This is a genomic window from Pseudomonas sp. Marseille-Q0931, assembly GCF_940789645.1.
Taxonomy (GTDB): domain Bacteria; phylum Pseudomonadota; class Gammaproteobacteria; order Pseudomonadales; family Pseudomonadaceae; genus Aquipseudomonas.
Window position 1 is genome coordinate 277,544 of record NZ_CALNWT010000001.1, and the last position, 112,432, is coordinate 389,975.

The window sequence follows — 112,432 nt, forward strand, 5'->3', positions numbered from 1 at the left end:
ACAACGCCGGTATCACCCGCGACAACCTGATGCTGCGCATGAAAGACGACGAGTGGTTCGACGTCATCGACACCAACCTGAACAGCCTCTATCGCCTGTCCAAGGGCGTGCTGCGCGGCATGACCAAGGCGCGCTTCGGCCGGATCATCAACATTGGTTCCGTGGTGGGCGCCATGGGCAACGCCGGACAGGCCAACTACGCTGCCGCCAAGGCCGGTCTGGAAGGTTTCAGCCGCGCCCTGGCGCGTGAAGTCGGTTCGCGCGGCATTACCGTCAACTCGGTCGCTCCCGGTTTCATCGATACCGACATGACCCGCGAGCTGCCGGAAGCGCAGCGCGACGCGCTGCTGACGCAGATTCCACTGGGCCGTCTGGGTCAGGCCGAAGAGATCGCCAAGGTCGTCGGTTTCCTGGCTTCCGATGGCGCAGGTTACGTCACTGGGGCTACTATTCCGGTGAACGGCGGGATGTACATGAGCTAAAAAGGGCGCCTCCGAATGTCCGGAGGCTCTCGAATGTGACGCGAGCCATCAGAAAACTGTCATAGTGGCTGTCTAAAATCCGTTATAAAGCTGCAACAGGTTTATAGACAGATCGTTGAAGTGTTCCTGGGGGCTCCCCGGCATTCAGCTTGAAATGCTAAAAACCCTTTCTATACACTTGGCCGCTACCAGCTGCCTGGATTTGTCCAATAGGAGTGAAAACAAGGTATGAGCACCATCGAAGAACGCGTCAAGAAAATCGTTGCTGAGCAACTTGGCGTCAAGGAAGAGGAAGTAACCAACAGCGCTTCCTTCGTTGAAGACCTGGGTGCCGACTCTCTTGACACCGTTGAGCTGGTGATGGCTCTCGAGGAAGAATTCGAGACCGAGATCCCGGACGAGCAAGCTGAGAAGATCACCACCGTTCAGGAAGCCATCGACTACGTGACTGCCCACGCGCAATAAGTCACAGTCAGCTTTCTGACCGAGAAAAGCCGCACTGCCCTAATCAGGCGTGCGGCTTTTCTTTAGGCTATGTCGAAGCTACCTTTATGCCCTGATCCGGCTTCTGTTGGAGCGAATTTATTCGCGATTTCGCGGTTAAATCCTCTCCTGCAAAAGCGGCATGACGTGGACATGGCCTTTATTTACGTGCAAGGCGCATGTGGCGCCTGAGTAGAACAAGAGGAGATTGCTGTGTCGCGTAGACGCGTCGTGGTTACCGGTATGGGCATGCTGTCGCCGCTGGGTAACGATGTGCCGAGCAGCTGGCAGGGCATATTGGCCGGGCGCAGTGGCATCGGTCTGATCGAGCATATGGACCTGTCGGCCTACTCCACCCGTTTTGGCGGGTCGCTCAAGGGCTTCAACGTCGAGGAGTACCTGTCCGCCAAGGAGGCGCGCAAGCTCGACCTGTTCATCCAGTACGGTCTCGCTGCCTGCTTCCAGGCCGTGCGTGATTCCGGGCTGGAAATCACCGACGCCAATCGTGAGCGTATCGGTGTGGCCATGGGCTCCGGTATTGGCGGCCTGACCAATATCGAGAACAACTGCAAATCGCTGCACGAGCAGGGGCCGCGGCGCATTTCGCCGTTCTTCGTCCCGGGCTCGATCATCAACATGATTTCCGGCTTCCTGTCGATCCACCTGGGGCTGCAGGGGCCGAACTACGCCATCGCCACGGCGTGCACCACCGGCACCCATTGTATCGGCATGGCCGCGCGCAATATCGCCTATGGCGAAGCTGACGTCATGGTAGCCGGCGGCGCCGAGATGGCAGCCTGCGGCCTGGGCATGGGCGGCTTCGGCGCGGCGCGCGCGCTGTCGACGCGCAACGACGAGCCGACCAAGGCCAGCCGTCCGTGGGACAAGGGCCGTGACGGTTTCGTCCTGTCCGACGGCTCCGGCGCCCTGGTGCTGGAAGAGCTGGAACACGCCAAGGCGCGTGGCGCCACCATCTATGCCGAGCTGATCGGCTTCGGCATGAGCGGCGACGCCTTCCACATGACTTCGCCGCCCGAGGATGGCGCCGGTGCGGCGCGCTGCATGGCGGCAGCTCTGCGTGATGCCGGCATCAACGCCGACCAGGTGCAGTACATCAACGCGCACGGCACTTCGACCCCGGCTGGCGACATCGCCGAAGCCGCGGCGGTGAAGAACGTGTTCGGCGATCACGCCTACAAGCTGGCGGTCAGTTCGACCAAGTCCATGACCGGTCACCTGCTCGGCGCTGCGGGCGCGGTCGAGGCGATCTTCAGCGTGTTGGCGATTCGCGACCAGGTCGCGCCGCCGACCATCAACCTGGACGAGCCGGACGAAGGCTGCGACCTGGACTTCGTCGCGCACCAGGCCAAGGCCATGCCAATCGAGATCGCCCTGTCGAACTCCTTCGGCTTCGGCGGCACCAACGGCTCGCTGCTGTTCCGCCGGTACCACGGCTGATGCAGGGCTGGGTCAACGGCGCGCCCGGCGAGCAGTTGTCGGTTCGCGACCGTGGCCTGGCTTACGGCGATGGTCTGTTCGAGACCATCGCCGTGCGTGGCGGGCGTATCCCGTTGCTGGCGCGGCATATGGCGCGCCTGGCCGATGGCTGTCGGCGTCTGTCCATTCCTCTCGATCTGCCGCAGATGGAAAGCGAGTTGCAGGCCTTTGCCGGGCAACTGGGCGATGGTGTTGCTAAGCTCGTCGTCACCCGTGGCGAGGGGCAGCGCGGTTATGCGCCGCCACAACCCTGTCAGCCGCTGCGCATCCTGCAGGCGGCGCCGCTGCCGCAGTATCCCGCTGTGCATGCCGAGCAGGGCGTGCGTCTGTTTCCCTGCGAGACGCGTCTGGCCGAGCAACCCTTGCTGGCCGGTCTCAAACATCTCAATCGCCTGGAGCAGGTGCTGGCGCGTGCCGAATGGCAGGACGCCGAGTGCGCCGAGGGTCTGATGCGCGACAGCCATGGCCGGGTCATCGAAGGCGTTTACAGCAACCTGTTTCTGGTCATCGAAGGCGGGCTGGTGACGGCCGATCTGTCGCGCTGCGGCGTGGCCGGGGTGATGCGCGCAGAGCTCCTGCAGCAGGCGCAAATGCTCGGACTGGCCATCGAGTTACGCGATATTTCCTTCGAAGAACTGCTGAGTGCCGATGAAGTCTTTCTCTGCAACAGCCTTTACGGCATCTGGCCTGTACGGGCGCTGCAAGAGCGACACTGGTCGGTCGGGCCGCTCACCCGTAAACTGCAGGCCATCGTCTGCGACCTACTGAGTAAATAACTGGTGCTACGCAAGATCTTGGTGCTGCTGGAGTGCGGCGTGTTGCTGGCTGCGCTGCTGGTTGTCGGTGCCGCCTGGCAGCAGCACAGAGCGCTGGAACAGCCTCTGCATCTGACTGAAGAAATGCTCCTGGAGGTGCCATCCGGCGCCACCCCGAGCGGCCTGCTCAACCGTCTGGAAGCCGAGGGTGTGATCGACAACGCGCTCTGGCTGCGCCTTTACTGGCGTTTCAATCTGCGTGCTCCGGCCATGCACAGCGGCGAATACCGCCTGCTGCCCGAGCACAGCGCGCGGGACATGCTCGGCCTGTGGCAGCGCGGCGAAGTGGTGCAGTACAGCCTGACCCTGGTTGAAGGCTGGAACTTCCGCCAGGTGCGTGCCGCCCTGGGGCGTCAGGAGCGCCTGGAGCAGCGCCTGGCCGATCTTAGCGATGCCCAGTTGATGGAGCGTCTGGGCCTGGCCGGGCAGAACCCCGAAGGGCGCTTCTTTCCCGATACCTATCGCTACGTGCGCGGCATGAGCGACGAAGACCTGCTCAAGCAGGCCAATGCACGCCTTGAAGCCGTGCTGGCCGAAGAGTGGCAGAAGCGTGCCGAGGGTTTGCCCTACCGCGAGCCCTATGACGCGCTGATCATGGCCTCGATGATCGAGAAGGAAACCGGTGTGCCCGAAGAGCGCGGCGAGATCGCCGGCGTGTTCGTCCGTCGGTTGCGCATGGGCATGCGTCTGCAGACCGACCCTACGGTGATCTACGGCATGGGCGAGCGCTATAACGGTCGTATCACCCGTGCAGACCTGCGCACTCCTACCCCCTATAACACCTACACCATCGACGGCATGCCGCCGACGCCGATCGCCATGGTCGGCCGCGAGGCGATCAATGCCGCGCTCAACCCGCTCGATGGCACCACCTTGTATTTCGTCGCGCGAGGCGACGGCAGCCACGTGTTCTCCAACACCCTGGCCGAGCACAATCGCGCCGTGCGCGAATACCAGCTCAAGCGTCGCGCCGACTATCGCTCCAGCCCCGCGCCCCGCGCGGCGGCCGAAACTGAATAAGGGCAATCCGTGACCGGTCTGTTTATTACCCTGGAAGGCCCGGAAGGCGCTGGCAAAAGCACCAATCGCGAGTATCTGGCCGAGCGCCTGCGCGAGCGGGGCATCGACGTACTGTTGACCCGCGAACCCGGCGGCACGCCGCTTGCCGAGCGGATTCGCGAGCTGCTGCTGGAACCCAGCGACGAACCGATGGCGGCCGATACCGAGCTGCTGCTGGTATTCGCTGCCCGTGCCCAGCACCTGCAACAGGTCATTCGCCCGGCCTTGGCCAGGGGCAGCGTGGTGCTGTGCGACCGCTTCACCGACGCCACCTATGCCTATCAGGGTGGCGGGCGCGGACTGTCGATCGAGCGCATTGCGCAGCTGGAGCAGTTCGTCCAGGCCGAGCTGCGCCCCGACCTGACGCTGATTTTCGATCTGCCGGTTGAGATCGGTCTGGCGCGCGCCGCGGCTCGCGGGCGTCTGGATCGCTTCGAGCAGGAAGGCCGTGGTTTCTTCGAGGCCGTACGCCAGGCCTACCTGCAGCGCGCCGCGCAGGCGCCGCAGCGCTATCGCGTGCTGGACGCCGGACAGGCCCTGGCGCAGGTGCAGGCCGATATCGACGCCTTGCTGCCGAGCCTGTTGGAGGCCTGCCGTGGCTGAGGTCTATCCCTGGCAACAAACGCTCTGGCAGCAACTGGCCGGCCGCAGCCAGCATGCCCATGCTTACCTGCTGCATGGCCCGGCCGGGATCGGTAAGCGCGCGCTGGCCGAGCGCCTGATGGCGTATCTTCTCTGCCAGAGCCCGAGCGGCCTGGACGCCTGCGGCAGCTGCAAATCCTGTCACTTGCTGGCCGCCGGTACCCATCCGGACAATTTCGTCCTCGAACCCGAGGAGGTAGAAAAGCCGATCAAGGTCGATCAGGTGCGTGAGCTGGTCGATTTCGTGGTGCAGACCGCTCAGCTCGGTGGACGCAAGGTGGTGCTGCTGGAGCCGGCCGAGGCGATGAATCTCAATGCCGCCAACGCGCTGCTGAAAAGTCTGGAGGAGCCGTCTGGCAATACCGTGCTGCTGCTTATCAGCCACCAGCCCAGCCGCCTGTTGCCGACCATCAAGAGCCGCTGCGTGCAGCAGGCCTGCCCATTGCCGAACGAGGCGATGAGCCTGGCCTGGCTGGCCCAGGCGCTGCCTGAGCTGGGAGACGATGAGCGCCGCGATCTGCTGACACTCGCGGCGGGTTCGCCACTGGCGGCCGTGCGCCTGCAGGCGCAAGGTGTGCGCGAGCAGCGTGCGCAGGCCGTGGAGGGGGTGAAGAAGCTGCTCAAGCAGCAGGTTTCGCCGAGCCAGTTGGCGGAAAGCTGGAACGCACTGCCGCTGAATCTGCTGTTCGACTGGTTCTGCGATTGGGCGCAGCTGATTCTGCGTTATCAGCTGACCAGGGACGAGGAGGGCCTGGGCCAGGCCGATATGCGCAAGGTAGTGCAGTATCTGGCAGACAAAACGCCGCAGGCCAAGGTGCTGGCAATTCAGGAATGGCTGCTTGGCCAAAGGCAGAAGGTGATCGGCAAGGCCAACCTCAACCGTGTGCTGCTGCTGGAAACCTTGCTGGGGCAATGGGTTGCTCTGCCTGCGCAGCAGCGCAGCTGAACCTCGGCTGACCGGATTCGGCAGGGCGTCACATTCTGCTGGCTGCGCGCCACCCGGTGGTTTGCGCCGGAGTATGAACAGGCCCTAGAATCAAGCATTAAGCAATAAACGCCAGGAATGTGCTGATGAGCCTGCCACCCAATCTGGGGCCCCGTAACGGAATTCTGTCCCTGACCATCAAGGACAAGTCCGTGCTGTACGCGGCCTACATGCCTTTCATCAAGAACGGCGGGCTGTTCATTCCCACCAACAAGAGCTACAAGCTCGGCGACGAAGTGTTCATGCTGCTCAACCTGATGGACGAGCCGGAGAAGATTCCGGTAGCCGGCAAGGTAGTGTGGATCACCCCAAAGGGTGCCCAGGGCAACCGCGCCGCCGGTGTTGGCGTGCAGTTCAACGACGGTGACAACACCGCGCGCAACAAGATCGAGACCTATCTGGCCGGCGCGCTGAAATCCGACCGCCCGACCCATACGATGTAACTTTTTGGCCGCGAACTCCAATCGTCGCGGCTAAAGCCCCTCCCACGACCAGGCACCTGCCGCTTTCGATTACAATTCGGGCTTTCCTTTTGCCCGAGTTCTCCCGCTGTGCTGATCGACTCCCATTGCCACCTTGATCGTCTCGACCTCGCTGCCCATGGCGGTTCGCTGGATGCTGCCTTGGAGGCAGCGCGTACCGCTAGCGTTGGCCACTTCCTGTGCATCGGCGTAAGCGCTGACAACGCTGCTACGGTCAAGGGCCTGGCTGAGCGCTACGCCGATGTCGACTGCTCGGTGGGCGTGCATCCGCTGGATCTCGAGCCTGGCGCGGAGCCGGCGCTGGACTGGTTACTGGGGGAGCTGGCGCATCCTAAGGTGGTCGCCATTGGTGAAACCGGCCTGGATTACCACTACGAGCCGGAGTCTGCTGCGCTGCAGCAGGCGTCCTTCCGCCTGCATCTGGAAGCGGCACGCATCACCGGCAAGCCGGTGATCGTGCATACCCGCGAGGCTCGCGCCGATACCCTGGCGCTGCTGCGCGAGGCGGCGCTACCGCAAGCCGGTGTGCTGCATTGCTTCACGGAAGATTGGGAGATGGCCAAGGCGGCGCTGGATATCGGTTTTTATATCTCACTGTCGGGCATCGTCACCTTCCGCAACGCCGAGGCGCTGCGCGAGGTTGCCCGCCAAGTGCCGGCCGACCGCCTGCTGGTGGAAACCGACTCGCCTTACCTGGCGCCCGTGCCGCATCGCGGCAAGCCCAACCTGCCGCAATACGTCCGCGAAGTGGCCGAGTACCTGGCGGTACTGCGCGGCGTCAGTTACGAGGCGCTGGCCGAGCAGACCTCGAGCAACTTCAAGCGCCTGTTCCCGTTGGCCAGCGTCGCCTGAATCCGGGTTACGGTTCGCGCTTCTGGTCGTAGGCCAGGCAAAAAAAACCCGGATTCTGGGGGATGAATCCGGGTCAAGACCATTAGGAGTAAATCAAGGTACGCGGTCCACGGTACCTTGGCTGGCGGGGCACTTGGGGGGAGATGCCGCACACCAGTAGTTCCAGTATTGGCCATCGGTGGCCAGCGTCCAGGCCGGATTGAACGTTTTTTAAACAGATTTGGAATACCGCGGCTGCTGCTGAGTCCTCACCCTCTTGCCAACTGGGTTAGGAGGCTCAAGGTTTCTTCGATCACCTGCTCGCTGGTGTAGAAATGCGGCGACAGGCGCACCCCCGGGCCACGCTGCACGCAGATCACCTGTTCATCGCGCAGGCGCTGGTACAACGCCGCGTTGTCCCAGCCCGCCAGGCTGAAGTTGAAGATGCCGGCGCGGCGCGCAGGCGCGAGTGGGCTATGGATGACCGCACCGGGCAATCCACGAATGCCGTCGTTCAGGCGCTGCACCCGTTCTGCCAGCAATGCGCCGACGGTTTCCATGCCGACTTCCTCCAGCAACGACAGGCTCGCCTCCAGGGCGAAGGCGCCAAGCATGTTCGGGCTGCCGCATTCGAAGCGCCGGGCACTGCGTGCCGGTTGCCAGTCCTGGCGCGTGTAGTCGCCGGCATGCTCCAGCATGTGCCAGCCGTACTCGTGCAGCTGCAGCTGATCACGCACCGCCGTGCGGCAATAGAAGACCCCTAGCCCCTCCGGGCCGAGCATCCATTTGTGACCGTCGGCCATCGCGAAGTCGCAGTTGTAGGCCTGCACGTCGAAGGGCAGGGCGCCCAACTGCTGGATGGCGTCGATGCAGTACAACACGCCATGCTGGCGGCAGCTGCGACCGAGGCGCGGCAGATCCAGGCGCAGGCCGCTGGCAAATTGCACGGCGCTGACCGACAGTAGGCGAGTGCGCGGGGTGAAGGCTGCGAGCAGGGCTGCTTCCGGGTCATCACCCTTGAGACTGACTTCGATCACCTCCACGCCCTGGGCTGCCAGCGCCAGCCAGACGATGCGGTTGGAGGGAAATTCCTCGTCGCTGATGATCACCTGGTCACCTGCCCGCCAGTCCAGGCCGAAGGCCACGAAGGAGAGCGCTTCGGAGGTGTTCTTGACCAGTGCGATATCGCCGGTGCTCGGTGCGTTCATCAGGCGCACCAGGCGTTCACGTAGGCTACGCTCCAGTTTCAGCCAGTCGGGATAGTCACGTGCGCCGCTGGTCATGTTCGCTTCCGAGAACCTCCGCACCGCTTCAGCACTGCGTTTCGGCCAGGGAGCGACCGCTGCGTGGTTCAGATAACGCAGTCCATTTTCCAGGGGAAACTCATCATGAAACACGTACATGGTCGGATGATCCGTGCAATTTGGCCGCATTTGGGCATAATAGTCGGCTTCGATTTTTGACCCCGCAGTCCCTTTATGCAGAAAGAACCCCGTAAGGTCCGCGAATTCCGTCGCCGCGAGCAAGAGATTCTCGACACCGCGCTGAAACTCTTCCTCGAACAAGGAGAAGACAGCGTCACCGTCGAAATGATCGCTGATGCGGTCGGTATCGGCAAAGGCACCATCTACAAGCACTTCAAGTCCAAGGCGGAAATCTATTTGCGCCTGATGCTCGACTACGAGCGCGATCTCAACGAGCTGCTGCATTCGGCCGATGTGGACCGGGACAAGGAAGCGCTGTCGCGTGCCTACTTCGAATTCCGCATGCGCGATCCGCAGCGCTATCGCCTGTTCGACCGCCTGGAAGAGAAGGTGGTCAAGGGCAACCAGGTGCCGGAAATGGTCGAGCAGCTGCACAAGATCCGTGCGTCCAATTTCGAGCGCCTGACCCAGCTGATCAAGGACCGTATCGCCGAAGGCAAGCTGGAAGACGTGCCGCCATACTTCCATTACTCCGCCGCCTGGGCGCTGGTGCATGGTGCCGTGGCGCTTTACCACTCGCCGTTCTGGAGCAATGTGCTCGAGGATCAGGAAGGGTTCTTCCAGTTCCTCATGGACATTGGCGTGCGCATGGGCAACAAGCGCAAGCGCGACTGACCCCCGGCGGGTTCGTTGCCGGGGCGACACCCACCCGCGGCAAATGCGACCCCGCTCATTCAGCTGGCCGATGGTCCATGCGTCCTGGCCGGTTACGGCGATATACTCCGGTCATCCATCACGGAGTACGCCATGATCGTTGATCGCCAGGGCAGACGCTTTCGCAACCTTCGCGTCAGCCTGACCGCCGCCTGCAACTACGCCTGCACCTACTGCGTGCCGAACGGCAAGCGCCTGGTCGCCGCTCAGGACGAGCTCTCCGCCGACGCCATGGCACGCGGTGTTGCCTACCTGATCGAAGCGGCCGGCATCGAACGCCTGCGCATCACCGGTGGCGAGCCGCTGCTCAGTACGCGTCTGGAGCCTTTCCTGCATCAGGTCAGCCAGCTCGGCCTCGATGACATCAGCCTTACCACCAACGGCCAGTTGCTCGAACGTAAGCTGGCGCTGCTGGTTGAATGCGGTATCCGCCGTTTGAACGTTTCCCTCGATACCCTCGATGCCGAGGCTTTTCGCGGCATCGCCCGTGGTGGCGACCTGGCCACCGTGCTGGCCGGGATGGAAGCGGCGCGTGAAGCCGGGATGAAAATCAAGGTCAACATGGTGCCGCTGCGCGGGCAGAATCTCGATCAGGTGCTGCCACTACTGGACTATTGTCTGGAGCGTGGCTTCGAGCTGCGCTTCATCGAGCTGATGCGCATGGGCCATCTGGCGCGTGAACCCAATGCCTTCAACCAGCAGTTCGTCGGTCTGCCGGAGCTGCTCGAATTGATCGGCACTCGGCACCAGTACGCACAGGCCAGCGCCCCTGTAGATGCCACTGCGATGCGCTACGCCATCCCGGGTGTCGGGCATTTCGGCGTGATTGCCAATGAAAGCGTGCCGTTCTGTCGTACCTGCTCGCGCCTGCGCCTGTCCTCCACCGGTTGGCTGCATGGTTGCCTGTCGTCGAGCAATCGCCACTTCATCGGCGACCTGCTGGACAAGCCGCGCCACCAGGCCTTGCCGGCGCTGCAGCGTCTGCTGATCAAGGCACTGGGCGACAAGCAGGACCTGGCATTCTCCGGTGGTGTGACGGTGATGAAGATCATCGGCGGCTGAGTCATCGCCGTGTGGCTCGGCAGTCACACCACGGCCGGATAGACTGTGCGGGCTTTCTCTTTGCGAGTGCTGCGAATGTCTGCCCGTTTTCCCATCGACTACATCGAACCGGTGTTTCGCCCGCCGAGCGAAGCCCAATCGCTGATTCTGCCGGTCACCAATGGTTGCTCCTGGAACCAGTGCACCTTCTGCGAGATGTACACCGCCCCACAGAAGAAATTCCGTGCCCGTGAAGAAGCGCAGGTGCTGGAGGAGATTCGTCGTGCTGGCGAGCAACTGATCGTCAATCGGGTGTTTCTCGCCGATGGCGATGCCCTGGTGCTGCCGACTCGACGTTTGCTGGCCATCCTGCAAGCCATCCGCGAGCACATGCCCGAGGTCCGCCGAGTTTCCAGTTACTGCCTGCCACGCAATCTGCGCAAGAAATCAGTGGAGGAGCTCAGGGAGCTGGCCGATGCCGGCTTGAAAATGGCCTATGTCGGCTGCGAGTCGGGCGATGACGAGGTGCTGGCGCGGTCAGCAAGGGGGAAACCTATGCCTCCAGCCTCAGTGCCCTGGAAAAGCTCGGCCAGGCCGGTATCACCCGTTCGGTGATGATTCTCAACGGGCTTGGGGGCCAGGCACTTAGCGCTCAGCATGCGGACAATTCGGCGCGACTGATGAATGAGGCCAGCCGGAATATCTATCTACACTGGTGGTCAGTTTCCCCATGGGCGAGGCGCGTTTTCGCCAACAGTTCGCCGATTATCAGCCGCTGACGCAGTTGCAGCTGTTCACTGAAGTCGAGCGCCTGCTGCAGGGGCTCGATCTGCAACAGACGGTGTTTCGCAGCGACCATGCCTCCAACTATCTGGTGCTCAAGGGCAACCTGGGGCGCGATAAGGAACGTCTTTTGGCCCAGGTGCGCAGCGCCATCGAGCGACCGCAGCAGGCGAACCTGCGTCAGGAGTGGCAGCGCGGGCTTTAACAAGGCTGGCGCAAAATCTGCATCTACGCCTCATTCGCCGGTTTTCCGTCGCCGGCACGAGGAGGATTGATTCATGCGTAACCTGCTTCTACTGGTGGCGCTGCTGGGGCTGGCTGGCTGCATGAAGGTCAGCGATCTGGCCAGTGGCGCCGAGTACCACCTGCGTGATGCCGGTTTTCTCGACCACGGCCGCACCGAGCGCATGGCGTCGCGGCGCCTGCAGCAGGACTCGTTCATCTACATCGCCCAGGGTCATTTCGTGCCGCCTGGCCACGGTTATCCGCGGCCCAACGTGGTGGCCGAGGAAGCTTTCAAGGGCTTCGTCGAATACTTCCCGTTGGTGCGCCGGGCACGTCAACCTGCAGGCCTGGATGAAGCCATGGCTGAAGCGCGTAGTGCCGGCGCGCACTACCTGCTGTACGCGCGTTTCGCCTACAGCGATGACCGCATCGGCACGATGGAGGAGTGGGAGGATCAGGAAGCAGTGGATCGCCTCGGCACCGACCGCGCCTCGATCCAGTTGATGCTGATCGAGACCAATACCCGCTATCTGGTAGACACGGCGCGCATTCGCAGCCGTGGCGGATTCCTGACGTTTTACGATGCCAAACCCCAGGACCTGATCGGCCCGCCGCTGCATGACTATGCGCGCAGCCTGATGGGCGTTGGGCGCTAAGAATAGGGGCAATCGGCGCGCCGAACTTGTGGGAGGGGCTTTAGCCGCGACAGGTGGCACGGTGTATCCTCGTCAGTTCGCGACACTACGGACGAGGAAAGACGATGAGCGATCCAGGCAAGGCAGGTGACCTGCTGGCGCAGATTCCCAAGGGTGAAGGCAAGAGCCTGCCACCCGTACACCTGTGGAATCCCGATTTTTGTGGCGATATCGACATGCGTATCGCCCGCGACGGCACCTGGTATTACCTGGGTACGCCCATCGGCCGCAAACCCATGGTGCGGCTGTTTTCCACCATCATCCGCCGCGACGGCGACGACTACTTCCTGATCACACCGGTAGAGAAGGTCGGCATTCAGGTCGAAGATGCCCCTTTCGTGGCCGTGACCCTACAGGTGGAAGGCGAGGGCGAGGCGCAGGTCCTGCGCTTCACCACCAACGTCGAGGACGAAGTCGTGGCCGGCGCCGAGCACCCGATCCGTGTGCACATCGATCCTGCGACACTCGAACCCTCGCCCTACATTCTGGTGCGGCGTAACCTCGAGGCGCTGATTCACCGCAACGTGTTCTACCAACTGGTAGAGCTGGCGGTAGAGCGCGAGATCGACGGAGAAACCTGGCTGGGCGTTTGGGGCAGCGGGCAGTTCTATCCCATCGGGCCGTCTCCGGCCTGAGTCGATTGGTCCAGGCGCGGTGTGCGCGACGCAAACTGAGGTAGCGAGGGAGACGCAAATGGACCAGCAATACATTGAAACCGAACGGCTGCGGCTGCGCCCGCCGCAGCTGCAGGATGCCGATCAGGTGCAGCGCCTGGCCGGCGACTTCCGTATCGCCGATGTCACCAGCAGCATTCCCCACCCTTATCCGCCAGAACTGGCGCAGCGGTGGATCGAACGCTGCATGCAGGAGTGGGCCGGTGGCGCTGCGGCCAACTTCATCATCACCGAGTCCGGCAGCGGCCAATTGGTCGGCAGCATTGCGCTGAAGGATATCGGCCGCGGCGAGGCCGAGGTGGGCTACTGGATCGGCGTGCCGTACTGGAACCGTGGCTACGCCAGCGAGGCCTGCAATGCGCTGGTGGAGTTTTCCTTCCGCCAGTTGCACTTGCGTCGTCTGCACGCCAGCCACCTGGCGCGCAATCCGCAGTCCGGGCGTGTGTTGTTCAAGGCCGGATTTCGCCATCTGGGGCTGGGGCACAGCGCGTGTGGCAGCCAGGGCAAGGTCGAGCCGGTCGAGTTGTACGAGCGCGTTTGCAGCGAGTGAGCGGCACGCTCGTCAGCGCACCCGGTCGCGACTCTGTACCGCCAGGTCCAGCGCCTTTTGCATATCCAGCCGTGCGGAGCGGCCGACGTCCTTGTCGCTCAGCTGATAGTTGCGCTCGGACGGCAGGATGGGCGCGGTCAGGTCCTCGGCGTCCACCGGTTCGAAGTCGTACTCGCCGCCGATGGTCATGGCGCTGCGCCTCAGCAGCATGCGTACCTGTTCCGGTTGCAGATCCGGGTTGATCGACAGCATGGCCGCGACCACGCCGGTCACCAGCGGCGTTGCGTAGGACGTGCCGCAATGCACGTCGCCGGTGGCGTCGACTTCGTGGGTCGAAGCCTGGGTACAGGCAGCCGCGGTGATGTCGACGCGCATGTCGACGTTCGACGAGTTGCGTTTGACCACGTAGCTCGGGTCGTCGATTTCAACCTCGTCCTTCTTGCTGCGCTGGTGCCCGCCGACCACCAGCAGTTGTTCGGTGATGAAGGAGGAGGGCAGACGGTACTCGTCCCGGCCGGAATAGGAAGAGCCGTTGCCGGCAGAGTTGATCACCAGCACGTCCGGGTGTTCTTCGCGCAGCCACAGGAAGAATTCCTCGAGCAACTCTTCGTAGCCGCTCATGGCGATGCCCGAACGCACCAGCGAGTCGATCTGGTCGCCTTCGACGTTGCGTGTACCGACGCGGTGAATACCCCAGCTCCAGTTGAGCACGCGCACGCCGTCTTCCACCAGATTGACCGACGCGGCGATATTGGCCGTGATGCCGGCATCCGAATTGCGCTCGACTATGACATCGAAGCCGTTGCTGGCCTTGTCCATCCCGCGCAGGAAGCCGGTGTTGCCACCCTTGTCCCAATGCGCGGCGAGAATGCCGGCGACGGTACTGCCATGGTTGTCCGGCTCGTCGGCGTCGCGCGCGTAGACGCATGTGCGTGACTTGCCGTCAGGGCAGGCGCCCAGGTAGTCGGCAAAATCAGGCGCGTCGAAGTCGACGTTACGCTCGATCACACCCACGCGGATGCGCTCGGCGTCGATGGGCGAGTCGCCCGCGGGAATGCGCCGCTGGTAGTAGTTCACCGCATCCATGAAACGGTTGGCGGCCCATTCCTCGGAATTCTTCTTCGGTTTATGCGCCGGCTTGCGCGCGGCTTCGCTCTCTTCGCCGCGCTCGGGAGCGCTTTCCTCCACGACCACCGCATCAACGCTGGTTTCGCTGCCGATACGCAGTACCAGCGCATCGCGCTCGGTAAGATCTTTCACTGGCAGGCGCAGCTGGTAGACGTTCAGCGGTGGGATGGCACCGACCACCTTGGCATCGTATTTCTTCGCCAGACGCTTGGCCTCATCGAGGCCGTCGTGGCTCTCCTCGATCAACAGGCTGACCAGATCGACGTAGGTGGTCAGGCCGTCCATGTTCTTCGCCACTTCATCCGGGCCGGCGGCCAGCACATGGCTGCGATGCAATGACAGCCATACCGGGTTGCTCTCGCGCGAGCCGTCTTCCAGCCACAACGGCGCGCTGCGATGTTCGTTGCTGTCGAGCTGCAGGCGCAGACTGTCGCCACTGCGCTGCACCGCCGAGGCGGGCAGGGTGTCGTCGCCGAGGTGCAGCTCGGGTATCGCTTCGCCAAGGCCGCGTACCTGCATGCACCATTCCTGCTTCTCGCCGCCAAGCAGGTCGCCACAGCGTTGCAGACTCTGGATGCGCAAGGCCTCCTGCGCATCGGCAAGCGGGCTTATCACGACCATGACCAAGGCTGACAGCAGAGCGCGGGTGGGCAACATGGGATGGGCCTCCGTGGCGGATGTGGTGCTTTTCCGACTTTGTTTGGCAGGCTTCGTTCAGCTTGGGTGTGAGCTGCGGTCATTGTGAGCACGCATGACAGTGGCGTCACCGCCGCCTCGATTGGTTATAGTATTACGTTTCCTTCACGCCTTACTCGAAGCCTTCCATGCCCTCCAATCGTCTGCTTTCGATCGATGCCCTGCGCGGCTTGGTCATCCTCTTCATGCTGCTCGATCACGTTCGCGAAACCTTCTACCTGCATCAGCAGGTCGGTGATCCGATGGACGTGACCACCACCGAGCCGGCACTGTTCTTCAGCCGCACCCTGGCCCATCTGTGCGCGCCGGTATTCATCCTGCTAACCGGGCTTTCGGCCTTTCTCTTCGGGGAAAAACAGATGAGCCGGGCGGCGACCAGTGCGTTTCTGTTCAAGCGCGGGCTGTTTCTCGTGGTGCTGGAGTTCACCCTGGTCAACTTCGCCTGGACCTTCCAATTTCCGCCTGCGGTGATCTACCTGCAGGTGATCTGGGCCATCGGCCTGAGCATGCTGGCGCTGTCCCTGCTGCTATGGCTGCCGCGCGCATTGCTGGCCGTGCTGGGCCTGCTGCTGGTGACCGGGCACAACCTGCTCGACGGGCTGCACTTCGGCGTGGAGTCAGCCATGCATATCCCCTGGGCGGTGCTGCATGACCGCGGCTGGATCGAGCTCTCCGATAACCTGCGTCTGCGCACCTCCTATCCGCTGCTGCCGTGGATCGGTGTGATCGCCCTGGGCTATGTGATCGGCCCCTGGTTCCGCGGAGCGAGCGAGCCAACGCAGCGCATGCGGGCGCTGCAATGGGGCGGTTGCGGCGCGCTGGCGCTGTTCGTGGCGCTGCGCCTGGTCAACGGCTATGGCGAGAAACCCTGGGCGGTCGGGGAGAGCGGGCTGCAGACGTTGATGAGCCTGCTCAACATCACCAAATACCCGCCGTCGCTGCTGTTCCTGGCGCTGACGCTGGGTATTGGCCTGCTACTGCTGGCTGCCTTCGAGCGCCGCAACGAGGGGCGCGTGGTACGCGTGCTGGCGGTATTCGGCAGTGCGCCGATGTTCTTTTATCTATTGCACCTGTATGTACTGAAGCTCCTCTACATCGCCGCGTTCGCCGTCTGGGGTGCAAACCAGGGGCATTACTTCGGCTTCGCCTCGATGGCCTGGGTCTGGGCCGCGACAGTGGTGCTGGCCATGTTGCTGTTCCCGCCAACCCAATGGTTCGCGAGGCTCAAGGCGCGGCGGCGGGACATTCGCTGGTTGAAGTACTTCTGATCAGCAGATGAAAAAAGGCCAGGGTCAAACCCTGGCCGTTTCCTTTGCGCGTAGAGCCCGTTGGGTTTACGCGGCCGAGTAATCCGGTATTACAGCTTTATGTTCATCGACAGGTAGGCCGAGCGGCCGGGTGCCGGGGAGTACATGGGCTGTTCCTGGCCTGGGCCCCACCAGACGTTGTCGTACCAGACGTATTCGTATTCGCGGTCAGTCAGGTTCTTGACCTGCAGATCGACGCTGGTAGAGGCGCTCAACTGGTAGCTGACACTGGCATCCAATACCGCGAAGCCGCCGTATTTGCCGGCTTCGTTCTTCTCTTCGATGTAGTAGTCGCCCTGGGCGCGGGCCTGCAGGCCGAAGCGCCAGTCATCGTTGTAGCGATAATCCAGCCCCAGGTTGCTGATGTAGCGCGGGGTGGAGAACACCTCCTTGCCTTTGAGCGAGTTGTTGTCGCCATCGAGGCCTTTGACGACCTTGGCTTCCTGGATGGCGTGGGAGCCCCATACCGTCCATTGCTGGTTCAGTTGAGAGGTGAACTGCATGTCGATGCCGCGACGACGGGTTTCTCCCAGGCCCACGGTGGCGTCGATGGCCGGCATGTTCGCGACTTCATCGGTGGCATCCTGCTGCCACACGGCAATACGGGTTTCGGTGCCAGCGAAGGGCCGGAATTTCATCCCCACTTCCTTGCCGGTGTTGATCGACGGGTCGTAGCTGCCTGCTCCATTGACGAGGTAGCCCGGGTTGGCGTTACCGGTCAGTATCTGGAAAGTGCGGCCCCAGTTGGCGTAGACATCGATATCGTCATTGACGCTGTAGACCACGCTGAGCTTGGGCTGCTCGATCCAGCCATAGTCCTGCAGCGGACCTTTGCCGGTCGTCGTGACGCCGTTGTTGGTACTGGATATGTTGGTGTTGCCGGTGAATTTGTCCACGCGTATGGCGGGGATGATCTTCAGTGACTCGGTGGGTTGGATGACGGCTTGAACATACCCGCCCAGGTTGCGCAGGGTGTAGTGATCGTTGTTCTGAATGCGCGCCGGGGCGACATCGAAATCAGTGGGAACGCTGAATGTAAAGCGCCGACGCTCGTAGGCGTTGTGCTGTTCTTCATAGTTGATGCCGCCATCGAGGGTCAGGAGATCGTTGGCTCGCCAGGTCAGATTGCTCAGCATGCCGCGCTGCTGTTCGTCCCAGAAGCGGCGCTGACGCGGCCCGTTGCCGGGTTCGTAGCTGGTGAAGGTGATTGAGCGGTCATCGTTGTAGCTGTTGTAGTACAGCTTGTTGCTCAGGTTCAGGTCGTCGTTGAGCTGCCAGTCCATGTGCAGGCTCAGGTGCTTCATGTCGCGGTCACTGCGGTCGTTGCCATTCTTGGCCGGCGAATCGGTACGGCTGGCGCGCAACTCTTCACGGGTCAAGAAGCCGCCTTCGTCCGCCTGGTGATGGTACAGGCGGGCGATTGCGCCGACGCGCAAGGTCTGTTCGTCATTGCTGAGGAACCACTTGCCGCCCAGTGAGTATTTGTTGGAGTTGCTATGGTCACGGAAACCGTCGGAGTCCTGTTTGGCCAGCAAGTAGTTCTGCGCGAAATTGCCTTCTTCATGGCCGATCGCCAACTGCATCTCACGGGTATTGAAGCTGCCGTAGGTCAGGCGGCTATCGGCATAGTTGCCGCCTTGGCGGGTTGCGTAGTTGATGTTGCCGCCGATGTTATGCAGGCCGTAGCGCGGATCGTTGGTGCCGCGGACCACCTCGATGTAGTCGATGTCCAGCGGAAAGATCATGTCGACGAAGCGCTGGTTGCCGCTGTTGACGTTGCTCGGAATACCGTCGATCAGCACCTTGATGCCGTTGATATAACCCTCGCCGTTGAAGGCACGGAAGGTGGCCTTGCCGGACTCGGCACCCATGCCGGTTTCGGTGAGCTGGATGCCGGGCATCTGTCCCAGCAATTGCCAGCTGTTCATCACGTTCTTGTCCTCGATCATGTCGCTGCCCATGATGTCGACCGAGGTCAGAATGCTGTCAGTGCGCAGCGTGCTGCTGGCCTCGGGCGTGACATAGACCTCGCCGAGCGAAACGGTGGAGTTGCCGGATGAGGCTGCGTGAAGCTGAGACGTGACCAATGCGGTCATGACGGCGAGTGAGGCCGAAGTGGCTTTCATGGGTATTCCTAGCGTTGCGTTTTCTATGTATTGGGAGGTCGTTGCGTAGGCCTGCAACAGCTCGGATTGGTGGCGGTCCATAGCGAGCTGTGCGGTTGTGACCGGCGTGCTGAAAATCCAGGTATTCGATAAAGACGTTATATCATAACAATTTTGTGCTGTTCGGTCAGCCCGAAGACAGCGGATTGGTGCCCATGAGCGCCCTGTCTAGAGCGGTTGGTGGCCTTGCAGCCTGTGCAAAGGCCCGTCAACACTGGCTGCGGTGCCAGGAACGATTAGACGCCAGCCTGCTAATGGCGTATCAACATCAAGCGTCTTTCGCATCTTTCCCCAGGCAAGATCACCATACAGTCCCTGGATTCGATCAGCGTGCCTGGCAGTGCCAGCGATGAGCGTCTGGACCGTTTGGTGCGCCTGCTTGGCCGGCTCTTCGGCGTGGTCGCCGTGCTCACCTGCGTCGTTGAAGGTGCGCGGCGCATTGCGCTGGCCATCGCCGGCAGTGGCGCCGGTATCTGGGACCGCAACGTCGCCATTGGGGAGATTCACTACTCCAGCAGCTGGAAGGCATTGCTCGGTTATGCCGAGCATGAAGTCGGCAATCGCATCGAAGAGAGTTACACCCGCGTGCACCCGGCCGACCTCGACTAGGTTCGTGCCACTATTCAGGCGCATCGGGATCAGCGCAGCACGACCTATGAAGTCGAGTACCGCCTGCGTTGCCGCGATGGCCAGTACAAATGGGTGTGCAGCCGCGGCAAGGTGGTCGAGCGCGACGAGCATGGCAAGCCGCTACGGATGATCGGCACCACCATCGACATCACCGCCATGCGCCGGCTGTCCGAGCAGGTGCAGCAAACGGCGGCGGTGATGACCGATTTGACCAACGAAATTCCCGGCATGGTCTTCCAGTTGCGCAGGCAAGCGGACGGCGAGTCGACCTTCACCTACGTCAGCGTCGGCATCTCAACGCTCAATGCCGGCGATGCCAGCGTCAGGGCCGCCTTGTCGCGCAGCGATATCGCCCTTTACTGCGCCAAGCGCGGCGGGCGAAATCGCATCCAGCAACATTGATTGCAGGTTCGCTCAGGCGGCCCGCAGTGCGTGGCTGATCGCATCGTTGAACGCGGGAATGTCGTCCGGGTTGCGAGAGGTGATCAGCGTCCAGTTCTGCCCCGGACATACCTGCACTTCGGCGTCCACCCAGCTGGCGCCGGCGTTGGCCAGGTCCAGGCGCACGCTGGAATACGACGTCATCACCTTGCCCGGCACCACGCCGGCATCGATCAGCAGCCAGGGGCCGTGGCAGATCGCCGCGACCGTCTTGCCGGCATCGCGAAACTCCTGCACCAGGCGCTGCGCGTCTTCGTCCTGGCGCAGGGTGTCGGCATTCACCGTACCGCCAGGAATTACCAGCAGGTCGTACTCCGTGGCGCTCAGCCCCTTGAGCTGAGTGTCGGACTGCACGCTGACGTCCTTCTCGCTGTCCTTCAGCCAGGTCTCGGCCTCGCCACCCTTGACGCTGGCATGGGTGACGCTCGCGCCCTGATCCTTCAGTGCCTGCATTGGTTTGAGCAACTCGTCGCGCTCGATGCCCGTGTTGGCGGTGATGAACAGTACCTTCTTGCCTTGCAGATTCGAACTCATGATCGATACCTCCGCTGATGCGCCGCATACGGCGCAGTGAGTGGTCGCGTTGGTCAACGCGGCATGTATCAGGATTGAAAGGCGTTAGCAGCAGAAGTTCGAACTGATTGCTCGATGGCGAGCCTGCGCGGACAGGCATGCACGAATGACCCGGTGGCGCCTTGTGCCATGACCCGCGCCGCGTGAGAACGCGGCACGAGATTGCCAGTCGCCCCGCTAAGGAAATATCCGGATCGGTCAGCGCGAGCCGTTACGCAGACGTAGCAAGCCCCAGCCGAGCAGCACGATAGCTGCCGTACCCACCAGCACGACGGGCCGCCTTACGCCCTCAGCTGGGGTGCGCCAGCCGCCGTCGATCCGCCGTTCTCCTGATGGCGGTTGGAACAGGTTGCCAGTGGAGCGTTGCGTGGGTTGCCCGCGCTTGAGCGCACGGCCGACCACGAGGCCGGAAATCTGGGCGAAGCCAGGTAGCAGAAAATGACCGAGGCGCAGCAGGGTGGCCGCGCTACCGACTGTCCGGGTTGCACGTGGCGCCAGTGCCATCTCGACCATGGCTTCGGCGACACGACGTGGATCGTAGCGGGGTGGCGGCGGGCTGAGTTGATGGCCGGTAAAGTTGCCTCCGTCACGGAAACCGGGCGTGTCCATTACCGCCGGATAGATGTCACAGACATGAATGTCCGGCCATTGCACCAACTCGCCACGCAGCGCCTCGGTGAGACCACGCAGACCATACTTGGCAGCGGAGTAGGCTGCTGCGTAGGGCTGGGCGACCCAGCTGCCGAGCGACAGCGTGTTGATCAGCACGCCCGAGGACTGGGCCTTGAAATAAGGCATCACCACGTAGGCGCCACGCAGGTAACCGAGCAGGTCGGTCTGCACCACTTGCTCATGCGCGGCCAGCGGGGTGTCCTCGAAGCAGCCCACCGCACCAACGCCTGCGTTGTTCACCCAGATGTCGATGCGTCCATTGCCGAAAGCCGCGGCTTGTTCGGCCAGGTTCTCCATCGCCTCGTTGCGGGTGACGTCGGTGGGCACGGCCAAGGCGCGTGCCCCGAGTCGCTGGCATTCATCGACAACGCAAGCCAGCGCCTCGTCGTCGCGTGCGGCAAGCACCAGGCGCGCCCCATGTCGGGCGAACTCATGGGCGGCGCAGCGGCCAATGCCGCTCGACGCGCCTGTGATCACCACCAGCGCGTTATTCAATCGAGCTTTAGTCATCGTTCTCTCCTGCCGTGAATCGGACGATTTATGGCGACTGTTGCCTAAGCGTTTCATCTGTCCTGTGGCAATGTCGTCGCCCCTAAGAAGGGGACTGGCGCGTATCAGAGGGAGTTCATGCTGTTTTACCGCTCAGCGTGTGTCTCATGAGCGGCCGAACTGCCCGCGAGCCTTTTTCAGCAGCTCGACCACTTCCTGATCGCTGGTTTGACGGCTGACCGCTGATGCCACCGGTACGGCCAACAGCAGACGCTCACTTCCCGCCCCCCCGATCAGTGCGGTTGATGCGAGTTGGCTTGCCCCGAGTAGTCGGGTTCATGCCGGTTTCCTCGAAGATCCTGCCGGTTCCGATGAAGGCAGCGGCGCTGGCCCGTCTTGTGGCCGTTCTCGGATGCCTCGACAGGGCCTTCACCCAGCACGCTCGCAGTGGCTCAGCCCGCTTGGCAATAGCGGCGTAGCAGCTTCTTGCTCGGACGCTTGACCGGCATTTCGCCCAGCTCTTCCAGGGCGAACCAGCCGCAATCCGCTATCTCGTTCTGCGGTCGTGGCGTCTGCGTGTCGGTGACCGATTGATGAAAGACGTGATGGATGCCCGCGCCAAACTCATGGCTTGCCAGGTAGTTGAGGCTGGCGAAGGACAGCCCGGTTTCCTCGTCGAGTTCGCGCAGCGCGGCGGCGTCGGCGCTCTCGTTTGCTTCGATCCTGCCACCGGGCAGGTTCCACTTCGCCTCGGCCTTGCGCACCAACAGAAACTTGTCGCCACGTCGGCAAATGACAGTAGCGCGTACCTTGTTAGCTTTACCCATCGGTGATTCTCGAAAATTGTCTGCGTGACTGCACACGTCACGTCGTCCCGCGAGCAGCGAAGGGCGAGTCGGGTGAATCGTGTTGAGGCAGCCTTCCCGGGCTGCCTGGTTAAACAATGGAGAAAATACCGCCGCTTATGTTCAGTCTATTTTCACCCTGCATTGGCGGCAGCGAAGAGCCGCTCAAAGATTCGCCGAGGGCAACTGCAGCCAGAGGGAGAAGGCACCCAGCACACTCCAGAAAACGATGAACAGCCAGGGCGAGCGCAGAAAGAACAGCAATGACTTGTAGGTGCTCTCCCGGCTTGCCTCCTGTTCGCTGAACAGTGGTGAGTCGTCATAGGCATGGCCGAACTCGGGCTCGCTGCGCAGCAACTGCTCCTGCTTGTAGTGCCAGTGCTCGATGATCGTCGCGGAGGCCCTGATTCCCGGCCAGGCGTGCAGTGAGCTGATGATGCCCAGCAAGGTGAACAGTGCCGGAACCACCAGGGTGAACACCGCACCCCAGTTCTCGTTCAGGTTGGCCATGGACGAGGCGTAGGCGATCACCAGAAACGACTGCGCCGTCAGATAGGAATTGGTGCGCCCGGCGAGCAGGCTGGTTTCGTACTGAATCTCCCGCCGATAGAAATCGAGCCGCTCCTTTGGCGTGCCGAAAATCAGCAATTCCGCCTGTTTCTCACGCTGCGTGTCATGGGTGTCGGAGGTAATGATTCTTGAGGTTTTCATCGACATGGCTCGATTGTCGGTTGGGCTTCGCCGCGTGGCGAGATATAGCTGGGCAACTGGACGTTAGACTGCGGGGGCTGCAGTCATTCAGTGTTTTTGTCGAGCGGGAGGTCGACTGGGGGGAGGTCAAATGTGCAAAAAAACGCCAACCCAGGCGATGCCGGGTTGGCGGTGTCGATACTGCGTCGCTCCCCATCAGCGGGCGAGGCCGCTGATGGGGACGTTGCCGGCCCGTCAGTTCAGGTGAGCTTTCAATTCGCCGGCAGCCTGGCGCATCGCCGCCTTGACCTCGGGTATGTCGTGCAAGGGGTTGAGCAGCCCGTAGTCATGAATCATGCCGTTGTAGCGTACGGCGGTTACATCGACGCCTGCCGCATCCAGCTTTTGCGCATAGGCTTCGCCTTCGTCGCGCAGCACGTCGAGGCCGGCGGTCTGAATCAGGGCGGGTGGCAGACCTTTCAACTGTTCGGCGGTCGCACGCAGCGGTGAGGCATGGATGTCGGCGCGTTGCTTGGGATCGGTGGTGTAGTTATCCCAGAACCACTTCATCATGCCCGTGGTGAGGAAGTGTCCCTCACTGTACTGGCGATACGAGGCCGTCTCGAAGTTGGCGTCCGTCACCGGCCACAGCAGCAGTTGGAAGCGCAGCGCGGGAGCTTTGCGCTCCTTGGCCATCAGGCTGACCACCGCGGCCATGTTGCCGCCCACGCTGTTGCCTGCAACTGCCAGGCGGCTGCCATCGACACCGATGCTCTTGCCGTTTTCCGCGACCCAGCGAGTCGCTGCGTAGGCCTGGTTGATGGCCGTCGGGTACTGCGCTTCTGGCGACGGCGTGTAGTCGACGTAAACCGCCACTGCGCCCGAGCCAACTACCAGGTCACGAATCAGGCGCGCATGGGTCGGGTAGTCACCCAGTACCCAGCCACCGCCGTGGAAGTACATGAAGACAGGCAGATCGCCGGCCTGTTTTTCCGGGCGCACGATGGTCAGTTTGATCGTCTGGCCGTCGGCAGTGATGGTGCGCTCGCTGACCTCGGTCCCGGACAGGTCTACCTTGACCGACGCCTGTGCGCCGGTCAGAACGGCGCGCGCCTCGCTGGGGCTCATCTGCTCGATTGGCTTGCCGCCGCCACTGTTCAGCGCATTCAGGAAATTCTGAGTGCGGTGCTCTGCGACCGGTTCGGCAGCGTACGCGCCGCCAACGGAAACGGCGAGTGCCAGGGCGGTGAGGGTGTTTTTCAAGGCGTTCATAGCAAGATCCTTATGTTTTTAGTTGGAAGTGCAAAGTTGCCGCCTGGCTTTCGGTCCGTATCGGCGGTATGGACGCTACTTTAGATATGGCCTTGAGCGGGGACAATTACCTAGAATAGGGATTCATTGATTCCAAATTGGGGACAGTATTGGATCGTATAGAGTGCATGCGCACCTTTGTTGCCACGGTCAATGCCAATGGCTTTGCCGCCGCCGCGCGAGTGCTGGCGGTGCCGCGTTCGAAAGTCAGCAAGCAGATCCAGGCGCTTGAGGAAAGCCTCGGTGTGCAATTATTGCTACGTACCACCCGCAGCCTGCACCTGACCGAAGCCGGCAGTGATTACTACGAGGCATGCCGCGAGTTGCTCGCCTCGCTGGACGAAGCCGAGCAGCGGGCGCGTAGCGGAATGGCTGAAATCCAGGGCGTATTGAGGATCAACGCGCCCATGTCGTTCGGTTTATGCCGGCTGGGACCATTGATTCCCAAGTTCCACCAGCTGCATCCGAAAGTGGAACTGCAATTGGTGTTCAGTGATGAACAGGTCGATCCGGTGAAGGGCGGCTTCGACGTGACTATCCGCATCGCCAGTCTGGCGGACTCGTCGCTCGTGGCCCGGCACCTGGCTCCCGCACCGCGCGTGCTGGTCGCCTCAGCGGATTATCTCGAAGCTCATGGCACGCCCCAGGTGCCGCGCGACCTGGCCGCTCACCAGTGCTTGAACTACGGCTATCTGCAGGGCGGCGTCAGCCTGCAGCTGAGCAATGGTCGAGAGACGCAGAGCGTTCTGGTAACGGGGCCCTTGCATGCCAATAACGGTGACCTGCTGGCCCAGGCTGCCGAAGCGGGGATGGGCATTGCCCTACTGCCGACATTCATCGTGGAAAAAGCGCTTCGGGAAGATCGCTTGGTCGCGGTGATGTGCGACTGGCAGGCGCCCCCCATCTCCATCAACGCGGTGTACCCATCCGCACGGCGTGTGCCGCTCAAAACCCGGGCGTTCCTGGATTTTCTCGCGCAGCAGCTGGGCGACCTTGCGGCCCAGCCATAAGCAGTGCTCACGGTGGTCCGCGGCGGAGCACCCATGGTGCAAGCCCATGCGTAGTAGTGGGGCACGGGCCGAGCCCTGGCAGGATTTATTCAGCGCGCCGCCGCGATGAAACCGCCTCGCCCCATCACTTGGGTGAAGTCATTGCAGCTGGGTTCTTGTTGATCGTTCACAAAATGGAACGCTAGAGGCAATTTTCGCAGTCTAGTCGGAAAAGGGTCTCGAATTTAATCTTTCTTCCATGCAGTGACGCACTGCTGAACGAAAACCCACTCACCGGCGCAGCCGGCACATTGAAAACAATTCGAGGACTTCATCATGACCAACGCCACCTATAATCGCCTGGACAAAGACAACGCCGTCGTACTGCTGGTCGATCACCAGGCCGGTCTGCTCTCGCTGGTTCGTGACATCGAGCCGGACAAATTCAAGAACAACGTGCTGGCGCTGGCTGATCTGGCCAAGTTCTTCAACCTGCCGACCATCCTCACCACCAGCTTTGAAACCGGCCCCAACGGCCCGCTGGTTCCCGAGCTGAAGGAAATGTTCCCGGACGCGCCGTACATCGCCCGCCCTGGCCAGATCAACGCCTGGGACAACGAAGATTTCGTCAAGGCGATCAAGGCCACCGGCAAGAAGCAGCTGATCATCGCCGGTGTGGTGACCGAAGTCTGCGTGGCGTTCCCGGCGCTGTCAGCCATCGAGGAAGGCTTCGACGTGTTCGTGGTCACCGATGCTTCCGGCACCTTCAACCAGATCACCCGTGACTCGGCGTGGCAGCGTATGACCCAGGCCGGCGCGCAACTGATGAACTGGTTCGCCGTTGCCTGCGAGCTGCACCGCGACTGGCGCAACGACGTGGAAGGCCTGGCCAAGATCTGCACCGATCACATCCCGGACTACCGCAACCTGATGACCAGCTACAACGCGCTGACCGCTGGCAAGTGATCCAAGCCTGAAACCGAACCGGAGCTCGCAAAGGCTCCGGTTTTGCTGCGTCCGGATTTTTCCTCGGTGATCCGCTGCTTGCTCCGCCGCCTGCGCAACGCTGGCGCCAGGGCTCGCCGACTCGGTTTGGCTACCGTTGATCGTGCGAGGCGAACCTGCGCATGGGCCTCGTGACCCAAACAGGAGTCATGCACGAACTTGAGAGCGCACCCATGAAATCCATGTCCGGCATCATTGCTACCGCAACTTTACTATTCGCCACCACCGCTCTGGCCCAGGCGCCGGCAGGAAGCCCCGACGCCGGCCGAGGCTCGGCGCCAAGCCCGAGCGGCACGCCGGCGCCTCAACATGAGCTGGACGTTCATCGCGAGAATGGCCAGTTACGGACAGAAGAGGGGCATAAGGTGAACACGCGCGACGGCAATATGCAGAATGATGGCGATCGCGATGATTCCGGCGAGCATTCCTCACCCGGCGGCCCTACCGACCCGTCCTCCGACCCAGGCACGCTCGAGTAGCGAGGGGCCGCGCGTGCGGTAGCCTGAAATGGCCGAAAAAAGCCCGATCAGCAACTGTAGAGGCGCAGGGGGCGGGGTTTTTCTCGTAGAGCTCGGGGCTCAATATCGGTCGCTGGCGAGCTGCGTACAGATCCGAGGGGCCGCAGCGTATAGGCATGAATAGTGAGAAAGCTGATCCAGTAGCTCGATGCGAGCGTCCTGTGGGAAGCGTTCGGCCAGATGTTCCGACATGGCGAAAGGCGACCAGTTATCCTCTGTGCCGTGCCACAGGCAGACATGTGCCTCGCAGGCGAAGGCGCTATGGCCAGAAAACCTCGTGCAGTTGCTGACGGGTGCAGGCGTATTCAAATCGCCTATCTGACCATCCTTTGCGAGAAGCCGAAGGTATTGGAACGATTACTCCTCCAATCCTATCCCGGATTGCGGTAGGCGCTCGGCGTTACGCCCACTTCCCGGCGAAAGACTTGCGAGAAATGGCTGGCGCTCGAGTAACCCACTTCCAGCCCAATATCGATCACGCTGCGCTCGGTTTCCAGCAGCAGTTGCCGGGCGCGAGCCATGCGCAGGCCAATGAAATAGTGCGACGGCGATAAGCCGGTAGCGCGTTTGAACAGGCGGCTGAAGTGGTACTCGCTCAGTTGCGCGGCCTGCGCCAGGGTGGCCAGGGAGAGGTCTTGCGCCAGGCGCTGGTTCATCAGGTCGAGGACGCGTCTTAATTTGTAGGCTTGCAAGGCATTGCTGCGCCTGCCGGTGGGCAGCGGGGCGCGATAGGTACGCACGAGGTGAATCGCCAGGGCTTGTGCCAGGCTGTGCACCAGCAGGCGGCTGGGCATACGGCTGTCGACAAGCTCCGAGCGCAGCTGTTCGAGCAGCAGGCGAACCCAGTCGTCACGACCGCCGGATACGTCGACGAAATTTACCGGGCCGGCCGCTCGGAGCCCAAGGTCGCGCGCAGCCTGCTCGATCAGCGCGGGGGCGAGATAAAGATGCATCACTTCGAAACTGTCGCCGCCCATGGTCTGCCAGCGCATTTCGTAGGGCTGCGTGGTGTTGGTCAGAAAGAAGTCGCCGATGCGTACCTCGCTCTTTTCCCATTCGCTGCCCGCTGCACGTTCTTCGACGATCGCCGATCCCGCCAGCACCATCACCAGCAGCGGTTCGGCCACCGCAGGTACCATGATCGGTTCGGCGATGCTGCGGTGGGTGAACAGGTGCAACACCACGTCCTGCAGGGCATGTGGCTGTGGCGGCGCGGGGGCGTCGCTCGGCAGGTATTCCCACATGGTCTCGGCCGTGATCCGCAGGGCGTCGGAACAGGAGGCGGCAGGTTCGGATTGGCTCACCAGTAACGCGTCCATCGATGGGGCCCGATGTCAGGGCGGCGCTGGACAGGTTAGCGCACGGGCGCCGGGCTGCCAGCCGTGTATGCCTCAGCGGCTACTCATACGGATTGCGCGCAAGATCGCGACAGCCCGCGCAAAGCGGCAAAAGCCTGCCATGGCCAATCGGGAGAGGATGAAACCGTCTTCTAACGCACCCTGTGTGCTCGCTGGCGAAACTCTCGTTTCGCCGAATGAGGAGGAATCACCATGGCTGACATCAAGAACATCACCACCCAGGAAGTCGAGGGTAAAGTCGCCCTGATCACAGGCGCTGCCAGCGGTATCGGCAGGGTTACCGCGCTTTTGCTGCATGCTCGCGGAGCCAGGGTCATCGCGGAGGATATCGATCCTGCCGTGGAAGAACTGGCCCAGCCGGGGCTGGTGCCGCTGGTGGCGGACATCACCGAGGACGGCGCCGCCGAGCGTGCGGTGACGCTGGCGGTCGAGCGCTTCGGTCGGCTCGATATCCTGGTGAACAATGCGGGCATCATCATCAACAAGGCGCTGGTGGAAATGACCCGACAGGATTGGGAGCGCATTCAGGCCGTCAACGCCACCGCCGCCTTTCTGCATTGCCGCGAGGCGATGAAAGTGATGATGCCGAACAAGGCAGGCGCCATCGTCAATATCGCCTCCTATGCCTCTTACTTCGCCTTTCCCACCATCGCTGCCTATGCCGCTTCGAAGGGGGCGCTGGCCCAGCTGACTCGCACGCTGGCGCTCGAGGCCATTGAGCATGGCATTCGGGTGAATGCCGTCGGCTCGGGGGACGTTGTGACCAACATCCTCAACGATGTGGTGGAAGACGGTCCGGCGTTTCTGGCCCAGCACGGCGAGAACGCGCCGATCGGTCGTGCGGCTCAGCCGCAGGAAATTGCCGAAGTGGTTGCCTTCCTGGCGTCAGAACGGGCGAGTTTCATGGTTGGCGCCGTGGTCATGGTCGATGGCGGCATGACCGTGACGGCTGGCTGACCAGCCAGCGGGCATGCGCTGCGCCTGCTCTCCTGCTGGCGCAGCGCACGCCCCTCGGAAGATCGTGCGCAGGGCTGTTCCTCGGTGGTTTCAGTTTGCCTCAGTCCGGCAACCTGACCTTTTTCTTCGCGCTGAACAGATTCCAGCTCGACACGAACAAAGCCGCCACCAGCGGACCGATCACGAAGCCGTTGAGGCCCAGCAGGGCCAGGCCACCGAGGGTGGAAATAAGGATCAGGTAGTCGGGCATACGGGTGTCCTTGCCGACCAGGATGGGGCGAAGGATGTTGTCCACCAGGCCGATTACCAGCACGCCGAATAGGGTAAGGACAACGCCTTGCAACAGGCTGCCGCTGAACATCAGGTAAATGGCCACCGGCGCCCAGATGATGCCGGCCCCGGCTGCCGGCAGCAGCGACAGGAAGGCCATCAGCACGCCCCACAGCAGCGGGCTGTAGATGCCCAGCACCCAGAAGATCAAGCCACCGAGTGCGCCCTGTATCGCGGCGACCACCACGTTGCCCTTGACCGTGGCACGCACCACGCGGGTGAATTTGATCTGCAGGCGGCGTTTGGTCGTATCAGCTAAAGGAATAGCGGTGCGAATTTTGCGGACCAACTGCTTGCCGTCGCGCAGCAGGAAGAACAGCAGGTACAGCATGACGAAGAAGTCGATGAAGAACTCGAACGTGCCCTGGCCGATCGCGAAAACCTTGGTCGCCAGATACTGGCTGCCGACCAAGGCGCCATCGGAGATCTTTTCGCGCAGGCCGTCCAGGTCGCTCACCCCGACGCGGTCGAGCTGTTCCTGTATCGACGGCGGCAACATCTGGATGGCGCTGGTGACGTAGCTGCCGATGTCCAGTTCGCCGGACTCCAGCTTTTGATAGAGAGACGCGCCTTCGGCGACCACGGCTGAGGTGATGAAGATCACCGGCAGAATCGCCACCAGCAGGCAGATGATCGATGTCAGCAGGGCAGCCAGGTTGCTGCGCCCACCCGTGCGGCGGATCAGGCGCTCCTGCAGCGGGGCGAACACCACGGCCAGGACCATGCCCCAGAACACCGCGCCATAGAAGGGCAGCAGGATCCAGAAGAAGGCGACGGTCACCAGCACGAGCAGCAGGATGAAAGCTTTCTGTTCGAAGGTCGGGTTCTGCATATCGGGTCCGCTGGGAGTGGGCATGCCCGTTAGTCCCCCGAAGCTCTGGCAAAGTGCCCACGAATTCGTCATTGGCAGATCGCTCATTCCCGCGTTGTGGCTGATTCCATTTCAGGCCGTTGGGGAGGGCTTGACAGCTCTGGGATACTGGAGAGCGTAAGGACGATCATTCGACGGAGGGTTTGCCATGCGTGATGAGGAAATCAAGGCACTGTTCGACCTGCAGGCGGCAGGTTACGACCAGCAATGGGCAGGAATGGTGCCGATTCGCGAAGCGCTGTACTTGCTGCTCGATGCGTTGTTCGTTGCTCTGCCGGCCGACGCACGGATTCTCTGCGTGGGCACCGGCACCGGTGCGGAGATCGCTCATCTGGCCGAGCGTTTTCCCGGTTGGCGCTTCACCGCGCTCGACCCGTCCGGGGCGATGCTGCAGGTGTGCCGTCAGCGTGCGGAGCGCGGCGGCTTTGCCCATCGTTGCGACTTTCACGAGGGGTATCTGGAAACCCTGGCGGCAGGTCAGGCCTATGATGCTGCCACCTGCTTTCTGGTGTCGCAGTTCTTCACCGACGCGCAGGCGCGTACCGGTTTCTTCGGCCAGATCGCCCAGCGCCTGAAGCCGGGCGGGCTGCTGGCCAACGCCGACCTGGCATCGGACATCCACTCAGCAGCCTACGAGGTGCTGCTGCCTGGCTGGATGACGCTGATGTCATCGGCCGGCGTCGACGCGCAGATGCTGGAGCGGGCGCGTGCGGCCTATGCGCGCGACGTGGCGGTGCTGCCGGCGCCGCAGGTGGCCGGCATCATCCAGGCAGGCGGTTTTACGGCGCCGACGCCGTTCTTCCAAGCCGGGCTGATGCACGGCTGGATTTGCCGGCGCGCGGCGAACGCATAAGGCCTGCGCGGTCATTCATGGCGCGTGCTGCCCTCGCGGTCGCGCGGGTAGCGGCGGTCGAAGGGGAAGGGCGGTAGCCAGGCCTCGCGGCGGATGGTCCAGAGTTCGTAGGTGGGGGTGAAGCGGTCCGGCTCATCCAGCGAGCCTACATTCACTTCGATTTCACCCGCCGAGCGCCCGAACACCGATGAGCCGCAGCGCGGACAGAAGTGGCGGCCAGCGTACTGGCCGGTTTCGCCCTCTATCTTCACCGCGTCCTGCGGGAATATCGCCGAGGTATGGAAGAGGGCGCCATGGTGCTTGCGGCAATCCATGCAGTGACAGACGCCGACCCGATAAGGCTGGCCTCTGGTTTCGAAACGTACCTGGCCGCAAAGGCAGCCGCCGCTGAAACGATCCATATGCTCGTCCTCCTGAGGTTGGCATGCAGGAGCTGAAAACATAGCAGGCGATGGCGGGAGGGCTAGAGGCGATCCAGCTCTTGCTCGATGTTCGTCCATTCCGACTTCAGTGCCAGGCGCAAGTAAGCGACAAAGAGCCGGTCACGCAGATGGCGCAGCGCCGAGTTATCGCGAGCGGCGCGGGCGCTGTCGATGGTTTCGCTGAGCCAGGTACTGTCGAAGCCGGTCCAGATCGGTGGGATGGGCGCAAGCAGGTTGGAGTAGCACGCGGGCGCGACATCCTCGTAGAAGGCCGCTTGCGCTATGGCGCGGTCATAGCCTTGCAACTGACGAGCGATCCAGGCGTAGTCGATTTCGCTGTCGACGAATACCTCCGACAACACCGCCCACAGCTGGATGCGTTCTTCGCGAGTCATGAGCCTTCGAGTACCTGTAGCGCTGTGCCGAGACTGTATAGGGTCGTGCGCCGCCTAACCATCGGCGGCGGGCTGCTGCTAAGGCGCGGCGGCATGTATCATCGGGCGCATAGTTGCGCGGCTCGATCTGCCTGTGGGCGTCGGGCGCAAACGTACAGCTTTTGTATTTGGGGCCGGTGAAGGCCGGCCCGTCCTCTGCGAGTGATGACACCATGATCGAGGTAACCGAAGTTTCCATCGCCGAGCTGCGTGCCGCGCTGGAGTCCGGCCGCACCACGGCGGTCGAGTTGGTCAAGGCCTACCTGGCGCGTATCGATGCCTACGATGGCCCGGACACGCCAACCAAACTCAATGCGGTGGTGGTGCGCAATCCCGAGGCACTGAAGGAAGCCGAGGCTTCCGATGCACGCCGCGCCCGTGGCGAAACCCTCGGTCCGCTCGATGGCATCCCTTACACCGCCAAGGACAGCTACCTGGTCAAGGGCCTGACAGCGGCTTCCGGCAGCCCGGCATTCAAGGATCTGGTGGCCCAGCGCGACGCCTTCACCATCGAGCGCCTGCGCGCCGCTGGCGCCATCTGCCTGGGCAAGACCAACATGCCGCCGATGGCCAATGGCGGCATGCAGCGTGGCGTGTATGGCCGCGCTGAAAGCCCTTACAGCGCCGATTACCTGACTGCCCCCTTCGCCTCCGGCTCGTCCAACGGCGCCGGCACGGCCACCGCGGCCAGTTTTTCGGCCTTCGGCCTCGCCGAGGAAACCTGGTCCAGCGGGCGCGGGCCGGCCTCGAACAACGGCCTGTGTGCCTATACGCCGTCGCGTGGGGTGATCTCGGTGCGCGGCAACTGGCCGCTGACGCCGACCATGGACGTGGTGGTGCCCTATGCCCGCACCATGGCCGATCTGCTCGAGGTGCTCGACGTGGTGGTGGCTGATGACCCGGATACGCGCGGCGACCTCTGGCGTCTGCAGCCCTGGGTGCCGATCCCCAAGGCTTCCGATGTGCGCCCCGATTCCTACCTGGCGCTTGCCGCCAAGGCCGACGCGCTCAAGGGCAAACGCCTGGGCGTGCCGAAGATGTTCATCAACAAGGACGAGTTGGCCGGCACCAGCGAGTCGCCCGGTATCGGCGGGCCGACTGGCCAGCGTATCCACACCCGGCCGACGGTGATCGCCCTGTGGGAAGCCGCGCGTCAGGCACTGGAAGCGGCGGGCGCCGAGGTGGTGGAGGTGGATTTCCCGCTGGTATCCAACTGCGAGGGCGACCGCCCCGGCGCGCCGACCGTGTTCAATCGCGGCATCGTCACCCCGGAGTTTCTGCATGACGAGCTGTGGGAGCTGAGCGGCTGGGCCTTCGACGATTTCCTGCGCGCCAATGGCGATCCGAAACTCAACCGCCTGGCCGATGTGGATGGCCCGCAGATCTTCCCCCATGACCCCGGTACGCTGCCGAACCGCGAGGGCGACCTGGCGGCGGGCATGGACGAGTACGTCAACATGGCCAAGCGCGGCATCAAGCCCTGGGATCAGATCGCCACGCTGCCCGATGGCCTGCGCGGCCTGGAGCAGATTCGCAAGGTCGATCTGGAGGACTGGATGGATCAACTGGGGCTGGATGCGGTGCTGTTTCCCACTGTGGCCGATGTGGGCCCGGCCGATGCCGACGTCAACCCGGCTTCCGCCGATATTGCCTGGAGCAATGGCGTGTGGGTCGCCAATGGCAACCTGGCGATCCGTCACCAGGGCGTACCGACCGTCACCGTGCCGATGGGCGTGATGGCCGATATCGGCATGCCGGTGGGCCTGACCTTCGCCGGTCGAGCCTACGACGACAATGCGCTGCTGCAACTGGCGGCGGCTTATGAGTCGACCGGCAACAAGCGCCAGGTGCCGCCGCGTACGCCTCCGTTGGGTTGATCAAACCTCTGTCGTGTAGGAGCGAGCTTTGCTCGCGAAGCGCTTTTCGCGAGCAGAGCTCGCTCCTACAGAAAAACAGCGACCAGCCGCTGACTACCTTATGGGAGGGGCTTTAGCCGCGATTGCTGTAGAGCTTGTCGCCGCTAAAGCGCCTCCCACGCTCCGTGGCGCTCCAAGATCCGATACGTAGGGCGTGCGCAACGCGCCATTCTGGCGGGTTTCACCCGCCCTACAGAAGAACAGCGACCAGCCGCTGACTGCCTTGTAGGAGCGGCTTTAGCCGCGACTGTTGTAGAGCTTGTCGCCGCTAAAGCGCCTCCCACGGTCCGTGGCGTTCCACGATCCGATACGTAGGGCGGGTGCAACCCGCCACGGCAGCAATGGCGGGTTACACCCGCCCTACGATTCACTCGTTCCCTACCGCCGCAAATCCACCGCCGGGACGCCCTGGCCGTCGAACAGCTGGCTCGGCTGACTGGGCAGGATGCTTGGGCGGCCGTCGTTGGTGCCGCCATTGCCGATGATGCGGAGATCGCTGTACTTCTTGCCGGAAAGCGCCGCCAGGCCGGCGCCATCACGCACTACCGTGGGCCGCAGGAAGACCATCAGGTTGCGCTTGATATGCGAGTCGCGAGTCGAGCGGAACAGACCGCCGAGCAGAGGGATATCGCCCAGTAGCGGCACCTTGGAGATGGCCTGGGTGACGTCGTCCTGAATCAGGCCGCCAAGCACGATCACCTGGCCGTCGTCGGCGAGGATGGTGCTCTTGATCGAGCGCTTGTTGGTCACCAGGTCGACCGCCTGGGCGTTGAGCCCGGTGCTGGGGGCGATGGAGGAGATTTCCTGCTCGATCTCCAGGCGCAGGGTGGCGCCCTCGTTGATATGCGGGGTGACCTTGAGGGTCACGCCGATGTCCTTGCGTTCGATGGTGGTGAAGGGGTTGCCGGCGCCCGAGGCATCGGTGGTGTAGGAGCCGGTCTGGAAGGGTACGTTTTGCCCCACCAGAATCTCTGCCTTCTGGTTGTCCAGGGTCAGCAGGCTAGGCGTGGACAGCAGGTTGCTCTTGCTGTTGGCCGACAGCGCTGTGATCAGTGCGCCGAAACTGTCACTGCCGATACCGATAATGGCACCGTCGGGAAGGGTGGTGTTTTCCGGTATCTCGCCGCTCTGCAGAATCTGCAGCACGGTGCCGACCGACAGGCCGGTACCGCCGAAATTCACCCCGCCCAGGCCACCTGTCCGGCCGCGGGCGTCCACCGCCCACTGCACGCCGAGGGCATCGGTGATGTCGCCGGAGACCTCGACGATGGCGGCCTCGACCATTACCTGCGCGCGCGGCACGTCAAGCTGACGCACGATGTCTTCGAGGGTGGCGACCAGGTCGGGCTCGGCCAGCAGCACCAGGGCGTTGAGGCTCTCGTCGGCGCGGATGAGGATATTCGACTGTCGACCCGTAGTTTCGCTGCCTTCCTGAGTCTTGAGCCCTTCGGAAATCTCCCCGAGGGTTTCGGCCAGGGATTTGGCGTCGTTGTGGCGCAGGCGAATCACTCGCGTATTGGCCGAGCGGCTGCTGGGGCTGTCCAGCGAACGGGCGAGGTCGGCCAGTTTGCTGCGGGCCTCCGGTGGGCCGAGCAGAATCAGGCGGTTGGTGCGGGCATCGGCCACCACCTGCGTGGCGCTGGTGCCCTTGGCCTGGCCGCGGGCGATGGAGGCGTTTAGCACCTCGGCGGCGTCCATCACCCAGGCGTGCTGCAGGGTAACCACGCTGAAGTCCTGTGCGCCGCTTTGGTCGAGCTGGCGCATCAGGTCTTCGATGCGTGCGATGTTGGCGCTGCGGTCGCTGATGATCAGCGCATTGGACGAGGTGACGGCGGCCAGGTGGCCATACTGCGGCACCAGCGGGCGGATCAGCGGGATCAGCTCGGCCACCGGTGCGTGCTGCACCTGAATCAGCCGGGTTTCCAGGCGATCCGGCGCCGGGCGGCCGGCATCGGCTTCGGCCTTGGCTTCGGCGTTGGGCACGATGCGCGCCTGGTCGCCCTGGGTCAGCACGCTGAAGCCATGGGTGGCCATCACCGAGAGGAACAGCTGATAGACCTCGGACAGCCCCAGCGGCGTGCTCGATACCACATTGACCTGGCCCTTCACGCGCGGATCGACGACGAAGGTCTGCCCGGTGATGCTGGCGATCTGGTCGATGAATTCGCGAATGTCGGCGCCTTTGAGGTTGATGGTCCAGCTTTCCTCCTGCTGATTGGCACTGGCCGGAACCTGTTCGATCTGCGCGAGCAGGGGCAGGGGAGCAGTGGCCAGGCCGGTGGCGAGGAGGGCAAGGGTCAGTCGGCTTCGGAGAACATGCATCGGGTCAGTCGCTTTCCATGGGCTGTTCGGCGGGCGTTTCCTCAGGCGCGGTGCCAGAGGCTTCCATCTGTTCGCGCAGCTCTTGCATGCGCTGGCGCAGTTGTTCGAGGTTGTCCTGGTCGAGTTGATCGAGCTGTTGCAGCGAGTCGTCGGGGCTGGTTTCGACCGGTGGCGTATAGCTGTACTGGCCGCTTTGCTGGCGCGGGAAGGTGAGGCTTTCACGGCGGCCGTTGCGCAGCAACTCGACGCGATCGGCATACACGGCGTCCAGGCGCACGCCGCTGTCCACATCCATGCCGACGCTATAGCGCTGCGCGCTCTGGCCGTGGCGCTGGATCAGCGCGCTGGAGCGCTGCGGGTCACTGTGAACGAAGCTGCCGAGCAGGGTCAGTTGCAGGTTGGTGGCCGGTGGCGGGCCGCTGTCGGCCTGGCGTGGGGTGCCGAACAACTGGGCGATGGGCGCCTGGGCGCGTTGTTCGGGTGTGGGTGCGCTCTGAGCGGTGGGCGGCTGATCGGGGGCGCGCACCAGGCGCAGCAATTCGGCGCTCTGCCAGGCCAGGCTGACGCTCAGGGCGATCAGCACGAGCATGCCGATCAGGCTTGGGGCATTGTCCTTGAGGCGCTGGGAAAGGGCCGGGATGGGCAAAGGCGTTACTCCGCAAACGACGATTTAATTCTTCTTATGGTCCGGGGCGTCGCGCGCTGATCATAGCAGCCTGGGCAAGCTTGGCATCCTCAGAATAGGTTGGGTGTGCAGTTCCAGGCAATGTGCTAAAGATAATCGAATAAAACATACAAGACCGTCTCAGAGGTGGCCCATTGGGCCAGGCAGTCAGATTAGGCTGTACTACCGGGACAAGGTTCTGCTCTAAGGTCACGCATGAACGCTTCGTTGCTCGAAACTCCGCTGCGCCGCCTGCCCTTCAGCTTCGCCAAGCGTCATGGCGTGGTGTTCGTCATGCATGACGGCCGCGCCAGCCTGACTCATCGCGCCGACTGCGACCTGGTCGCGTTGGCCGAAGCCCAGCGTTTTGCCGGGCGCTGTCTACCGCTGCAGGTGCTCGGCACTCACGAATTCGCCCAGGCGCTGGGCGCGGCCTATCAGCACGATTCCGCTTCCATGCAGCTGGCCGAGGATATCGGCGGCAGCCTCGACCTGGCCTCGCTGGCCGATCAGGTGCCGGAAACCGAAGACCTGCTGGAGCAGGAAGACGACGCGCCGATCATCCGTCTGATCAACGCCATCCTTGGCGAGGCGATCAAGGAAAACGCCTCAGATATTCATCTGGAAACTTTCGAGAAGCGCCTAGTGGTGCGCTTTCGCGTCGACGGCATCCTGCGCGAGGTGCTCGAACCCAAGCGCGAGCTGGCCGCGTTGCTGGTGTCGCGGGTCAAGGTCATGGCGCGCCTGGATATCGCCGAGAAGCGCGTGCCGCAGGACGGGCGCATCTCGCTCAAGGTCGGCGGACGCGAGGTGGATATTCGCGTCTCCACGCTGCCGTCGGCCAATGGCGAGCGGGTGGTGTTGCGCCTGCTCGACAAGCAGGCCGGGCGCCTGTCGTTGCAGCATCTGGGCATGCGCGGCGAGGATCGCGCGCTAATGGAGCAGACCGTGCGCAAGCCGCACGGCATCCTGTTGGTCACCGGGCCCACCGGTTCGGGCAAGACCACCACGCTGTATGCCAGCCTGGTCAGCCTCAACGACCACACGCGCAATATCCTCACCGTTGAAGACCCGATCGAATATCACCTCGAAGGCATCGGCCAGACTCAGGTCAACACCAAGGTGGATATGACCTTTGCCCGTGGCCTGCGCGCCATCCTGCGCCAGGACCCGGACGTGGTGATGGTCGGAGAGATCCGCGATAAGGAAACCGCCGAGATCGCCGTGCAGGCCTCGCTGACCGGCCATCTGGTGCTGTCGACCCTGCATACCAACAGCGCCATCGGCGCCATTACCCGACTGGTGGACATGGGCGTGGAGCCCTTCCTACTGTCGTCCTCCTTGCTCGGCGTACTGGCCCAGCGTCTGGTGCGCGTGCTGTGCCCAGCATGCAAGGAACCTTACCCGGCCGATGCGGCCGAATGCGCGTTGCTCGGCGTGCCGGCCAGCCCGCCGCCGACCCTGTATCACGCCCGCGGCTGCGCCCATTGCCATCAACAGGGCTATCGCGGGCGTACCGGCATCTACGAGCTGGTGGTGTTCGACGAGACCATGCGCACTCTGGTGCACAGCCGCGCTTCCGAGCAGGACATGACTCGTCATGCCCGCACTTTGGGGCCGAGCATCCGTGACGATGGCCGGCGCAAGGTGCTGGAAGGGGTGACCACGGTCGAGGAAGTGCTGCGCGTGACGCGGGAAGAATGATGAGGATCACCGGTTTTGCGTCTGCAGTGCCCTCTGTGGGAGCGGTCTTGACCGCGAATTGTCGACCCACGGTCGATTTGGTCACGTTCAACGGATATACGAGCTAGCCATGGCCGCCTTTGAATACATCGCCCTGGATGGGCGCGGCCGCCAGCAGAAGGGCGTGCTGGAAGCCGACAGCGCGCGTCAGGTGCGCCAACTGTTGCGCGAGCGGCAGTTGGCACCGCTGGAGGTCAAGGCCACGCGCAGCCGCGAGCAGAACAGTGGCGGGGCGCGCCTGGGCTTTGCCCGGGGTCTGTCGGCACCTGATCTGGCGCTGGTCACCCGCCAATTGGCGACGCTGATCCAGGCGGCGCTGCCCATCGAGGAAGCACTGCGCGCAGCAGCGGCGCAATCCACCAGTTCGCGTATCCAGGGCATGTTGCTGGCGGTGCGCGCTCGCGTGCTGGAAGGCCATAGCCTGGCCGGCAGCCTCAAGGAATTTCCGGCCGCCTTCCCCGAGCTGTACCGCGCCACCGTGGCGGCTGGTGAGCACGCCGGGCATCTCGGCCCGGTGCTGGAGCAGTTGGCCGATTACACCGAGCAGCGTCAGCAATCGAGGCAGAAGGTGCAACTGGCGCTGCTTTATCCGGTGATTCTGATGTGCGCCTCGTTGCTGATCGTCGGCTTCCTGCTGGGTTATGTGGTGCCGGATGTGGTCAAGGTGTTCGTCGATTCCGGGCAGACATTACCAGCGCTGACGCGTGGCTTGATCGCCCTGAGTGATTGGGTCAAGGCCTGGGGGCTGGCTGCGCTGGTCGTGCTGATATTGGCGGTGGTCGCCTTGCGTGCCGCGCTGCGTGATGAGGGCTTCCGCCTGCGCTGGCACCGCTTGCTGCTGCGCCTGCCGCTGATCGGCCGGCTGGGGCGCGCCACCGATTGCGCGCGCTTCGCCTCGACCCTGGCGATCCTTACCCGCAGTGGCGTGCCGCTGGTCGAGGCGTTGGCAATCGCCGGCGAGGTGATCGGCAACCGGGTGATTCGTGGCGAGGTGCTGGTGGCCGCGCAGAAAGTGCGCGAGGGCGGCAGCCTGACTCGGTCGCTGGAGGCCACCGGGCAGTTCCCGCCGATGATGCTGCACATGATCGCCAGCGGAGAACGCTCCGGCGAGCTGGATCAGATGTTGGCGCGCACGGCGAAGAACCAGGAAAACGACCTCAGCGCGCAGATCGCCTTGCTGGTCGGATTGTTCGAGCCGTTCATGCTGGTTTTCATGGGGGCAGTGGTGCTGGTGATCGTGCTGGCCATCCTGCTGCCGATTCTTTCGTTGAACCAAATGGTGGGGTAGCAGGTGAGAAAAGCTCAGACAGGTTTCACGCTTATCGAAATCATGGTGGTTGTCGTCATTCTCGGGATTCTCGCCGCACTGGTGGTGCCACAGGTGATGAGCCGGCCGGATCAAGCCAAGGTCACCGCCGCGCAGAACGACATCCGCGCCATCGGTGCGGCGCTGGACATGTACAAGCTCGACAACCACAACTACCCCAGCACCCAGCAGGGGCTGGAGGCGCTGGTGAACAGGCCGAGCGGCAACCCGCCGGCGAAGAACTGGAACAAGGACGGCTACCTCAAGCGCCTACCGATCGACCCCTGGGGCAATCCCTATCAATACCTGGCGCCTGGCACCAAGGGTGCCTTCGATCTCTATTCGCTCGGCGCCGATGGCAAGCAGGGCGGCAGCGACCTGAACGCCGATATCGGCAACTGGGATCTCTGACCCGACCATGCCGTCGTTCGCCCGTAGGAGCGAGTGTTGCGAGCGAAGCGTTCGACAACGCCCATGTTCGCGAGCAGAGCTCGCTCCTACAAACCCTGGTCAGCGCGGCTTTACCCTGATCGAGCTGCTGGTGGTGCTGGTCATCCTCGGCAGCCTGATCGGCCTGGCGGTGTTCAGCACCGGCATCGCCGGGCCGTCGCGCGAGTTGCGTAGCGAGGCCGAGCGGCTCAGCGGGCTGATCGGCGTGCTGGTCGACGAAGCGGTGCTGGACAACCGCGAATACGGGCTGAGCTTCACCCGTGAGGGCTACCGGGTGATGCGTTACGACCCGCTGCGCGCCGAGTGGCAGGCGCTGGATCGGCAGACACACCGTTTGCCGGAGTGGGCCGAGTTGTCGTTCGAGGTCGAGGGCGAGGCGCTCGCCCTGCCGGCAACGAGCAGTACGGGCGCGCCGCAGCTGCTGATTCTCTCCAGCGGCGAGGTGACCCCGTTTCGCCTGCGTCTGGGCGAACGGCGGCGCGATGGCTTGCGCCTGCAATTGTCCAGCGACGGCTTTGGCCTGCCGCGTGTCGAGGAGCTGGGTGCGGGGCGCGCTGGATGAAGGGCGCGCGCGGTTTTACGCTGCTCGAAGTGCTGGTGGCCCTGGCCATCTTCGCCCTGGTCGCCGCCAGCGTGCTGACCGCCAGTGCGCGTAGCGTGCGTACCGCCAGTCAGCTGGAGGACAAGACCCTGGCCATGTGGGTGGCCGACAATCGTCTGACCGAGTTGCAACTGGCCGACACGCCGCCAGCCGATGGCCGCGACCAAGGGCAGGTGGAATTCGCCGGGCGTCGCTGGCTCTGGCAGAGCGAGATCCAGGCGACCAGCGAGCCGGCCATGCGTCGGGTGACGCTTTGGGTCGCCGCTGAGGCGCGCGGCGCTAGCGGCGATCTGCGTGAGCGGGCACTGGTCAGCCTCAGCGGGTTTCTGGGGGCGCCGCAGTGATTCGTCTGCCCTGTTGGAGCGAGCTCTGCTCGCGAAAAGGCATGGATGCGGGTTCGCGAGCAGAGCTCGCTCCTACAAAATCACGTCAGCGCGGCTTCACCCTGCTGGAGCTGCTGATCGCTATCGCCATCTTCGCCCTGCTTGGGCTGGCCACCTACCGCATGCTCGACAGCGTGCTCAGCGCTGATGCCGTTACCCGTGAGCACGAGCGCCAGTTGCGTGAGCTGACTCGTGCGTTGTCCGCTTTCGAGCGCGATCTGCGCCAGGTGACGGTGCGGCCGATTCGCGATGGTTTCGGCGATGCCCAGCCGGCATTGCACAGCGATCTGGCCGATGCCACGGCGTTGGAGCTGAGCCGTGCTGGCTGGCGCAACCCGCTCGGCCAGTCGCGAGCCGAGGTGCAGCGTGTGCGCTGGCAGCTCAGTGGCGAGCAATGGCAGCGGCGTTATTGGCGTGTGCTGGACCGCGCGCAGGACAGCGCACCGCAAATCCAGCAGGCGCTTGATGGCGTCGAGTCGCTGAGCCTGAGCTACCTGGACAAGGACGGGCAGTGGCAGCCCGACTGGCCCCCGGCCAATGCGACCGGCGATGGCCTGCTTACCGAACTGCCGCGTGCGGTGGAGCTGCGCCTGCAGCATCGTCGCTATGGCGAGCTGCGTCGCCTACTCCGCCTGCCTGATCTGCCGGTGCAGAACCGTAGCGGTGCGGGCGATCCGGCCGAGGCGCCACAGTCATGAGGCGCCAGAACGGGGTGGCCCTGATCACCGTATTGCTGGTGGTTGCCGTGGTCACGGTGGTCTGCGCCGGGCTGATCGCCCGGCAGCAGCTGTCGATACGCAGCAGTGCCAACCAGTTGCACGTGACGCAGGCCTGGCAATACGCGCTGGGTGGCGAGACCTTGGCCAAGGCGGTTCTACAACGTGATCTGCGCCAGGGCGATCCGCGCCAGCCCGTGGACCATCCACTGGAAGCCTGGGCCAGGCCGTTGAAGTTCCCGCTGGATGAGGGCGGCGAGCTGCGCGTGCGTATCGTCGACCCCAGCGGGCGCTTCAATCTCAACAGCCTGGTGCGCCAGGGCCGGCCTAACGAGTTGGCGGTATTGCGTCTGCGCCGTCTGTTGCAGCGCCTGGGCATGGATAAACCCTACGCCGAGCGTCTGCTGGACTGGCTGGACAACGACAGCGAGCCGCAGGGTGGCAGGGGCGCCGAGGACAGCCAGTACCTGCTGGCGACGCCGCCTTATCGTACGGCTAACCGTGAGATCACCGATGTTTCCGAGTTGCGCCTGTTGCTGGAGATGGAGGAGGCCGACTATCGACGTTTGCTGCCCTTCGTCAGTGCGTTGCCCGGCGAGGCGTTGCTCAACGTCAATACGGCCAGCGCCATGGTGCTCTCCAGCTTGTCCGATGGTTTGACGCCGGATGCGGCGCTGGCGCTGATCGCCGCGCGTGGCGCCGATGGCTACGCCAGCCCGGCAGCCTTTGCCGCGCAGCCTGCGCTGGCCGGGTTGGGGGAACAGGTGGTGCAGGGGCTGGCGGTTGGCAGCCAGTATTTCGAGGTGTTCAGCGAAGTGAGCCTGGGTGAACGCCGGGTGGTATTGCGCAGCCTGTTGCAGCGCAGCAATGATGGCCGGGTCAGTGTCCTGGCGCGTGACCTGGGGCAGGGCGGGCTGCCGCCAGCGCCGATTGAGGAAGAACAAGAATGACACCCCTATGGATTTTCCTGCCGCCCGAGGCGTGCCACGAACTGTCCGCGAATCTTCCCGTGCAGTGGGTCACGGCAGACGGCAGCCGCTCCTTGAGCCTGTCCGATGCCCTGGCGGATTTGCCCGTGCACTGGGAACTGGTGCTACCGGTGGAGGCCGTGACTGCATGCGCCGTGCACTTGCCGACGCAGAAGGCGCGCTGGATGCGCCAGGCGCTGCCGTTCGCGGTGGAGGAACTGCTGGCCGAGGATGTCGAACTGATGCATTTGGCCCTGGGCGAGCGCCTGGGCGATGGCCGGCATCGGGTCTATGCCATGCGCGTCGCCTGGCTACGTGAATGCCTGGCGCTGTTCGCCGCGCAGCCACCTCAGGCCATCCGCGTCGACGCTGACCTGCTGCCGCGCCACGGCAGCCAACTGCTCTGGCTGCACTCGCGTTGGTTGCTGGGGGGCGAGGCGCCCTGGCGTCTGGCCCTGCAAGGTGAGGACTGGCCGGCGCTGGCAGGACGTTGCACGCCACCCTGCGTCGCGCGAGCGCCGGCCAGCCAGGCGCTGCCCGAGCCGGTCGATGAACGGCTACAAGTGGCGGATGCGCATCAATGGCTGGTGCAACAGGGCGGTGGCGTCGACCTGGCACAGGGCGCGTTCGCCCTGCGCCAGAGCGGCGAGGGTTGGCTGCGCTGGCGCCCGCTGGGCGGGGTGCTGGCGCTGTGTCTGGTCTTGCAGTGGGGCTTCAATCTGGCGCAGGGCTGGTATCTGCAGCGCGAAGCCGATGCCTACGCTGCCTCCAGTGAGGCGCTGTATCGCGAGCTGTTTCCGCAGGACAACAAGCTGATCAACCTGCGTGCGCAGTTCGATCAGCACCTGGCGCAGTCTGCCGGCAGCGACAGCCCGCTACTCGGATTGCTTGCCGAAGTGGCTGCCGCTTTGAATGCCGATGGCGCTGCACAGGTGCAGGTCAACCAGCTCGACTACAGCGCGATTCGCGCTGATCTGTCGCTGCAGTTGCAGGCGCCTGGGTTCGCCGAGTTGGAACGCTTGCGCGAGCGCCTGGAGGATGCAGGGCTGTCCGTGCAGATGGGCTCGGCCAGCCGCGATGCCGAGGGTGTCAGCGCGCGCGTGGTGATAGGAGGATGACCGGCATGTCGAAGATGGGCCTGAGCGAAAGCCTGCAACAGCAATGGCAGCGCTCACCATTGGCGCTGCGCTGGCAGGGGCTGCCGGCTCGTGATCGTCTGGCGCTGATGGCGCTGAGCGTCTTTCTGCTGCTGGTGCTGTTCTATCTGGCGTTGTGGCAACCGGCGCAGCGCCACGCAGATGAGGCACGCGCCGCGTTCGAGGAGCAGCGCGCCCTGTATGCGTACCTGCAAAGCCGTGCGCCGCAGGTACAGGGCCGTGACCTGCAGCCACGCCCCAGCCTTGACCCCGCGCGCCTGCAGGGTGTGGTCACAGCCACCGCGGCCGAGCAGGGGCTGGTAATCGAGCGCCTGGATACCGAAGGCTTTGGCGCCGTGCAGGTCAACCTGCAGCCGGTGGCGTTCGCCCAGTTGTTGCGCTGGATCGAGGCGCTGGAGGGGCAGGGCATACGCGTCGAGGAAGCCGGGCTGGATCGCGCCGAGGAGAACCGCGTCATCGCGCGCCTGAGCCTGCGTGCTGGCGAGTGATCCGGTACATCTGTTGGCAAGCATTCCCGCCACTCTTGCAAAGGCGGGAGTCCAAGTGTGGGCCACTTGGGTTCCCACCTGCGCGGGAATGAGGGTTGTCGTGGAATGACGACGGCTGTTGCACGGCCTGTTCTCTGCGCATGGCTCACCCTACAGCCGACGGCCTAGGCGGTAACAACGCGCACCCGATTGGGCGGTTAGGGAACGTCGACGCCCCGATAAGATGCCAATGATGACTTTCAATGAAACTGCGAAACGGCCCTAGCGCCCATGCTGTGGCGGTTTCGTAATTTATGGCCTGAGTATTGCTGTAGATATCCGTTTAACTTTTTCTGCTTGATCACTCCTTTTGCTAGCTGTCAATATCTGCCCTCGGCGCAGCCAGCGCTTCTGTAATTAGTTGTCGCATTGAGGAAATATCGCCTCATTGCCTGCCGCTAGAATGCCGCTCACCCAGCCAAGGCCCTTTGCCGCTTGTCCACCACGACAGCGCAGCACCGCCTTCTACAATCCATAAAAGGCCCGGGCCCCTCACTGCCATCGATGTCATACCCAATTCGAAGGAGCAAAGAATGAAGAAGATCGCACTGCTCGGCGCCCTGGCGCTGTCCCTGATGTCGCCCCTGGCGCTGGCCGAGAAGCCGCTGCGCATTGGCATCGAGGCGGCCTATCCACCCTTCGCATTCAAGACTCCCGATGGTCAGATCGCCGGCTTCGACTACGACATCGGCAACGCCCTGTGCGAAGAAATGAAGGTCGAGTGCAAGTGGATCGAGCAGGAGTTCGACGGTCTGATCCCGGCGCTGAAGGTGCGCAAGTTCGACGCCGTGCTGTCGTCCATGTCGATCACCGAAGATCGCAAGAAGTCCGTGGACTTCACCGGCAAGTACTACGCCACCCCGGCCAAGCTGGCGATGAAAGCCGGTACCGAGCTCAAGGACCCGCTGGTCGACCTGAAAGGCAAGAAGATCGGTGTGCAGCGCTCGTCCGTGTATGACCGTTACGCCACCGACATTTTCGCTCCGGCCGGTGCCGAAATCGTGCGCTACAGCTCGCAGAACGAAGTGTTCCTGGACATGCAGTCCGGCCGCCTCGACGCCACCCTGGCCGACTCGGTGAACATCGATGACGGTTTCCTCAAGACCGACGGTGGCAAGGGCTTCGCCTTCGTAGGTCCGGACTTCACCGACGTGAAGTACTTCGGCGAAGGCCAGGGCATTGCCGTGCGCAAGGGCGACAAGGCACTGGCCGACAAGATTAGCGCCGCCATCCTGGCCATTCGCGCCAACGGCAAGTACAAGGAAGTGCAGGACAAGTACTTCGACTTCGACGTTTACGGCGAGTAAACGCTCCGAGGCAGATTGAAGTGGCACTAACCTTTGCCGAGGTTGTGCCACTTTTTTCTTGGTTCATTCTCGATCGCTGCCTGTTCGCCTGTGCTGGCATTCAGGTGTGTCGTCGCCCCGGCGACATCCATTTTCTTTGTGCGATACGGCGCCATCCTGGTGCCTGAGAGGTATTGGCGCATGCTTCAAGGCTACGGCTCGACCATTCTCGATGGTGCCTGGCTTACCGTGCAGTTGGCGCTGCTGTCGATGGCGGTCGCCGTCGCGCTTGGCCTGCTCGGTGCGGCTTTTCGTCTGTCACCGGTGAAATGGCTGGCCCTGATGGGCGAGACCTACGCCACGGTGATTCGCGGTATTCCCGAACTGGTGCTGATTCTGCTGATTTTCTTCGGCGGTCAGGACCTGGTGAACCGCATCGCCCCGTTGCTGGGGCATGAGGATTACATCGATATCAATCCATTCGTTGCAGGCGTTGGCACGTTGGGCTTCATCTACGGTGCCTATCTGTCGGAAACCTTCCGCGGCGCCTTCATGGCCATCCCCAAGGGGCAGGGCGAGGCAGGCATGGCGTATGGCATGAGCCCGCTGCGGGTGTTCTTGCGCATCCTCGTGCCGCAGATGATCCGCCTGGCGATTCCCGGCCTGACCAACAACTGGCTGGTGCTGGTCAAGGCCACCGCGCTGATCTCCCTGGTCGGCCTGCAGGACATGATGGCCCGCGCCAAGAGTGCAGGCGATGCGACGCGCGAGCCATTCACCTACATCCTCCTGGCGGCGGCCGTGTACCTGGCGATCACCAGTGTGTCGCTACTGGTGTTGCGCTATCTCGAGCGCCGCTATTCGGTCGGCGTGAAAGCCGCCGAGCTCTGAGGGAGTGACCATGCTTTTCGATTACAACGTGGTACTCGACAGCCTGCCGCTGTATTTCGGTGGCGTGCTGGTGACCCTCAAGCTGTTGCTCATTGCGCTGGCCGTGGGCCTGTTGCTGGCAGTGCCGCTGGCGATCATGCGGGTGTCCACGCAGAAACTGATCAACTTCCCGGCGTGGCTCTACACCTATGTGATCCGTGGCACGCCGATGCTGGTGCAGTTGTACCTGCTGTACTACGGCCTGGCCCAGTTCGAAAGCGTGCGCGAGAGTTTCATGTGGCCTTACCTGTCCAGCGCCACCTTCTGCGCCTGTCTGGCCTTCGCCATCAATACCAGTGCCTACACGGCTGAGATCCTAGCGGGCAGTCTCAAGTCCACGCCGCACGGCGAGATCGAGGCGGCCAAGGCCATGGGCATGTCGCGCAGCAAGCTGTATCGGCGCATCCTGCTGCCGTCGGCGTTGCGCCGTGCGCTGCCGCAATACAGCAACGAGGTGATCATGATGCTGCACACCACGAGTCTGGCCTCGGTGGTGACCCTCATCGACATCACCGGCGCTGCCAAGACCGTCAGCTCGCAGTACTACCTGCCATTCGAAGCCTACCTCACTGCCGGCCTGTTCTACCTGGCGCTGACCTTCATCCTGGTGCGCCTGTTCAAGCTGGCCGAACGCCGCTGGCTGGCCTACCTGGCGCCGCGCAAGGCCTGACGCCATGACGATTCAAGAGAACCCGAACATGTACAAACTCGAAGTTCAGGACCTGCACAAGCGCTACGGCAGCCATGAGGTGATCAAGGGCGTGTCGATGGCGGCCAAGGCCGGCGACGTGATCAGCATCATCGGCTCCAGTGGCTCGGGCAAGAGCACCTTCCTGCGCTGCCTGAACCTGCTGGAGCAGCCGCATGCGGGCAAGATTCTGCTCAACGGTGAAGAGCTGAAGCTGGTGCCGGCCAAGGACGATTCGTTGCGCGCCGCCGATGCCAGGCAGTTGCAGCGCATGCGCTCGCGCCTGGCCATGGTGTTCCAGCACTTCAACCTGTGGTCGCACATGAGCGCTCTGGAGAATGTCATGGAGGCGCCGGTGCATGTGCTCGGCGTGAGCAAGGCCGAGGCCCGCGACAAGGCCGAGCACTACCTGGCCAAGGTTGGCGTGGCGCATCGCAAGGATGCCTACCCGGCGCACATGAGCGGTGGCGAGCAGCAGCGCGTGGCCATTGCCCGTGCTCTGGCGATGGAGCCGGAGGTGATGCTGTTCGACGAGCCGACTTCGGCACTCGACCCGGAGTTGGTCGGAGAAGTGCTCAAGGTGATGCAGGACCTGGCCACCGAAGGCCGCACCATGGTGGTGGTGACCCACGAGATGGGGTTTGCCCGCGAGGTGTCGAATCAGCTGGTGTTCCTGCACAAGGGGTTGGTGGAAGAGCGCGGTTGCCCGAAGGAAGTGCTGGCCAATCCGCAATCCGAGCGGCTCAAGCAGTTCCTTTCCGGTAGTCTCAAATAATAAGAAGCTAGACTGCGCACTGAACCGGTGCACAGCGGACCTTGAACAGACACTAATGACCCCCCATCGAATTGGCTTTTTGTACTGGCCTGGCACCAAGGCTTTGACTCTGTCTCTGGCGGAGGAGGCCCTGCGCGTCGCCCAGCGGGTGCATCCGGAAGTGGTGTACGAGCTGGTGTTTCTTCAGGCCGAGCCGCTGGCGGCCGGTGACTGGCGTCTGCCGGGCGAGCCCTGGGCCGGGCATCTGGACGGGCTGGACAAGCTGTTCCTGCTTGCCGATGCGCCACCAGCGCAGGTGTCCGCCGGCCTCGCGGCTGCACTCAAGCAGCAGGTGCGTAGCGGTTGCGTGATTGGCGGGCTGTCTGCCGGGGTCTATCCGCTGGCCCAGCTTGGTTTGCTCGATGGCTATCGCGCCGCGGTGCACTGGCGTTGGCAGGATGATTTCTCCGAGCGCTTCCCCAAGGTCATCGCCACCAGCCATCTGTTCGACTGGGATCGTGATCGCCTGACCGCCTGCGGCGGCATGGCCGTGCTCGATCTGCTGCTGGCGCTGCTGGCGCGCGACCACGGTGCCGAACTGGCTGGTGCGGTGAGCGAGGAACTGGTGGTCGAACGCATTCGCGAGGGCGGTGAGCGTCAGCGCATTCCGTTGCAGAATCGCCTGGGCTCCAGCCACCCGAAGCTGACCCAGGCCGTGCTGCTGATGGAGGCCAATATCGAGGAGCCGCTGACCACCGACGAGATCGCCCAGCACGTGTGCGTGTCGCGTCGGCAGCTGGAGCGCATCTTCAAGCAGTATCTCAATCGTGTGCCCAGCCAGTACTACCTAGAGCTGCGCCTGAACAAGGCGCGCCAATTGCTGATGCAGACCAGCAAGTCGATCATCCAGATTGGCCTGTCCTGCGGGTTCTCCTCGGGGCCGCACTTCTCCAGCGCCTACCGCAACTTCTTCGGCGCCACGCCGCGCGATGACCGCAATCAGCGCCGCAGCAACAGCCCCTTCGAGCTGACCTCCAGCCCCGTCGAGCGCGGTTGATTCGTCTCGTAGGAGCGAGCTGTAGCCCGGATGAAATCCGGGATATCTGACGTCGATCCCGGATTTCATCCGGGCTACGCAAGCGAGCGTTTCGATACCGACCGGTCAAGCTGCGGAGATTTTTCCCTGCGGCGTGTTCCGGGCGCTGATCTGCGATTAAACTGCGCCTTTCCGACGCTTTCTGTCGCTTGGACGAAAACCCGCGGAAAACCTGGGGTGGCGCTGTAAGAAGTTGTCGCATGGCGACAATGCCGGCCCTGATTCAGTCCCTACAATCCTTGCATTCCCAGTCGTTTCGGGCGTTTCGCCGCCTGCCTGCGACCGGTATTTCTCATCAGGAGAGCTTTGATGTCCGTTCAGCACGATGCGGTGCAACGCGCCGACTTCGACCAGTTCATGGTCCCCAACTACGCCCCTGCTGCCTTCGTCCCTGTGCGCGGCCTGGGTTCGCGAGTCTGGGATCAGAGCGGCCGAGAGCTGATCGACTTCGCCGGCGGCATCGCCGTCAACGTGCTGGGCCACTGCCACCCGGCGCTGGTTGCGGCGCTGACCGAGCAGGCCAATACCCTGTGGCACATCTCCAACGTCTTCACCAACGAGCCGACCCTGCGCCTGGGCAAGAAGCTGGTCGAGGCGACCTTCGCCGAGCGCGTGTTCTTCTGCAACTCTGGCGCCGAGGCCAACGAGGCCGCGTTCAAGCTGGCGCGTCGCGTCGCCCATGACCGTTTCGGCGCGGAGAAGCATGAGATCATCGCAGCCACCAACAGCTTCCACGGTCGCACCCTGTTCACCGTCAGCGTCGGTGGCCAGCCGAAGTACTCCGACGGTTTCGGGCCGAAGATCCAGGGCATCACCCACGTGCCGTACAACGATCTGGAAGCGCTGAAAGCGGCCATTTCCGACAAGACCTGCGCCGTGGTGCTGGAGCCGATTCAGGGCGAGGGCGGTGTGCTGCCGGCGGACAAGGCCTACCTGGAAGGCGCTCGCGAGCTGTGCAATGCGCACAACGCGCTGCTGGTGTTCGACGAGGTGCAGAGCGGCATGGGCCGTACCGGCGAGCTGTTCGCCTATATGAACTACGGCGTGGTGCCGGACATTCTCTCCAGCGCCAAGAGCCTGGGCGGCGGTTTCCCCATCGCGGCGATGCTCACCACCACCGAGCTGGCCAAGCATTTCGCGCCGGGCACCCACGGCACCACTTATGGCGGCAACCCGCTGGCCTGCGCGGTCGGTGAGGCGGTGCTGGACATCGTCAACACCCGTCAGACGCTGGATGGCGTCAAGGCCAGGAGCGAACAGTTCAAGACACGTCTGCTGGCGCTGGGCAAGCAGTACGGCCTGTTCGAGCAGGTGCGTGGCATGGGCCTGCTGCTCGGCTGCGTGCTCAATGCCGAGTGGGTGGGCAAGGCCAAGCAGGTGCTCGATGCGGCCACGGCCGAAGGCCTGATGATTCTGCAGGCCGGCCCGGACGTGGTGCGTTTCGCCCCGAGCCTGGTGGTCGACGAGGCCGATATCGAAGAGGGCCTGGCCCGTTTCGAGCGTGCGCTGGGCAAACTGACGACGGCCTGAGTCTTCGTTGACATGCTTTGGGAGGGGCTTTAGCCGCGACAATCGCCGCTGAAGCGTTTCCCGCGGCTGTCCGCCCGACCCTGACTACGAATCTTGCAGCTTCCGTGTTTAGAAGGAGTGACCCATGCTGGTGATGCGCCCTGCGCAAATGGCGGACCTGGCGGATGTGCAGCGACTGGCTGCCGACAGTCCGGTGGGGGTCACTTCATTGCCGGACGATGCAGGCCGGTTGGGCGACAAGATCGCCGCATCGGAGGCATCCTTCGCCGCCGAAGTCAGTTTCAATGGTGAGGAAAGCTACTTCTTCGTCCTCGAGGACACCGACAGCGGTCGACTGGTCGGCTGTTCCGGCATCGTCGCCTCGGCTGGCTATTCCGAGCCCTTCTACAGCTTTCGCAACGAAACCTTCGTGCACAACTCGCGCGAGCTGAAGATCCACAACAAGATTCACGTGCTGTCGCTATGTCACGACCTGACCGGCAACAGCCTGCTCACCAGTTTTTACGTCGAGCGCCCGCTGGTCAGCAGCGTATTCGCCGAACTCAATTCTCGCGGACGCCTGCTGTTCATGGCCGGGCATCCGGAGCGTTTTGCCGATGCGGTGGTGGTGGAGATCGTCGGCCACAGCGACGAGAGCGGCGATTCACCATTCTGGGATTCGGTGGGGCGCAACTTCTTCGACATGACCTACGCCGAGGCAGAGCGCCTGTGCGGCCTCAAGAGCCGCACCTTCCTTGCCGAGCTGATGCCGCATTACCCGATCTACGTGCCGCTGCTCTCCGACGAGGCGCAGGAGGCCATGGGGCAGGTGCATCCGCGGGCGCAGATCACCTTCGACATCCTCATGCGCGAAGGCTTCGAGACCGATCACTACATCGATATCTTCGACGGTGGCCCGACCCTGCATGCGCGCACCTCGGGCATTCGCAGCATTGCGCAGAGCCGCCTGGTGCCGGTGAAAATCGGCGAGGCCGAGGCCGGTGGTCGCCAGTATCTGGTCAGCAACGGCCAGCTGCAGGACTTCCGCGCCGTCGTCGTCGACCTCGACTGGGTGCCGGGCAAGCCTGTCACCCTGAACGCAGCGACCGCCGAAGTGCTCGGCGTGGGCGAGGGCGGCAGTGTTCGCCTGGTGGCGGTTTGAATCGAAGCGGCAGTCCCAGGCTGTAAGCCAGCCTGGCTTCTGACTTGTAGCTTGGCGCTTGAAGCCAATAGCTGATCCGGAGGATCCAATGATTGTTCGTCCCGTGCGCAGCGCCGACTTGCCGGCCCTGATCGACCTGGCTCGCAGTACCGGCGCCGGCCTGACCACGCTGCCGGCCAACGAGGAGCGCCTGGCGCATCGGGTCGGCTGGGCGGAAAAGGCCTTTCGCGGCGAGGCCGAGCGTGCCGATGCCGACTACCTGTTCGTACTCGAGGACGATGCCGGCAAGGTAGTGGGCATTTCTGCGGTGGCCGGTGCCGTCGGTCTGCGTGAGCCCTGGTACAACTACCGCGTCGGCCTGACCGTCAGTGCTTCGCAGGAACTGAACATCCATCGCCAGGTGCCGACGCTGTTCATGGCCAACGACCTGACCGGCAATTCCGAGTTGTGCTCGCTGTTCCTGCACGCCGATCACCGCAGCGGCCTCAATGGTCGATTGCTGTCGAAGGCGCGCCTTCTGTTCATCGCCGAGTTTCGCGAGCTGTTCGGCGACAAGGTCATCGCCGAGATGCGCGGCATGTCGGACGAGCGTGGGAGTTCGCCGTTCTGGGAGAGCCTCGGCCGGCATTTCTTCAAGATGGAATTCTCTCAGGCCGACTACCTCACTGGTGTTGGCAACAAGGCCTTCATCGCCGAGCTGATGCCCAAGTTTCCGCTTTACACCTGCTTTCTCTCCGAAGATGCGCGGGCCGTGATCGGTCGTGTGCACCCGGATACCGAGCCAGCACTGGCCATGCTCAAGGCCGAGGGTTTCAGTTATCAGGGCTACGTCGATATCTTCGACGCGGGCCCGGCCATCGAGGCGCAAACCGCGAAGATCCGTGCCGTGCGTGACAGCCAGAACCTGGTCCTGGCCATCGGCACGCCAGGCGACGACGCCGAGCAGTTCCTGGTGCACAACCGCAAGCGTCAGGACTGCCGCATTACCGCCGCGCCGGCGCGCCTGGCGGCCGGCACCCTGGTGGTCGATCCGCTGACCGCCAAGCGTCTGCGCCTTTGGGCAGGTGATCAGGTGCGCGCGGTGCCGCTGGCGGCACACGGCTGAGTTATGGGTTTGTGCGGCGGCCCACGCAGGCCGCTGGAAAATGCTGGGAGTGGTAGAACAAGATGAACACTCATTACATCGCAGGTCAGTGGCAGTCCGGTCAGGGCGAGCCGCTGCAATCGCTCGATCCGGTCAGCCAAGCCGTGCTCTGGCAGGGCCAGGGCGCCACTGCTGCGCAGGTCGACGCTGCCGTTGCTGCTGCGCGCGGCGCGTTCTCGCTGTGGGCAGCGCATTCGCTGGACGGCCGCATCGCCGTGCTGGAGCGCTTCGCCGCCTGCCTGAAAACGCGTGCCGACGAAGTGGCGCGGGCGATCGGTGAAGAGACCGGCAAACCACTGTGGGAAGCTGCCACCGAAGTGAACAGCATGGTGGGCAAGGTCGCCATTTCCATCCAGAGCTACCGCGAGCGCACCGGCGAGAAGAGCGGCCCGCTGGGCGACGCCACCGCCGTGCTGCGGCATAAACCACATGGCGTGGTGGCGGTGTTCGGTCCCTACAACTTCCCCGGTCACCTGCCCAACGGGCATATCGTACCGGCCCTGCTGGCCGGTAACTGCGTGCTGTTCAAACCCAGCGAGCTGACGCCCAAGGTGGCCGAGCTGACCGTGCAATGCTGGATCGAGGCCGGGCTGCCCGAAGGCGTGCTCAGCCTGCTGCAGGGTGGCCGCGATACCGGCGTGGCCCTGGCCGGTCACTCCGGTATCGACGGGCTGTTCTTCACCGGCTCCAGCCGCACCGGCAACCTGCTGCATGCGCAGTTCGCCGGCCGTCCGGACAAGATCCTGGCGTTGGAGATGGGCGGCAACAACCCGCTGATCGTCGATGAGGTGGCCGATGTCGACGCCGCGGTCTACACCATCGTGCAGTCTGCATTCATTTCTGCCGGCCAACGCTGCACCTGCGCGCGTCGTCTGCTGGTGCCGCAAGGCGAGTGGGGTGACGCCCTGCTGGCGCGCCTGGTGCAGGTTGCCGCGCAGATCAAGGTGGGTCGCTTCGACGAGCAGCCAGCGCCGTTCATGGGCTCGGTGATTTCCCTGCAGGCCGCCGCGCAGCTGATGCAGGCGCAGCAGAACCTGCTGGCTGGTGGCGCCACGGCGCTGCTGGCGATGACCCAACCGCAATCGGGCGCCGCGTTGCTTACGCCCGGCATCCTCGATGTCACGGCGGTTGCCGAGCGTGCTGACGAGGAGCTCTTCGGGCCGCTGCTGCAGGTGATCCGCTACGAAAGCTTCGAGTCCGCCATCGCCGAAGCCAATGCCACCGCTTACGGCCTTGCCGCGGGGCTGCTGTCCGACTCACGCGCGCGCTTCGAGCAATTCTGGCTGCATAGCCGCGCCGGCATCGTCAACTGGAACAAGCAGCTCACCGGGGCCGCCAGCACTGCACCCTTCGGCGGTATCGGCGCCTCGGGCAACCATCGCGCCAGTGCCTACTACGCGGCGGATTATTGTGCCTACCCGGTGGCCGGGCTGGAGAGCGAAAGCCTGGCCCTCCCCGCGACCCTGACCCCGGGAGTGACCCTGTGATGGCCGCCTATGAAATGAACTTTGACGGCCTGGTCGGGCCGACGCACAACTACGGTGGGTTGTCCTACGGCAACGTCGCCTCGCAGAGCAACAGCCAGGTCGTGTCCAGCCCTCAAGAAGCAGCCAAGCAGGGCCTGGCGAAGATGAAGGCGCTGATGGACATGGGCTTCAAGCAGGGCGTACTGGCCCCGCAGGAGCGCCCGGATGTCGCTGCGTTGCGCCGTTTGGGCTTCACCGGCTGCGATGTCGAGGTGATCCAGCGCGCTGCGCATGAGGCCATGCCCCTTTTGGTGGCGAGCTGCTCGGCATCGAGCATGTGGACGGCCAATTCCTGCACTGTCAGCCCCAGTGCCGACACGGCGGACGGGCGCGTGCACTTCACCGCCGCCAACCTCAACTGCAAATTCCACCGCAGCATCGAGCACCCGACCACCAGCCGCGTATTGCAGGCGATGTTCGCCAACCAGGCACATTTTGCCCATCACCCGGCGCTACCGGCCGTGGCGCAGTTCGGCGACGAGGGCGCGGCCAATCACACGCGCTTCTGCAAGGGTTATGGCGATGCGGGGGTCGAGTTCTTCGTCTATGGGCGCAGCGCCTTCGATACCCGTTACCCGGCGCCGGCACGCTATCCCGCGCGGCAGACTCTGGAGGCCAGCCAGGCCGTGGCGCGCCTGCATGGGCTGAGCGAGGCCGGCGTGGTCTATGCCCAGCAGAATCCGGCGGTGATCGATCAGGGTGTGTTCCACAACGACGTGATCGCCGTGGGCAACGGCGAGGTGCTGTTCTATCACCAGGACGCCTTCCTCGATACCGGCAAGGTCCTGGCGGAGCTGGGCGACAAGCTGGCGCGGCGTGGCGGCAACTTCCAGGCCGTGTGCGTGCCCAGTGCTGCCGTCAGCGTGCAGGATGCGGTGCGTTCCTACCTGTTCAACAGCCAGCTGCTGACCCGAGCCGACGGCAGCATGCTGCTGATCGTGCCGGAAGAGTGCCGCAACAACGCCAGCGTCTGGCGCTACCTGCAGCAACTGACTGCCAGCGGCGGGCCGATCCGCGAGGTGCGTGTATTCGACCTCAAGCAGAGCATGCAGAACGGTGGCGGCCCGGCCTGTCTGCGCCTGCGCGTGGCGCTCAACGAACAGGAACTGGCGGCGGTCAATCCGGGCGTGGTGATGAGCGATGCGTTGCACGATACCCTGGTGGCCTGGGTCGACAAGCACTACCGCGACCGCCTGAGCGAAGCCGACCTGGCCGATCCGCAATTGCTGATCGAATCGCGCACGGCATTGGATGAACTGACGCAGATCCTTATACTGGGCTCGGTCTATCCTTTCCAACTGAACTGACCCACAGGGTGGATGTCGCTTGTTACATCCACCTCAGAACTCTCCCGGAGATTTTATGAGCGATGCGCTGCAACTGATTCTTGAAGATAACGACGGCACCCAACTGGAAACCTCCTGCAGCCGCTTCGCCGTGGTATGGCAGGGCAAGGAGTTGTGGGTCCAGGCCGTTGGCGATCAGTTGCTGATCGGTGTCGACGTGGAGGAGGGCGATACCGAGTACGCCAACCTGCTGCTGCGTCCGCAGGCCACCAACCTGGTCAGCCTGCAACTGGAGATGGAATCGGCGCTCGCCGATGACGACGATGATCATGTCCATGGCCCGGACTGCAATCATTAAGCCCTGAGGAGTATCCGATGCTTGCCCTCGGCAAACTGCTTGAACTGACCCTGGCCGGCCATGAGCCGTCGGCGAAGATTCAACTGACGCCCGATGGTACGCGTCTGCGCTGGCTGGACGAAGGCGCGCTGGAGGTGACCCCGCCTGCGGCGCGCGACAATGGCCTTGACCTGCTGCTGTCGGCCGGCATCCACGGCAACGAAACCGCGCCGATCGAATTGCTCGACCGTCTGCTGCGCGGCATCGCGCGGGGCGAGCTGCATCCTGCGGCGCGCATCCTCTTTCTGTTTGGCAACCCCGAGGCCATGCGCCGTGGCGAGCGTTACCTCGAGCAGGACCTCAATCGCCTGTTCAGCGGGCGTCACGAGCAGTCCAGCGGCTTCGAGGCCATCCGCGCCTGCGATCTGGAGCACCTAGCCGTCAATTTCTTCGGCAAGGACACCGGCCGCACGCGTCTGCACTACGACCTGCATACCGCAATCCGCGCCTCCAGGATCGAGCAGTTCGCTCTCTATCCGTGGCAAGAGGCACGCGCGCATTCTCGTCGTGAACTGGAGCGCCTGCGCGCTGCCGGTATTGAGGCGGTGTTGCTGCAGAACAAGGCGTCGACCACATTCAGTGCCTACACCTACGCGCAGCTCGGTGCCGAAGCCTTTACCCTGGAGCTGGGCAAGGCCCGTGCCTTCGGACAGAACGAGCTGGTCAACCTCGACCTGCTGGAGAACGCCCTGCATGCGCTGATCGAAGGTCGCGAGGTGATCAGCGGCGAGCCGACGCTCGATGGTATGCAACTGTTCGCGGTATCGCGCGAGGTCATCAAGCACAGCGACAGTTTTCAGCTGCACCTGCCGACGGATATCGAAAACTTCACTGAGCTGGAGCCTGGCTATCTGCTCGCCGAGGATATCGCCGATACCCGCTGGATCGTCGAAGAGCAGGGCGCGCGTATCATCTTTCCCAACCCCAAGGTCAAGAACGGCCTGCGCGCCGCCATCCTGATCGTCCCCGCCGACGGTGCCGGCCTGGCGTAGCCCGGATGTAATCCGTGGCCGATTTTTCCTGCCGGCCGAGTAACGACGGGGCTCGTGTGGGAGCGGACTTGTCCGCGAATGGGGTGGAGAAGAAACATCGCGGCCAAGGCCGCTCCCACAGTTTCGTCGCTCGGATCAAACCGGGGGTTCCCTGCCCCTTGCCCCGGACGCAATCCTCCCGGTTTTTCCATCCGGCCAAGTAACGACGGGGCGCTTGTGGGAGCGGACTTGTCCGCGAATGGGGTGGAGAAAAACATCGCGGCCAAGGCCGCTCCCACGGTTTCGTCGCTCGGATCAAACCGAGGGTTCCCGGCCCCTTGCCCCGGACGCAATCCTCGGCCGGTTTTCCATCTGCCCAAGTAACGACGGGGCGCTTGTGGGAGCCGACTTGTCCGCGAATGGATGTAGAAGAAACATCGCGGCCAAGGCCGCTCCCACAGCTTCATCGCTCGGATCAAACCGGGGGTTCCCGCCCCTTGCCCTGGACGCAATCCTCGGCCGGTTTTCCATCCGGCCAAGTAACGACGGGGCGCTTGTGGGAGCGGACTTGTCCGCGAATGGCGCGGAGTAGAAACATCGCGGCCAAGGCCGCTCCCACAGTTTCGTCGCTCGGATCAAACCGAGGGTTCCCGGCCCCTTGCCCCGGATTGCATCCGGGCTACCCGCTGAAGCGCCTCCCAGGCTAATCCGCTTTTTCACCTTCAACTGTACCTTTCACCGCCCGAACGAGCGCTTTAGCATGGACCTTTCGCCAAAAAAACGGAAAGCCAGCCATGCCCCTGATCGACCTGCGTAGCGACACCGTCACCCAACCTACCGCCGCCATGCGCGAAGCCATGATGGCCGCCGAGCTGGGCGACGATGTGTACGGCGAAGACCCCACAGTGAACCGTTTGGAGTCCTGGCTGGCGGCCGAGCTAGGCTTCGAGGCGGCGCTGTTCGTGCCCACCGGTACCATGAGCAATCTGCTCGGTCTGATGGCGCATTGCGAGCGCGGTGACGAATATATCGTCGGGCAGCAGGCGCACACCTACAAATACGAGGGTGGCGGCGCCGCCGTGCTCGGCTCCATCCAGCCGCAGCCGATCGACGGCGAGGCCGATGGTTCGCTGGACCTGGCCAAGGTCGAGGCGGCGATCAAGCAGGACGACTTCCACTTCGCTCGCACCCGTCTGCTGGCACTGGAAAACACCATGCAGGGCAAAGTGCTGCCCCTCGAGTATCTGGCGGCTGCACGGGAATTTACCCGCCGCCGCGGCCTTAGCCTGCATCTCGATGGTGCACGCCTGTACAACGCAGCGGTCAAGCTGGGTGTGCCGGCACGCGAGATCACCCGGCATTTCGATTCGGTCTCGGTATGCCTGTCCAAAGGGCTTGGTGCACCGGTCGGTTCGGTACTCTGTGGCAGTGCGGAATTGATCGCCAAGGCGCGGCGTCTGCGCAAGATGGTCGGCGGTGGCATGCGCCAGGCCGGCGTACTGGCGGCGGCGGGGTTGCATGCACTGCAGCATCAGGTAGAACGCCTGGCCGAGGATCACGCCAACGCGGAGCGCCTGGGCGCAGCATTGACCGAACTGGGCTACAGCGTCGAGCCGGTACAGACCAATATGGTCTATGTGCAGCTTGGCGAGCGTGCCGGGCAGATCAAGGCCTTCATGGCCGAGCGCGGCATCGCCGTCAGCGCCGCGCCACGTCTGCGTCTGGTCACCCATCTGGACGTCAGCGCCAAGCAAATCGAGCAGGTGATCGAGGCCTTTGCCGCTTTTCGCTCGCTTTGAGTCGTAACCGCAGCGCCCGATAGGCGCTTGCTATCAACAAGGCACTAGCCGCGCGCGGTGGGGCCGATATAATGCGGCCCTTTGCAGACTGCGTGAAAACTGCTGCGCTCGGTCATGCTGCGTTAAAACCGGCTCAGAATGCTCATTTACAACTCGTAAACTCGTTTGCGAGCCCAGTGCGTTCTTCTCCGATTTTTGCCTTGCCTGACCTTCGCTCGCTACGTTTTCACTTTGTCTGCTTCGCCGGCTTTGCCGTGGCCGCCTGATTCCGTGGATATCCCTATGAAAAGCGCAGAAATCCGTGAAGCCTTCCTGAGCTTCTTCGAAGAAAAAGGGCACACCCGTGTCGCTTCCAGCTCGCTGATCCCGGCGAACGACCCGACCCTGCTGTTCACCAACGCAGGCATGAACCAGTTCAAGGACTGCTTCCTGGGCCTGGAAAAGCGCGCCTATACCCGCGCCACCACCAGCCAGAAGTGCGTGCGTGCCGGCGGCAAGCACAACGACCTGGAAAACGTCGGCTACACCGCGCGCCACCATACCTTCTTCGAAATGCTGGGCAACTTCAGCTTCGGCGACTATTTCAAGCGTGATGCCATCCATTACGCCTGGGAGTTTCTGACCTCCGACAAGTGGCTGAACCTGCCCAAGGAAAAGCTTTGGGTCACCGTCTACGCCACCGATGACGAGGCTTACGACATCTGGACCAAGGAAGTCGGAATCCCCAGCGAGCGCATGATCCGCATCGACGACAACAAGGGTGCGCCGTACGCCTCCGACAACTTCTGGGCAATGGGCGATACCGGCCCGTGCGGCCCGTGCACCGAGATCTTCTTCGATCACGGCGAGCACATCTGGGGCGGCCCACCCGGCAGCCCGGAAGAGGACGGCGATCGCTACATCGAGATCTGGAACAATGTGTTCATGCAGTTCAACCGCACCGCGGATGGCGTCATGCACCCGCTGCCGGCGCCGAGCGTGGATACCGGCATGGGTCTGGAGCGCATCAGCGCCGTGCTGCAGCACGTTAACTCGAACTACGAGATCGACCTGTTCCAGAACCTGCTGAACGCCGCGGCCAAGGCCATTGGCTGCAGCAACGAAGGCCAGGCTTCGCTGAAGGTGGTGGCCGACCATATTCGCTCGTGCAGCTTCCTGATCGCCGACGGCGTGACCCCGTCCAACGAAGGCCGTGGCTACGTGCTGCGCCGCATCGTGCGCCGTGCCTGCCGTCACGGCAACAAGCTGGGCGCCAAGGGCAGCTTCTTCTACCAGATCGTCGCCGCCCTGGTGGCCGAAATGGGCGAAGCCTTTCCCGAACTCAAGCAACAGCAGGCGCACATCGAGCGCGTGCTGAAGACCGAGGAAGAGCAGTTCGCCAAGACCCTGGAGCAGGGCCTGAAGATTCTCGAGCAGGATCTGGCTGGCCTGCAGGGCAAGGTCATCCCGGGCGATGTGGTGTTCAAGCTGTACGACACCTATGGCTTCCCGGTCGACCTGACCGCCGATATTGCCCGCGAGCGTGAGCTGTCGGTGGACGAAGAGGGCTTCGAGCGTGAAATGGAGGCGCAGCGCGAGCGCGCCCGTTCCGCCAGCGCCTTCGGCATGGATTACAACGCCCTGGTCAAGGTCGACGCCGACACCCACTTCCTCGGCTACGAGGGCACCAGCGGCAGCGGCAAGATCATCGCCCTGTTCAAGGCCGGCGCCGCGGTCGACAGCCTTGCTGAAGGCGAAGAGGGCGTGGTGGTGCTGGATCAGACCCCGTTCTACGCCGAGTCCGGTGGCCAGATCGGTGACTGCGGTTACCTCGAAGGCGCTGGCGTGCGCTTTGACGTGCGTGACACCACCAAGGCTGGCGGCGCCTTCCTGCACCATGGCGTGGTGGCCAAGGGCGGTCTCAGTGTCGGCACCAGTGTTAAGGCCGAGGTCGATGCCGAAGTGCGCCAGGCCACTGCGCTTAACCACTCGGCGACCCACCTGCTGCACGAAGCCCTGCGCATCGTGCTCGGTGACCACGTGCAGCAGAAGGGCTCGCTGGTCAACAGCCAGCGCCTGCGTTTCGACTTCAGCCACTTCGAGGCGATCAAGCCCGAGCAGATCAAGCAGCTCGAGGACATCGTCAACCGCGTAGTGCGCGAGAACACGGCGGTCGAGACCGAGCTTACCGATATCGAAACCGCCAAGGCCAAAGGCGCCATGGCGCTGTTCGGCGAAAAGTATGGCGATGAGGTGCGTGTGCTGAGCATGGGCGGCGACTTCTCCGTCGAGCTTTGCGGCGGTACCCACGTGGCCCGTACCGGCGACATCGGCCTTTTCAAGATCGTCAGCGAGGGCGGCGTCGCGGCAGGTGTGCGTCGTATCGAGGCAGTCACCGGTGCTGCTGCGCTGGCGTACCTCAATGGTGCAGAAGAGCAGCTCAAGGAAGCCGCCTCTCTGGTCAAGGGCAGCCGTGACAACGTACTCGACAAGCTGTCGGCGCTGATCGAGCGTAACCGCCAGCTGGAAAAAGAGTTGGAGCAGCTCAAGGCCAAGGCCGCCAGCGCCGCGGGTAACGATCTGGCCGGCTCGGCGGTGGACGTGAAGGGCACCAAGGTGCTGGCTGCACGTCTCGATGGCCTGGACGGCAAGGCACTGCTGGCGCTGGTCGACCAGTTGAAGAACAAGCTGGGCAGTGCGGTGATCCTGCTCGGCGGCGTGTTCGAAGAGAAGGTCGTGCTGGTCGCTGGCGTGACTCAGGACCTGACCGCCAAGCTCAAGGCGGGTGACCTGATGCGTCAGGCCGCGGCGACCGTGGGCGGCAAGGGCGGTGGTCGCCCGGACATGGCCCAGGGTGGCGGCGTCGATGCCGGCAAACTGGATGAGGCCCTGGCCCTGGCCGCGACTCTGGTCGAACAGGCTTCGTAGATAGCGTGAAAGCGGGGCCCGCAGTGCGTCCAGCGGGCCTTGGCAGTGTGACCCGATGCGGGTTTAATGGGCGCCCTTGAGGAATCAGGTGGCTTTTTGAAATGGCTTTGATCGTACAGAAGTTTGGGGGCACCTCCGTCGGCACCGTCGAGCGTATCGCGCAGGTAGCCGAGAAGGTTAAGAAGTTCCGCGAGAAGGGTGACGACATCGTTGTCGTGGTTTCCGCCATGAGTGGCGAAACCAACCGCCTGATCGATCTGGCCAAACAGATCACCGACGGCGAGCCGGTTCCGCGTGAGCTGGACGTGATGGTGTCCACCGGTGAGCAGGTGACCATCGCCCTGTTGGCCATGGCACTGATCAAACGTGGTGTGCCGGCGGTTTCCTACACCGGCAACCAGGTGCGCATCCTCACCGACAGCGCCTTCAACAAGGCGCGCATTCTGCAGATCGATGACCAGAAGATTCGTGCCGACCTCAAGGCTGGTCGTGTCGTCGTCGTCGCCGGCTTCCAGGGCGTCGACGAGCACGGCAGCATCACCACCCTCGGTCGTGGCGGTTCCGATACCACCGGCGTGGCCCTGGCTGCGGCGCTGAAAGCCGACGAATGCCAGATCTATACCGATGTCGACGGCGTCTACACCACCGACCCGCGCGTGGTGCCCAAGGCCCAGCGTCTGGAGAAAATCACCTTCGAAGAGATGCTGGAAATGGCCAGCCTCGGTTCCAAGGTGCTGCAGATTCGCTCGGTGGAATTCGCCGGCAAGTACAACGTCCCGCTGCGCGTTCTGCACAGCTTCCAGGAGGGGCCGGGCACCCTCATTACCCTTGATGAAGAGGAATCCATGGAACAGCCGATCATTTCCGGCATCGCTTTCAACCGCGACGAAGCCAAGCTGACCATCCGTGGGGTGCCGGATATCCCCGGCATCGCCTTCAAGATTCTTGGTCCGATCAGCGCTGCCAACATCGAAGTGGACATGATCGTGCAGAACGTCTCGCACGATAACACCACCGATTTCACCTTCACCGTGCACCGCAACGACTACAACAACGCCCTGGGCGTGTTGCAGAAGACCGCGGACGAACTCGGCGCCCGTGAGGTGGTAGGTGATACCGACATCGCCAAGGTTTCGATCGTCGGTGTCGGCATGCGTTCCCATGCCGGTGTTGCCAGCCGTATGTTCGAAGCTCTGGCCAAGGAGACCATCAACATCCAGATGATCTCCACCTCCGAGATCAAGGTGTCGGTGGTGATCGAGGAGAAGTACCTGGAGCTGGCGGTGCGCGCTCTGCATACTGCTTTCGAGCTCGATGCTCCGGCCCGACAGGGTGAGTGATTGATCTGATCCGAAAGGCGCGGCTGGTTCCGCGCCTTTCGTTTTTTTGACCGATTCGCGGGAACTTTCTTTCTGCGCGGGCTGGTCAATACTTGGGTGGAGGCTTTCAGGCTTATTTTAGCAGGAAGCCGGCACCATTTTCTTTTTGCAGACTGTTGTCCTGAAAAAATGTAATCCGTGAAGGAGAAAGGAATGCTGATTCTGACTCGCCGGGTCGGAGAGACCCTGATGGTCGGTGATGATGTGACTGTCACCGTGTTGGGCGTGAAAGGTAACCAGGTGCGTATTGGCGTCAATGCGCCGAAAGAGGTTGCCGTACACCGTGAGGAAATCTACCAGCGCATCCAGAAAGAGAAGGGTGACGAACCAAGCCACTAATTTTTCTACAAATTTTTGTTTGCAAACGGGGAAAACATGTTTATCATGCGCCCCGTGTTGCGGAGAGGTGGCCGAGTGGCCGAAGGCGCTCCCCTGCTAAGGGAGTACACCTCAAAAGGGTGTCGGGGGTTCGAATCCCCCCTTCTCCGCCATTATTCAGCGAGTCGGGCGTAAGTCGGGCTGGCGAATCAACCAGAGGTGATCTGGTATAAAAGCACCACTAAGCGGACTCATAGCTCAGCTGGATAGAGTACTCGGCTACGAACCGAGCGGTCGGAGGTTCGAATCCTCCTGAGTCCGCCATATTCAAATGGCTTGCATCGCTGCAAGCCATTTTGTTTCAACCAGCGGTGATCTGGTCTAAAAGCACCAAGGGTCGCGAAAGGCTTGATGGCCTCGAGCGGTCTGCAACGGACTCATAGCTCAGCTGGATAGAGTACTCGGCTACGAACCGAGCGGTCGGAGGTTCGAATCCTCCTGAGTCCGCCATATTCAATGGCACTGCAGCGATGCAAGGTCATGTTTCAACCAGCGGTGATCTGGTCTAAAAGCACCAAGGGTCGCGAAGGGCTTGATGGCCTCGAGCGGTCTGCAACGGACTCATAGCTCAGCTGGATAGAGTACTCGGCTACGAACCGAGCGGTCGGAGGTTCGAATCCTCCTGAGTCCGCCATACCGAAAGGGCCTGCAGCAATGCAGGCCCTTTTTCTTTGCGTGTCATTTCTTCACGCAGCCGGCTTCGTCGAAGCTGACCTGCCGGCTGTTGCCGCCCTTGCGCTTTTCGCGATAGTGATAACGCTCCTGCCCATTGCTGGCGGTGACTCTGTCCGGTTTGCCCAGGCTGCTTTCCACGTCGCTGCGGCTCATGCCTACACGAATTTCCTTGCGAATGATCGCCTGGCGCCTCTCGCTGCTGCTCAGCAGGTTGCCGCAGCCATCGTCCTGCTGGCCGACGATCACCAGTTCGCCGGAGTTTGCGTTCGTCGTCGCCTGACGCTTGCCGGGGTTGGCCAGCGGGATGGGTTTGCCGCTGCTGGGCGTATAGTTGCGCGCATCCTGCAGATGCTGTTCCTGATCGCTGGTGCAGCCGTGCCGGGTGAAGGTGACATGGCCGTCAGCATCCACGCAGCGGAACACGCTGGCGGCCGAGCTGTCTTCAATAGGGGAGAGTAGCGCAGCGGCGAATAGCGCTGCCAAGTGCCGTCCTCGCATAGGTCGTCCTCCATGACGTTACACATTTCAGGTTAGATCGTTTTTTCGCTCACGCCAGAGTGTCTTGGCATTGAAGGCTGGCGTCGCATAGCCAGGTTTTCATGCGGGATTGAAGTTTGCGATGCAAGCGATTGTTCTTGCCGCGCTTTTGTCACGTACAAAGCTGTTTCGCGGTGTTATCATTCGCCGCGTCAGCCCCGCCGGGGCTTGTGGAATACCACCATGGACTTACCCAGTAGTTACTCAATACTCCCCTCGCACAATCGTGTAAGACCTGATTGATCCCCTTTGGCGTGCCCGCCAGCTGGGGGTGGAGCGCGCTATGACTGAAGTAGAAGCCAAAAAGCCGCAAGAGAGCCTGCAGGATCGCCTGGCCCAGGTGATCGAACTGCTGCATCGGCACAAGCTGGTCGAAGACCTGACCCATCGTCAGGAAGGCCAGCATCACGACCGTGTCGAAAACCTGGTCCACCGGCAGAATCTCGCCGAGCTGCAGCGCAAGCTCGATGATCTGCACCCCGCGGATATCGCCCACATCCTCGAAGCCCTGCCGCTGGATGAGCGTCTGACCGTCTGGCAACTGGTCAAGGCCGAGCGCGACGGCGACATCCTGCTGGAAGTCTCTGACGCGGTACGGGAAACGCTGATCGCCGACATGGACGATCACGAGATTCTTGCCGCAGCCAAGGATCTGGACGCCGACGAACTCGCCGACCTGGCGCCGGAGCTGCCGCGCGACGTCGTTCATGAGCTGATGGAATCGCTCGACGCGCAGCAGCGCGAGCGCGTGCGTTCGGCGCTGTCCTACGAGGAGGATCAGGTCGGTGCGCTGATGGACTTCGAGATGGTCACCATCCGCGAAGACGTCAGCCTGGAAGTGGTGTTGCGTTACCTGCGCCGTCTCAAGGAATTGCCGGGGCACACCGACAAGCTGTTCGTGGTCGATTATGACGGCGTGCTAAAGGGCGTGCTGCCGATCAAGCGCTTGCTGGTCAACGATCCGGATAAGCAGGTCGGCGAGGTCATGGCCGACGATCCGGTAAGCTTCCACCCCGACGAGGACGGCTACGACGCTGCGCAGGCGTTCGAGCGTTACGACCTTATCTCGGCGCCGGTGGTGGACAAGAACGGCAAGCTGATCGGCCGTCTGACCATCGACGAGATGGTCGACCTGATCCGTGAGGAAAGCGAAAGCGAAGTGCTGAACATGGCCGGTCTGCGCGAGGAGGAAGATATCTTCGCCTCGGTGTGGAAGTCGGTACGCAACCGCTGGGCCTGGCTGGCGATCAATCTGGTCACGGCGTTCCTCGCCTCGCGGGTGATCGGCCTGTTCGAAGACTCGATCGAAAAACTCGTGGCGCTGGCGGCGCTGATGCCTATCGTTGCCGGTATCGGCGGCAATTCCGGCAACCAGACCATCACCATGATCGTGCGCGCCATGGCGCTGGATCAGGTCAGCACCGGCAATACCAAGCGCCTGCTGCGCAAGGAGCTAGGGGTTTCGTTGATCAACGGCATCCTCTGGGGCGGGGTGATCGGGGCCGTCGCCTATGGACTTTACGGCAGCTGGTCGCTGGGCGTGGTGATGACTGCAGCGATGACCCTCAACCTGTTGCTGGCAGCGCTGATGGGGGTGCTGATCCCCATGACCCTGGCGCGCCTGGGGCGCGACCCAGCCATGGGGGCCAGTGTGATGATCACCGCCATGACCGACAGCGGCGGCTTTTTCATCTTCCTGGGGCTGGCGTCGATCTTCCTGATGTAATCAGTTCATCAGCTCGACCAGCCGCCAGGTATCGAGAAAGGCCGTGACCCGGGTGATCCGGCCATTCTCCAGTTGCATGTGCCAGGAGTAGCTGTTTTCGTAGCGACCGCCGTCCCTGGCGGTCGCCTGACCATCCCAATGCACGACCACGTAAGGCCCCTGCGCCACGATCTGGCGCACGGTGGGGACGATGGGCGTGGCCAGTTTGTCGGTGATGGGTTTGACTGCATCTTCCATGAACGCCTCGCGCGTGCGGTAAGTCCCGGAGTACGGGCTGCTGCCGGCCACGACCCAGACGGCATCATCGGCCAGCAACTGGAAGATGCCGCCTTTTCCGGCGCGCCAATCATCGAAGGCTTTCTGAATCAGGGCCTGATTGGCCGCGGTGTTGTCAGTTGCCCAGGTCGGCAGGCAGAGCGATACGCTGAGCAGTAGCGCGGCGACAGCTTTTTGCATGTTCATAAGCTTCTTTTCCTTGGCTGGTGGGTTGTCTTACTCGTCAGTTGGAGTGCTCTTGCGGCGCAGCACCATGCCGCCGTGGTAGAGCACGTCGTCGATGAACTCACCGTCAGCGGTAAAGCCGGTGTCGTCGACATAATCGATGTGGTTGCCAGTGACTCGGTAGCTGCCCTGGTAGGCGCTTTCGCGGTTCCCGCGTGCCTCGTCATAACGGCCGTTGGCCAATAGCTCATGACGGACATGGCCATCGTCCGTTACCCACATGCCCACGTAGGGATGTGGGCTTTCCGCTTCCGCGCTTGCCGCGCCGGGTAGCAGGGCGCCGCTGATCAGCAGCGCCGCAAGGCTGTTCTTCGCTGGCATATTCACCTCCATCAATAAGGGCTGGCGGTCGGGCGCACGATGACTTCACTGACATCGACATCGTCGGGCTGCTCGACCGCATAGGCCACGGCGCGGGCAATGGCGTCCGGTGTGATGGCGATACGGCGGAACGCCCTCATCGCATCGCGGGCGCTGGCGTCGGTGATGCTGTCGGCTAGCTCGGACTCGACCACGCCCGGGCAGATGGTGGTGACGCGGATGCGCTCGTTTTCCTGGCGCAGGCCCTCGGAAATGGCCCAGACCGCGTATTTGGTAGCGCAATACACCGCGGCGGTCGGTGATACGGCATGGGCGCCGATGGAGGCGATATTGATCACTTGGCCACGCCCGCGTTGTTCCATGCCCGGCAGCACGGCGGCGATGCCATGCAGCACGCCGCGTACGTTGACATCGATCATGCGGTTCCACTCGTCCACCTTCAGGGCGTTGAGCGGTGACAGTGGCATGACCCCGGCGTTGTTGATGATCACGTCAACGGGGCCGTGGTGTGCCTCTGCGTGCTCCACGAAGGCCTGCATGTCATGCAGTTGGCTGACATCGAGGGTACGGCGCGAGGCCTGTTGACCCTGGGCCTGCAGTTCTTCTACCAGTGCCTGCAGGCGTTCGATGCGGCGAGCACCGAGGACCACCTGGTGGCCCTGGCTGGCGAGGTGTCTGGCGATGGCTTCGCCGATGCCGCTGCTGGCTCCGGTAATGAGGATGACTTTGCTCATGTCGGTCTCCACTTGGGTTATGGAGATTCCATGCTAGGCACGTGGGCGCCGTCTGCTAAGTCTCGTTACTCTTTCGATATTGCCTGTTTCTATTGACTGCTTCCTACAATATGCCGGTCTTCCTCCAGAGCGGGTGGCAGAGCATGAGTGCGAATTCCGAGAGCATGAAGCGGCGCATGGTCGAGCTGATGCTGCGCCTGGCTCCCGAAGAGGGGTATACCGCGGCGCAACTGGATGGCGTCACCTTCATGCGCTCCAACCGGCCGCTTCCGGTGACGCCGGCGCTGTACGAGCCGAGCATCGTGATCGTCATCCAGGGGCGCAAGAGTGGGCTGCACGACGGCAATCTGTACGTTTACGATGCGCAGCACTATCTGGTGCTGGCGCTGCCCTTGCCGTTTGCCATCGAAACCGAGGCGACGGCCGATGAGCCCATGCTCGGTGTGGCACTGCGGGTCGATCCGCTGTTGGTGGCCGAACTGGCGATGGGGCTGGACGAGCCCCCGACCCGCGCGCCGGCGACGCTTTATTCCAGCCCGATGGATGCGCGTCTGAGCGATGCGACGTTGCGCCTGCTGGAAGCCCTGGCCGACCCCGACGAGGTGCGCCTGCTAGGCCCGTCGATCATGCGTGAGATCGTCTTTCGCGTGCTGCAGGGCGAGCAGGGCAGTGGTCTGCGCGCGACCCTGGCGCAGAACAACCATTTTGGCCGCATCGCACGCGTGCTGCAGCGCATACATCGCGATTACCAGGCGTCGCTCGATGTGCCTTCGTTGGCTGAGATCGCCAGCATGAGCGTGCCGGCCTTCCATGTGCACTTCAAGGCCATGACTAGCCGCTCGCCGTTGCAGTACCTCAAGGCCATCCGCCTGCACCAGGCCCGGCTACTAATGATTCGCAGCGACATGAGTGCGATCAGCGCGGCGCAGCGCGTCGGCTACGAAAGCCCGTCGCAGTTCAGTCGCGAGTTCAAGCGGCTCTTCGGGCGTACTCCTGGCGACGAGACGCGCCACTTCAAGCAGCTTCTGGCGCTGGCGCCTGCCGTTGATACTGGCGTGCGGTCGGCCTGCTGAGAACCTTGCTCGCAGCGCTTTTCTCATTCTTTGGTAGTGGATGGGCAAAAGCCACTACATAAATGACCAATCCAGGCCTTTTGGCGTTTGCTTCAAACGCTTGTTTCAGGCTAAGGTTCGGCAGCTTTGCCCGGGCGCTGACCCTGGGCGCTCCTGATCAATAATGAATGCAGCCCGCGAGCTGCTGGCCAAAAGGAGCCAAGATGACCCCCAGTGAACTACTGCTCGAGGGTGTCGAACTCATGCTGTTCGGTATGGGTTTCGTGTTTGTCTTTCTGGTGTTGCTGGTGGGTGTGGTCAGTCTGATGTCGCGCCTGATCGCGACTTTCGCTCCACCCGCGCCAACCCCCGCCGCTTCTTCCCCAGCGCACAGCGCCAAGTCGGCCAGCCATGAGCCGGATGCAGAAACGCTGGCCGCCATTCAATCCGCTATTGCCCAGCACCGCGCGCGTCGCGGTTGATCAGGTTCAGAGGGAGTACCTGTATGACTGCCGTTAAACAAGCACTCGGAATCACCGATGTGGTGCTGCGTGACGCCCATCAATCCATCCTGGCCACTCGCGTACGCCTGCAAGACATGTTGCCGATCGCACCCAAGCTCGATCAGGTCGGCTTCTGGTCGGTGGAATCCTGGGGCGGGGCGACCTTCGACGCCTGTATTCGCTACCTCGGTGAAGACCCGTGGGAACGTATTCGCGAGCTGAAAAAGGCGATGCCCAACACTCGCCAGCAGATGCTCCTGCGCGGGCAGAACCTGTTGGGCTATCGCCACTACGCCGATGACGTGGTGGAGAAGTTCGTCGAGCGCGCCGCCATCAATGGTGTCGATGTGTTCCGCGTGTTCGACGCGATGAACGACCAGCGCAACCTCGAGACCGCGCTCAAGGCCGTCAAGCAGCAGGGCAAGCACGCCCAGGGCACCATCTCCTACACCACCAGCCCGGTGCATACCCTTGAGATGTGGGTCGATCTGGCCAAGCAGATCGAGGACATGGGCGCCGACTCGGTGGCCATCAAGGACATGGCCGGCATCCTCACGCCGTATACCGCATTCGAGCTGGTGTCGCGCCTGAAGGCCAGCCTGGCGATCCCGATCCACATGCAGTGCCACGCCACCGCGGGGCTGTCATCCGTGGCCATTCTCAAGGCGGTGGAAGCTGGTATCGACAACGTCGACACTGCCATCTCCTCGCTGTCGATGACCTACGGTCACTCGCCGACCGAATCGGTGGTGGCGATGTTCCAGGGCACCGAGCGCGATACCGGGCTGAACCTGGAGCTGCTGGAGGAGATCGCCGCGTACTTCCGCGAAGTGCGCAAGAAATACGCAAAATTCGAGGGCAACCTCAAGGGCGTCGATTCGCGCATCCTGGTCGCTCAGGTGCCGGGCGGTATGCTCACCAACATGGAAAGCCAGCTGAAAGAGCAGGGCGCCCAGGACAAGTTCGACCAGGTGCTGGCCGAGATTCCGCGTGTGCGCGAAGACTTGGGCTTCATCCCGCTGGTGACCCCAACCTCGCAGATCGTTGGCACCCAGGCGGTGATCAACGTGCTCACCGGCGAGCGCTACAAGTCGATTACCAAGGAAACCGCCGGCGTGCTCAAGGGCGAGTACGGCGCGGCGCCCGCACCGTTCAATGCCGAGCTGCAGGCGCGCGTGCTCGATGGCGCGCAGGCCATCACCTGCCGTCCGGCCGACCTGCTCGACGCGGAAATGGACAAGCTGATCGCCGAACTCAAGGGCATCGCCAAGGACAAGGGCATCCAGCTTGCCGCCGACGAGATCGACGACGTGCTGACTTATGCGCTGTTCCCGCAGATCGGCCTGAAGTTTCTCGAGAACCGCGACAACCCGGCGGCCTTCGAGCCGCTGCCGACCGGTAAGGAAGCTCCCGCCCGTGAGGCCGGCAAGCCTGAGGTCTATACCGTCGAGGTCAATGGCAAATCTTTCGTCGTACAGGTCAACGAGGGCGGCGATATCGAGGGTATCAAGCCCATCGGTGGCGCAGCGAACGTCGCCGTGGCGCCAGCCCCGGTCGCAGCGAGTGGTGGCGAGCCGCAGGTCGCACCGCTAGCCGGCAATATCTTCAAGGTGTTGGTGCAGCCAGGCCAGGCTGTCGAGGAGGGGCAACTGGTGATCATCCTCGAAGCGATGAAGATGGAAACCGAGATCCGTGCGTTCAAGGCCGGCACCGTCGGCGTCGTCAACGTCAAGGTGGGTGATGCTGTGGCGGTGGGCGACAGCCTGCTGACCATCGGCTGAGGAGCGCATCATGGAAAAGCTGCTCAAGCTCTGGCAGAGCACCGGCCTGTATCACCTGGAGCCTGGTCAGGCCTTCATGATCGCGGTGTGCCTGCTGCTGATCTACTTGGCCATCAAGAAGGGCTTCGAGCCTCTGCTGCTGGTGCCCATCGGTTTCGGCGGCCTGCTGTCGAACATCCCGGTGGCCAACATGGCCGAAGGTGCCGGCTTCCTGCACCTGATCTACGAAGTGGGATTGCCGACCAGCATCTTCCCGTTGCTGATCTTCCTCGGTGTTGGCGCCATGACCGACTTCGGACCGATGCTGGCCAACCCGAAAACCTTGTTGCTGGGCGCCGCCGCGCAGTTCGGCATCTTCGGCACCCTTATGGGCGCGCTGGCGATCACCGCACTGGGCATTCCCGGCATGGAGTTCACCCTCAAGGAGGCGGCTTCCATCGCCATTATCGGCGGGGCGGATGGGCCGACCTCGATCTTCGTCACCTCCAAGCTGGCGCCTGACCTGCTTGGCCCCATCGCCGTGGCGGCCTATGCCTACATGGCATTGGTGCCGCTGTTGCAGCCGCCGATCATGCGTGCGTTGACCAGCAAGGAAGAGCGCGCCATCGTCATGCAGCAACTGCGGCCGGTGGGGCAGACCGAGAAGATCGTCTTCCCCATCGTGCTGTGCCTTTTGGTGGGTATGTTGTTGCCGGACGCGGCGCCGCTGATCGGTATGTTCGCCCTCGGCAATCTGCTGCGTGAATGTGGTGTGGTCGAGCGTCTGGCCGACACCTCGCGCAACGCGCTGATCAATATCGTCACCATCTTCCTCGGTCTGACCGTGGGCTCGAAGCTGTCGGCAGAAGCCTTCCTGCAGCTCAAGACCCTGGGCATCCTGTTGCTGGGCATGGTGGCGTTCTGCGCCGGCACTGCGGCTGGTGTGCTGATGGCCAAGCTGATGAACCTGTTCAGCAGCAACAAGGTCAATCCGCTGATCGGCTCTGCAGGCGTATCGGCGGTGCCGATGGCGGCACGGGTATCGAACAAGGTCGGCCTGGAGGCCAACCCGCAGAACTTCCTGCTGATGCATGCCATGGGGCCGAACGTGGCGGGGGTGATCGGCTCTGCAGTGGCGGCGGGGGTATTGCTCAGCTTTGTCGGGTAAAGAGAACGCGGGGTTCGCTCCGCGTTTTTCCTCCAGCCATAAAAAAACCGGCCTAGGCCGGTTTTTTTATGGCTTCGCTTCAGGCTTCTTCAGCTTCAGCGGCCATTTCCACGTCATGGGCAATCAGAGCGACCAGCGCGTTCTGCTGACGGCGCGACAACTGACGAAAACGCTGCAGCAATTCACGCTCATGGAGGCTCAGTTCGGGGCTGTCGAGACGCAGGCTGAGATCGTCATCCAGAGCGCCTTCCTGCAGCATGCTCTGCTCCAGGCGGGCGATGATTTCGGAGTTCATGCTGCGGTGATGGTTGCGTGCTACGTCAGCAATACGCTCACGCATGCCATCTGGCAAGCGAACGACAAACTTGTCAGCCGTGCGGCTGGAATAAATAGCCTGTTTCATAGGGCGCATACATTACCGGTTAGTTCAGGGAGCGATACTGGTAATCAGTGTCGAGATTGTCACCGGTTTGACCGTCTTTCGCACTAGCCGTTCAACCGATATCGCGTTCTGCGTCATTACGACCCGAAGGCCATCTGAACAGTTCCTTGACGCCAAATACGTGGCACATTGTGATCGATGTAACGGCGTTGTGCCAGCACCAGTCGTCAGAAATGAGTAGCAATTGGCACAAGCGTGCACTTCGAGGGTTTCCATCCGAAAAACTCCGGCGTGTTCATTCAATCGTCACCCGCATTTCACAGTTCTGACATGGAATCTGCCTAGGTTGGTCTACACCAGATGGCGACTTCCTCGCCTTCTGATCATTGATGATAGTAGAGGGCCGGCACATGAGCGCAGCGATTTTAGTCGACCGCCTGAACAAGAGTTTCGGCCGTAAACAGGCGCTGTTCGATCTGGCGCTGTCGGTGCAGCCGGGTGAGATGGTCGCGCTGATCGGCGCGTCTGGCTCTGGCAAGTCGACCCTGCTGCGCCATCTGGCCGGCCTGGCCCGCGGCGATGCCGGCAGCATCGAAGTGCTCGGGCGCCAGGTGCAGGCCGATGGTCGCCTCAATGGTGACGTGCGTCGCCAGCGCGCCGATATCGGCTACATCTTTCAGCAGTTCAATCTGGTCGGCCGCCTCAGCGTGCTGCAGAACGTGCTGCTCGGCGGCCTCGGTCGCATGCCGCGCTGGCGTGGCAGCCTCAGCCTGTTCAACGCTGAGGAGAAACAGCGCGCCATGCAGGCGCTGGAGCGCGTCGGTCTGGCCGAGTTTGCCACGCAGCGCGCCTCGACCCTGTCCGGCGGCCAGCAGCAGCGTGTGGCCATTGCACGCGCGCTGTGCCAGCAGGCCGAGGTAATCCTTGCCGACGAGCCGATCGCCTCGCTTGATCCGGAGTCGGCGCGCAAGGTGATGGAAATTCTCGCTGACATCAACCGCCGCGACGGCAAGACGGTGGTGGTGACCCTGCATCAGGTCGACTACGCGGTGCGCTATTGCCAGCGCGCCGTGGCGCTCAAGGGCGGGCGCATTCATTTCGACGGCCCCACCGACAGCTTCAACCCCGATTTCCTCAACGACCTCTACGGCGGCGATCTCGATATCAGCCTGCTGTTGCCGCAAGGGCAGCGCCCGCGTGCCGTGGAACGTCCGCTGACGCTGGCCAAGGCCTGACGTCAGTTTCCTCATTCGAAAAAACAACGCCAACCCGCAACAGGAGTGTGCTCCATGTTCAAACGCATCGGCCAGGTGCTGGCTGCCTCTGCGCTCGTCACCGGTTCCCTGCTGGGCTCGGCCCAGGCCGCCGAGGAACTCAACTTCGGCATCATTTCCACCGAGTCCTCGCAGAACCTCAAGGCCATGTGGGATCCCTTCCTGGCCGACATGAGCAAGCAGACCGGGGTAAAGATCAACGCGTTCTTCGCGCCTGATTACGCCGGGATCATCCAGGGCATGCGCTTCGACAAGGTCGACGTGGCCTGGTACGGCAACAAGTCGGCGATGGAAGCAGTCGATCGCGCCGGTGGTGAAATCTTCGCCCAGACCGTGGCAGCCAACGGTGCGCAGGGCTACTACAGCTTGCTGGTGGCGCACAAGGACAGTTCGATCAACTCGGCCGAGGACATGCTCAAGAACGCCAAGAGCCTGACCTTCGCCAACGGTGATCCGAACTCCACCTCCGGCTATCTGGTGCCTGGCTACTACGTATTCGCCCAGAACAACGCCGACGCCAGCAAGATTTTCAAGCGCTCGCTCAACGGCAGCCACGAGGTCAACGCGCTGTCGGTGGCCAACAAGCAGGTCGATGTCGGCACCTTCAACAGCGAGGGCATGGAGCGCCTGGAAGTGACTGCGCCGGACAAAGCGGCGCAGCTCAAGGTGATCTGGACGTCACCGCTGATCCCGTCGGACCCCATCGTCTGGCGCAAGAACCTGCCGCAGGAAACCCGCGACAAGCTGCGCAACTTCTTCATGACCTACGGTGCCAAGCCGGAAGAGAAGAAGGTGCTCGAGGGCCTGCAGTGGGGTCAGTTCAAGCCTTCGGATAACGATCAGCTGCTGCCGATTCGTCAGCTCGAGCTGTTCAAGAAGCGTACCGAAGTGGCCAACAACGACAAGCTCAAGGACGCCGACAAGCAGGCTCAGCTCAAGGAGCTGGACGCCGAGCTGGCCAAGCTGGAGCAGCGCATGGCCGAGCGTGAGAAGCAGGGCGGCGCCAGCGCCGGCTGACCCCGAGAGCCGTCCCGCGAGAGTGGGGCGGCTCTTGAAAAGCTCGCCGCTGAAGCGCCTCCCACTAGATTGAGAGTTACCCATGACGACATTGACCACCGCCACCCCCATAGCCGATGGCAAGCGCAGCTGGCTGCAGTTGATCGGCTGGGGCCTGTTCTTTGCCGTGCTCGCCTGGTCCTGGCAGGGTGCGGAAATGAACCCGCTGGCACTGGTGCGCGATGCCGGCAACATGGCTACCTTCGCCGCCGATTTCTTCCCGCCGGACTTCAGTAACTGGCAGCACTACGTCAAGGAGATGGTGGTCACCTTGCAGATCGCCCTCTGGGGCACGGTGCTGGCCATTCTCTGCGCCATTCCGCTGGGCATCCTCTGTTCCGAGAACATCGTGCCCTGGTGGGTGTATCAGCCGGTGCGCCGGGTGATGGATGCCTGCCGTTCGATAAATGAAATGGTCTTCGCCATGCTCTTCGTCGTCGCGGTTGGCCTCGGCCCCTTCGCCGGCGTGCTGGCGCTTTTCATCAGCACCACGGGGGTGCTGGCCAAGCTGTTCGCCGAGGCGGTCGAGGCCATCGATCCGGGCCCGGTCGATGGCGTGCGTGCCACCGGTGCCAGTGCCTTGCAGGAGGTGATCTTCGGCGTCATCCCGCAGGTACTGCCGCTGTGGATTTCCTATTCGCTGTACCGCTTCGAGTCCAACGTGCGCTCGGCCACTGTGGTCGGCATGGTCGGCGCCGGCGGCATCGGGGTGATCCTCTGGGAGGCCATCCGCGGCTTCCAGTTCGCCCAGACCTGCGCGCTGCTGATCGTGATCATCCTGGTAGTGAGCGCCATCGACATCCTGTCCCAGCGCCTGCGCAAGCTCTTTATCTGAAGGAGGAGGAGGGCGCCTGCGTGCGCCCTTTTCAAACGATGAACTTGTCTAGACAAAGCGAACCGCTGTACCGCGAGCTGGCCGCCGTGCTGCGCGAAGACGTGCAGCGCATGAGCCCGGGCGATTACCTGCCGGGCGAGATGCAACTGGCCGCGCGCTTCTCGGTCAACCGTCACACTCTGCGCCGCGCGGTGGACGAGCTGGTGCTCGAAGGCCGCCTGCTGCGCCGTCAGGGCAAGGGCACCCAGGTGCTGGCCAAGCCACTGGTGTACCCGGTGGAGGCGGGCAGTGCCTTCAGCCAGTCGCTGTCGGCGCTCGGCCACCATGTCGAGGCGAAGCTGATCGAGCGCCTGCGCCGTACTGGCAGCAGTGAGGAATGTCGGCATCTGCAATTGTCCGACGGCAGCGAGCTGATCGAGCTGACCACCCTGCGTCTGCTCGAGGGGCAGCCGCTGAGCCTGATCCGCCACCGCTTCTGCGCCAGCCTGGCACCACAGTTGGCTGACTACCAGGGCGGTTCGCTGCGCCAGTACCTGGCTGAGCGCGACCTGCCGCTGACGCGCACCTTCAGCCTGATCGGCGCGCGCCTGCCCAGCCGCGAAGAGGCGGCGCATCTGCTGATGCCGCGCCACGCGCCACTGCTCAGCGTGCTCACTTTGTCCCACGATCCCGCTGGTCGGGCGGTGGAGTTGGCGCAGTCCAGCAGCCGCGCCGACCGCTTCCAGTACCAGGTAGCGACCTGATGGAGACCCGCATGAACGAAATCGACCAGAACATTGCCGCGCGCCAGCGCTGGATGGGCGTGCTGGCCCGTGCCGGCAGCGCCCTCGATGCCCACGAGGCGGCGCTGAAGGACAGCGCCTACCAGCTGATCCGCGCCCCCGAGGTGGGCATGACCCTAGTGCGCGGGCGCATGGGCGGCACCGGCAGTGCCTTCAACCTGGGCGAGATGACCGTGACCCGCTGCGTGGTGCGCCTGGCCGACGGCCGCACCGGCTACAGCTACCTGGCCGGCCGTGACAAGCGCCGCGCCGAACTGGCCGCCCTGGCCGACGCCCATCTGCAGGGCTGCGACCAGGCACGCTGGCTCGCCGCCCTGATCGAACCGATGGCTCACCAGCAGCGCGAGCAGCGCCTGGCCCGGGCCGCCCGCAGCGCCGCCACCCAGGTGGAATTCTTCACCCTGGTCAGAGGAGAGGACTAATGACTACGCCGCACAGCTCGCATTGGCTGCAACCGGCTTTCGACAACCCGGTGCTCGATGCCCAGGTCAGCTTTCGCGCTGCCCTCGGCGCCCTGGCCGAACCGGGCCTGCCGCGCGCCATGGACCGCGCTCACGTCCTGGGCGACCTGGCCCCGGCCACCTATGGCCTGTGCCTGGCCTTTCTCGACAGCGACACGCCCCTGTGGCTGGCGCCGCGCTTCGATACGCCGCTGATCCGCGCCAACCTGGCCTTCCATTGCGGCTGCCCGATCGTCGCCGAGCGCGAGATCGCCCTGTTCGCCCTGCTCGATGAGAGCGAACTGGATGATTTGTCGGACTTCGATAATGGCAGCGAGCGCTACCCGGATCAGTCCTGCACGCTGCTGATCCAGTTGGGTGATCTGCACGCCGGCCGGTCCCTGCGCTGGCGCGGCCCGGGCATCAAGGACGTGCGCAGCGTCAGCCTGCCGCTGCCGGCCTCGTTCTGGCAGCAGCGCCAGGCGCGCAGTGCTTTCCCCCGTGGCCTGGACTGCTTCTTCGCCGCGGGCGGGGAGGTCATCGGCCTGCCACGCAGCACCCGCGTGCTGATCGAAACCGAGGAGGCCGCCTGATGTATGTCGCCGTCAAGGGTGGCGAACGCGCCATCGACAATGCCCATCAACTGCTGGCCAACCGTCGCCGTGGTGATACCGCCGTCGCCGAACTGGGCGTGCAGCAGGTGCGTCAGCAACTGCCGCTGGCCGTGGCCCGCGTCATGAGCGAAGGCTCGCTGTACGACGAGGAACTGGCTGCGCTGGCGATCAAGCAGGCCGCAGGTGACCTGATGGAAGCCATCTTCCTGCTGCGCGCCTACCGCACCACGCTGCCGCGCTTCGGCGCCAGCGAGCCGCTGGATACCACGAAGATGCAGCTGGAGCGGCGCATCTCCGCCACCTTCAAGGATCTGCCCGGCGGTCAGCTGCTCGGCCCGACCTTCGACTACACCCACCGTCTGCTGGATTTCACCTTGCTGGCCGAGGGCGACTATCCAGCGCCAGAAGCGATCGTTACCGATGAGCCCAAGCCTTGTCCGCGGGTGCTGGATTTTCTCGCAGGCGAAGGGCTGATGGCCCGCGAGACAGACGACGGCGCGCCGGTGCCCGACATCACCCGCGAGCCGCTGGCCTTTCCCGCCAGCCGCGCTGAGCGCCTGCAGGCGCTGGCCCGTGGCGACGAGGGCTTCCTCCTGGCGCTGGGTTATTCCACCCAGCGTGGTTACGGACGCAACCACCCCTTCGCCGGGGAGATCCGTATCGGCGACGTCGAGGTGTGGATGACGCCCGCCGAACTGGGCTTCGCCGTGCCGCTGGGTGACATCGAAATCACCGAGTGCGAGATGGTCAATCAGTTCGTTGGTGAAAGTGCCGAGCAGGCGCAGTTCACCCGTGGCTATGGCCTGGCCTTCGGTTACGCCGAGCGCAAGGCCATGGGCATGGCCCTGGTCGACCGCGCGCTGCGTGCCGGCGAGTACGGCGAGGAAGTGCAGGGCCCGGCGCAGGAGGAGGAGTTCGTGCTGATGCACTGCGACAACGTCGAGGCTGCCGGCTTCGTCTCGCACCTGAAGTTGCCGCACTACGTCGACTTCCAGGCCGAACTGGAACTGATCCGCAAGCTGCGCCGCCAAGCGTCGGCAGAGGAGAACCGCTGATGAACCTTTCCATTGCAAGCGGCGCCCGCGAGGCGTCGGCCTATAACTTCGCCTATCTCGATGAGCAGACCAAACGCATGATCCGCCGTGGCCTGCTCAAGGCAGTGGCAATTCCCGGCTATCAGGTGCCCTTTGGCGGTCGCGAGATGCCGCTGCCCTACGGCTGGGGCACCGGTGGCATGCAACTGACCGCCGCCATTCTCGGTGCGGACGACGTGCTCAAGGTCATTGACCAGGGCGCCGACGACACCACCAATGCGGTGTCGATCCGCCGTTTCTTCGCCCGCACCGCCGGCGTCGCCACCACCGAGCGCACGCTGGAGGCCAGCGTGATCCAGACCCGTCACCGCATTCCGGAAACTCCGCTGTCGGCCGGGCAGATCATGGTCTATCAGGTGCCTATCCCCGAGCCGCTGCGCTTTATCGAGCCCAGCGAGCAGGAGACGCGGACCATGCATGCGCTTGAGGACTACGGCGTGATGCACGTGAAGCTGTACGAGGACATCGCCACCTTCGGCCATATCGCCACCGCCTACGCCTATCCGGTGACGGTGGACGAGCGCTATGTGATGGACCCGTCGCCGATCCCCAAATTCGACAACCCGAAACTGGACATGAGCCCGGCGCTGATGCTGTTCGGTGCCGGTCGTGAAAAGCGCCTGTACGCGGTGCCGCCCTTTACCAAAGTGGTCAGCTTGGACTTCGAGGATCACCCCTTCGCCGTGCAGCAGTGGGATGAGTGCTGCGCCTTCTGTGGCAGCACGGAATCCTTCCTCGACGAGTTGATCGTCGACGATGCCGGCAACAAGCGCTACGTCTGCTCCGACACCGACTACTGCCGCCAGCGCACTGAGGAGAACCTGCAATGAGCGCCGCCGAACGTCTGCAACCTGCCATGGCAGTGGCCGAGCCGTTGTTCTCGGCGCGAGATCTGACCCGCCTTTACGGACCGGACAAGGGCTGCCAGGGGGTGAGTTTCGACCTTTATCCCGGCGAGGTGTTGGGCATTGTCGGTGAGTCCGGGTCGGGCAAGTCCACCTTGCTCAGCCTGCTCTCCGGGCGCTGCCCGCCAGATCGCGGCAGCGTGAGTTATCGCGGTCGCGACGGCCAGTGGCTCGACCTTTACAGCGCCAGTGAGGCCGAGCGGCGCACGCTGCTGCGCACCGAGTGGGGCTTTGTCGAGCAGAACCCGCGTGACGGCCTGCGCATGGCGGTATCGGCTGGCGCCAACATCGGCGAGCGACTGATGGCCCAGGGCGTGCGCCATTACGGCGAGCTGCGCGCCGCCGGGCTCGACTGGCTGAGCCAGGTGGAGATCGACCCGGCGCGTATCGACGATCTACCGCGCACCTTCTCCGGCGGCATGCAGCAGCGCCTGCAGATCGCCCGCAACCTGGTTTCAGCGCCGCGCCTGGTTTTTATGGACGAACCCACGGGCGGGTTGGACGTATCGGTGCAGGCGCGCCTGCTCGACCTGCTGCGTGGCTTGGTGCGCGAGCTGGACCTGGCGGTGGTGATCGTCACCCACGACCTGGCGGTGGCGCGCCTGTTGGCCGACCGCCTGATGGTGATGCGCCGCTCGAGGGTGGTGGAGGCGGGGCTCACCGACCAGATTCTCGACGATCCGCAGCATCCCTATTCGCAGCTGCTGGTGTCGTCCGTCTTGCAGCCATGAGCGTACCGCGAGCTGGCGCTGCGTAGGGTGGATGACGCTCTTCTCATCCACCAGCGAGTCGCCATCGGTGGATGGATAAAGCGCCATCCACCCTACAACCGACCACCCGTAGCCCCGAGGAAATCAGGGCTACGACGGTAACCGAGGTGTGTATGAACAACCTGATCGAGGTCAGCGGCCTCAGCAAAACCTTCACCCTGCACCAGCAGAACGGCGTTGTCCTGCAGGTGCTGCGTGACCTGAATTTCGCCGTGCGCGGCGGCGAGTGCCTGGTGCTGCATGGGCAGTCCGGCGCCGGCAAGTCGACCCTGCTGCGCACGCTGTACGGCAACTACCTGGCCGCTGGCGGCAGCATCCGCATCCGTCACCAGAACAAGCCGGTGGAGCTGGTCGGCGCAGAACCGCGCCAGGTGCTGGCGGTGCGCCGGCAGAGCCTGGGCTACGTCAGCCAGTTTTTGCGGGTGATCCCGCGCGTATCGACCCTGGACGTGGTGATGGAGCCGGCGCTGGCCCGCGGCTGGACGCGCAGCGATGCCGAGGCGCGAGCCAAGAGCCTGCTGAGCCGGCTGAATATCCCCGAGGCGCTGTGGCAACTGGCACCAGGCACCTTTTCCGGCGGCGAGCAGCAGCGCGTCAACATCGCCCGCGGCTTCATGGTCGAGTGGCCGGTGCTGCTGCTCGACGAGCCCACCGCCTCGCTGGATGACGCCAACCGCCAGGTGGTGCTGGAGCTGATTCTGGAGGCCAAGGCGGCTGGCAGCGCGCTGATCGGCATCTTCCACGACCGCATCGCCCGCGAGGCGGTGGCCGACCGTTACCTCGACATGAGCGCCGCTGCGGCGCAACCGGAGTACGTCTATGTCGTCTGAACAGATTCTCAGCAACGCTCGTATCGTTACCGCCGAGCGCGAGTTCCTCGGCACCCTGCTGCTTCGCGACGGGCTGATCGCCGCGGTGGACGAGGGCGCCAGCTACCTGCCGCAGGCCCAGGACCTGGGCGGCGATTACCTGCTGCCGGGGCTGGTGGAGCTGCACACCGACAATCTGGAAAAGCATATGAGCCCGCGTCCTGGGGTGGATTGGCCGTCGGCTTCGGCGGTGCTGACTCATGATGCGCAGATCGTCGCCGCCGGCATCACCACGGTGTTCGATGCGCTGTCCATCGGCGATATCAACCCGCGTGGTCGGCGCATGCAGCAATTGCCGGCGATGATCGAGGCCATCGCCGCCAGCGAGGCGGCGGGGCAGACCCGCGCCGAGCACCGCCTGCACCTGCGCTGCGAGCTGTGCCATCCCGATGCGCTGACGATCTATCGCGACTTGGTCGAGCACCCGCTGGTGGCGCTGGTGTCGGTGATGGATCACTCGCCCGGCCAGCGCCAGTTCGCCAAGGTGGAGAAGTACCGCGAGTACTACATGGGCAAGTACCACCTGAGCCCGGCGGAGATGGAGGAGTTTCTTCAGGAACAGATCGCCAACTCGCGCCAGTACAGCGACCGCCAGCGTCGCGCCATCGTCGAGGACTGCCATTCCCGTGGTATCTCGGTGGCCAGCCATGACGACGCGACCCTGGCTCACGTGCAGGAGTCAGCTGGTTTCGGCATGGCCATCGCCGAGTTTCCTACCACCCTGGAGGCCGCACGCGCCAGCCACGAACTGGGACTGAAAGTACTGATGGGCGCACCGAACCTGGTGCGCGGCGGCTCGCACTCGGGCAATATCGCTGCCGCCGAACTGGCGCGCCACGGTGTGCTGGATATCCTCTCCAGCGACTATTATCCGGCCAGCCTGTTGCATGCGGCCTGGCTGCTAGTCGGGCAGGACAACGACTATGATCTACCAGCGGCCATAGCCACCGTGAGCCGCGCGCCGGCCAGGGCGGCCGGACTGGATGATCGCGGCGAGATCCGAGTCGGTCTGCGCGCCGACCTGGTGCAGGCCAGGGCGCATGGCGAGCAGCCGGTGATCCAGCAGGTGTGGCGCCAAGCGCGAAGGGTATTCTGATGCAGGGCAGGTTGATCTATCTGATGGGGCCTTCGGGCTCGGGCAAGGACAGCCTGTTGCAAGCCGCACGTGCGCCGCTTGAGGCGCACGGCTGCCGTTTCGCCCGACGGGTGATCACCCGTAGTGCCGAGTCCGTCGGCGAGGATGCGCTGGGCGTCACCCCGGGCGAATTCGAGCGCCTGGAAGGCGAGGGCGCCTTCGCCCTGAGCTGGCGCGCCAATGGCCTGGCCTACGGCATCCCGCGCGAGATCGATGATTGGCTGAGCGCCGGCCAGGATGTGTTGATTAACGGTTCACGCGGCCATCTCGAGGCTACGCGCCAGCGCTATCCGGATCTGCTGGCGATTCTTCTGCAGGTCGACGAGGCGGTGCTGCGCCAGCGCTTGCTGGCTCGTGGCCGCGAGACGCTGGAGCAGATCGAGCAGCGCCTGGCGCGCAGCCGCAGCTTTGCCCCAGTGGGAGGCGCTTCAGCGGCGACTGTCGCGGCTAAAGCCGCTCCCACAATGGTATCTGCGGAGAGTGTCGTCATCCTCGACAACTCCGGCCCCCTGCCGCACACCGTCAGCCGCCTGCTGTACCTGCTCGACGAGATGCGCCGATGCGCCTGACCTTGCTTGGCACCGGCGATGCCCGCCAGGTACCGGTGTACAACTGCAGCTGTCCGGCCTGCGATGCGGCGCGGGTCTATCCAGCGCGGCGCCGTGGCCCCTGTTGCGCGCTGATCGAATGCGGCGCGCAGCGCTGGCTGATCGACAGCGGCCTGACCGATCTTGCCGAACGCTTTGCGCCGCATAGCCTCAGTGGAATTCTGCAGACCCACTACCACGCCGACCATGCCCAGGGTCTGCTGCATCTGCGTTGGGGGCAGGGTTTGGTGATTCCGGTGCATGGCCCGGATGACCCGGCTGGCCTGGCCGATCTGTACAAGCACCCCGGCATTCTCGATTTCAGCCAGCCTTTCGTGGCCTTCGAGCGTCGCCAACTGGGCGAACTGCAGGTCACCGCGCTACCGCTGACTCACTCCAAGCCAACCTTTGGGTACTTGTTTGAAGGGCCGGGGCTTGAGGGGCAGGTCAGGCGAATTGCCTACCTCACCGATACCATCGGCGTACCCGAGGCCAGTTGCGCCGAACTGCAGCGAGCGCCACTGGATCTGCTGGTACTGGATTGTTCTACCGCACCGCACCCCATCGCGCCGCGTAATCACAATGACCTGACGCGGGCGTTGGAGGTGATCGAGCGCTTGCGGCCCGCGAAGTCCGTACTCACCCATATCGGCCACAGCTTCGACGCCTGGCTGCTCGATCATCCGGCCGCCTTGCCGCCAGGAGTCAGCCTGGCCAGTGATGGTCTGGTGCTGTAGCCCGGATGTAATCCGGGGCCGCCCGACAGTCATTTTTGGATTGCATCGGGGCGACGGATTGGCTTGCGCTGCCGGTCAATCCAGCGGCAATTCCGTTGTCCGCTTCACTTCGCTCATGGCGATGTGCGAATGCGCTTCGTGTACGTGCGGGCGTTGCAGCAGGTGGTCACGCAGGAAGCGCTCGTAATCGGCGATGTCCTTGGCCACTACCTTGAGCAGGTAGTCCGAGCCGCCGGCCATGCTGTAGCACTCCAGCACCTGCGGATAGCCGACCACGGCCTGTTCGAACTCGTCCAGATTGCCGCGACCATGGGCCGACAGCTTGATGTCGACGAACACCGTGATGCCGAATCCCAGGCGCTTGTGATTGAGTAGGGCGACCTTACGGTCGATCAGCCCCTCTTCCTGCATGCGATTGATACGTCGCCAGCAGGGCGATTGCGACAGTTCGACCTTTTCCGCCACTTCGGCTGCAGAAAGATCGGCGTTGTGCTGCAGCAGGCGGAGAATCCGCCGGTCGATGGGGCTGAGCTTGTCCTGCATGATTTTTTCCATTTTCTTGAGATTGTTGGAAGGATCATGCGAAGTATTGTCTCTGCTACTCGAAAATAGAAAGAAAAAAGCGGAACCCTCCGGTCATGCTTTAAGCAAATCCGTCGCAGCGATCCTGCGACCGGACTCAACGGAGCGTGTCTACCGTCGCGCTCCCTGTGCTCGCCATAAGAATAAAAGGAGCGCCCCATGTCATTGGCCGAAATCCGCCTGGATGACAAATACCGCCTCGCGACTGGTCATCTCTACCTGACCGGCACTCAGGCGCTCACCCGCCTGCCCATGCTGCAGAAGCAGCGTGATGCCGCCTTCGGACTCAATACCGCCTGCTTCATATCCGGCTATCGCGGCTCGCCCTTGGGCGGCCTGGACAAGAGCCTGTGGGACGCGCGCGAGTACCTCAAGCAAAACCATATCCACTTCCAGCCCGGCGTCAACGAAGAGCTGGGCGCCACCGCGGTGTGGGGTAGCCAGCAGGCCAACCTGTTCCCCGGCGCCCGCTACGACGGCGTGTTCGCCATGTGGTACGGCAAGGGGCCGGGCGTCGACCGCAGTGGAGACGTGTTCAAGCACGGCAACTCGGCCGGCGTCTCCAAGCATGGCGGTGTGTTGGTGCTGGCTGGCGATGACCACGGCTGCAAGTCCTCGACCATCGCGCACCAGAGCGAGCATGCCTTTATCGCCGCCTCGATCCCGGTGCTCAACCCGGCCAACGTCCAGGAAGTGCTGGACTACGGCATTATCGGCTGGGAGCTGTCGCGCTACAGCGGTTGCTGGGTGGCGCTGAAGACCATCGCCGAGAACGTCGATTCCTCGGCCGTGGTGGACGTTGACCCGCTACGCATCCAGATTAAGATTCCCGAGGATTTCCAGCTGCCGGAAGACGGCGTTCACATCCGCTGGCCCGATCCACCCCTGGCGCAGGAAAAGCGCCTCAACGTGTACAAGATCTACGCTGCGCGGGCCTTCGCCCTGGCCAACAACCTCAACCAGGTCAAGCTCGACTCGCCCAACCCTCGCCTGGGCATCATCACCACCGGCAAGTCCTACCTCGACGTGCGCCAGGCGCTGGACGACCTCGGCCTGGACGAGGCGCTGTGCGCCAAGGTCGGTTTGCGCGTGCTCAAGGTCGGCATGAGCTGGCCGCTGGAGCCGGTCTCGGTGCACCAGTTCGCCGAAGGCCTGGATGAAATCCTGGTGGTGGAAGAGAAACGCAGCATCATTGAAGACCAGCTCACCGGTCAGCTCTACAACTGGCCGGTGGGCAAGCGTCCGCGTGTGGTCGGTGAGTTCGACGAGCAGGGCAATTCGCTGTTTCCGAACCTGGGCGAGTTGACCCCGGCAATGATCGCCCGGGTGATCGCCAAGCGCCTGGCGCCGATCTATAGCAGCCCGACCATCGAAGAGCGCCTGGCCTTTCTCGATGCCAAGGAAAAGGCTCTGGCTGCCCCCAAACACAAGACTGCGCGTACCCCGCATTTCTGCTCGGGTTGCCCGCATAACAGCTCGACCAAGGTGCCGGAAGGCAGCCGCGCTCTCGGCGGTATCGGTTGCCACTACATGACCCAGTGGATGGATCGCAGCACTGATACCTTCACCCAGATGGGCGGCGAGGGCGCGACCTGGATCGGCCAGGCGCCGTTCACCGACACCCCGCATGTGTTCCAGAACCTCGGCGACGGCACCTACTTCCATTCCGGCCATCTGGCCCTGCGTGCGGCCGTGGCCGCCGGGGTCAATATCACCTACAAGATTCTCTACAACGATGCGGTGGCCATGACCGGCGGCCAGCCCATCGACGGCGAGCTGCGCATCGACCAGCTCAGCCAGCAGGTACATGCCGAGGGCGTCAAACGTATCGCCCTGGTCAGCGACGAGCCGGACAAGTACCCGACCCGCGCCACCTTCGCTCCGGGCGTGACCTTCCATCACCGCCGCGAGCTGGACGCCGTGCAGCGCGAGCTACGCGAGTTCAAGGGCGTTTCGGTGATCCTCTACGACCAGACCTGCGCCACTGAGAAACGGCGTCGGCGCAAGCGCGGCAAGATGGTCGACCCGGCCAAACGCGCCTTCATCAACCCGGCGGTGTGCGAGGGCTGCGGCGATTGCAGCGTGAAATCCAACTGCCTGTCTGTGCTGCCGCTGGAAACCGAACTGGGGCGCAAGCGCGAGATCGATCAGAGCGCCTGCAACAAGGATTTCAGTTGCCTGGAAGGCTTCTGCCCGAGCTTCGTTACCGTGCACGGCGGCGGCCTGCGCAAGCCAGAGGCCGTTGGCCTGGGCGCGCTATTCATCGCCTTGCCGGAGCCGAAGCAACCGGCTCTGAGCCGGCCCTGGAACATCCTCCTGCCGGGTGTCGGCGGTAGTGGCGTGACCACCGTCGGTGCCCTGCTGGGTATGGCCGCGCACATCGAAGGCAAGGGCTGTACCGTGCTCGATCAGGCTGGGCTGGCGCAGAAGTTCGGCCCGGTGATCACCCACATCCGCATCGCCGCGCGGCAGAGCGACATCTACGCCGTGCGTATCGCCGCCGGGGAAACCGATCTGCTGCTGGGCTGCGACCTGGTGGTGTCGTCCAGTGAAGAGGCACTGGCCAAGCTCAACGACAAGATCGCCCATGCGCTGATCAACAGCCATGAAGCGGCCACTGCCGAGTTCACCCGCAACCCGGACGCCCAGGTGCCCGGCGCGGCCATGCGCGAAGCGATCAGCGAAGCGGTGGGCGAGGGCAAGACCCGTTTTGTCGATGCCACGCGCCTGGCCACTCGCCTGCTCGGCGACAGCATCGCCACCAACCTGTTCATGCTCGGCTATGCATATCAAAAGGGACTGGTGCCGGTAACGGCCGAGGCGATCAACAAGGCCATCGAACTCAATGGCGTGGCCATCGAGCTAAACCAGCAGGCGTTTCTCTGGGGGCGTCGGGCTGCGCATGACTTGGCTGCAGTGGAGAAAGTCGCTGCACCCAAGGTGGTCGAGGCGCCACATTGCAGCACGCTGGAGGAAATCGTCGCCGACCGCGTGCAGCGTCTGACCGCCTACCAGAACGCTGCCTATGCCGAGCGCTATCGCGAACTGGTCGAGCGCGTGCGCAAGGCCGACACCGATGCCGAGCAGCGCCTGAGCAAGGCCGTGGCGCGTTACTACTTCAAACTCCTGGCCTACAAGGACGAGTATGAAGTGGCGCGGCTTTACAGCGATGCGACCTTCCGCAAGCAGCTCGAAGCGCAGTTCGAAGGTGACTACCAGCTGCAGTTCCACTTGGCGCCGAGCTGGCTGAGCAAGCCGGATGCCGTTACCGGCGAGCCGCGCAAGCGCAGCTTCGGTCCCTGGATGCTCAAGGCATTCGGCGTGCTGGCGCGCTTCAAGTTCCTGCGTGGCAGCGCGCTCGATCCGTTCGGCCACAGCGCCGAACGTCGCCTGGAACGCGAACTGATCGAGGAATACGAAGCCAACGTGGCTTATCTGCTCGCCGAGCTCAATGGCAGCAACTACCGCACGGCAGTGGCGCTGGCCGAGATTCCTGAGCAGATCCGCGGCTACGGTCATGTGAAGGAAGCGGCGCTGGCCAAGGCGCGCGAGCAGGCGACGCAGCTCAAGGCACGCCTGACCGTCAGCGAAATCGCCGCCGTGCAGTTGTTCGAACCGGCTGCCTGAGCCTCAGACCCATCCCCTTTGCCACCCTCTCCCACGCGGGAGAGGGGCGGCCTTTTACATCCGAGGTAACCCGATGTCCGTCTTCACTCACGTCGACTTCGATCAGCACGAACAGGTGGTCTATGGCCACGACAAGGCCAGCGGCCTGAAAGCCATCATCGCCATTCATGACAGCACCCTTGGCCCGGCACTGGGCGGCTGCCGCATGTGGAACTACGCCACGGACGAAGAGGCGCTGCGCGATGTGCTGCGCCTGTCGCGCGGCATGACCTATAAATCGGCGTTGGCCCGCTTGCCGCTCGGTGGCGGCAAGGCGGTGATCATCGGCGACCCGCACACCGGCAAGAGCGAGGCGCTGTTCCAGGCCATGGGTGATTTCGTCGACAGCCTGGGCGGGCGTTATGTCACGGCGGCGGACTCCGGTACCGGCGTGGCCGAGATGCGCATCATGGCCGAGCGCACTCGCCATGTGGCTGGCGCCGGGCAGCGTGAGGCCTTCGGTGGCGGCAGCCGTGACGGCGATCCATCGCCGTCCACCGCCTATGGCGTGTTCATCGGTATCCAGGCTGCAGTGGCCCATCGCCTCGGTCGCCAGGACCTTTCCGGTATCCGTGTGGCCATCCAGGGCGTCGGCCAGGTCGGCTTCGGCCTGGCCAAGCTGTTCAAGGACGCCGGCGCCCAGCTGTGGGTGACCGACATTCATGAGACCAACGTGCAGCGCGCGGTCGCCCAGCTCGGCGCCACCGCGGTCGGCCAGCACGATATCTACCGCCTCGATGTGGACGTGTTCGCGCCGTGCGCGCTGGGCGCCATCGTCAACCTGCAGACGCTGGAAGCCCTGCGCGCGCCAATCATCGCCGGCGCGGCCAACAATCAGCTGGCCGACGCCAGCCTGGCCGAGCTGCTGCGTCGTCGTGAATGCCTGTATGCGCCGGACTACGCGATCAATGCCGGCGGCATCATCGATGTCTGCTATGAGCGCACCGGTGGCAGCGCTGCTCAACTCAAGGCGCATATAGAGGGCATCGGCCCGACCCTGGCGGAAATCTTCCAGCGCGCCGAACGTGAAGGCGCGACCACCACCGCGATAGCCGACCGCATGGCGCTGGAGCGTTTGCGCGGTGGCCTGCAACCGGTGCGTGCAGCAGCGGCTGCCAAGGAGGTATCCCAGGGCTGGCAACGTTAGGCAGGGAGCGGTGGCGACATGACAAATGCGCGCGCCGCCGCTAAGATGCGGCCCGGCCGTAGCGAATACGGCCGTGTCCCCTTAGTTCAACGGATAGAATAAGCCCCTCCTAAGGGCTAGATGCTGGTTCGATTCCAGCAGGGGACGCCATCTTCTTTCTCGCCGATCTGGCGTGCTTCTCCGCCTTGTTCTCTGATTCTGCATGAGCGACCTTCGCTCGCCATGCCGCCCAGTCGCCTCGCTGTTTCCCCTCTTCGCTGTCGCTTCGCGGATCCAGAGCATGCGGTCTCTGGATGTGGTGTTTGGTCTTCATTTCAGGCGCGCAAGACCTCTAGATCGCACCTTTTGTTCCCTGCTTGGCTGCTCAGATAGCCGTCTCGGGTGCCGTGCTAACGCGAGGGCTCGATATAAGTATTTGTTCTTAAGCGCGGTTGCAAATCATTATCATGTGGTTTTAGTATCGGCCCACTTTCATCCGGACCGATGAGGTGCGACGTGACCACGGAATTGCCCTACGATTTCATCGCAATTGGCATCGGGCCTTTCAATCTCGGATTGGCATGCCTCGCGGAGCCTCTGGGAGCCCGCAGCCTGTTCCTCGACAGGAAGGCCGAATTCAGCTGGCACCCCGGCATGCTGCTAGATGGCACCACGCTACAGAATCCCTTCCTTGCCGATCTGGTCTCGATGGCCGATCCCACCAGTCGTTTCAGCTACCTCAACTACTGCAAGCAGCAAGGCCGCTTGTACAACTACTACATCCGCGAGAACTGGTACCTGTCACGTCAGGAGTTCGATCGCTACTGCAAGTGGGCGGCGGCGCAGCTCGACAACCTGCGCTATCAGCACGAAGTGCAGGAGGTCTGGTACGACGATTCGCTGCCTGGCTATGTGCTGGCCGGTGTGCGCGGCGATACCGGCGAGGGTTTCCAGTACAGCTGTCGCAAACTGGTGATCGGTATCGGTGGTGTGCCGCACATTCCTGCCTGCTGCAGCCCTGGCGACGCTCGCCAGGCGGTGCATACCTCGGGTTACCTGGACAGCAGGGAGGCACTGCAGCGTTGTCGTAGCATTACCGTGATCGGCAGTGGGCAGAGCGGTGCGGAGGTGTTTCAGGACTTGCTGGAGCAAGCCCCGCAACGTGGATACCAGTTGAACTGGGTGACCCGTGCGCCGCGCTTTTTCCAGATGGAGAACGCCAAGCTCACCCTCGAGTTGATCACGCCGGACTATGGCCGCTATTTCTACGGCCTGGACGACGGGGTCAAGCGGCAAATCCTCGATGACCAACGCAGTATCTACAACGGCATCAATCAATCGCTGATCGAGCGTATCTACCAGACCCTGGACGAGCGTCAGCAGCAGGGCCTTACCGGTGTCAGGCTGCTGCCCAACCTGGCGTTGCAGCAATGCCAGCGAGACGCTATCAGCGGGCAATGGCAACTGGAGTTTCAGCACGCTCAGACGGGCTCGCGTTATGGCCACGCGACCGACGGGCTGGTGTTCGCCACCGGCTATCGCTACCAACTGCCAAGTTTCATCGAGGGCATTCGCGAGCGGATTCGCTGGGATGCACAAGGACGTTACACGCCATCGCCGAACTGGGCGGTGGATCATCAGGATAGTGAGATCTATGTGCAGAACGTTGGCTTGCACAGCCACGGCCTGACCAACCCCGATCTTGGTCTGGCTTGCTGGCGCAATGGTCGCTTGCTCAATGAGCTGACCGGGCGTGATGCGTATCCCTGCGAGGCGCGCACCACCTACCAGGATTTCCAGCCGCCGGCTGACTGCGGCTTCGTCGCGCTCGGGCAGGGGAGCGCCTCTGCATGAACCTGCGCACCACCATTCTGATCATGTCGGGCTTCGGCGTGATCAGCGATTCGATTCTGATCGCGTTCTACCCGCAATTCTTCGAGACCCGTTACGGCGTGACCAGCCCGGTGCATGTGGGTGCCTACATCGCCGCCATCTCGATTGCGGTGATGTGCATGCTCCCCGTCTGGGCGCGTGTCGCCAGGCGTATGGAGACCATGCACCTGCTGTTCTACACCCAGGGAGTGGCTGCACTGTTCTGTCTGGCTTCGATCTGGGCGCCGAACGTCGAGAGCTACTGGCTGCTCAGTCTGATGATGTTCATGACCAAGGCCAGTTACCTGCTGATGTTCCCGTACCTGATGCGTCTGGAGGCGCCAGAGAATCACAGCCTGGTGATCGGTCTGCTGTCGGTGGTCATCCACATCGGCGCGATCTTCGGTGCGGCTGTCGGCGGCATGGCGCTGGAGCAGTACGGGCCCAGTTTCTGCATCACCCTTATGGCAGCTGGTGACCTGGCGCAGATGGCCCTGTGCCTGTACCTGATCCGCAGCGGGAAAGTGGTCAAGGTGCTCAGTCGCGAGGAGAAGAGCGGCCAGGCACCGGTGCCGCGGCGTAGCCCGCAGGCGCTGTCGGCGCTGCTCAAGCTGTGCCTGCTGATGTTTCTCTTCGACTTCAGCGCCTACCTGGTACGGCCTTTCTTCACCCTGTACTGGGAGGCACGTACGGGGCTGCACGAGCCACTGCTGACCGGCCTGGTGTTCGCCATCCCCGGCATCGTCGCCTTGCTGGCGCTGCTGCTCAAGCATCTGCTCGCGCAGCCACCGCGCTGGGTCGATCACACCCTGTTCAATCTGCTGCTCGGGGCATCGGGCCTGGCACTGCAGGCCAGCGAGTCGCTGGAGCTGATCATCATCGGTCGCTGTCTGTACGGGTGGGCGCTGTATCAGGTGATAGTCAAGCTCGAGGTCACTCTGTTCAAGGTCAGTACGCCGGATGCCTATGCCCGCGATTTCGGCGTCACCAACTTCTTCCAGAACCTTGGCGTGCTGCTGTCCTCGTTCGGCGCCGGGTTTCTGGTCAACCTGGTCGGTATTCCGCTGACCTTCGTCATCGCTGCGGCAGGCCTGCTGCTCACGGCGATCATCGACCGCGGCTGGTTCGGCGTCGATCGCCGGCATGCCGCTCAGGGAGAACTTTGCCATGCCAACTGAGGCCGCAGTGTCGCGCCATCCGTGTGCATCGCTAGACCCGCAATTCAGCCTGCGTCCGTTGCGTCTCGACGAGGATGTCGCGGTGATCCACCCCTGGTACCAGATGGACTACGCCCATTACTGGAACATGCAGGACATGACCCTGGAGGCGACCCGCGACTTCTACGCCGACGCCATGGGGAGCGGCCACATGCGTGCCTTCATGGGCTGCTATCGAGGTACGCCAGCGTTCGTCATGGAGTGCTACGACCCTCGGCACGACCCGCTCGGCGAACTCTATGCGGTGCAGCCTGGCGACCTCGGCATGCACTTTTTCGTCGGCCCGAGCAAGGAGCCGATTCGCCACTTCACCCGTGACGTGCTGCGCGCGGTGATGGCCTTCCTCTTCGACGAACTCGGTGCCCGCCGCGTGGTTGTGGAACCGGACATTCGCAATCACAAGGTGCATCGCCTGAACCGTCTGGTCGGCTTCGTTGAGCAAGGCCCTGTCGATCTACCTGCCAAGACCGCGCTGCTGGCGTTCTGCACGCCCGACGACTTTTTCCAATCACTTGAAGGATCAAGCCCGCTATGACTTCTCCTCGTCTGGATCATCCTGCCGACGCCGTCGCCCACCTCAGTCCCGAGCTGTGGCACAGGGTCAATCGCCTGCTAGTGCGCAAGGCCATCGCCGAATACGCCCATGAGCAGTTGTTCAGCCCGCAGGTGCTGGGCGCAGCCGAGCGTGAAGGCTGGCAGCGCTACGAGCTGCAGGCGGATACCGAAGGCTGTGAGTACCACTTCGAAGCGCGCACCATGGCCTTGCGCCATTGGCACATCGAGCCGGCCAGCATCGAGCGCGTGCTCGATGGCCAGCAGCAGACGCTCGATGCGCTGACCTTCGTCATCGACTTCAAGCGGACGCTGGGCATCCCGGCGGACAAGCTGCCGGTGTATCTGGATGAGATCAGCAGCACCCTCTACGGTGCGGCCTTCAAGCACGGCGAACGGGCGCTGAGCAGTGCCGAGTTGGCGGATGCTGACTACCAGACCATCGAGGCGGCGATGATCGAGGGCCATCCCGGCTTCGTTGCCAACAATGGCCGCCTGGGTTTCAACGCTTTCGACTATCACGCCTACGCACCGGAAAGCGGCTCGCGCTTCGCCATCATCTGGCTCGCGGTACACCGCGACAACGCACATTTCGCCGCCGTGCCGGGGCTGGGTCACGAGCAACTGCTGCGCGACGAGCTGGGCGAGGCGCAGTTGCTGGCCTATCGCAAGCAACTGCAGGAGCAGGGGCTGAATGCCGATGACTACCTGCTGATGCCGACGCACCCCTGGCAGTGGTTCAGCAAGCTGAGCCTGATGTTCGCCGCCGACATCGCCCAGCGCAAAATCGTGCCGTTGGGGCGTAGCAGCGACGAATACGTCGCTCAGCAGTCGCTGCGTACCTACTACAACATGTCGCAGCCGCAACGCTGCTACGTGAAGACCTCGTTGTCGATCCTCAACATGGGGTTCATGCGCGGCCTGTCGCCTTACTACATGGCCGGCACGCCGGCGATCAACGCCTATCTGGACCAGTTGATTAGCAGCGACCCGGTGCTGCGTGAATACGGTTTCAGCATCCTGCGCGAAGTCGCCTCCGTGGGTTATCGCAACCGCTACTACGAGTCGGCGCTGGAGACCGACAGCCCGTACAAGAAGATGCTCTCGGCGCTGTGGCGGGAGAGCCCCGGTAGCCGCCTGAAAAGCGGCGAACGGCTGATGACCATGGCCGCGCTGTTGCACGTCGACCCGCACGGCCAGGCACTGCTGCCCGAGCTGATCCGCCGCTCGGGGCTCACCGCTCAGGCCTGGATGCGCCGCTATATGGATGCCTTCCTGCGCCCGCTGATGCACTGCTTCTATGCGCACCACCTGGTGTTCATGCCGCATGGCGAGAACCTGATTCTGGTACTCGACGGCCACGTGCCGGTGCGCGCGATCATGAAGGACATCGCCGAAGAGTCGGCGATTCTCGACAAGGATGCGCAGATGCCACCGGGCCTGGAACGTCTGGCCGTGGACGTGCCGGAGGACTACAAGATCCTCGGCATCTTCATCGATGTGTTCGATGGCGTGTTCCGCCACATGAGCCAGATTCTCGAAGAGAACCAGTGCATGAGCGAAACCGAGTTCTGGCGCGGTGTCGCCGAGTCGGTGATCGACTATCAGCGTGCGCACCCGGAACTGGCCGAGCGCTTCGCGCGCTACAACTTCTTTGCGCCGAACTTCCTGCATTCATGCCTGAACCGTCTGCAACTGAAGAACAACCTGCAAATGGTCGACCTGGCCAACCCGGCAGGCAGCCTGATCATGGCCGAGCCGCTGAACAACCCGGTCGCTGCGTTTGCACCCTGTAAAGAGCACGAAACGGCACCACGGCGTATCGCCGAGTTGCAGCGCTAGCTGCTCGCCCCGTCAGGCAACGCCGACGGTGCACGATTTCCATGGTCCGGATTGGGCCATAGCCCAAAGCCTGAGGCGTTGGCGCGCCGACGCGGGCGGGATCGGTGCCGGCCGGTTTCAGCTCGCGGCTGCCTGCCAGTCTCGAGTCCGCAGCAAGGAGCCACGCATGTACAACCCCAGTCGTACCGCTCAGTTTGCCGCCACGCCCTACGATTTTCGCGCCACCGAGCCGCAGTTGCCGATTCATAGCTACTGCGATCCGGCGATCTACGAATGCGAACAGGAGCGGATCTTCCGGCACTGCGCCAACTACATCGGTCACGAGAAGATGGTGCCCGAGCTGGGTGACTGGTACGCGCTGCCGCACGAGGAGCACAGCCGCATTCTGGTGCGCAACGAGCATGGCGTGGAGCTGCTGTCCAATGTTTGCCGTCACCGTCAGGCGCTGATGCTTGGCGACTTCAGCCCCGGCAGTGATGCCGACACGGTACGCCGTGGCAACCTGCGTACCACAGGTGGTCGCATCATGTGTCCGTTGCACGCCTGGACGTACGACACCAGCGGGCTGATCGTGGGGGCGCCGAAGTTTCCGGAGAAACCCTGCCGTAACTTGCCGCGCTACCCCCTGCATAACGTTGCCGGCTTTCTTTTCGAAGGGCCACGTGACCCGGTCGCCGACATCGGCGCGTTGTTCCGCCGCCCGGACATGGACTTCTCCGACTACCAGCTCGACCACGTCGAGATGCACCCGTGCAAGTGCAACTGGAAGACCTTCATCGAGATCTACAACGACGACTACCACATCGCTTCGTTCCATCCCGGTCTGCGCCGTTACGTGCGCAGCGAAGGGCTGCAGTGGGATTACGGCGACTGGTACAGCCTGCAGCGCATCAACGTGAACCCCAACCTGGCACGTGCCGGCACCGATACCTACCGCGCCTGGCATGAAGGCCTGATGGCCGTGCATGGCAATGCCGCGCCGGATTTCGGTGCGATCTGGGCCAGCTACTACCCGACCCACATGATCGAGGTATTTCCCCACGCCCTGGTGCTTTCCACCGTTTACCCCAAGGGCGTGCACGAGTGCCTCAATGTCGTCGAGTTCTATTACCCGCAGGCGCTGTGTGAAGGCAATCGCGATCTGGTCGAGGCGCACCGCGCTGCCTACATGGAAACCGCCATCGAGGACGACGAGATCGCCGAGCGAACCGACGCCGGCCGGCGTGCACTGTATCAGCGCGGCGTCGATGACAGCGGCCCGTACCAGATACCGCTGGAGGAGGGCATGCAGCACTTCCACGGCTGGTATCGCCAGGTGATGGGCCAGACCTTGGCTGCCGAGCGCCGCTAAGGCGCGTATCGGCCCGACATGGAGGTTGCCGTAATGAGTTGATGTCCCCTTGCGCTGTGCCCACGCCTTATCCAACTCAACCAAGAAAAGTGTCTGCCCATGAAATCGATGTATCACTCACAACACCCGGCGCGCTTGCGCGCGACCTGCAGCTCTCGCGTACTGGCCATGGCCCTGTGCCTGGCGCCACTGGCCTGGCCGGTGGTGGCCGCCGAAGCCGAGGAAGAAGGCGAGGCGGTGGTGCTGCAGCCGGTCAGCGTTACCGGCGTCAACCAGGCGCCGCCGGTCGTCACCGAGCAGAGCGACTCCTACACCCTGGGTCGCAGCGGCACGGCGACCAAACTCGACCTGACGCCGCGGCAAACGCCGCAAACCATCACCAGCGTGAACCGTCAGCAACTCGATGACTTCAAGCTCGGCAACGCCAACGATGCCCTGCAGGCGGCGGGTATTGGCGTGCAGCGGGTAGAGACCGATCGCACCTACTTCACCGCGCGTGGCCTGGATGTGAACAACTTCCAGATCGATGGCATCGGTGTGCCGTTCTCTTCTGAAGAGCAGATGGGCGACATCGATACCTTCCTCTACGACCGTATCGAGATTCTCAAGGGTGCCAACGGCCTGACCTCCAACCCCGGCAACCCGTCGGCGACGATCAACTTCGTGCGCAAGCGCCCGACCCGCGAAACCCAGGCGCAGCTGGGCTTCAGCTATGGCTCCTGGCAGACCCGGCGCCTGGAGGCCGACGTGTCCGGCTCGCTCAACGACAGCGGCACGCTGCGCGGGCGCGCCCTGGTCGCCGGGCAGGAGGGAAATTCCTATCTGGATCGCTACCAGCCGAGCAAGACGCTGTTCTCCGGCATTCTGGAGGCCGACCTGACCGACAGCAGCACCGCGACCATCGGCTACTCCAAACAGCGCAACCGCCCGGAAGGCATCATGTGGAGCGCGCTGACGCTGTACTACACCAACGGTTCCAAGGTGCATTACGACCGCTCGCACAATACCGCGCCGGACTGGACCTACTGGGATACCGACGACGAGCAGACCTTCGCCGAGCTGAAAACCGACTGGGGTGGCGGCTGGCAGACCCAGGTGACCCTCAACTACCGCGAGATTGGCTCCGACGCCGAAATGCTCATGGCCGGCGGCGTGCCGGATGCAAGCACGGGACTGGGACTGACCACCTATGCGTCGAAGTTCGACCGTACCGAGCGCCAACTGCTGGGCGATGCCTCGGTCAAGGGGCCGTTCGAGCTGTTCGGTCGTACCCATGAGGTGGTGCTGGGCAGCAACTGGTCGCGCACCCGCGCGCACTGGACCTCCAGCGACGATGCCGCGGGGGTGGCGCTGCCACCGGTATGGGATTACGACGGCAACTATCCGCGCCCGGATTTCGCCAGTGTCACCAGCTGGGCCGACTACACCACCTACCGCCGCAGCTATTACGCGGCCGGGCATTTTGCGCTGAGCGACCAGCTCAAGCTGATCACCGGGGTCAACCACAGCAACCTCAAGAGCAGCGGCGAACGTGTCGGTGAAGGCCATCAGTACGACAAGAGCAAGTCCACGCCCTATGTCGGCCTGACCTACGACCTCAACGACAACTACTCGCTGTATACCAGCTACACCGAGATCTTCAGCCCGCAGCACCAGGTCGATCGCAACCATGCCTTGCTCGAGCCGATCGAGGGCAACAACATCGAGGGCGGAATCAAGGGCGAGTGGTTCGACCGCCGCCTCAATGCCAGCTTCGCCCTGTTCCGTACCAAGCAGGACAACACCCCCGAGTACGCCGGCTTCGATAGCGTTGAGGGTTTCTCCTATTACCAGGGCGTGGACACCAAGGTCGAAGGCTATGAAATGACTCTGGCCGGGCAGCTGACGCCAGGCTGGGAAGCCAGTGCTGGCCTGACTCATCTGTTCTCGATTCGCGATGGTGACGGCAGCAGCACGCGCACCTTCATTCCGCAGAACACCCTTTACCTGGCCACCACCTATCAGGTGCCGCAGGTACAGGGCTTGAAGGTGGGCGGCAGCGTCAACTGGCAGAGTGAGATCTTCCGTGAGCAGGGCACTTCGACCACCGGCGAGACCATCGTCAGTCGTCAGGGCTCCTACGCCGTGGTCAATGCGCTGGCCAGCTACGACATCGACCCGCACTTCAATGTCTCGCTCAACGTCAACAACCTGTTCGACCGCAAGTACCTGACCAGCCTGTACTGGGCGCAGTCCTACTATGCGCCGTCGCGCAATGCGATGCTGAGTCTGAGCTGGAAGTACTGATCCCGCCCCCCCAGCCCCGCCTGATCACAGGCGGGGCTTTCTATTGCGCCGGCAGTTTCAGCAGCGCTTCGCTGATCGCTTCGGCCAGATACTCAACGCTGAACACGCCGCCGTGAGTCCAGGTCGAACGCATGCTGGTCAGGCGCTGCTGGCGCACGAACGGCATGGCCTGCCACAGACGGGTGGTGAACAGGCGCTCCTGCTGGGCGAAGGGCTCGATATAGATCACCACGCCATCCTCGATCGTGCCGAGCTGGGTGACCGGCGCCTGGATATTGCCCCAGCGGCTGACTGGCACTGCTTGTGCCGGCTGCAGGCCGAGCAAGGACATGGCGTGCTGCGGCAGTGAATTGGGGCCGAAGATGTACACCTGGGTGGCCGATGCGAAACGGATAAGAGTGACCTTGGGCAACTCACCGCCGAAGTGTTCCAGCAGGTGTTGGCGCAACTCGTCGATGCGCTGTTCCATCTGCTGCAGGCGCTCGTGCGCCAGATCACTGCGCTGCAGGCGTGCGGCCAGGTCCAGGTAGTTGTCGCGCTGCAGTTGCAGGTTGTCCTGCTGCTGGGTGAAGTCACCGTAGCTGAGCACCGGCGCAATGCGCTCCAGCGGTTGGCGCATGTCCTCCAGCAGGGGCGTGATCAGGATCAGCTCGGGGTGCAGCTGTGCCAGACGCTCCAGGTTCGGTTCGGTACGACTGCCGGCGTTGAGAACCTCGGCGGGTAGCGTCGGATGCACCACCCAATCACGGTAATCCGCGGCGTCGGCCACGGTGAGCGGGGTGATGCCCAGTTGCAGCAGGTGCTCGGCAGGCTCCCAGCTCAGCGCGGCAATACGCGGTTCGCCCGGCTCGGCCATTGGCAGCCAGCAGAACAGGGGCAGGCAGAGCAGCATCGTGCAGCGCTTCATGCCAGGCGCCTGCGCAGCAACAAGAAGATGAAGTAGCTGCCGCAGAGGATCGAGGCGACGATGCCCAGCGGGATCTGCAGGGGAAAGATCAGGTTGCGGCCGATGAGGTCGGCCAGCAGCATCAGCAGGCAGCCAAGTAGCGCCGCCAGCGGCAGTTGCTGCTGGATGCGCCGAGCACCGAGGGTGACGGCCATGTGCGGAGCGAGCAGACCGAGAAAGCTCACCGGGCCGACCAGGCTGGTCACCAGGGCGCAGAGCAGCGACACCAGCAACAGCAGGACCAAGCGCGTTGCCGGTACATCCAGGCCGCGTCCATGGGCGATGCCGTCGCCTGCCGAGAGCAGATCCAGCGCGCGTTGCCAGAACAGGCTGAGGCCGATCAGCAGGCTTACCCCCGAACCCAGCGCGATGGCTTGCAGGCCGCTGACCCTATAGGTTGAGCCGGCTAGCCAGCCGAGCAAGGCCAGGGAATCCGAAGAGCCCTGACTAAGGGCCAGTTGCAGAGCGGTATTGAGCAGAGCCGCCAGGGCCATGCCGACCAGTACCATGAGCGCTGGCGAGTACTTCTGTTTGCGCCCTAGCAGCAATAACGTCGCCAGCACCAGCAGGCAGCCGATGAAGGCGGCAATCGGTGCCAGCAGCCAGAACAGCGCCTGACCGAACAGCAGCAGGCTGATCATCACCGCCAGTGCTGCACCGGCGCTGAGGCCGAGAATGTCGGGGCTGGCCAGCGGATTGTGCAGCAGGCGTTGCAGCAGTACACCGGCAACGGCCAGCCCAGTGCCAGCGGCTGCCGCACTGAGCAGTCGCGGCCAACGCAGCGACCACAGGACGTCCGCTGGCCAGGCCAGTTGCCAACCCTGTGGCGCGTATTGCAGGCACAGGCCAAACAGCGCGGTGAGCACCGTGGCCAACGTCAGCAGCCACCATGTGCGAACCTTGCAGCTGTCGCGGCCTCGGGGCAGGGCCAGCGCTTGCCGATCTTGCGCAGCGCCCTGGCGACAGGCAAGCCAGAGCAGAGCTGGTGCGCCGATCAGGGCGGCGACGGCGCCCGTTGGTATCTGCTCACTCAACCAGTGGCTGAGTAGCAGCGCCACGGCATCGCTGGCCAACAGCACCAACATGCCCAGCAGTACGCTGTAGACTAGCTCGTCACGGGCCGTGCGGGCGCCACACAGACGCGCCAGGTTGGGCGCCACCAGGCCGATGAAGCCGATCAGACCCACGGCGGTAATGGCTGCAGCGGTCATCCACAACGAGGCAAGAAACAGCATCAGCAGCGCCGGCCACAGGTTCAGCCCGCGCCCCCGAGCGGCGGTGCCGCCCAGCTTGAGCAAGGTCAGCACGCGCGGGGCGAGCCACAGGAGCAGCAGCCCCGGCAACAACTTGGGCCAGAGCCAATGAACCCAGGACCAGTCGATCTGTCCCATATCGCCTGCGCCCCAGATGAACAGGCCGCGTGTCTGTTGCTGGTTGAGTATCAGCACAGCGATGGCCAGTGCGCCCAGTAGCAGGTTCATCGCCATGCCGGCGAGTATCACTGGCAAGCCGGCGATACCGTCGCGTCCGGCAATCAGCAACACCAGCCCGACGCTCAGCAGTGCGCCGGCCAGCGCCGCCCAATGGCCATATTCGGCAGCAAAAATAGGGAGGACCAGGCTGGCGGCCAACAAGCCGAGCCAGGCGCCGGAGGCAGCGCCGAGGGTCATGGGTGATACCAGGCGGTTCTGCGTCAGTTGTTGCAACAGGCTGCCGGATAGCCCCAGCGCCGCGCCCACCAGCAGCGTCATCACCAGGCGCGGCAGGCTGGCCAGGTGAAATTGCAGAGCGGCGAAGCTGTCGCCTTCGGGGACAGTCAGCGTCCAGTGGTCCAGGCTGATATTGAGGTGCAGCAAGGCAATGATCAGCAGGCCGAGCAACGCCAGGCCGTAGCGGCAAGCGCCTGCTTTCAGTGGACGCCAACTGTCGACCAGGCTCGGTGCGCTGTGCATCTCAGCCAAATCCGGGCGACCCGTTGATTCGAAGTGGATTGTGCGTTGCGTAGCACGCGCACATCAGCAGACCAGCTCCTCGCGAAAGCGCTGCAAGCGCTCGGCAGGTTTCAACCTCGGGCAGCCGGCACAGGGCTCGCCGTCGGCGCGGCGAAAATGTTGGCAGCAGGCGTTGCGTCCCAGCGCCAGGCACTGGCTGCCATTTTCGAGACTTACCTCGATCAGTGGACTCTTGCCAGGGAAGCCCAGCGCCTGCAGCCAGCGGTCTTCCAGCTCGCGCAGCTGGCCATTGCTCAGGCCCTGGTGGCGTTGCAGCAAAAGCAAGGCAGCACGGGCGCAGTCGGCAATCAGCAGGCGCGCCAGCTTGGGGTAGATGTTGGAGACACCGTTGAACTCCTCCAGCTGACGTTCCAGCAGGTTCATCAGTCGCTCAGCGGCGTTCTCGACAAGATTTCTGTCACCGCTACGCAGTGGGCAATCGGGCGGCAGGTTGAAGCCTCCGACGAAGCCCTGTCGGATCGATTGCCCCATGCGTTTCAGGCAGGGTACGCGGTGTTCCAGGTGAGCGGCCAACAGGCTGAGGTAGATGGGTTGCCAGATCAACAAGGTCCAGCAACGGGTGGACCAGTAGTGTCGCCCGGCCTCGGGGTGGGCTTGCTGCCAATACTTGTGCAGCGCGGCGATGCGCTCCTGATTGCCTTGGCCGCCACACAGCAACTGGTCGCTGCGTACTGGCGCCACGTTGCCATTCAGGCCTGGCAGGCAGAGGGAGACGGACTTGAGCAGGGCGTCGAGGTCGGTAGCAGGATGCATGGCGATTGAACCCGGAAGCTTCGCGAATAGAACGCGTCGGCAGAAGCGACCGGGGCAATCTAGCAATCAAACGCTAATAATACAAATTATCATTTGCGTATCTGGGTGTTTCAGCCACAAAAAAGGCCCACGCGAAGTGGGCCTTGCTATCAAAGCGCCGAGCTTCAGCTGTCCTGACGCTCTTGTGCCATGCATGCGGCGGCGGTGAACAGCACGTCCGTGGAGGAGTTCAGTGCGGTTTCCGCCGAGTCCTGAACGATGCCGATGATGAAGCCGATGGCGACGATCTGCATGGCCACTTCGTTAGGGATACCGAACAGGCTGCAGGCCAGCGGGATCAGCAGCAGCGAGCCGCCGGCCACACCGGACGCGCCGCAGGCGCTGATCGCGGCCAGCACACTGAGCAGCAGTGCGGTCGGCAGATCGACGGGGATGCCCAGGGTATGCACCGCAGCCAGGGTCAGGACGGTGATGGTGATGGCCGCACCGGCCATGTTGATGGTGGCGCCGAGCGGGATGGAGACGGAGTAGGTCTCTTCGTGCAGGTTCAGATCCTTGCACAGTTGCAGGTTGACCGGGATGTTGGCAGCCGAACTGCGTGTGAAGAAAGCGGTGATCGCACTGCCACGCAGGCAGGTCAGCACCAGCGGGTAGGGATTGCGACGAATCTTCCAGTACACCAGCGCCGGGTTGATCAGCAGGGCCACCAGCAACATGCAGCCGACCAGCACCACCAGCAGGTGCAGGTAGCCGAGCAGGGCCTCGAAACCGGACTCGGCCAGGGTCGCGGCGACCAGGCCGAAGATACCCAGCGGTGCCAGGCGGATCACCAGCTTGACGATGGCCGTAACGCCATTGGACAGGTCGCCCAGCAGCTGCTTGCTGCTGGCACTGGCATGACGGAAGGCGAAGCCGAGGCCGATGGCCCAGGCCAGGATGCCGATGAAATTGCCGCGCAGCAGTGCATTGACCGGATTGTCGACCACGTTCATCAGCAGGGTCCTGAGCACTTCGCCGATGCCGCCGGGGGGCGACAGTTCGGCGGCCTGGCTGCTCAGCACCAGCGACGACGGGAAGGCGAAGCTGGCAATCACCGCCACCAGGGCGGCGCTGAAGGTGCCGATCAGGTACATCGCCAGGATCGGGCGAATGTGGGTCTGTTGGCCTTGCTGGTGGTTGGCGATGGACGACATCACCAGGATGAACACCAGTACCGGGGCCACCGCCTTCAACGCCGAGACGAACACGTTGCCGATGAAGCCGACAGACAGCGCTGCCTGCGGGGCGATAACGGCAAGGGCGATACCCGCGAGCAGGCCGATGATGATCTGCGTCACCAGGCTGGTACGGTTGAGAAGCTGCAGGGCAGGGTGGATGGCTTGGGACATCGCGTGGTTCTCTGGTTGCTGGGCGTGTGGCAAGGGCCGTCGCGCCTGGGTCGAGAGGGCTTTCAGCGCAGCCTGTGGAGGCTCGGCCGAAAAAATAGCGCGCGACTCTAGCACAGCCTCACGCTGCTTCGAGCCAGCCATGGGCATCTGGACGACAGGGTGCAAGCCGGTGTCGCATCTCGGCAAGCTTTGCCTGCTTGAAATATCGAACGACTGGTGCGTATTTTGTACGCATCCTCGCCATCAGGCGGTATCCGCGTCATTCAAGGACAACAAAAGATGAGCACTGCCAGCCGTCACGCACTGGAAACCCTGCTGCAGGGCATCGATGAGATCGATTGCGTAACTCCGGACCTCAATGGAGTTCCCCGAGGTAAGGTGATGACGGCCAGCGGTTTTCTTGAGGGGCGGCGCCTGCAGCTCGCTCGCGGCGTACTGTTGCAATGCATCATGGGCGGCTACCCGCCGGCACGTTTCTACGGCGGTGACGATGGCGATCTGGTGCTTAACGCCGACCCTTGCCAGATTCACCCTCTGCCCTGGAGCGAGTCGCCGCGCGCACTGGCCATCTGCGACGCAGACGAACTGGACGGGCGCAGCTCCGGGCTTTCCACGCGCGGTCTGCTCAAACGGGTATTGGCGCGCTACGCCGAGCATGGCTGGCAGCCTGTCGTGGCGACCGAGCTGGAGTTCTTCGTGTTCGCCGCCAACCCCGACCCGCAGCAGCCGTTCCAGCCGCCGGTGGGCTTGGATGGCCGTCGTGAAGACGGTGGCTCGGCATTCAGCGTCAGCTCCGGCAATGGCCTGCGGCCGTTCTTCGCCGAGGTCTATCGCTGCATGGAGGCATTGGGGCTGCCGCGCGACACCTTCATGCACGAGATGGGCGTCAGCCAGTTCGAGATCAACCTGTTGCATGGCGACGCGTTGCAGCTGGCCGATCAGACCTTCCTGTTCAAGCACCTGCTCAAGGAGGTCGGCTTCAAGCATGGACTGTCCGTGGTCTGCATGGCCAAGCCGCTGGCGCATACGCCGGGTAGCTCCATGCATATCCACCAGAGCGTGGTGGAGCGGGGTAGTGGCCGCAATATCTTCAGCGCTGACAATGGCGAGGCGACAGCGGCTTTTTATCACTTCATCGGCGGTCAGCAGGCTGCAATGGCCGATTTCACCCTGCTGTTCGCACCGCACGTGAATTCCTATCAGCGCCTGTGTCATCCCTATGCGTCGCCGAACAACGCCTGCTGGTCGGTGGACAATCGCGCCGCCGGCCTGCGTATTCCGGCCAGTGCCCCGGTGGCGCGGCGGGTGGAAAATCGTCTGCCGGGTGCCGATGCCAACCCTTATCTGGCCCTCGCTGCCAGCCTGGCGGCTGGTCTGCATGGTCTGGAGCGTGAGCTGCAGCCCAGCGCGCCGATCCAGGGTGAGTTCGAGGTGCCGGAAGAATTGGCGCTACCCTGTACCATGCACGCCGCGATCGAGCGTCTGAAACGCAGCGAGCTGGCAATCGAACTGTTCGGTGCGGAATTCATCGAAGGTTACATCGCCAGCAAGACCCTGGAGCTGACCAGCTTCTACGATGAAATTACGCCCTGGGAGCGTCGTGTTCTCGCCGCACAGGCGTGACGCTCACCCGGTTACCGTACAAGGAGCTTTACCCGCCAATGCGACTGATCTGGAAGTCATTCCGCTCGCTTTATTTCGCCACCCTGCTGATGTTGCTTGGCTCCGGTCTGCTCAGTACCTACCTGGCACTGCGCCTGGCCGATACTGTGGATGGTCTCTGGGTCGGTGCGCTGATGGCGGCCAATTACTTTGGCCTTGTGCTCGGCGGCAAGCTGGGGCATCGGCTGATCGGCCGGGTGGGGCATATCCGTGCTTATGTGGCCTGTGCTGGCGTAGTCACGGCTGCTGTGCTCGGCCATGGGCTGATCGAGTGGCTGCCATTCTGGCTGTTCCTGCGTATGCTGGTGGGCCTGGGCATGATGTGCCAGTACATGGTGATCGAGAGCTGGCTCAACGAGCAGGCCGAAGCCAAGCAGCGTGGCCTGGTGTTCAGTGGCTACATGGCGGCCTCTTATCTGGGACTGATCCTTGGCCAGCTGGCTCTGGTCGTACACCCGACCCTGGGGCTGGAGCTGCTGATGCTGGTGGCGCTGTGCTTCGCGCTGTGCCTGGTGCCGGTGGCGCTGACCCGGCGTTTACACCCGGCGCCCTTGCATCCGGCACCGCTGGAGCTGCGCTTCTTCCTCAGTCGCGTGCCGCTGTCGCTGACCGCTATCGCCGTGGCTGGCCTGTTGATCGGTTCTTTTTATGGCCTGGCGCCTTTGTACGCCACTCGGATGGGGCTATCGACCGAGCAGGTGGGGCTGTTCATGGGCAGCTGCATCCTGGCGGGTCTCCTGGTGCAGTGGCCGCTGGGCTGGCTTTCCGATCGACATGACCGCGTGCGCCTGATTCGTGGCTGTTCGGTCTTGCTGCTGCTGGCTGCCTTGCCGTTGGCGGCACTGCCACAGGTATTTCTCGGCCTGCTGTTCGGTGTCGGTTTTTTGGTCAGCATGATGCAATTCAGCCTCTACCCACTGGCCGTGGCCCTGGCCAATGACCATGTCGAGCCGGAGCGGCGGGTATCACTGACGGCCATGCTGCTGGTCACCTTCGGCGTGGGCGCCTGCATCGGCCCGCTGCTGGCCGGTGTGCTGATGCGTTTCTACGGCGCCAACATGCTCTATGTGTTCGTCAGCGTTTGCGCGTTGATTCTGGTCTGGCGCATTCGTCCTGAAGTGGTGACCCACCTGCATCAGGTCGATGATGCGCCGCTGCAGCATATGGCCATGCCCGGCAACGTAACCAGCTCGCCACTGGTCGCCGCTCTCGACCCGCGGGTCGATGAGCAGACGGTACAGGAGCAGATGCAGGAGCCAGCTGCGGCGGGCGAGGAGGAGGTTGAGCCGGACGTGAAGCGGGGGTAGTCCGCCGCCAGACTTTGTAGGGTGGGCTTTAGCCCACGGCGGCCTCCCTTGGTGGGCTGAAGCCCACCCTACGGGCTTTGCGCGAATGGAGGGGGTGGGCTCAGAAGGGGCCGTCGCTCTCGGTGCGACGGGCCTCGCGTTGCAGTTGATAGACGAAGCGCTCGACCTGGCGTTGCTCCAGACCGGTCATGCGATGAAAACGAGTGCCGACGAAGGTCATGTCGACCTTGTCCTCGTATTGCACATGACGTATTTCCACTGCGCAGGTCAGGTTGCCGAAGGGCAGGTAAGCTGTGAGTCGCTCGTGCACCTGGCCATTGCTTAATTGCTGGCTGAGATTACCGGCGAAACGCAGTTTGCAGCCGGTGGCCGAGATGTCCAGCAGATGGCCTGGCAGCGACTCGCGCAGTTTGTCACCATTGAGTACAACCTTGACCAGATCGCTTTGTTTCAATTGTGCGCGAAAGGCGCTGCGGCGCTGGTGATAGATTACCTCACTGGGTAGCGGCGCCCAGTAGCAGGGGGCTCCCTCGAGCTCGCCGAGCTGCACGTCATGATCACAGGTCCAGGCGACGCGTACCCCGTCGCGAAACGCTTCTATGTTGAAGGTTTCACCCTGCTTGAGAAAACGCTCACCATCGTTGGGGATGATTTCGTCCAGTGCCACGCGAGCACGGTCTTTATCGATTTCAACCAGGTAGCTTTGGAAGCGCAGGTCGCGCCCCTTGAACTGAATGATCAGGGGGTCATGGTTCTGTTGCAGTTGACGCAGGATGGCAATGATCTCGACGGATGTCTTGAGCACCTTGGGCGGCTGAGGACCGCTCTCGTCGTTGAACGCGCTGGACACAGGACGGAACTCTCCGGTTCATGAGCTATAACGGCACTAGCATACTGGCAGAGTGCCTGCATGTCCCTGTGCTTTTTGTTGGGGGATGGCTCAGGCCTGGCTGAGCGGTCTTTGCTGCGCGATTCTAGCGGCACCGCCGCGGCTGTCATAGAGGCCGGGTGTCTCTGCGCCGCGCAGAATACCAAGGACGCTGCCGACCGAGGCCTGGTTGGCGCGAATCAAACGCCCATTGCGTAGATTGGCCTCCTGGCAGCGCTGCAGGAGAGCGGACAGCTCCTCACTGCGTACCAGCAACTGATCACCTACGGAGGACTTGCTCGCCAGCGCAGTGAGCCCTTCGCGATCTGCACTCAGACCGGCGTTTTGCAGCAGACGGCTGCGCTCGTTGCCGTGCTGTTGAAGCAGGGCAAGCAGAGGTTGTTTTTCACTGAGCAGGCTGTCGAGGCGCGGCAGGTCGCGTTCGGTGAGGGCCTGGAATTCGTTATCGATCAGCTCAAGCAATTGCTCGGCGGTGCCGATATCGTTGGTGAAGAGGTCAAGCAAGGCTGTGTCGTTCATGGCGGGCTCTTGGGGGTCGGGCGTCCAACACCCCCAGCGCAGCCCTGAGACTAGCGCTGGGATTCGAAGTCGAGCAGTTTCTGGGCGACGCGTTTGCTGTCGACCTGATAGCTGCCATCAGCAATGGCCTGTTTCAGCTGGGCCACACGCTCCTTGTTGACGATGGGCTGATCACGCAGCTTCTCGCCGATTGTTTGCAACTGCTGTGCCTCACGGCTCAGTTGTACCGATTCACCGCTCTTGGTGTTGGTCTGTTCATCAGTACCGGTGACAGGCGCTTTGTTCGGCTGTGCCGACTCATTGCGATTGCCAGCCTGAGTCGCGCCGGTACGTCCCGCATTGGCGGGCGTATTGGCATTGTTCAGCCGGTTGAAGTCGATGACCATGATGCAGAACCTCGGACGATATGGTGGACGCTTGCCATGCTTCTCGGCTGCTGCCGGGAAAACTTTAGGATTAATTTCATCGCGTCGTTTAACAGTGTAGGGAATCGCCACGTCTTTGCGCTACAAGAAACATGCCTACATGGGTACTTCCACTTGCCCAGGCCCGACAACGCGGGCTCGAACGACTCGCTGCGAACGCAGGTTACGCACGTTGATCTGTTCGCCTGGAGCACCATCGGTCAGAGCTTCGCCGGGCATACGGACACTCACGCTAGCGCCGCGAGCGCTGATCACCACCTGGTCGCCGCGCCGAATGACCTCGGCTATTTGCAGATGAGTCGAAAGAAGAATCTGGTCACTACCGAGCTGGCGCGTCAATTTTTTGCCGATCGCCTGATTCAGGTCGGTGAGAAAGTTCTGACCCAATTGACCGACATCGCGTTCAACCAGGCTCAAATCCGTAGCTTTGACTACGCTCATGCGCTTGAGCGGGCGAGTCAGTACGACAATGGGGCGATACAAGCGCACTTCAGCGGGCACGAATACTGTCCACGGAGCGCTGCCGTCACAGCGCACGCGCGTAGTGACACGGCCCAGCGGCTGCGCCGGGCTTTCCAGCGTGGTGGTCAGCGGCTGATCGCACAGAGGCAGGCGTAACCGTGGGTCGAGACGGTTGACGCGAATCTCATGGCGGCCCTGAATTTCGCTACGCTGTAGATATTCAGTGGTCGCCTGCTCAAGAAAGGCCTCGGTGGCGCCGATAAGTTGTTCAGTGCTGGTGAAGGTGGCAGCCGCCGTAGCGCTGTAGCCGAGTGTCGGCAAAGCGAGTAAAACGGGCAAAGGGGCAAGGCACTTTGCTAGTAGCTGACGGAATGATGACGTTCTCTGCTTCATAAGCAATGCAAAGCAAGCCCCGTGCCGCCTGCTAGGCTCAACGGGGTAGGCGTTACTGGATAAGAAGGAGTCCGGGCATGGCCGGGTTGATGGATTCGGTTAACCAGCGCACTCAGTTGGTGGGACAGAACCGCTTGGAGTTGTTGCTGTTTCGCCTGGAAGGCCCACAGCTTTACGGTATCAACGTATTCAAGGTGAAAGAGGTGCTGCAATGCCCGAAACTCACCATCATGCCCAAATCAAGTCCGGTGGTGCGGGGGGTGGCCAACATTCGCGGGGGCACCATCCCGATTCTCGATCTTTCCATCGCTACCGGCCGTGCCGCGCTGGAAGATCTGAAGACCAGCTTCGTGATCATCACCGAGTACAACACCAAGGTTCAGGGTTTTCTGGTGCGCTCGGTCGAACGTATCGTCAACATGAACTGGGAGGAGATCCATCCGCCACCCAAGGGCACCGGACGCGATCACTACCTGACAGCAGTCACGCGGCTCGACCAGCAGTTGGTCGAGATCATCGATGTCGAGAAGATTCTCGCCGAGGTGGCGCCTACCTCCGAAGTGATCTCCGCGGGCGTTATCGACGATCAGGTACAGAGTCAGGCGCTGACCAAGCACGTGCTGATCGTCGACGACTCTTCGGTGGCGCGTAAGCAGGTGCTGCGCTGTCTGCAGACCGTAGGCGTGGAAGTCACGGCACTGAACGACGGCCGTGAAGCGCTCGATTACCTCAAACAGATGGCCGAGGAGGGGCGGCGTCCCGACGAGGAACTGCTGATGCTGATTTCCGACATCGAGATGCCCGAGATGGACGGATATACGCTGACCACGGAGATTCGTAGCGATCCGCGCATGCAGAAGCTGCACATCCTCCTGCATACTTCACTGTCCGGGGTGTTCAACCAGGCGATGGTGAAGAAGGTCGGCGCCGACGATTTCCTCGCCAAGTTCAAGCCGGATGATCTGGCGGCGCGGGTGGTCGAGCGCATTCGGGTAGCGGATGGGGGCTGAGGGACAAACCTTGGTGAACGTTATGGTTGGTGAGGCGGCACTAGTGTCTTCAGGTAATTTGGATTTCGAGCAGTTCCGGACTTTCCTGGAAAAGGCCTGCGGTATTCTGCTGGGTAGCAACAAGCAGTATCTGGTCTCCAGTCGTCTGAACAAACTGATGGAGCAGAATGGCATCAAGACCCTGGGCGAACTGGTGCAGCGCATGCAAAGCCAGCCGCGCGGAGGGCTGCGCGAGCAGGTGGTGGATGCCATGACCACCAACGAGACCCTGTGGTTTCGCGACACCTATCCGTTCGAGGTGCTCAAGAGCCGGGTGCTGCCGGAGCTGATCAAGGCCTACCCGGCCCAGCGTCTGCGCATCTGGTCGGCGGCCTGTTCGTCCGGGCAGGAGCCCTATTCGCTGTCGATGACCATCGACGAGTTCGAGCGTACCAACCTCGGCCAGCTCAAGGCGGGTGTGCAGATCGTCGCCACCGATCTGTCTCCGTCGATGCTGAGCAACTGCAAGTCCGGCGAGTACGACAGCCTGGCCATGGGCCGCGGTCTGTCGCAGGAGCGTCTGCAGCGTTATTTCGATTCCAGGGGGCCGGGGCGCTGGCAGGTCAAGGCGCCGATCAAGAGCCGCGTCGAGTTTCGGCCACTGAACCTGCTCGACAGTTATGCGGCGCTGGGCAAGTTCGACATCGTGTTCTGCCGCAACGTGCTGATCTACTTCTCGGCCGAGGTGAAGAAGGACATCCTCACGCGTATCCATGCCACCCTCAAGCCAGGCGGCTATCTGTTCCTGGGGGCCTCCGAGGCGCTCAACGGGTTGCCCGAGAAGTACCAGATGGTGCAGTGCAGCCCGGGGATCATCTACAAGGCCAAATAGGCGCAAGGCATGTTTGGTATCAGCAGCGGGAGGCCTTTGGCCTAATGCCAGTCAGTTAAGCCGTTGCACTCGATCTTTGTAGGAGCCGGCTTGCCGGCGATCCGCCATAAAAAGCATCGCCAGCAAGCTGGCTCCTACGAAAAACGCCCCTCTACTGCAAGTAGGAGGGGGTGGTGACGAACTTATCTGATCAGCATTAGCCTTTGGCCTCCCGTTTGCGTTTCTGGACTCTGAAAACCATGGGCCCGATCGGATAGGTTTCGCCGTAGGCACCAGCGGTTTGGCCTGGTGCAGAAGAACCGATGCGCATCGCGCGCCCCAGGGTTCGGCGGGGCGGCAATCTGTCCGGTTGGCTTTGCCGCTTGCTTGCCAATAGGCGGTAAAGCCTTGCCGCTTTGCCGCTATTTCCCTGTTCGTCATGCTTTAAGCTATTGATTTTGTTGACTTAAATAAGTTGGCACAGCCTTTGCTGAATGTCTGCCAGGAAAGACCAGACAGCCCCAGCGGCAAAGGTTGCAGACATGAGCATCAACTTCGGCAGGGCACTCGGCATCCACGAACAGGCACTCGGTTTCCGCGCCCAGCGCGCTGAGGTGCTGGCCAACAACATCGCCAACGCCGATACGCCGAATTACAAGGCTCGTGATCTGGACTTCGCCAGTGTCCTGGCTGAGCAAAGCAATCGCATGCAGCGCGGTGGCGTTTCCCTGAACCGCACCGATAGCCGCCATATTCCTGCCGATGGTGTGATCACTGGTGAGGCTGAGATGCCCTACCGTATTCCGATGCAGCCGTCGCTGGATCAGAACACCG

The 112,432-nt window shown here is 63.1% G+C and carries 104 protein-coding genes, 5 tRNA genes and 3 pseudogenes (2 of these 112 cut by a window edge); 84 read left to right on the forward strand and 28 right to left on the reverse strand.

Going from position 1 to position 112,432, the window contains the following annotated elements:
• The 9 genes from fabG to P3C50_RS01435 form a co-directional block, all read left to right on the forward strand.
• Positions 1–482 carry the 3' portion of a 3-oxoacyl-ACP reductase FabG gene (fabG, locus tag P3C50_RS01395; RefSeq protein ID WP_197855912.1) on the forward strand. It extends 262 nt beyond the left edge of the window, so the window shows 482 of its 744 coding nt (coding positions 263–744); its start codon lies beyond the left edge, outside the window; it ends in the stop codon at positions 480–482.
• 228 nt (positions 483–710) lie between these two features.
• The gene (gene acpP / locus P3C50_RS01400) at positions 711–947 is read left to right on the forward strand and encodes an acyl carrier protein (protein ID WP_003245177.1); all 237 of its coding nucleotides are present in this window, start codon (positions 711–713) and stop codon (positions 945–947) included.
• Positions 948–1,178: 231 nt separating this feature from the next.
• Positions 1,179–2,423, forward strand: a complete 1,245-nt coding sequence (gene fabF / locus P3C50_RS01405; RefSeq protein WP_197855911.1) for a beta-ketoacyl-ACP synthase II — start codon at positions 1,179–1,181, stop codon at positions 2,421–2,423.
• The gene (gene pabC, locus P3C50_RS01410) at positions 2,423–3,238 is read left to right on the forward strand and encodes an aminodeoxychorismate lyase (protein WP_275544607.1); all 816 of its coding nucleotides are present in this window, start codon (positions 2,423–2,425) and stop codon (positions 3,236–3,238) included. Before fabF ends, pabC begins: the two co-directional genes overlap by 1 nt.
• 3 nt (positions 3,239–3,241) lie before the next feature.
• On the forward strand, positions 3,242–4,297 hold the full coding sequence (gene mltG / locus P3C50_RS01415; RefSeq protein ID WP_275544608.1) for an endolytic transglycosylase MltG: 1,056 nt from the start codon (positions 3,242–3,244) through the stop codon (positions 4,295–4,297).
• A 9-nt stretch (positions 4,298–4,306) separates the two neighbouring features.
• A complete protein-coding gene (tmk, locus tag P3C50_RS01420) occupies positions 4,307–4,939 on the forward strand; it encodes a dTMP kinase (RefSeq protein WP_275544609.1) in 633 nt (210 codons plus the stop codon).
• Positions 4,932–5,924 carry a DNA polymerase III subunit delta' gene (locus P3C50_RS01425; protein ID WP_275544610.1) on the forward strand — a complete coding sequence of 331 codons (993 nt, stop codon included), beginning with the start codon at positions 4,932–4,934 and terminating at the stop codon, positions 5,922–5,924. The genes tmk and P3C50_RS01425 overlap by 8 nt, the downstream gene beginning before the upstream one ends.
• A 125-nt stretch (positions 5,925–6,049) precedes the next feature.
• Positions 6,050–6,406, forward strand: a complete 357-nt coding sequence (locus P3C50_RS01430) for a PilZ domain-containing protein (protein ID WP_003245164.1) — start codon at positions 6,050–6,052, stop codon at positions 6,404–6,406.
• A gap of 108 nt (positions 6,407–6,514) precedes the next feature.
• Positions 6,515–7,297, forward strand: a complete 783-nt coding sequence (locus P3C50_RS01435) for a TatD family hydrolase (protein ID WP_275544611.1) — start codon at positions 6,515–6,517, stop codon at positions 7,295–7,297.
• Positions 7,298–7,545: 248 nt separating this feature from the next.
• Here the strand turns inward: P3C50_RS01435 and P3C50_RS01440 are convergent, their stop codons facing one another.
• Positions 7,546–8,679 carry an aminotransferase class V-fold PLP-dependent enzyme gene (locus P3C50_RS01440; RefSeq protein ID WP_275544612.1) on the reverse strand — a complete coding sequence of 378 codons (1,134 nt, stop codon included), beginning with the start codon at positions 8,677–8,679 and terminating at the stop codon, positions 7,546–7,548.
• 75 nt (positions 8,680–8,754) lie between these two features.
• Here P3C50_RS01440 and P3C50_RS01445 point away from each other — a divergent pair, with 75 nt between their 5' ends.
• The 6 genes and pseudogenes from P3C50_RS01445 to P3C50_RS01470 all read left to right on the forward strand — a co-directional run bounded on the left by P3C50_RS01445 (position 8,755) and on the right by P3C50_RS01470 (position 13,382).
• Positions 8,755–9,375 carry a TetR/AcrR family transcriptional regulator gene (locus P3C50_RS01445; RefSeq protein ID WP_275544613.1) on the forward strand — a complete coding sequence of 207 codons (621 nt, stop codon included), beginning with the start codon at positions 8,755–8,757 and terminating at the stop codon, positions 9,373–9,375.
• Between the two features lie 132 nt (positions 9,376–9,507).
• Positions 9,508–10,476 (forward strand): GTP 3',8-cyclase MoaA, encoded by a 969-nt coding sequence (locus P3C50_RS01450; RefSeq protein ID WP_275544614.1) that lies wholly within the window; start codon positions 9,508–9,510, stop codon positions 10,474–10,476.
• A 75-nt stretch (positions 10,477–10,551) separates the two neighbouring features.
• A pseudogene (locus P3C50_RS01455) lies at positions 10,552–11,443 on the forward strand (radical SAM protein).
• Positions 11,444–11,516: 73 nt separating this feature from the next.
• Positions 11,517–12,119, forward strand: coding sequence for a DUF4823 domain-containing protein (locus P3C50_RS01460; protein ID WP_197855901.1), 603 nt, complete (start codon positions 11,517–11,519; stop codon positions 12,117–12,119).
• 104 nt (positions 12,120–12,223) lie between these two features.
• Positions 12,224–12,793 (forward strand): DUF1285 domain-containing protein, encoded by a 570-nt coding sequence (locus P3C50_RS01465; protein WP_275544615.1) that lies wholly within the window; start codon positions 12,224–12,226, stop codon positions 12,791–12,793.
• Positions 12,794–12,851: 58 nt separating this feature from the next.
• Positions 12,852–13,382, forward strand: coding sequence for a GNAT family N-acetyltransferase (locus tag P3C50_RS01470; RefSeq protein ID WP_275544616.1), 531 nt, complete (start codon positions 12,852–12,854; stop codon positions 13,380–13,382).
• 12 nt (positions 13,383–13,394) lie between these two features.
• On the opposite strand, the gene P3C50_RS01475 is transcribed toward P3C50_RS01470, so the two are convergent.
• Positions 13,395–15,164 (reverse strand): S8/S53 family peptidase, encoded by a 1,770-nt coding sequence (locus P3C50_RS01475; protein WP_275545324.1) that lies wholly within the window; start codon positions 15,162–15,164, stop codon positions 13,395–13,397.
• Positions 15,165–15,334: 170 nt separating this feature from the next.
• On the opposite strand from P3C50_RS01475, the gene P3C50_RS01480 reads away from it, so the two are divergent.
• Positions 15,335–16,474 (forward strand): DUF1624 domain-containing protein, encoded by a 1,140-nt coding sequence (locus P3C50_RS01480; RefSeq protein ID WP_275544617.1) that lies wholly within the window; start codon positions 15,335–15,337, stop codon positions 16,472–16,474.
• 89 nt (positions 16,475–16,563) lie between these two features.
• Here the strand turns inward: P3C50_RS01480 and P3C50_RS01485 are convergent, their stop codons facing one another.
• On the reverse strand, positions 16,564–18,639 hold the full coding sequence (locus P3C50_RS01485; RefSeq protein WP_275544618.1) for a TonB-dependent receptor: 2,076 nt from the start codon (positions 18,637–18,639) through the stop codon (positions 16,564–16,566).
• A gap of 345 nt (positions 18,640–18,984) precedes the next feature.
• Here P3C50_RS01485 and P3C50_RS24150 point away from each other — a divergent pair.
• Positions 18,985–19,593: pseudogene (locus P3C50_RS24150) on the forward strand (PAS domain-containing protein); the annotation flags it as partial.
• A 129-nt stretch (positions 19,594–19,722) separates the two neighbouring features.
• On the opposite strand, the gene P3C50_RS01500 reads toward P3C50_RS24150, so the two are convergent.
• The 5 genes from P3C50_RS01500 to P3C50_RS01520 form a co-directional block, all read right to left on the reverse strand.
• Entirely contained in the window at positions 19,723–20,283 is a 561-nt protein-coding gene (locus P3C50_RS01500) for a type 1 glutamine amidotransferase domain-containing protein (RefSeq protein ID WP_197855896.1), read from the reverse strand.
• A 237-nt stretch (positions 20,284–20,520) separates the two neighbouring features.
• Entirely contained in the window at positions 20,521–21,504 is a 984-nt protein-coding gene (locus P3C50_RS01505) for an SDR family oxidoreductase (RefSeq protein WP_275544620.1), read from the reverse strand.
• A 431-nt stretch (positions 21,505–21,935) separates the two neighbouring features.
• A complete protein-coding gene (locus P3C50_RS01510; protein WP_197855894.1) occupies positions 21,936–22,310 on the reverse strand; it encodes an NUDIX hydrolase in 375 nt (124 codons plus the stop codon).
• A gap of 183 nt (positions 22,311–22,493) precedes the next feature.
• Positions 22,494–23,039: a hypothetical protein gene (locus P3C50_RS01515; RefSeq protein WP_275544621.1), complete on the reverse strand. Its 546-nt coding sequence runs from the start codon at positions 23,037–23,039 to the stop codon at positions 22,494–22,496.
• A 234-nt stretch (positions 23,040–23,273) separates the two neighbouring features.
• On the reverse strand, positions 23,274–24,290 hold the full coding sequence (locus P3C50_RS01520; protein ID WP_275544622.1) for an alpha/beta hydrolase: 1,017 nt from the start codon (positions 24,288–24,290) through the stop codon (positions 23,274–23,276).
• A 149-nt stretch (positions 24,291–24,439) separates the two neighbouring features.
• On the opposite strand from P3C50_RS01520, the gene P3C50_RS01525 reads away from it, so the two are divergent.
• From P3C50_RS01525 to P3C50_RS01535, 3 genes are all read left to right on the forward strand, one after another.
• Positions 24,440–25,339, forward strand: a complete 900-nt coding sequence (locus P3C50_RS01525; protein ID WP_275545326.1) for a LysR family transcriptional regulator — start codon at positions 24,440–24,442, stop codon at positions 25,337–25,339.
• Between the two features lie 315 nt (positions 25,340–25,654).
• Positions 25,655–26,284 carry an isochorismate family cysteine hydrolase YcaC gene (ycaC, locus tag P3C50_RS01530; RefSeq protein ID WP_183892921.1) on the forward strand — a complete coding sequence of 210 codons (630 nt, stop codon included), beginning with the start codon at positions 25,655–25,657 and terminating at the stop codon, positions 26,282–26,284.
• A 188-nt stretch (positions 26,285–26,472) separates the two neighbouring features.
• The gene (locus tag P3C50_RS01535; protein ID WP_275544623.1) at positions 26,473–26,802 is read left to right on the forward strand and encodes a hypothetical protein; all 330 of its coding nucleotides are present in this window, start codon (positions 26,473–26,475) and stop codon (positions 26,800–26,802) included.
• 410 nt (positions 26,803–27,212) lie between these two features.
• Here the strand turns inward: P3C50_RS01535 and P3C50_RS01540 are convergent, their stop codons facing one another.
• The gene (locus tag P3C50_RS01540) at positions 27,213–28,160 is read right to left on the reverse strand and encodes a helix-turn-helix domain-containing protein (RefSeq protein WP_275544624.1); all 948 of its coding nucleotides are present in this window, start codon (positions 28,158–28,160) and stop codon (positions 27,213–27,215) included.
• A 231-nt stretch (positions 28,161–28,391) separates the two neighbouring features.
• Between P3C50_RS01540 and P3C50_RS01545 the strand changes: the two genes are divergently transcribed.
• Positions 28,392–29,156 (forward strand): SDR family NAD(P)-dependent oxidoreductase, encoded by a 765-nt coding sequence (locus P3C50_RS01545; RefSeq protein ID WP_275544625.1) that lies wholly within the window; start codon positions 28,392–28,394, stop codon positions 29,154–29,156.
• Between the two features lie 100 nt (positions 29,157–29,256).
• Here P3C50_RS01545 and P3C50_RS01550 read toward each other — a convergent pair whose 3' ends face one another.
• The gene (locus P3C50_RS01550) at positions 29,257–30,318 is read right to left on the reverse strand and encodes an AI-2E family transporter (RefSeq protein ID WP_275545327.1); all 1,062 of its coding nucleotides are present in this window, start codon (positions 30,316–30,318) and stop codon (positions 29,257–29,259) included.
• 187 nt (positions 30,319–30,505) lie between these two features.
• Here P3C50_RS01550 and P3C50_RS01555 point away from each other — a divergent pair, with 187 nt between their 5' ends.
• The gene (locus P3C50_RS01555; protein WP_275544626.1) at positions 30,506–31,210 is read left to right on the forward strand and encodes a class I SAM-dependent methyltransferase; all 705 of its coding nucleotides are present in this window, start codon (positions 30,506–30,508) and stop codon (positions 31,208–31,210) included.
• Between the two features lie 11 nt (positions 31,211–31,221).
• On the opposite strand, the gene P3C50_RS01560 is transcribed toward P3C50_RS01555, so the two are convergent.
• Both P3C50_RS01560 and P3C50_RS01565 read right to left on the reverse strand, forming a co-directional pair.
• Positions 31,222–31,611, reverse strand: coding sequence for a GFA family protein (locus P3C50_RS01560; RefSeq protein WP_275544627.1), 390 nt, complete (start codon positions 31,609–31,611; stop codon positions 31,222–31,224).
• Positions 31,612–31,673: 62 nt separating this feature from the next.
• A complete protein-coding gene (locus tag P3C50_RS01565; protein ID WP_275544628.1) occupies positions 31,674–32,027 on the reverse strand; it encodes a DUF7079 family protein in 354 nt (117 codons plus the stop codon).
• 212 nt (positions 32,028–32,239) lie between these two features.
• Between P3C50_RS01565 and P3C50_RS01570 the strand changes: the two genes are divergently transcribed.
• Entirely contained in the window at positions 32,240–33,943 is a 1,704-nt protein-coding gene (locus P3C50_RS01570) for an amidase (protein ID WP_275544629.1), read from the forward strand.
• A gap of 417 nt (positions 33,944–34,360) precedes the next feature.
• Here P3C50_RS01570 and gspD read toward each other — a convergent pair whose 3' ends face one another.
• The gene (gspD, locus tag P3C50_RS01575) at positions 34,361–36,304 is read right to left on the reverse strand and encodes a type II secretion system secretin GspD (RefSeq protein WP_275544630.1); all 1,944 of its coding nucleotides are present in this window, start codon (positions 36,302–36,304) and stop codon (positions 34,361–34,363) included.
• A gap of 4 nt (positions 36,305–36,308) precedes the next feature.
• A complete protein-coding gene (locus P3C50_RS01580; protein WP_275544631.1) occupies positions 36,309–36,950 on the reverse strand; it encodes a type II secretion system protein N in 642 nt (213 codons plus the stop codon).
• A 234-nt stretch (positions 36,951–37,184) separates the two neighbouring features.
• Here P3C50_RS01580 and gspE point away from each other — a divergent pair, with 234 nt between their 5' ends.
• From gspE to P3C50_RS01725, 29 genes and pseudogenes are all read left to right on the forward strand, one after another.
• On the forward strand, positions 37,185–38,672 hold the full coding sequence (gene gspE / locus P3C50_RS01585; RefSeq protein ID WP_275544632.1) for a type II secretion system ATPase GspE: 1,488 nt from the start codon (positions 37,185–37,187) through the stop codon (positions 38,670–38,672).
• A 109-nt stretch (positions 38,673–38,781) separates the two neighbouring features.
• Positions 38,782–39,999, forward strand: a complete 1,218-nt coding sequence (xcpS, locus tag P3C50_RS01590; RefSeq protein WP_275544633.1) for a GspF family T2SS innner membrane protein variant XcpS — start codon at positions 38,782–38,784, stop codon at positions 39,997–39,999.
• 3 nt (positions 40,000–40,002) lie between these two features.
• Positions 40,003–40,428, forward strand: coding sequence for a type II secretion system major pseudopilin GspG (gspG, locus tag P3C50_RS01595; RefSeq protein ID WP_197855879.1), 426 nt, complete (start codon positions 40,003–40,005; stop codon positions 40,426–40,428).
• A 103-nt stretch (positions 40,429–40,531) separates the two neighbouring features.
• A pseudogene (gene gspH / locus P3C50_RS01600) lies at positions 40,532–41,029 on the forward strand (type II secretion system minor pseudopilin GspH); the annotation flags it as partial.
• Complete coding sequence (gene gspI, locus P3C50_RS01605; RefSeq protein WP_275544634.1) at positions 41,026–41,412, forward strand: type II secretion system minor pseudopilin GspI; 387 nt, start codon at positions 41,026–41,028, stop codon at positions 41,410–41,412. The pseudogene gspH and the gene gspI, both read left to right, overlap by 4 nt.
• A gap of 41 nt (positions 41,413–41,453) precedes the next feature.
• Entirely contained in the window at positions 41,454–42,149 is a 696-nt protein-coding gene (gspJ, locus tag P3C50_RS01610) for a type II secretion system minor pseudopilin GspJ (protein WP_275544635.1), read from the forward strand.
• The gene (gene gspK, locus P3C50_RS01615; protein WP_275544636.1) at positions 42,146–43,117 is read left to right on the forward strand and encodes a type II secretion system minor pseudopilin GspK; all 972 of its coding nucleotides are present in this window, start codon (positions 42,146–42,148) and stop codon (positions 43,115–43,117) included. Before gspJ ends, gspK begins: the two co-directional genes overlap by 4 nt.
• Positions 43,114–44,253, forward strand: a complete 1,140-nt coding sequence (gene gspL / locus P3C50_RS01620; protein ID WP_275544637.1) for a type II secretion system protein GspL — start codon at positions 43,114–43,116, stop codon at positions 44,251–44,253. Before gspK ends, gspL begins: the two co-directional genes overlap by 4 nt.
• Positions 44,250–44,780, forward strand: coding sequence for a type II secretion system protein M (locus P3C50_RS01625; RefSeq protein ID WP_275544638.1), 531 nt, complete (start codon positions 44,250–44,252; stop codon positions 44,778–44,780). The genes gspL and P3C50_RS01625 overlap by 4 nt, the downstream gene beginning before the upstream one ends.
• A gap of 572 nt (positions 44,781–45,352) precedes the next feature.
• The gene (locus P3C50_RS01630; protein ID WP_197855872.1) at positions 45,353–46,126 is read left to right on the forward strand and encodes an ABC transporter substrate-binding protein; all 774 of its coding nucleotides are present in this window, start codon (positions 45,353–45,355) and stop codon (positions 46,124–46,126) included.
• Positions 46,127–46,306: 180 nt separating this feature from the next.
• A complete protein-coding gene (locus P3C50_RS01635; protein ID WP_197855871.1) occupies positions 46,307–46,996 on the forward strand; it encodes an ABC transporter permease in 690 nt (229 codons plus the stop codon).
• A gap of 10 nt (positions 46,997–47,006) precedes the next feature.
• Entirely contained in the window at positions 47,007–47,705 is a 699-nt protein-coding gene (locus P3C50_RS01640) for an ABC transporter permease (RefSeq protein ID WP_197855870.1), read from the forward strand.
• A 28-nt stretch (positions 47,706–47,733) separates the two neighbouring features.
• A complete protein-coding gene (locus P3C50_RS01645; RefSeq protein WP_275545328.1) occupies positions 47,734–48,498 on the forward strand; it encodes an ABC transporter ATP-binding protein in 765 nt (254 codons plus the stop codon).
• Positions 48,499–48,553: 55 nt separating this feature from the next.
• On the forward strand, positions 48,554–49,534 hold the full coding sequence (gene argR, locus P3C50_RS01650) for a transcriptional regulator ArgR (protein WP_197855868.1): 981 nt from the start codon (positions 48,554–48,556) through the stop codon (positions 49,532–49,534).
• A 348-nt stretch (positions 49,535–49,882) separates the two neighbouring features.
• Entirely contained in the window at positions 49,883–51,103 is a 1,221-nt protein-coding gene (locus tag P3C50_RS01655; RefSeq protein ID WP_275544639.1) for an aspartate aminotransferase family protein, read from the forward strand.
• Between the two features lie 124 nt (positions 51,104–51,227).
• The gene (gene aruF / locus P3C50_RS01660) at positions 51,228–52,244 is read left to right on the forward strand and encodes an arginine/ornithine succinyltransferase subunit alpha (protein WP_197855866.1); all 1,017 of its coding nucleotides are present in this window, start codon (positions 51,228–51,230) and stop codon (positions 52,242–52,244) included.
• An 88-nt stretch (positions 52,245–52,332) separates the two neighbouring features.
• Positions 52,333–53,349, forward strand: coding sequence for an arginine N-succinyltransferase (gene astA / locus P3C50_RS01665; protein WP_275544640.1), 1,017 nt, complete (start codon positions 52,333–52,335; stop codon positions 53,347–53,349).
• Between the two features lie 62 nt (positions 53,350–53,411).
• Positions 53,412–54,875 carry a succinylglutamate-semialdehyde dehydrogenase gene (gene astD, locus P3C50_RS01670; RefSeq protein ID WP_275544641.1) on the forward strand — a complete coding sequence of 488 codons (1,464 nt, stop codon included), beginning with the start codon at positions 53,412–53,414 and terminating at the stop codon, positions 54,873–54,875.
• The gene (gene astB / locus P3C50_RS01675; protein ID WP_275544642.1) at positions 54,875–56,221 is read left to right on the forward strand and encodes an N-succinylarginine dihydrolase; all 1,347 of its coding nucleotides are present in this window, start codon (positions 54,875–54,877) and stop codon (positions 56,219–56,221) included. The genes astD and astB overlap by 1 nt, the downstream gene beginning before the upstream one ends.
• A 55-nt stretch (positions 56,222–56,276) precedes the next feature.
• Complete coding sequence (locus P3C50_RS01680) at positions 56,277–56,558, forward strand: topoisomerase II (protein WP_197855862.1); 282 nt, start codon at positions 56,277–56,279, stop codon at positions 56,556–56,558.
• A 17-nt stretch (positions 56,559–56,575) separates the two neighbouring features.
• Positions 56,576–57,589, forward strand: coding sequence for a succinylglutamate desuccinylase (gene astE, locus P3C50_RS01685; RefSeq protein ID WP_275544643.1), 1,014 nt, complete (start codon positions 56,576–56,578; stop codon positions 57,587–57,589).
• Positions 57,590–58,362: 773 nt separating this feature from the next.
• Positions 58,363–59,367: a low-specificity L-threonine aldolase gene (gene ltaE, locus P3C50_RS01690; protein ID WP_275544644.1), complete on the forward strand. Its 1,005-nt coding sequence runs from the start codon at positions 58,363–58,365 to the stop codon at positions 59,365–59,367.
• Between the two features lie 282 nt (positions 59,368–59,649).
• Entirely contained in the window at positions 59,650–62,274 is a 2,625-nt protein-coding gene (gene alaS, locus P3C50_RS01695) for an alanine--tRNA ligase (RefSeq protein ID WP_275544645.1), read from the forward strand.
• 101 nt (positions 62,275–62,375) lie between these two features.
• Positions 62,376–63,614, forward strand: coding sequence for an aspartate kinase (locus tag P3C50_RS01700; RefSeq protein ID WP_275544646.1), 1,239 nt, complete (start codon positions 62,376–62,378; stop codon positions 63,612–63,614).
• Between the two features lie 192 nt (positions 63,615–63,806).
• Positions 63,807–63,992, forward strand: a complete 186-nt coding sequence (csrA, locus tag P3C50_RS01705) for a carbon storage regulator CsrA (RefSeq protein ID WP_003244478.1) — start codon at positions 63,807–63,809, stop codon at positions 63,990–63,992.
• Positions 63,993–64,053: 61 nt separating this feature from the next.
• A tRNA-Ser gene (locus P3C50_RS01710) sits at positions 64,054–64,144 on the forward strand.
• A 74-nt stretch (positions 64,145–64,218) separates the two neighbouring features.
• Positions 64,219–64,295 (forward strand) — tRNA-Arg (locus P3C50_RS01715).
• A gap of 109 nt (positions 64,296–64,404) precedes the next feature.
• Positions 64,405–64,481, forward strand: a tRNA-Arg gene (locus P3C50_RS01720).
• A 107-nt stretch (positions 64,482–64,588) separates the two neighbouring features.
• A tRNA-Arg gene (locus tag P3C50_RS01725) sits at positions 64,589–64,665 on the forward strand.
• Positions 64,666–64,709: 44 nt separating this feature from the next.
• On the opposite strand, the gene P3C50_RS01730 is transcribed toward P3C50_RS01725, so the two are convergent.
• On the reverse strand, positions 64,710–65,204 hold the full coding sequence (locus tag P3C50_RS01730; RefSeq protein ID WP_275544648.1) for a DUF4124 domain-containing protein: 495 nt from the start codon (positions 65,202–65,204) through the stop codon (positions 64,710–64,712).
• 322 nt (positions 65,205–65,526) lie between these two features.
• On the opposite strand from P3C50_RS01730, the gene mgtE reads away from it, so the two are divergent.
• Complete coding sequence (gene mgtE, locus P3C50_RS01735; RefSeq protein ID WP_197858125.1) at positions 65,527–66,969, forward strand: magnesium transporter; 1,443 nt, start codon at positions 65,527–65,529, stop codon at positions 66,967–66,969.
• On the opposite strand, the gene P3C50_RS01740 is transcribed toward mgtE, so the two are convergent.
• The 3 genes from P3C50_RS01740 to P3C50_RS01750 are packed head-to-tail and all read right to left on the reverse strand — an operon-like array spanning position 66,970 to position 68,525.
• On the reverse strand, positions 66,970–67,431 hold the full coding sequence (locus tag P3C50_RS01740) for a nuclear transport factor 2 family protein (protein WP_275544649.1): 462 nt from the start codon (positions 67,429–67,431) through the stop codon (positions 66,970–66,972).
• 30 nt (positions 67,432–67,461) lie between these two features.
• Positions 67,462–67,791 (reverse strand): Atu4866 domain-containing protein, encoded by a 330-nt coding sequence (locus P3C50_RS01745; RefSeq protein WP_275544650.1) that lies wholly within the window; start codon positions 67,789–67,791, stop codon positions 67,462–67,464.
• A gap of 11 nt (positions 67,792–67,802) precedes the next feature.
• Entirely contained in the window at positions 67,803–68,525 is a 723-nt protein-coding gene (locus P3C50_RS01750) for an SDR family oxidoreductase (RefSeq protein WP_275544651.1), read from the reverse strand.
• Positions 68,526–68,668: 143 nt separating this feature from the next.
• Between P3C50_RS01750 and P3C50_RS01755 the strand changes: the two genes are divergently transcribed.
• The 4 genes from P3C50_RS01755 to P3C50_RS01770 all read left to right on the forward strand — a co-directional run bounded on the left by P3C50_RS01755 (position 68,669) and on the right by P3C50_RS01770 (position 73,008).
• Positions 68,669–69,598, forward strand: coding sequence for an AraC family transcriptional regulator (locus P3C50_RS01755; protein WP_275544652.1), 930 nt, complete (start codon positions 68,669–68,671; stop codon positions 69,596–69,598).
• A gap of 203 nt (positions 69,599–69,801) precedes the next feature.
• Positions 69,802–70,059, forward strand: coding sequence for an OadG family protein (locus tag P3C50_RS01760; protein WP_197858128.1), 258 nt, complete (start codon positions 69,802–69,804; stop codon positions 70,057–70,059).
• Between the two features lie 23 nt (positions 70,060–70,082).
• Complete coding sequence (gene oadA, locus P3C50_RS01765; RefSeq protein ID WP_275544653.1) at positions 70,083–71,861, forward strand: sodium-extruding oxaloacetate decarboxylase subunit alpha; 1,779 nt, start codon at positions 70,083–70,085, stop codon at positions 71,859–71,861.
• A 10-nt stretch (positions 71,862–71,871) separates the two neighbouring features.
• Complete coding sequence (locus tag P3C50_RS01770) at positions 71,872–73,008, forward strand: sodium ion-translocating decarboxylase subunit beta (protein WP_275544654.1); 1,137 nt, start codon at positions 71,872–71,874, stop codon at positions 73,006–73,008.
• 79 nt (positions 73,009–73,087) lie between these two features.
• On the opposite strand, the gene P3C50_RS01775 is transcribed toward P3C50_RS01770, so the two are convergent.
• Positions 73,088–73,420: an Arc family DNA-binding protein gene (locus tag P3C50_RS01775; protein WP_197858131.1), complete on the reverse strand. Its 333-nt coding sequence runs from the start codon at positions 73,418–73,420 to the stop codon at positions 73,088–73,090.
• Between the two features lie 380 nt (positions 73,421–73,800).
• On the opposite strand from P3C50_RS01775, the gene phnC reads away from it, so the two are divergent.
• The 13 genes from phnC to phnP all read left to right on the forward strand — a co-directional run bounded on the left by phnC (position 73,801) and on the right by phnP (position 84,488).
• Entirely contained in the window at positions 73,801–74,625 is an 825-nt protein-coding gene (gene phnC, locus P3C50_RS01780) for a phosphonate ABC transporter ATP-binding protein (RefSeq protein ID WP_275544655.1), read from the forward strand.
• A gap of 54 nt (positions 74,626–74,679) precedes the next feature.
• Complete coding sequence (phnD, locus tag P3C50_RS01785; protein WP_275544656.1) at positions 74,680–75,681, forward strand: phosphonate ABC transporter substrate-binding protein; 1,002 nt, start codon at positions 74,680–74,682, stop codon at positions 75,679–75,681.
• Positions 75,682–75,763: 82 nt separating this feature from the next.
• Positions 75,764–76,555, forward strand: coding sequence for a phosphonate ABC transporter, permease protein PhnE (gene phnE, locus P3C50_RS01790; RefSeq protein ID WP_275544657.1), 792 nt, complete (start codon positions 75,764–75,766; stop codon positions 76,553–76,555).
• Positions 76,556–76,575: 20 nt separating this feature from the next.
• A complete protein-coding gene (gene phnF / locus P3C50_RS01795) occupies positions 76,576–77,298 on the forward strand; it encodes a phosphonate metabolism transcriptional regulator PhnF (protein WP_275544658.1) in 723 nt (240 codons plus the stop codon).
• A gap of 11 nt (positions 77,299–77,309) precedes the next feature.
• The gene (gene phnG / locus P3C50_RS01800; RefSeq protein ID WP_275544659.1) at positions 77,310–77,759 is read left to right on the forward strand and encodes a phosphonate C-P lyase system protein PhnG; all 450 of its coding nucleotides are present in this window, start codon (positions 77,310–77,312) and stop codon (positions 77,757–77,759) included.
• Positions 77,759–78,370 (forward strand): phosphonate C-P lyase system protein PhnH, encoded by a 612-nt coding sequence (gene phnH / locus P3C50_RS01805; RefSeq protein WP_275544660.1) that lies wholly within the window; start codon positions 77,759–77,761, stop codon positions 78,368–78,370. The genes phnG and phnH overlap by 1 nt, the downstream gene beginning before the upstream one ends.
• Entirely contained in the window at positions 78,370–79,446 is a 1,077-nt protein-coding gene (locus P3C50_RS01810) for a carbon-phosphorus lyase complex subunit PhnI (RefSeq protein WP_275544661.1), read from the forward strand. Before phnH ends, P3C50_RS01810 begins: the two co-directional genes overlap by 1 nt.
• Positions 79,446–80,315 carry an alpha-D-ribose 1-methylphosphonate 5-phosphate C-P-lyase PhnJ gene (locus P3C50_RS01815; RefSeq protein ID WP_275544662.1) on the forward strand — a complete coding sequence of 290 codons (870 nt, stop codon included), beginning with the start codon at positions 79,446–79,448 and terminating at the stop codon, positions 80,313–80,315. The genes P3C50_RS01810 and P3C50_RS01815 overlap by 1 nt, the downstream gene beginning before the upstream one ends.
• On the forward strand, positions 80,312–81,121 hold the full coding sequence (phnK, locus tag P3C50_RS01820) for a phosphonate C-P lyase system protein PhnK (RefSeq protein WP_275544663.1): 810 nt from the start codon (positions 80,312–80,314) through the stop codon (positions 81,119–81,121). Before P3C50_RS01815 ends, phnK begins: the two co-directional genes overlap by 4 nt.
• Positions 81,122–81,273: 152 nt before the next feature.
• Positions 81,274–81,990: a phosphonate C-P lyase system protein PhnL gene (gene phnL, locus P3C50_RS01825; protein WP_275544664.1), complete on the forward strand. Its 717-nt coding sequence runs from the start codon at positions 81,274–81,276 to the stop codon at positions 81,988–81,990.
• Entirely contained in the window at positions 81,980–83,125 is a 1,146-nt protein-coding gene (locus tag P3C50_RS01830; RefSeq protein WP_275544665.1) for an alpha-D-ribose 1-methylphosphonate 5-triphosphate diphosphatase, read from the forward strand. Before phnL ends, P3C50_RS01830 begins: the two co-directional genes overlap by 11 nt.
• Complete coding sequence (gene phnN, locus P3C50_RS01835) at positions 83,125–83,733, forward strand: phosphonate metabolism protein/1,5-bisphosphokinase (PRPP-forming) PhnN (protein WP_275544666.1); 609 nt, start codon at positions 83,125–83,127, stop codon at positions 83,731–83,733. Before P3C50_RS01830 ends, phnN begins: the two co-directional genes overlap by 1 nt.
• Positions 83,724–84,488 (forward strand): phosphonate metabolism protein PhnP, encoded by a 765-nt coding sequence (gene phnP, locus P3C50_RS01840; RefSeq protein WP_275544667.1) that lies wholly within the window; start codon positions 83,724–83,726, stop codon positions 84,486–84,488. The genes phnN and phnP overlap by 10 nt, the downstream gene beginning before the upstream one ends.
• 75 nt (positions 84,489–84,563) lie before the next feature.
• Here the strand turns inward: phnP and P3C50_RS01845 are convergent, their stop codons facing one another.
• Positions 84,564–85,031 carry an Lrp/AsnC family transcriptional regulator gene (locus P3C50_RS01845; protein ID WP_275544668.1) on the reverse strand — a complete coding sequence of 156 codons (468 nt, stop codon included), beginning with the start codon at positions 85,029–85,031 and terminating at the stop codon, positions 84,564–84,566.
• 198 nt (positions 85,032–85,229) lie between these two features.
• On the opposite strand from P3C50_RS01845, the gene P3C50_RS01850 reads away from it, so the two are divergent.
• The 9 genes from P3C50_RS01850 to P3C50_RS01890 all read left to right on the forward strand — a co-directional run bounded on the left by P3C50_RS01850 (position 85,230) and on the right by P3C50_RS01890 (position 98,982).
• Positions 85,230–88,697 (forward strand): indolepyruvate ferredoxin oxidoreductase family protein, encoded by a 3,468-nt coding sequence (locus P3C50_RS01850; RefSeq protein ID WP_275544669.1) that lies wholly within the window; start codon positions 85,230–85,232, stop codon positions 88,695–88,697.
• A 73-nt stretch (positions 88,698–88,770) separates the two neighbouring features.
• Complete coding sequence (locus tag P3C50_RS01855) at positions 88,771–89,883, forward strand: Glu/Leu/Phe/Val dehydrogenase dimerization domain-containing protein (RefSeq protein WP_275544670.1); 1,113 nt, start codon at positions 88,771–88,773, stop codon at positions 89,881–89,883.
• A gap of 75 nt (positions 89,884–89,958) precedes the next feature.
• A tRNA-Arg gene (locus P3C50_RS01860) sits at positions 89,959–90,033 on the forward strand.
• A gap of 345 nt (positions 90,034–90,378) precedes the next feature.
• The gene (locus P3C50_RS01865) at positions 90,379–91,716 is read left to right on the forward strand and encodes a lysine N(6)-hydroxylase/L-ornithine N(5)-oxygenase family protein (RefSeq protein ID WP_275544671.1); all 1,338 of its coding nucleotides are present in this window, start codon (positions 90,379–90,381) and stop codon (positions 91,714–91,716) included.
• Positions 91,713–92,912 carry a YbfB/YjiJ family MFS transporter gene (locus P3C50_RS01870; RefSeq protein ID WP_197858149.1) on the forward strand — a complete coding sequence of 400 codons (1,200 nt, stop codon included), beginning with the start codon at positions 91,713–91,715 and terminating at the stop codon, positions 92,910–92,912. The genes P3C50_RS01865 and P3C50_RS01870 overlap by 4 nt, the downstream gene beginning before the upstream one ends.
• Positions 92,902–93,486, forward strand: coding sequence for a GNAT family N-acetyltransferase (locus P3C50_RS01875; RefSeq protein WP_275544672.1), 585 nt, complete (start codon positions 92,902–92,904; stop codon positions 93,484–93,486). Before P3C50_RS01870 ends, P3C50_RS01875 begins: the two co-directional genes overlap by 11 nt.
• A complete protein-coding gene (locus P3C50_RS01880) occupies positions 93,483–95,345 on the forward strand; it encodes an IucA/IucC family protein (RefSeq protein ID WP_275544673.1) in 1,863 nt (620 codons plus the stop codon). The genes P3C50_RS01875 and P3C50_RS01880 overlap by 4 nt, the downstream gene beginning before the upstream one ends.
• A gap of 166 nt (positions 95,346–95,511) precedes the next feature.
• Entirely contained in the window at positions 95,512–96,696 is a 1,185-nt protein-coding gene (locus P3C50_RS01885; RefSeq protein ID WP_275544674.1) for an aromatic ring-hydroxylating oxygenase subunit alpha, read from the forward strand.
• A gap of 99 nt (positions 96,697–96,795) precedes the next feature.
• Positions 96,796–98,982, forward strand: coding sequence for a TonB-dependent siderophore receptor (locus tag P3C50_RS01890; protein ID WP_275544675.1), 2,187 nt, complete (start codon positions 96,796–96,798; stop codon positions 98,980–98,982).
• Positions 98,983–99,022: 40 nt separating this feature from the next.
• On the opposite strand, the gene P3C50_RS01895 is transcribed toward P3C50_RS01890, so the two are convergent.
• The 4 genes from P3C50_RS01895 to sstT all read right to left on the reverse strand — a co-directional run bounded on the left by P3C50_RS01895 (position 99,023) and on the right by sstT (position 104,081).
• Positions 99,023–99,889: an ABC transporter substrate-binding protein gene (locus P3C50_RS01895; protein ID WP_256672154.1), complete on the reverse strand. Its 867-nt coding sequence runs from the start codon at positions 99,887–99,889 to the stop codon at positions 99,023–99,025.
• A complete protein-coding gene (fhuB, locus tag P3C50_RS01900) occupies positions 99,886–101,880 on the reverse strand; it encodes a Fe(3+)-hydroxamate ABC transporter permease FhuB (RefSeq protein WP_116619181.1) in 1,995 nt (664 codons plus the stop codon). Before fhuB ends, P3C50_RS01895 begins: the two co-directional genes overlap by 4 nt.
• A 63-nt stretch (positions 101,881–101,943) precedes the next feature.
• Positions 101,944–102,693 carry a siderophore ferric iron reductase gene (locus tag P3C50_RS01905; protein ID WP_275544676.1) on the reverse strand — a complete coding sequence of 250 codons (750 nt, stop codon included), beginning with the start codon at positions 102,691–102,693 and terminating at the stop codon, positions 101,944–101,946.
• A gap of 164 nt (positions 102,694–102,857) precedes the next feature.
• Positions 102,858–104,081 (reverse strand): serine/threonine transporter SstT, encoded by a 1,224-nt coding sequence (gene sstT / locus P3C50_RS01910; RefSeq protein ID WP_074681315.1) that lies wholly within the window; start codon positions 104,079–104,081, stop codon positions 102,858–102,860.
• 381 nt (positions 104,082–104,462) lie between these two features.
• Between sstT and P3C50_RS01915 the strand changes: the two genes are divergently transcribed.
• Complete coding sequence (locus tag P3C50_RS01915) at positions 104,463–105,704, forward strand: glutamine synthetase family protein (protein WP_275545329.1); 1,242 nt, start codon at positions 104,463–104,465, stop codon at positions 105,702–105,704.
• A 38-nt stretch (positions 105,705–105,742) separates the two neighbouring features.
• Complete coding sequence (locus P3C50_RS01920; RefSeq protein WP_275544677.1) at positions 105,743–107,050, forward strand: MFS transporter; 1,308 nt, start codon at positions 105,743–105,745, stop codon at positions 107,048–107,050.
• A 100-nt stretch (positions 107,051–107,150) separates the two neighbouring features.
• Here P3C50_RS01920 and P3C50_RS01925 read toward each other — a convergent pair whose 3' ends face one another.
• From P3C50_RS01925 to flgA, 4 genes are all read right to left on the reverse strand, one after another.
• A complete protein-coding gene (locus tag P3C50_RS01925) occupies positions 107,151–107,900 on the reverse strand; it encodes a flagellar brake protein (protein WP_074856806.1) in 750 nt (249 codons plus the stop codon).
• Between the two features lie 90 nt (positions 107,901–107,990).
• On the reverse strand, positions 107,991–108,458 hold the full coding sequence (gene flgN, locus P3C50_RS01930) for a flagella synthesis protein FlgN (protein WP_003460689.1): 468 nt from the start codon (positions 108,456–108,458) through the stop codon (positions 107,991–107,993).
• A gap of 50 nt (positions 108,459–108,508) precedes the next feature.
• The gene (gene flgM, locus P3C50_RS01935) at positions 108,509–108,844 is read right to left on the reverse strand and encodes a flagellar biosynthesis anti-sigma factor FlgM (RefSeq protein WP_003460690.1); all 336 of its coding nucleotides are present in this window, start codon (positions 108,842–108,844) and stop codon (positions 108,509–108,511) included.
• Positions 108,845–108,979: 135 nt separating this feature from the next.
• Positions 108,980–109,738, reverse strand: coding sequence for a flagellar basal body P-ring formation chaperone FlgA (flgA, locus tag P3C50_RS01940; RefSeq protein WP_074856809.1), 759 nt, complete (start codon positions 109,736–109,738; stop codon positions 108,980–108,982).
• Between the two features lie 77 nt (positions 109,739–109,815).
• Between flgA and P3C50_RS01945 the strand changes: the two genes are divergently transcribed.
• The 3 genes from P3C50_RS01945 to flgB form a co-directional block, all read left to right on the forward strand.
• Positions 109,816–110,748, forward strand: coding sequence for a chemotaxis protein CheV (locus tag P3C50_RS01945; protein WP_275544679.1), 933 nt, complete (start codon positions 109,816–109,818; stop codon positions 110,746–110,748).
• Between the two features lie 43 nt (positions 110,749–110,791).
• Positions 110,792–111,619 carry a protein-glutamate O-methyltransferase CheR gene (gene cheR / locus P3C50_RS01950; RefSeq protein WP_275544681.1) on the forward strand — a complete coding sequence of 276 codons (828 nt, stop codon included), beginning with the start codon at positions 110,792–110,794 and terminating at the stop codon, positions 111,617–111,619.
• Between the two features lie 521 nt (positions 111,620–112,140).
• On the forward strand, positions 112,141–112,432 hold the 5' portion of the coding sequence (gene flgB / locus P3C50_RS01955) for a flagellar basal body rod protein FlgB (RefSeq protein ID WP_092376336.1). The gene runs 116 nt beyond the window's last position; the window shows 292 of its 408 coding nt (coding positions 1–292); its start codon is at positions 112,141–112,143; the stop codon falls past the right edge of the window.

What these genes read in the sequence shown, in the direction of transcription:
- acpP (WP_003245177.1), top strand. Translation starts at nt 711, where the DNA reads ATGAGCACCATCGAAGAACGCGTCAAGAAAATCGTTGCTGAGCAACTT.
- pabC (WP_275544607.1), top strand. Translation starts at nt 2,423, where the DNA reads ATGCAGGGCTGGGTCAACGGCGCGCCCGGCGAGCAGTTGTCGGTTCGC.
- P3C50_RS01430 (WP_003245164.1), top strand. Translation starts at nt 6,050, where the DNA reads ATGAGCCTGCCACCCAATCTGGGGCCCCGTAACGGAATTCTGTCCCTG.
- P3C50_RS01440 (WP_275544612.1), bottom strand. Translation starts at nt 8,679, where the DNA reads ATGTACGTGTTTCATGATGAGTTTCCCCTGGAAAATGGACTGCGTTAT.
- P3C50_RS01445 (WP_275544613.1), top strand. Translation starts at nt 8,755, where the DNA reads ATGCAGAAAGAACCCCGTAAGGTCCGCGAATTCCGTCGCCGCGAGCAA.
- P3C50_RS01450 (WP_275544614.1), top strand. Translation starts at nt 9,508, where the DNA reads ATGATCGTTGATCGCCAGGGCAGACGCTTTCGCAACCTTCGCGTCAGC.
- P3C50_RS01460 (WP_197855901.1), top strand. Translation starts at nt 11,517, where the DNA reads ATGCGTAACCTGCTTCTACTGGTGGCGCTGCTGGGGCTGGCTGGCTGC.
- P3C50_RS01465 (WP_275544615.1), top strand. Translation starts at nt 12,224, where the DNA reads ATGAGCGATCCAGGCAAGGCAGGTGACCTGCTGGCGCAGATTCCCAAG.
- P3C50_RS01470 (WP_275544616.1), top strand. Translation starts at nt 12,852, where the DNA reads ATGGACCAGCAATACATTGAAACCGAACGGCTGCGGCTGCGCCCGCCG.
- P3C50_RS01480 (WP_275544617.1), top strand. Translation starts at nt 15,335, where the DNA reads ATGCCCTCCAATCGTCTGCTTTCGATCGATGCCCTGCGCGGCTTGGTC.
- P3C50_RS01485 (WP_275544618.1), bottom strand. Translation starts at nt 18,639, where the DNA reads ATGAAAGCCACTTCGGCCTCACTCGCCGTCATGACCGCATTGGTCACG.
- P3C50_RS01500 (WP_197855896.1), bottom strand. Translation starts at nt 20,283, where the DNA reads ATGAGTTCGAATCTGCAAGGCAAGAAGGTACTGTTCATCACCGCCAAC.
- P3C50_RS01505 (WP_275544620.1), bottom strand. Translation starts at nt 21,504, where the DNA reads ATGACTAAAGCTCGATTGAATAACGCGCTGGTGGTGATCACAGGCGCG.
- P3C50_RS01510 (WP_197855894.1), bottom strand. Translation starts at nt 22,310, where the DNA reads ATGGGTAAAGCTAACAAGGTACGCGCTACTGTCATTTGCCGACGTGGC.
- P3C50_RS01515 (WP_275544621.1), bottom strand. Translation starts at nt 23,039, where the DNA reads ATGAAAACCTCAAGAATCATTACCTCCGACACCCATGACACGCAGCGT.
- P3C50_RS01520 (WP_275544622.1), bottom strand. Translation starts at nt 24,290, where the DNA reads ATGAACGCCTTGAAAAACACCCTCACCGCCCTGGCACTCGCCGTTTCC.
- ycaC (WP_183892921.1), top strand. Translation starts at nt 25,655, where the DNA reads ATGACCAACGCCACCTATAATCGCCTGGACAAAGACAACGCCGTCGTA.
- P3C50_RS01535 (WP_275544623.1), top strand. Translation starts at nt 26,473, where the DNA reads ATGCACGAACTTGAGAGCGCACCCATGAAATCCATGTCCGGCATCATT.
- P3C50_RS01540 (WP_275544624.1), bottom strand. Translation starts at nt 28,160, where the DNA reads ATGGACGCGTTACTGGTGAGCCAATCCGAACCTGCCGCCTCCTGTTCC.
- P3C50_RS01545 (WP_275544625.1), top strand. Translation starts at nt 28,392, where the DNA reads ATGGCTGACATCAAGAACATCACCACCCAGGAAGTCGAGGGTAAAGTC.
- P3C50_RS01550 (WP_275545327.1), bottom strand. Translation starts at nt 30,318, where the DNA reads ATGCAGAACCCGACCTTCGAACAGAAAGCTTTCATCCTGCTGCTCGTG.
- P3C50_RS01555 (WP_275544626.1), top strand. Translation starts at nt 30,506, where the DNA reads ATGCGTGATGAGGAAATCAAGGCACTGTTCGACCTGCAGGCGGCAGGT.
- P3C50_RS01560 (WP_275544627.1), bottom strand. Translation starts at nt 31,611, where the DNA reads ATGGATCGTTTCAGCGGCGGCTGCCTTTGCGGCCAGGTACGTTTCGAA.
- P3C50_RS01565 (WP_275544628.1), bottom strand. Translation starts at nt 32,027, where the DNA reads ATGACTCGCGAAGAACGCATCCAGCTGTGGGCGGTGTTGTCGGAGGTA.
- P3C50_RS01570 (WP_275544629.1), top strand. Translation starts at nt 32,240, where the DNA reads ATGATCGAGGTAACCGAAGTTTCCATCGCCGAGCTGCGTGCCGCGCTG.
- gspD (WP_275544630.1), bottom strand. Translation starts at nt 36,304, where the DNA reads ATGCATGTTCTCCGAAGCCGACTGACCCTTGCCCTCCTCGCCACCGGC.
- gspE (WP_275544632.1), top strand. Translation starts at nt 37,185, where the DNA reads ATGAACGCTTCGTTGCTCGAAACTCCGCTGCGCCGCCTGCCCTTCAGC.
- xcpS (WP_275544633.1), top strand. Translation starts at nt 38,782, where the DNA reads ATGGCCGCCTTTGAATACATCGCCCTGGATGGGCGCGGCCGCCAGCAG.
- gspI (WP_275544634.1), top strand. Translation starts at nt 41,026, where the DNA reads ATGAAGGGCGCGCGCGGTTTTACGCTGCTCGAAGTGCTGGTGGCCCTG.
- gspJ (WP_275544635.1), top strand. Translation starts at nt 41,454, where the DNA reads ATGGATGCGGGTTCGCGAGCAGAGCTCGCTCCTACAAAATCACGTCAG.
- gspK (WP_275544636.1), top strand. Translation starts at nt 42,146, where the DNA reads ATGAGGCGCCAGAACGGGGTGGCCCTGATCACCGTATTGCTGGTGGTT.
- gspL (WP_275544637.1), top strand. Translation starts at nt 43,114, where the DNA reads ATGACACCCCTATGGATTTTCCTGCCGCCCGAGGCGTGCCACGAACTG.
- P3C50_RS01625 (WP_275544638.1), top strand. Translation starts at nt 44,250, where the DNA reads ATGACCGGCATGTCGAAGATGGGCCTGAGCGAAAGCCTGCAACAGCAA.
- P3C50_RS01630 (WP_197855872.1), top strand. Translation starts at nt 45,353, where the DNA reads ATGAAGAAGATCGCACTGCTCGGCGCCCTGGCGCTGTCCCTGATGTCG.
- P3C50_RS01635 (WP_197855871.1), top strand. Translation starts at nt 46,307, where the DNA reads ATGCTTCAAGGCTACGGCTCGACCATTCTCGATGGTGCCTGGCTTACC.
- P3C50_RS01640 (WP_197855870.1), top strand. Translation starts at nt 47,007, where the DNA reads ATGCTTTTCGATTACAACGTGGTACTCGACAGCCTGCCGCTGTATTTC.
- P3C50_RS01645 (WP_275545328.1), top strand. Translation starts at nt 47,734, where the DNA reads ATGTACAAACTCGAAGTTCAGGACCTGCACAAGCGCTACGGCAGCCAT.
- argR (WP_197855868.1), top strand. Translation starts at nt 48,554, where the DNA reads ATGACCCCCCATCGAATTGGCTTTTTGTACTGGCCTGGCACCAAGGCT.
- P3C50_RS01655 (WP_275544639.1), top strand. Translation starts at nt 49,883, where the DNA reads ATGTCCGTTCAGCACGATGCGGTGCAACGCGCCGACTTCGACCAGTTC.
- aruF (WP_197855866.1), top strand. Translation starts at nt 51,228, where the DNA reads ATGCTGGTGATGCGCCCTGCGCAAATGGCGGACCTGGCGGATGTGCAG.
- astA (WP_275544640.1), top strand. Translation starts at nt 52,333, where the DNA reads ATGATTGTTCGTCCCGTGCGCAGCGCCGACTTGCCGGCCCTGATCGAC.
- astD (WP_275544641.1), top strand. Translation starts at nt 53,412, where the DNA reads ATGAACACTCATTACATCGCAGGTCAGTGGCAGTCCGGTCAGGGCGAG.
- astB (WP_275544642.1), top strand. Translation starts at nt 54,875, where the DNA reads ATGGCCGCCTATGAAATGAACTTTGACGGCCTGGTCGGGCCGACGCAC.
- P3C50_RS01680 (WP_197855862.1), top strand. Translation starts at nt 56,277, where the DNA reads ATGAGCGATGCGCTGCAACTGATTCTTGAAGATAACGACGGCACCCAA.
- astE (WP_275544643.1), top strand. Translation starts at nt 56,576, where the DNA reads ATGCTTGCCCTCGGCAAACTGCTTGAACTGACCCTGGCCGGCCATGAG.
- ltaE (WP_275544644.1), top strand. Translation starts at nt 58,363, where the DNA reads ATGCCCCTGATCGACCTGCGTAGCGACACCGTCACCCAACCTACCGCC.
- alaS (WP_275544645.1), top strand. Translation starts at nt 59,650, where the DNA reads ATGAAAAGCGCAGAAATCCGTGAAGCCTTCCTGAGCTTCTTCGAAGAA.
- P3C50_RS01700 (WP_275544646.1), top strand. Translation starts at nt 62,376, where the DNA reads ATGGCTTTGATCGTACAGAAGTTTGGGGGCACCTCCGTCGGCACCGTC.
- csrA (WP_003244478.1), top strand. Translation starts at nt 63,807, where the DNA reads ATGCTGATTCTGACTCGCCGGGTCGGAGAGACCCTGATGGTCGGTGAT.
- P3C50_RS01730 (WP_275544648.1), bottom strand. Translation starts at nt 65,204, where the DNA reads ATGCGAGGACGGCACTTGGCAGCGCTATTCGCCGCTGCGCTACTCTCC.
- mgtE (WP_197858125.1), top strand. Translation starts at nt 65,527, where the DNA reads ATGACTGAAGTAGAAGCCAAAAAGCCGCAAGAGAGCCTGCAGGATCGC.
- P3C50_RS01740 (WP_275544649.1), bottom strand. Translation starts at nt 67,431, where the DNA reads ATGAACATGCAAAAAGCTGTCGCCGCGCTACTGCTCAGCGTATCGCTC.
- P3C50_RS01745 (WP_275544650.1), bottom strand. Translation starts at nt 67,791, where the DNA reads ATGCCAGCGAAGAACAGCCTTGCGGCGCTGCTGATCAGCGGCGCCCTG.
- P3C50_RS01750 (WP_275544651.1), bottom strand. Translation starts at nt 68,525, where the DNA reads ATGAGCAAAGTCATCCTCATTACCGGAGCCAGCAGCGGCATCGGCGAA.
- P3C50_RS01755 (WP_275544652.1), top strand. Translation starts at nt 68,669, where the DNA reads ATGAGTGCGAATTCCGAGAGCATGAAGCGGCGCATGGTCGAGCTGATG.
- P3C50_RS01760 (WP_197858128.1), top strand. Translation starts at nt 69,802, where the DNA reads ATGACCCCCAGTGAACTACTGCTCGAGGGTGTCGAACTCATGCTGTTC.
- oadA (WP_275544653.1), top strand. Translation starts at nt 70,083, where the DNA reads ATGACTGCCGTTAAACAAGCACTCGGAATCACCGATGTGGTGCTGCGT.
- P3C50_RS01770 (WP_275544654.1), top strand. Translation starts at nt 71,872, where the DNA reads ATGGAAAAGCTGCTCAAGCTCTGGCAGAGCACCGGCCTGTATCACCTG.
- P3C50_RS01775 (WP_197858131.1), bottom strand. Translation starts at nt 73,420, where the DNA reads ATGCGCCCTATGAAACAGGCTATTTATTCCAGCCGCACGGCTGACAAG.
- phnC (WP_275544655.1), top strand. Translation starts at nt 73,801, where the DNA reads ATGAGCGCAGCGATTTTAGTCGACCGCCTGAACAAGAGTTTCGGCCGT.
- phnD (WP_275544656.1), top strand. Translation starts at nt 74,680, where the DNA reads ATGTTCAAACGCATCGGCCAGGTGCTGGCTGCCTCTGCGCTCGTCACC.
- phnE (WP_275544657.1), top strand. Translation starts at nt 75,764, where the DNA reads ATGACGACATTGACCACCGCCACCCCCATAGCCGATGGCAAGCGCAGC.
- phnG (WP_275544659.1), top strand. Translation starts at nt 77,310, where the DNA reads ATGAACGAAATCGACCAGAACATTGCCGCGCGCCAGCGCTGGATGGGC.
- phnH (WP_275544660.1), top strand. Translation starts at nt 77,759, where the DNA reads ATGACTACGCCGCACAGCTCGCATTGGCTGCAACCGGCTTTCGACAAC.
- P3C50_RS01810 (WP_275544661.1), top strand. Translation starts at nt 78,370, where the DNA reads ATGTATGTCGCCGTCAAGGGTGGCGAACGCGCCATCGACAATGCCCAT.
- P3C50_RS01815 (WP_275544662.1), top strand. Translation starts at nt 79,446, where the DNA reads ATGAACCTTTCCATTGCAAGCGGCGCCCGCGAGGCGTCGGCCTATAAC.
- phnK (WP_275544663.1), top strand. Translation starts at nt 80,312, where the DNA reads ATGAGCGCCGCCGAACGTCTGCAACCTGCCATGGCAGTGGCCGAGCCG.
- phnL (WP_275544664.1), top strand. Translation starts at nt 81,274, where the DNA reads ATGAACAACCTGATCGAGGTCAGCGGCCTCAGCAAAACCTTCACCCTG.
- P3C50_RS01830 (WP_275544665.1), top strand. Translation starts at nt 81,980, where the DNA reads ATGTCGTCTGAACAGATTCTCAGCAACGCTCGTATCGTTACCGCCGAG.
- phnN (WP_275544666.1), top strand. Translation starts at nt 83,125, where the DNA reads ATGCAGGGCAGGTTGATCTATCTGATGGGGCCTTCGGGCTCGGGCAAG.
- phnP (WP_275544667.1), top strand. Translation starts at nt 83,724, where the DNA reads ATGCGCCTGACCTTGCTTGGCACCGGCGATGCCCGCCAGGTACCGGTG.
- P3C50_RS01845 (WP_275544668.1), bottom strand. Translation starts at nt 85,031, where the DNA reads ATGCAGGACAAGCTCAGCCCCATCGACCGGCGGATTCTCCGCCTGCTG.
- P3C50_RS01850 (WP_275544669.1), top strand. Translation starts at nt 85,230, where the DNA reads ATGTCATTGGCCGAAATCCGCCTGGATGACAAATACCGCCTCGCGACT.
- P3C50_RS01855 (WP_275544670.1), top strand. Translation starts at nt 88,771, where the DNA reads ATGTCCGTCTTCACTCACGTCGACTTCGATCAGCACGAACAGGTGGTC.
- P3C50_RS01870 (WP_197858149.1), top strand. Translation starts at nt 91,713, where the DNA reads ATGAACCTGCGCACCACCATTCTGATCATGTCGGGCTTCGGCGTGATC.
- P3C50_RS01875 (WP_275544672.1), top strand. Translation starts at nt 92,902, where the DNA reads ATGCCAACTGAGGCCGCAGTGTCGCGCCATCCGTGTGCATCGCTAGAC.
- P3C50_RS01880 (WP_275544673.1), top strand. Translation starts at nt 93,483, where the DNA reads ATGACTTCTCCTCGTCTGGATCATCCTGCCGACGCCGTCGCCCACCTC.
- P3C50_RS01885 (WP_275544674.1), top strand. Translation starts at nt 95,512, where the DNA reads ATGTACAACCCCAGTCGTACCGCTCAGTTTGCCGCCACGCCCTACGAT.
- P3C50_RS01890 (WP_275544675.1), top strand. Translation starts at nt 96,796, where the DNA reads ATGAAATCGATGTATCACTCACAACACCCGGCGCGCTTGCGCGCGACC.
- P3C50_RS01895 (WP_256672154.1), bottom strand. Translation starts at nt 99,889, where the DNA reads ATGAAGCGCTGCACGATGCTGCTCTGCCTGCCCCTGTTCTGCTGGCTG.
- fhuB (WP_116619181.1), bottom strand. Translation starts at nt 101,880, where the DNA reads ATGCACAGCGCACCGAGCCTGGTCGACAGTTGGCGTCCACTGAAAGCA.
- P3C50_RS01905 (WP_275544676.1), bottom strand. Translation starts at nt 102,693, where the DNA reads ATGCATCCTGCTACCGACCTCGACGCCCTGCTCAAGTCCGTCTCCCTC.
- sstT (WP_074681315.1), bottom strand. Translation starts at nt 104,081, where the DNA reads ATGTCCCAAGCCATCCACCCTGCCCTGCAGCTTCTCAACCGTACCAGC.
- P3C50_RS01915 (WP_275545329.1), top strand. Translation starts at nt 104,463, where the DNA reads ATGACGGCCAGCGGTTTTCTTGAGGGGCGGCGCCTGCAGCTCGCTCGC.
- P3C50_RS01920 (WP_275544677.1), top strand. Translation starts at nt 105,743, where the DNA reads ATGCGACTGATCTGGAAGTCATTCCGCTCGCTTTATTTCGCCACCCTG.
- flgN (WP_003460689.1), bottom strand. Translation starts at nt 108,458, where the DNA reads ATGAACGACACAGCCTTGCTTGACCTCTTCACCAACGATATCGGCACC.
- flgM (WP_003460690.1), bottom strand. Translation starts at nt 108,844, where the DNA reads ATGGTCATCGACTTCAACCGGCTGAACAATGCCAATACGCCCGCCAAT.
- flgA (WP_074856809.1), bottom strand. Translation starts at nt 109,738, where the DNA reads ATGAAGCAGAGAACGTCATCATTCCGTCAGCTACTAGCAAAGTGCCTT.
- P3C50_RS01945 (WP_275544679.1), top strand. Translation starts at nt 109,816, where the DNA reads ATGGCCGGGTTGATGGATTCGGTTAACCAGCGCACTCAGTTGGTGGGA.